This is a genomic window from Promicromonospora thailandica (assembly GCF_024171955.1).
GTDB classification, from domain to species: Bacteria; Actinomycetota; Actinomycetes; order Actinomycetales; family Cellulomonadaceae; genus Promicromonospora; species Promicromonospora thailandica.
The window spans coordinates 111,652-223,965 of sequence record NZ_JAMTCS010000008.1 but is presented as its reverse complement, the minus strand read 5'-3'; the positions used below and the strand labels follow the sequence as shown (position 1 = coordinate 223,965).

The 112,314-nt window shown below is 73.2% G+C and carries 116 protein-coding genes and 1 riboswitch (2 of these 117 cut by a window edge); of the genes, 84 read left to right on the top strand and 32 right to left on the bottom strand.

All coding sequences use genetic code 11. The features are described 5' to 3' along the window. The 3 genes from APR03_RS14495 to APR03_RS14485 all read left to right on the top strand — a co-directional run. Positions 1–304, top strand: the end of a protein-coding gene (locus tag APR03_RS14495) for an MFS transporter (protein WP_253836701.1). It extends 1,151 nt beyond the left edge of the window; the window shows 304 of its 1,455 coding nt (coding positions 1,152–1,455); its start codon lies off the left edge, out of view; it ends in the stop codon at positions 302–304. Continuing rightward, complete coding sequence (locus APR03_RS14490) at positions 301–1,218, top strand: alpha/beta fold hydrolase (protein WP_253836700.1); 918 nt, start codon at positions 301–303, stop codon at positions 1,216–1,218. Before APR03_RS14495 ends, APR03_RS14490 begins: the two co-directional genes overlap by 4 nt. Before the next feature lie 128 nt (positions 1,219–1,346). Beyond that, on the top strand, positions 1,347–2,069 hold the full coding sequence (locus APR03_RS14485; protein WP_253836698.1) for a helix-turn-helix transcriptional regulator: 723 nt from the start codon (positions 1,347–1,349) through the stop codon (positions 2,067–2,069). Between the two features lie 21 nt (positions 2,070–2,090). Here the strand turns inward: APR03_RS14485 and APR03_RS14480 are convergent, their stop codons facing one another. Then, positions 2,091–3,068 carry a saccharopine dehydrogenase family protein gene (locus tag APR03_RS14480; RefSeq protein ID WP_253836696.1) on the bottom strand — a complete coding sequence of 326 codons (978 nt, stop codon included), beginning with the start codon at positions 3,066–3,068 and terminating at the stop codon, positions 2,091–2,093. Between the two features lie 301 nt (positions 3,069–3,369). Between APR03_RS14480 and APR03_RS14475 the strand changes: the two genes are divergently transcribed. Next, positions 3,370–3,843, top strand: a complete 474-nt coding sequence (locus APR03_RS14475) for an acyl-CoA thioesterase (RefSeq protein WP_253836694.1) — start codon at positions 3,370–3,372, stop codon at positions 3,841–3,843. A gap of 701 nt (positions 3,844–4,544) precedes the next feature. Beyond that, positions 4,545–5,273, top strand: coding sequence for a hypothetical protein (locus APR03_RS14470; protein ID WP_253836692.1), 729 nt, complete (start codon positions 4,545–4,547; stop codon positions 5,271–5,273). A 137-nt stretch (positions 5,274–5,410) separates the two neighbouring features. Here APR03_RS14470 and APR03_RS14465 read toward each other — a convergent pair whose 3' ends face one another. After that, a complete protein-coding gene (locus APR03_RS14465) occupies positions 5,411–5,578 on the bottom strand; it encodes a hypothetical protein (protein WP_253836690.1) in 168 nt (55 codons plus the stop codon). Positions 5,579–5,599: 21 nt separating this feature from the next. On the opposite strand from APR03_RS14465, the gene APR03_RS25490 reads away from it, so the two are divergent. From APR03_RS25490 to APR03_RS14445, 4 genes are all read left to right on the top strand, one after another. Beyond that, positions 5,600–6,025 carry an IS5 family transposase gene (locus APR03_RS25490; protein WP_253836688.1) on the top strand — a complete coding sequence of 142 codons (426 nt, stop codon included), beginning with the start codon at positions 5,600–5,602 and terminating at the stop codon, positions 6,023–6,025. Between the two features lie 60 nt (positions 6,026–6,085). Then, on the top strand, positions 6,086–6,301 hold the full coding sequence (locus tag APR03_RS25485; protein WP_308216503.1) for a transposase: 216 nt from the start codon (positions 6,086–6,088) through the stop codon (positions 6,299–6,301). 259 nt (positions 6,302–6,560) lie between these two features. Beyond that, positions 6,561–7,055: a transposase gene (locus APR03_RS25445; RefSeq protein ID WP_372494883.1), complete on the top strand. Its 495-nt coding sequence runs from the start codon at positions 6,561–6,563 to the stop codon at positions 7,053–7,055. After that, positions 7,006–7,302 (top strand): RidA family protein, encoded by a 297-nt coding sequence (locus APR03_RS14445; protein ID WP_253836684.1) that lies wholly within the window; start codon positions 7,006–7,008, stop codon positions 7,300–7,302. The genes APR03_RS25445 and APR03_RS14445 overlap by 50 nt, the downstream gene beginning before the upstream one ends. Before the next feature lie 33 nt (positions 7,303–7,335). Here the strand turns inward: APR03_RS14445 and APR03_RS14440 are convergent, their stop codons facing one another. Then, positions 7,336–8,568, bottom strand: coding sequence for an MFS transporter (locus APR03_RS14440; protein WP_253836682.1), 1,233 nt, complete (start codon positions 8,566–8,568; stop codon positions 7,336–7,338). A 210-nt stretch (positions 8,569–8,778) separates the two neighbouring features. Here APR03_RS14440 and APR03_RS14435 point away from each other — a divergent pair, with 210 nt between their 5' ends. Beyond that, positions 8,779–9,126 (top strand): DUF1330 domain-containing protein, encoded by a 348-nt coding sequence (locus APR03_RS14435; protein ID WP_253836680.1) that lies wholly within the window; start codon positions 8,779–8,781, stop codon positions 9,124–9,126. A 21-nt stretch (positions 9,127–9,147) separates the two neighbouring features. On the opposite strand, the gene APR03_RS14430 is transcribed toward APR03_RS14435, so the two are convergent. Both APR03_RS14430 and APR03_RS14425 read right to left on the bottom strand, forming a co-directional pair. Next, positions 9,148–11,922, bottom strand: coding sequence for a helix-turn-helix transcriptional regulator (locus tag APR03_RS14430; RefSeq protein ID WP_253836678.1), 2,775 nt, complete (start codon positions 11,920–11,922; stop codon positions 9,148–9,150). A gap of 141 nt (positions 11,923–12,063) precedes the next feature. Next, positions 12,064–12,381 (bottom strand): EthD domain-containing protein, encoded by a 318-nt coding sequence (locus APR03_RS14425; RefSeq protein ID WP_253836676.1) that lies wholly within the window; start codon positions 12,379–12,381, stop codon positions 12,064–12,066. A gap of 115 nt (positions 12,382–12,496) precedes the next feature. On the opposite strand from APR03_RS14425, the gene APR03_RS14420 reads away from it, so the two are divergent. Beyond that, positions 12,497–12,634, top strand: coding sequence for a hypothetical protein (locus APR03_RS14420; RefSeq protein WP_253836674.1), 138 nt, complete (start codon positions 12,497–12,499; stop codon positions 12,632–12,634). 97 nt (positions 12,635–12,731) lie between these two features. After that, entirely contained in the window at positions 12,732–14,501 is a 1,770-nt protein-coding gene (locus tag APR03_RS14415) for a galactose-binding domain-containing protein (protein ID WP_253836672.1), read from the top strand. A gap of 354 nt (positions 14,502–14,855) precedes the next feature. Here the strand turns inward: APR03_RS14415 and APR03_RS14410 are convergent, their stop codons facing one another. Beyond that, positions 14,856–15,692 carry a helix-turn-helix transcriptional regulator gene (locus APR03_RS14410; protein ID WP_253836670.1) on the bottom strand — a complete coding sequence of 279 codons (837 nt, stop codon included), beginning with the start codon at positions 15,690–15,692 and terminating at the stop codon, positions 14,856–14,858. Between the two features lie 555 nt (positions 15,693–16,247). Between APR03_RS14410 and APR03_RS14405 the strand changes: the two genes are divergently transcribed. Then, positions 16,248–16,676: a GNAT family N-acetyltransferase gene (locus APR03_RS14405; RefSeq protein WP_253836669.1), complete on the top strand. Its 429-nt coding sequence runs from the start codon at positions 16,248–16,250 to the stop codon at positions 16,674–16,676. Positions 16,677–16,681: 5 nt separating this feature from the next. On the opposite strand, the gene APR03_RS14400 is transcribed toward APR03_RS14405, so the two are convergent. The 3 genes from APR03_RS14400 to APR03_RS14390 form a co-directional block, all read right to left on the bottom strand. Continuing rightward, a complete protein-coding gene (locus APR03_RS14400) occupies positions 16,682–18,406 on the bottom strand; it encodes a SulP family inorganic anion transporter (RefSeq protein ID WP_253836667.1) in 1,725 nt (574 codons plus the stop codon). After that, positions 18,399–18,827, bottom strand: coding sequence for an ArsR/SmtB family transcription factor (locus APR03_RS14395; protein ID WP_253836665.1), 429 nt, complete (start codon positions 18,825–18,827; stop codon positions 18,399–18,401). The genes APR03_RS14400 and APR03_RS14395 overlap by 8 nt, the downstream gene beginning before the upstream one ends. Before the next feature lie 219 nt (positions 18,828–19,046). After that, complete coding sequence (locus APR03_RS14390; protein WP_253836663.1) at positions 19,047–19,967, bottom strand: zinc-binding dehydrogenase; 921 nt, start codon at positions 19,965–19,967, stop codon at positions 19,047–19,049. A 52-nt stretch (positions 19,968–20,019) separates the two neighbouring features. Here APR03_RS14390 and APR03_RS14385 point away from each other — a divergent pair, with 52 nt between their 5' ends. The 17 genes from APR03_RS14385 to APR03_RS14305 all read left to right on the top strand — a co-directional run bounded on the left by APR03_RS14385 (position 20,020) and on the right by APR03_RS14305 (position 38,205). Continuing rightward, positions 20,020–20,658 (top strand): TetR/AcrR family transcriptional regulator, encoded by a 639-nt coding sequence (locus tag APR03_RS14385; protein WP_253836660.1) that lies wholly within the window; start codon positions 20,020–20,022, stop codon positions 20,656–20,658. Between the two features lie 182 nt (positions 20,659–20,840). Beyond that, on the top strand, positions 20,841–21,920 hold the full coding sequence (locus APR03_RS14380; protein ID WP_253836658.1) for an AI-2E family transporter: 1,080 nt from the start codon (positions 20,841–20,843) through the stop codon (positions 21,918–21,920). Between the two features lie 4 nt (positions 21,921–21,924). Further along, positions 21,925–23,169: an AI-2E family transporter gene (locus APR03_RS14375; RefSeq protein WP_253836656.1), complete on the top strand. Its 1,245-nt coding sequence runs from the start codon at positions 21,925–21,927 to the stop codon at positions 23,167–23,169. A gap of 12 nt (positions 23,170–23,181) precedes the next feature. Further along, the gene (locus APR03_RS14370; protein WP_253836868.1) at positions 23,182–24,597 is read left to right on the top strand and encodes a replication-associated recombination protein A; all 1,416 of its coding nucleotides are present in this window, start codon (positions 23,182–23,184) and stop codon (positions 24,595–24,597) included. A 161-nt stretch (positions 24,598–24,758) separates the two neighbouring features. Continuing rightward, positions 24,759–25,385, top strand: a complete 627-nt coding sequence (gene rpsD, locus APR03_RS14365) for a 30S ribosomal protein S4 (protein WP_119145706.1) — start codon at positions 24,759–24,761, stop codon at positions 25,383–25,385. A gap of 270 nt (positions 25,386–25,655) precedes the next feature. Then, on the top strand, positions 25,656–26,060 hold the full coding sequence (locus APR03_RS14360) for a DUF948 domain-containing protein (RefSeq protein ID WP_253836654.1): 405 nt from the start codon (positions 25,656–25,658) through the stop codon (positions 26,058–26,060). Then, positions 26,057–26,311, top strand: coding sequence for a hypothetical protein (locus tag APR03_RS14355; RefSeq protein ID WP_253836651.1), 255 nt, complete (start codon positions 26,057–26,059; stop codon positions 26,309–26,311). Before APR03_RS14360 ends, APR03_RS14355 begins: the two co-directional genes overlap by 4 nt. Positions 26,312–26,514: 203 nt before the next feature. Continuing rightward, positions 26,515–29,208 (top strand): alanine--tRNA ligase, encoded by a 2,694-nt coding sequence (gene alaS / locus APR03_RS14350; protein ID WP_253836649.1) that lies wholly within the window; start codon positions 26,515–26,517, stop codon positions 29,206–29,208. Between the two features lie 68 nt (positions 29,209–29,276). Continuing rightward, entirely contained in the window at positions 29,277–29,780 is a 504-nt protein-coding gene (gene ruvX, locus APR03_RS14345) for a Holliday junction resolvase RuvX (RefSeq protein ID WP_253836867.1), read from the top strand. A 37-nt stretch (positions 29,781–29,817) separates the two neighbouring features. Next, entirely contained in the window at positions 29,818–30,951 is a 1,134-nt protein-coding gene (mltG, locus tag APR03_RS14340; protein ID WP_253836647.1) for an endolytic transglycosylase MltG, read from the top strand. A gap of 211 nt (positions 30,952–31,162) precedes the next feature. Beyond that, positions 31,163–32,332, top strand: a complete 1,170-nt coding sequence (locus APR03_RS14335; protein ID WP_253836644.1) for an endolytic transglycosylase MltG — start codon at positions 31,163–31,165, stop codon at positions 32,330–32,332. Further along, positions 32,332–33,192 carry a shikimate dehydrogenase gene (locus APR03_RS14330; RefSeq protein ID WP_253836866.1) on the top strand — a complete coding sequence of 287 codons (861 nt, stop codon included), beginning with the start codon at positions 32,332–32,334 and terminating at the stop codon, positions 33,190–33,192. The genes APR03_RS14335 and APR03_RS14330 overlap by 1 nt, the downstream gene beginning before the upstream one ends. 83 nt (positions 33,193–33,275) lie before the next feature. Continuing rightward, entirely contained in the window at positions 33,276–34,505 is a 1,230-nt protein-coding gene (gene aroC, locus APR03_RS14325; RefSeq protein ID WP_253836642.1) for a chorismate synthase, read from the top strand. Between the two features lie 32 nt (positions 34,506–34,537). Continuing rightward, on the top strand, positions 34,538–35,080 hold the full coding sequence (locus APR03_RS14320) for a shikimate kinase (RefSeq protein ID WP_253836865.1): 543 nt from the start codon (positions 34,538–34,540) through the stop codon (positions 35,078–35,080). Positions 35,081–35,092: 12 nt separating this feature from the next. Continuing rightward, a complete protein-coding gene (gene aroB / locus APR03_RS14315) occupies positions 35,093–36,250 on the top strand; it encodes a 3-dehydroquinate synthase (RefSeq protein WP_253836640.1) in 1,158 nt (385 codons plus the stop codon). Positions 36,251–36,390: 140 nt separating this feature from the next. Further along, positions 36,391–37,293, top strand: coding sequence for a hypothetical protein (locus APR03_RS14310; RefSeq protein ID WP_253836638.1), 903 nt, complete (start codon positions 36,391–36,393; stop codon positions 37,291–37,293). A gap of 141 nt (positions 37,294–37,434) precedes the next feature. Then, positions 37,435–38,205, top strand: a complete 771-nt coding sequence (locus APR03_RS14305; RefSeq protein ID WP_253836636.1) for an excalibur calcium-binding domain-containing protein — start codon at positions 37,435–37,437, stop codon at positions 38,203–38,205. A gap of 19 nt (positions 38,206–38,224) precedes the next feature. Here APR03_RS14305 and APR03_RS14300 read toward each other — a convergent pair whose 3' ends face one another. Next, positions 38,225–38,998: a glycerophosphodiester phosphodiesterase family protein gene (locus tag APR03_RS14300; protein ID WP_253836634.1), complete on the bottom strand. Its 774-nt coding sequence runs from the start codon at positions 38,996–38,998 to the stop codon at positions 38,225–38,227. 10 nt (positions 38,999–39,008) lie between these two features. After that, complete coding sequence (locus tag APR03_RS14295) at positions 39,009–39,983, bottom strand: alpha/beta hydrolase (RefSeq protein WP_253836632.1); 975 nt, start codon at positions 39,981–39,983, stop codon at positions 39,009–39,011. Between the two features lie 11 nt (positions 39,984–39,994). On the opposite strand from APR03_RS14295, the gene APR03_RS14290 reads away from it, so the two are divergent. After that, positions 39,995–40,417 carry a RidA family protein gene (locus APR03_RS14290; protein ID WP_253836630.1) on the top strand — a complete coding sequence of 141 codons (423 nt, stop codon included), beginning with the start codon at positions 39,995–39,997 and terminating at the stop codon, positions 40,415–40,417. A 43-nt stretch (positions 40,418–40,460) separates the two neighbouring features. Here APR03_RS14290 and APR03_RS14285 read toward each other — a convergent pair whose 3' ends face one another. After that, the gene (locus APR03_RS14285) at positions 40,461–41,498 is read right to left on the bottom strand and encodes a LacI family DNA-binding transcriptional regulator (RefSeq protein WP_253836628.1); all 1,038 of its coding nucleotides are present in this window, start codon (positions 41,496–41,498) and stop codon (positions 40,461–40,463) included. A 189-nt stretch (positions 41,499–41,687) separates the two neighbouring features. Between APR03_RS14285 and APR03_RS14280 the strand changes: the two genes are divergently transcribed. From APR03_RS14280 to APR03_RS14260, 5 genes are all read left to right on the top strand, one after another. Continuing rightward, positions 41,688–43,001, top strand: coding sequence for an extracellular solute-binding protein (locus APR03_RS14280; RefSeq protein ID WP_253836626.1), 1,314 nt, complete (start codon positions 41,688–41,690; stop codon positions 42,999–43,001). Positions 43,002–43,042: 41 nt separating this feature from the next. Next, the gene (locus tag APR03_RS14275) at positions 43,043–43,888 is read left to right on the top strand and encodes a carbohydrate ABC transporter permease (protein ID WP_253836864.1); all 846 of its coding nucleotides are present in this window, start codon (positions 43,043–43,045) and stop codon (positions 43,886–43,888) included. Further along, entirely contained in the window at positions 43,888–44,730 is an 843-nt protein-coding gene (locus tag APR03_RS14270) for a carbohydrate ABC transporter permease (RefSeq protein WP_253836624.1), read from the top strand. The genes APR03_RS14275 and APR03_RS14270 overlap by 1 nt, the downstream gene beginning before the upstream one ends. A gap of 39 nt (positions 44,731–44,769) precedes the next feature. Continuing rightward, positions 44,770–46,107 (top strand): alpha-hydroxy-acid oxidizing protein, encoded by a 1,338-nt coding sequence (locus APR03_RS14265; protein WP_253836622.1) that lies wholly within the window; start codon positions 44,770–44,772, stop codon positions 46,105–46,107. Positions 46,108–46,198: 91 nt separating this feature from the next. Next, complete coding sequence (locus tag APR03_RS14260; RefSeq protein ID WP_253836620.1) at positions 46,199–47,677, top strand: MFS transporter; 1,479 nt, start codon at positions 46,199–46,201, stop codon at positions 47,675–47,677. On the opposite strand, the gene APR03_RS14255 is transcribed toward APR03_RS14260, so the two are convergent. Next, complete coding sequence (locus APR03_RS14255; RefSeq protein ID WP_253836618.1) at positions 47,562–48,599, bottom strand: sigma-70 family RNA polymerase sigma factor; 1,038 nt, start codon at positions 48,597–48,599, stop codon at positions 47,562–47,564. The two genes, APR03_RS14260 and APR03_RS14255, sit on opposite strands and share 116 nt — an antisense overlap. A 79-nt stretch (positions 48,600–48,678) precedes the next feature. Next, on the bottom strand, positions 48,679–48,903 hold the full coding sequence (locus APR03_RS14250; RefSeq protein WP_253836617.1) for a hypothetical protein: 225 nt from the start codon (positions 48,901–48,903) through the stop codon (positions 48,679–48,681). On the opposite strand from APR03_RS14250, the gene APR03_RS14245 reads away from it, so the two are divergent. Continuing rightward, a complete protein-coding gene (locus APR03_RS14245) occupies positions 48,898–49,080 on the top strand; it encodes a hypothetical protein (protein ID WP_253836615.1) in 183 nt (60 codons plus the stop codon). The two genes, APR03_RS14250 and APR03_RS14245, sit on opposite strands and share 6 nt — an antisense overlap. Before the next feature lie 37 nt (positions 49,081–49,117). On the opposite strand, the gene APR03_RS14240 is transcribed toward APR03_RS14245, so the two are convergent. The 3 genes from APR03_RS14240 to APR03_RS14230 are packed head-to-tail and all read right to left on the bottom strand — an operon-like array spanning position 49,118 to position 52,299. Next, positions 49,118–49,738: a hypothetical protein gene (locus APR03_RS14240; RefSeq protein WP_253836614.1), complete on the bottom strand. Its 621-nt coding sequence runs from the start codon at positions 49,736–49,738 to the stop codon at positions 49,118–49,120. A gap of 12 nt (positions 49,739–49,750) precedes the next feature. After that, on the bottom strand, positions 49,751–51,154 hold the full coding sequence (locus tag APR03_RS14235) for an MFS transporter (protein WP_253836613.1): 1,404 nt from the start codon (positions 51,152–51,154) through the stop codon (positions 49,751–49,753). A gap of 8 nt (positions 51,155–51,162) precedes the next feature. Continuing rightward, positions 51,163–52,299 (bottom strand): alcohol dehydrogenase catalytic domain-containing protein, encoded by a 1,137-nt coding sequence (locus tag APR03_RS14230; protein WP_253836612.1) that lies wholly within the window; start codon positions 52,297–52,299, stop codon positions 51,163–51,165. Between the two features lie 88 nt (positions 52,300–52,387). Between APR03_RS14230 and soxR the strand changes: the two genes are divergently transcribed. The 4 genes from soxR to APR03_RS14210 all read left to right on the top strand — a co-directional run bounded on the left by soxR (position 52,388) and on the right by APR03_RS14210 (position 54,761). Next, on the top strand, positions 52,388–52,888 hold the full coding sequence (gene soxR / locus APR03_RS14225) for a redox-sensitive transcriptional activator SoxR (protein ID WP_253836611.1): 501 nt from the start codon (positions 52,388–52,390) through the stop codon (positions 52,886–52,888). A 75-nt stretch (positions 52,889–52,963) separates the two neighbouring features. Further along, positions 52,964–53,563, top strand: coding sequence for a hypothetical protein (locus tag APR03_RS14220; RefSeq protein WP_253836610.1), 600 nt, complete (start codon positions 52,964–52,966; stop codon positions 53,561–53,563). A gap of 60 nt (positions 53,564–53,623) precedes the next feature. Next, positions 53,624–54,082 carry a type II 3-dehydroquinate dehydratase gene (locus APR03_RS14215; protein ID WP_308216502.1) on the top strand — a complete coding sequence of 153 codons (459 nt, stop codon included), beginning with the start codon at positions 53,624–53,626 and terminating at the stop codon, positions 54,080–54,082. A gap of 34 nt (positions 54,083–54,116) precedes the next feature. Then, on the top strand, positions 54,117–54,761 hold the full coding sequence (locus tag APR03_RS14210) for a SatD family protein (protein ID WP_253836609.1): 645 nt from the start codon (positions 54,117–54,119) through the stop codon (positions 54,759–54,761). A gap of 278 nt (positions 54,762–55,039) precedes the next feature. Here the strand turns inward: APR03_RS14210 and APR03_RS14205 are convergent, their stop codons facing one another. Together APR03_RS14205 and APR03_RS14200 are read right to left on the bottom strand one after the other, a co-directional pair. After that, positions 55,040–55,867 (bottom strand): hypothetical protein, encoded by an 828-nt coding sequence (locus APR03_RS14205; RefSeq protein WP_253836608.1) that lies wholly within the window; start codon positions 55,865–55,867, stop codon positions 55,040–55,042. A 7-nt stretch (positions 55,868–55,874) separates the two neighbouring features. Beyond that, entirely contained in the window at positions 55,875–56,528 is a 654-nt protein-coding gene (locus tag APR03_RS14200; RefSeq protein WP_253836606.1) for a SatD family protein, read from the bottom strand. Positions 56,529–56,682: 154 nt separating this feature from the next. Here APR03_RS14200 and APR03_RS14195 point away from each other — a divergent pair, with 154 nt between their 5' ends. The 13 genes from APR03_RS14195 (at position 56,683) to pyrF (ending at position 69,804) form a co-directional block, all read left to right on the top strand. Further along, positions 56,683–57,222 (top strand): Pycsar system effector family protein, encoded by a 540-nt coding sequence (locus APR03_RS14195; protein WP_253836604.1) that lies wholly within the window; start codon positions 56,683–56,685, stop codon positions 57,220–57,222. A gap of 151 nt (positions 57,223–57,373) precedes the next feature. Beyond that, a complete protein-coding gene (efp, locus tag APR03_RS14190; RefSeq protein WP_253836602.1) occupies positions 57,374–57,937 on the top strand; it encodes an elongation factor P in 564 nt (187 codons plus the stop codon). Between the two features lies 1 nt (position 57,938). Next, entirely contained in the window at positions 57,939–58,355 is a 417-nt protein-coding gene (gene nusB / locus APR03_RS14185) for a transcription antitermination factor NusB (RefSeq protein WP_253836600.1), read from the top strand. 87 nt (positions 58,356–58,442) lie between these two features. Beyond that, positions 58,443–59,627, top strand: a complete 1,185-nt coding sequence (locus tag APR03_RS14180) for an MFS transporter (RefSeq protein WP_253836597.1) — start codon at positions 58,443–58,445, stop codon at positions 59,625–59,627. A gap of 104 nt (positions 59,628–59,731) precedes the next feature. Next, entirely contained in the window at positions 59,732–60,205 is a 474-nt protein-coding gene (locus tag APR03_RS14175) for an SRPBCC domain-containing protein (protein WP_253836595.1), read from the top strand. Beyond that, positions 60,199–60,540: an ArsR/SmtB family transcription factor gene (locus APR03_RS14170; protein ID WP_308216501.1), complete on the top strand. Its 342-nt coding sequence runs from the start codon at positions 60,199–60,201 to the stop codon at positions 60,538–60,540. Before APR03_RS14175 ends, APR03_RS14170 begins: the two co-directional genes overlap by 7 nt. A 153-nt stretch (positions 60,541–60,693) precedes the next feature. Next, a complete protein-coding gene (pyrR, locus tag APR03_RS14165) occupies positions 60,694–61,305 on the top strand; it encodes a bifunctional pyr operon transcriptional regulator/uracil phosphoribosyltransferase PyrR (protein ID WP_253836593.1) in 612 nt (203 codons plus the stop codon). Next, on the top strand, positions 61,302–62,312 hold the full coding sequence (locus APR03_RS14160; RefSeq protein ID WP_253836592.1) for an aspartate carbamoyltransferase catalytic subunit: 1,011 nt from the start codon (positions 61,302–61,304) through the stop codon (positions 62,310–62,312). The genes pyrR and APR03_RS14160 overlap by 4 nt, the downstream gene beginning before the upstream one ends. Continuing rightward, positions 62,309–63,646, top strand: a complete 1,338-nt coding sequence (locus tag APR03_RS14155; protein WP_253836590.1) for a dihydroorotase — start codon at positions 62,309–62,311, stop codon at positions 63,644–63,646. The genes APR03_RS14160 and APR03_RS14155 overlap by 4 nt, the downstream gene beginning before the upstream one ends. After that, on the top strand, positions 63,643–64,239 hold the full coding sequence (locus tag APR03_RS14150; protein ID WP_253836589.1) for a PH-like domain-containing protein: 597 nt from the start codon (positions 63,643–63,645) through the stop codon (positions 64,237–64,239). Before APR03_RS14155 ends, APR03_RS14150 begins: the two co-directional genes overlap by 4 nt. Continuing rightward, the gene (carA, locus tag APR03_RS14145; RefSeq protein WP_253836588.1) at positions 64,236–65,525 is read left to right on the top strand and encodes a glutamine-hydrolyzing carbamoyl-phosphate synthase small subunit; all 1,290 of its coding nucleotides are present in this window, start codon (positions 64,236–64,238) and stop codon (positions 65,523–65,525) included. The genes APR03_RS14150 and carA overlap by 4 nt, the downstream gene beginning before the upstream one ends. Then, a complete protein-coding gene (gene carB, locus APR03_RS14140) occupies positions 65,525–68,908 on the top strand; it encodes a carbamoyl-phosphate synthase large subunit (RefSeq protein WP_253836587.1) in 3,384 nt (1,127 codons plus the stop codon). Before carA ends, carB begins: the two co-directional genes overlap by 1 nt. After that, entirely contained in the window at positions 68,905–69,804 is a 900-nt protein-coding gene (gene pyrF, locus APR03_RS14135; protein WP_253836586.1) for an orotidine-5'-phosphate decarboxylase, read from the top strand. Before carB ends, pyrF begins: the two co-directional genes overlap by 4 nt. Positions 69,805–69,880: 76 nt before the next feature. Here the strand turns inward: pyrF and APR03_RS14130 are convergent, their stop codons facing one another. Next, the gene (locus tag APR03_RS14130) at positions 69,881–72,058 is read right to left on the bottom strand and encodes an SGNH/GDSL hydrolase family protein (protein WP_253836585.1); all 2,178 of its coding nucleotides are present in this window, start codon (positions 72,056–72,058) and stop codon (positions 69,881–69,883) included. A 412-nt stretch (positions 72,059–72,470) separates the two neighbouring features. Here APR03_RS14130 and mihF point away from each other — a divergent pair, with 412 nt between their 5' ends. From mihF to APR03_RS14095, 7 genes are all read left to right on the top strand, one after another. Continuing rightward, entirely contained in the window at positions 72,471–72,782 is a 312-nt protein-coding gene (gene mihF, locus APR03_RS14125; RefSeq protein ID WP_119145571.1) for an integration host factor, actinobacterial type, read from the top strand. A gap of 31 nt (positions 72,783–72,813) precedes the next feature. After that, the gene (gene gmk / locus APR03_RS14120) at positions 72,814–73,380 is read left to right on the top strand and encodes a guanylate kinase (protein WP_308216500.1); all 567 of its coding nucleotides are present in this window, start codon (positions 72,814–72,816) and stop codon (positions 73,378–73,380) included. Between the two features lie 113 nt (positions 73,381–73,493). Next, positions 73,494–73,829, top strand: coding sequence for a DNA-directed RNA polymerase subunit omega (gene rpoZ / locus APR03_RS14115; protein ID WP_253836581.1), 336 nt, complete (start codon positions 73,494–73,496; stop codon positions 73,827–73,829). A 10-nt stretch (positions 73,830–73,839) separates the two neighbouring features. Next, positions 73,840–75,081, top strand: coding sequence for a bifunctional phosphopantothenoylcysteine decarboxylase/phosphopantothenate--cysteine ligase CoaBC (gene coaBC, locus APR03_RS14110; RefSeq protein WP_253836580.1), 1,242 nt, complete (start codon positions 73,840–73,842; stop codon positions 75,079–75,081). A gap of 58 nt (positions 75,082–75,139) precedes the next feature. Then, positions 75,140–76,330 carry a methionine adenosyltransferase gene (gene metK, locus APR03_RS14105; protein WP_253836579.1) on the top strand — a complete coding sequence of 397 codons (1,191 nt, stop codon included), beginning with the start codon at positions 75,140–75,142 and terminating at the stop codon, positions 76,328–76,330. 102 nt (positions 76,331–76,432) lie between these two features. After that, a complete protein-coding gene (locus APR03_RS14100; RefSeq protein ID WP_253836578.1) occupies positions 76,433–78,793 on the top strand; it encodes a primosomal protein N' in 2,361 nt (786 codons plus the stop codon). Beyond that, on the top strand, positions 78,790–79,434 hold the full coding sequence (locus APR03_RS14095) for an HAD family hydrolase (protein WP_253836577.1): 645 nt from the start codon (positions 78,790–78,792) through the stop codon (positions 79,432–79,434). The genes APR03_RS14100 and APR03_RS14095 overlap by 4 nt, the downstream gene beginning before the upstream one ends. 6 nt (positions 79,435–79,440) lie before the next feature. Here the strand turns inward: APR03_RS14095 and APR03_RS14090 are convergent, their stop codons facing one another. Next, positions 79,441–80,124: a hypothetical protein gene (locus APR03_RS14090; protein ID WP_253836576.1), complete on the bottom strand. Its 684-nt coding sequence runs from the start codon at positions 80,122–80,124 to the stop codon at positions 79,441–79,443. A 116-nt stretch (positions 80,125–80,240) separates the two neighbouring features. Between APR03_RS14090 and fmt the strand changes: the two genes are divergently transcribed. Beyond that, complete coding sequence (gene fmt, locus APR03_RS14085; RefSeq protein WP_253836575.1) at positions 80,241–81,194, top strand: methionyl-tRNA formyltransferase; 954 nt, start codon at positions 80,241–80,243, stop codon at positions 81,192–81,194. Next, a complete protein-coding gene (locus APR03_RS14080; protein ID WP_253836574.1) occupies positions 81,191–82,708 on the top strand; it encodes an RsmB/NOP family class I SAM-dependent RNA methyltransferase in 1,518 nt (505 codons plus the stop codon). The genes fmt and APR03_RS14080 overlap by 4 nt, the downstream gene beginning before the upstream one ends. A 9-nt stretch (positions 82,709–82,717) precedes the next feature. Here APR03_RS14080 and APR03_RS14075 read toward each other — a convergent pair whose 3' ends face one another. Beyond that, positions 82,718–83,878 (bottom strand): hypothetical protein, encoded by a 1,161-nt coding sequence (locus tag APR03_RS14075; RefSeq protein ID WP_253836573.1) that lies wholly within the window; start codon positions 83,876–83,878, stop codon positions 82,718–82,720. Positions 83,879–84,018: 140 nt separating this feature from the next. Further along, positions 84,019–84,447: a DUF1761 domain-containing protein gene (locus APR03_RS14070; protein ID WP_253836572.1), complete on the bottom strand. Its 429-nt coding sequence runs from the start codon at positions 84,445–84,447 to the stop codon at positions 84,019–84,021. Positions 84,448–84,486: 39 nt separating this feature from the next. Here APR03_RS14070 and rpe point away from each other — a divergent pair, with 39 nt between their 5' ends. From rpe to APR03_RS25270, 9 genes are all read left to right on the top strand, one after another. Continuing rightward, the gene (gene rpe, locus APR03_RS14065) at positions 84,487–85,149 is read left to right on the top strand and encodes a ribulose-phosphate 3-epimerase (protein ID WP_253836571.1); all 663 of its coding nucleotides are present in this window, start codon (positions 84,487–84,489) and stop codon (positions 85,147–85,149) included. Positions 85,150–85,426: 277 nt separating this feature from the next. Continuing rightward, positions 85,427–85,562, top strand: a riboswitch (FMN riboswitch). Positions 85,563–85,684: 122 nt separating this feature from the next. Beyond that, positions 85,685–86,791, top strand: coding sequence for a bifunctional diaminohydroxyphosphoribosylaminopyrimidine deaminase/5-amino-6-(5-phosphoribosylamino)uracil reductase RibD (gene ribD / locus APR03_RS14060; RefSeq protein WP_253836570.1), 1,107 nt, complete (start codon positions 85,685–85,687; stop codon positions 86,789–86,791). Next, a complete protein-coding gene (locus tag APR03_RS14055) occupies positions 86,791–87,435 on the top strand; it encodes a riboflavin synthase (RefSeq protein ID WP_253836569.1) in 645 nt (214 codons plus the stop codon). Before ribD ends, APR03_RS14055 begins: the two co-directional genes overlap by 1 nt. Continuing rightward, positions 87,432–88,829 carry a 3,4-dihydroxy-2-butanone-4-phosphate synthase gene (gene ribB, locus APR03_RS14050; protein WP_253836568.1) on the top strand — a complete coding sequence of 466 codons (1,398 nt, stop codon included), beginning with the start codon at positions 87,432–87,434 and terminating at the stop codon, positions 88,827–88,829. Before APR03_RS14055 ends, ribB begins: the two co-directional genes overlap by 4 nt. After that, positions 88,826–89,305, top strand: a complete 480-nt coding sequence (gene ribH, locus APR03_RS14045; protein ID WP_253836567.1) for a 6,7-dimethyl-8-ribityllumazine synthase — start codon at positions 88,826–88,828, stop codon at positions 89,303–89,305. Before ribB ends, ribH begins: the two co-directional genes overlap by 4 nt. Before the next feature lie 114 nt (positions 89,306–89,419). Further along, on the top strand, positions 89,420–90,112 hold the full coding sequence (locus APR03_RS14040; protein ID WP_253836565.1) for a hypothetical protein: 693 nt from the start codon (positions 89,420–89,422) through the stop codon (positions 90,110–90,112). Between the two features lie 66 nt (positions 90,113–90,178). Further along, positions 90,179–90,442, top strand: a complete 264-nt coding sequence (locus APR03_RS14035) for a phosphoribosyl-ATP diphosphatase (protein ID WP_253836563.1) — start codon at positions 90,179–90,181, stop codon at positions 90,440–90,442. Between the two features lie 95 nt (positions 90,443–90,537). Further along, positions 90,538–91,395: an ATP phosphoribosyltransferase gene (hisG, locus tag APR03_RS14030; protein ID WP_253836561.1), complete on the top strand. Its 858-nt coding sequence runs from the start codon at positions 90,538–90,540 to the stop codon at positions 91,393–91,395. A 2-nt stretch (positions 91,396–91,397) separates the two neighbouring features. Further along, positions 91,398–91,874: a PH domain-containing protein gene (locus tag APR03_RS25270; RefSeq protein WP_253836559.1), complete on the top strand. Its 477-nt coding sequence runs from the start codon at positions 91,398–91,400 to the stop codon at positions 91,872–91,874. Positions 91,875–91,979: 105 nt separating this feature from the next. On the opposite strand, the gene APR03_RS14020 is transcribed toward APR03_RS25270, so the two are convergent. After that, a complete protein-coding gene (locus tag APR03_RS14020) occupies positions 91,980–93,899 on the bottom strand; it encodes a DEAD/DEAH box helicase (RefSeq protein WP_253836557.1) in 1,920 nt (639 codons plus the stop codon). A gap of 301 nt (positions 93,900–94,200) precedes the next feature. Between APR03_RS14020 and clsA the strand changes: the two genes are divergently transcribed. The 10 genes from clsA to APR03_RS13970 all read left to right on the top strand — a co-directional run bounded on the left by clsA (position 94,201) and on the right by APR03_RS13970 (position 101,468). Beyond that, positions 94,201–94,773 carry a cardiolipin synthase ClsA gene (gene clsA / locus APR03_RS14015; protein ID WP_253836555.1) on the top strand — a complete coding sequence of 191 codons (573 nt, stop codon included), beginning with the start codon at positions 94,201–94,203 and terminating at the stop codon, positions 94,771–94,773. Beyond that, positions 94,770–95,684, top strand: coding sequence for a DUF881 domain-containing protein (locus APR03_RS14010; protein ID WP_308216499.1), 915 nt, complete (start codon positions 94,770–94,772; stop codon positions 95,682–95,684). The genes clsA and APR03_RS14010 overlap by 4 nt, the downstream gene beginning before the upstream one ends. Further along, a complete protein-coding gene (locus APR03_RS14005; protein WP_253836553.1) occupies positions 95,681–96,013 on the top strand; it encodes a small basic family protein in 333 nt (110 codons plus the stop codon). Before APR03_RS14010 ends, APR03_RS14005 begins: the two co-directional genes overlap by 4 nt. A 2-nt stretch (positions 96,014–96,015) precedes the next feature. Next, positions 96,016–96,783 carry a DUF881 domain-containing protein gene (locus APR03_RS25265; RefSeq protein WP_253836551.1) on the top strand — a complete coding sequence of 256 codons (768 nt, stop codon included), beginning with the start codon at positions 96,016–96,018 and terminating at the stop codon, positions 96,781–96,783. 173 nt (positions 96,784–96,956) lie between these two features. Further along, on the top strand, positions 96,957–97,430 hold the full coding sequence (locus APR03_RS13995; RefSeq protein WP_253836550.1) for an FHA domain-containing protein: 474 nt from the start codon (positions 96,957–96,959) through the stop codon (positions 97,428–97,430). Further along, complete coding sequence (gene ftsR, locus APR03_RS13990; RefSeq protein ID WP_253836549.1) at positions 97,427–98,179, top strand: transcriptional regulator FtsR; 753 nt, start codon at positions 97,427–97,429, stop codon at positions 98,177–98,179. The genes APR03_RS13995 and ftsR overlap by 4 nt, the downstream gene beginning before the upstream one ends. A 155-nt stretch (positions 98,180–98,334) precedes the next feature. Beyond that, positions 98,335–98,841: a bifunctional nuclease family protein gene (locus APR03_RS13985; protein ID WP_253836855.1), complete on the top strand. Its 507-nt coding sequence runs from the start codon at positions 98,335–98,337 to the stop codon at positions 98,839–98,841. A 114-nt stretch (positions 98,842–98,955) separates the two neighbouring features. Beyond that, positions 98,956–99,561 carry a MerR family transcriptional regulator gene (locus APR03_RS13980; protein ID WP_253836548.1) on the top strand — a complete coding sequence of 202 codons (606 nt, stop codon included), beginning with the start codon at positions 98,956–98,958 and terminating at the stop codon, positions 99,559–99,561. 56 nt (positions 99,562–99,617) lie between these two features. Beyond that, positions 99,618–100,292 (top strand): MBL fold metallo-hydrolase, encoded by a 675-nt coding sequence (locus APR03_RS13975; RefSeq protein ID WP_253836547.1) that lies wholly within the window; start codon positions 99,618–99,620, stop codon positions 100,290–100,292. A gap of 69 nt (positions 100,293–100,361) precedes the next feature. Further along, positions 100,362–101,468 (top strand): mechanosensitive ion channel family protein, encoded by a 1,107-nt coding sequence (locus APR03_RS13970; protein WP_253836546.1) that lies wholly within the window; start codon positions 100,362–100,364, stop codon positions 101,466–101,468. On the opposite strand, the gene APR03_RS13965 is transcribed toward APR03_RS13970, so the two are convergent. From APR03_RS13965 to APR03_RS13945, 5 genes are all read right to left on the bottom strand, one after another. After that, positions 101,443–102,735, bottom strand: a complete 1,293-nt coding sequence (locus APR03_RS13965; protein ID WP_253836545.1) for a phospholipase D-like domain-containing protein — start codon at positions 102,733–102,735, stop codon at positions 101,443–101,445. The genes APR03_RS13970 and APR03_RS13965 overlap by 26 nt on opposite strands. A gap of 88 nt (positions 102,736–102,823) precedes the next feature. Further along, a complete protein-coding gene (locus APR03_RS13960; RefSeq protein ID WP_253836544.1) occupies positions 102,824–103,366 on the bottom strand; it encodes a hypothetical protein in 543 nt (180 codons plus the stop codon). Beyond that, positions 103,356–103,919 carry a pyruvoyl-dependent arginine decarboxylase gene (locus APR03_RS13955; RefSeq protein ID WP_253836542.1) on the bottom strand — a complete coding sequence of 188 codons (564 nt, stop codon included), beginning with the start codon at positions 103,917–103,919 and terminating at the stop codon, positions 103,356–103,358. Before APR03_RS13955 ends, APR03_RS13960 begins: the two co-directional genes overlap by 11 nt. Beyond that, positions 103,916–106,900, bottom strand: coding sequence for a response regulator (locus APR03_RS13950; RefSeq protein WP_253836541.1), 2,985 nt, complete (start codon positions 106,898–106,900; stop codon positions 103,916–103,918). The genes APR03_RS13955 and APR03_RS13950 overlap by 4 nt, the downstream gene beginning before the upstream one ends. 37 nt (positions 106,901–106,937) lie before the next feature. Then, a complete protein-coding gene (locus APR03_RS13945) occupies positions 106,938–107,378 on the bottom strand; it encodes a response regulator (protein ID WP_253836540.1) in 441 nt (146 codons plus the stop codon). Between the two features lie 167 nt (positions 107,379–107,545). On the opposite strand from APR03_RS13945, the gene APR03_RS13940 reads away from it, so the two are divergent. Both APR03_RS13940 and APR03_RS13935 read left to right on the top strand, forming a co-directional pair. Further along, positions 107,546–108,634 carry a PIG-L family deacetylase gene (locus APR03_RS13940; protein ID WP_253836539.1) on the top strand — a complete coding sequence of 363 codons (1,089 nt, stop codon included), beginning with the start codon at positions 107,546–107,548 and terminating at the stop codon, positions 108,632–108,634. Beyond that, positions 108,631–109,317: a sensor histidine kinase gene (locus tag APR03_RS13935; protein ID WP_253836538.1), complete on the top strand. Its 687-nt coding sequence runs from the start codon at positions 108,631–108,633 to the stop codon at positions 109,315–109,317. The genes APR03_RS13940 and APR03_RS13935 overlap by 4 nt, the downstream gene beginning before the upstream one ends. Here APR03_RS13935 and APR03_RS13930 read toward each other — a convergent pair. The 3 genes in view from APR03_RS13930 to APR03_RS13920 are tightly spaced (each overlapping or abutting the next) and all read right to left on the bottom strand, a layout consistent with a single transcriptional unit that may run on beyond the window. Then, complete coding sequence (locus APR03_RS13930; RefSeq protein ID WP_253836537.1) at positions 109,274–110,488, bottom strand: hypothetical protein; 1,215 nt, start codon at positions 110,486–110,488, stop codon at positions 109,274–109,276. The genes APR03_RS13935 and APR03_RS13930 overlap by 44 nt on opposite strands. Further along, positions 110,485–111,777, bottom strand: coding sequence for a glycosyltransferase family 2 protein (locus APR03_RS13925; protein WP_253836536.1), 1,293 nt, complete (start codon positions 111,775–111,777; stop codon positions 110,485–110,487). Before APR03_RS13925 ends, APR03_RS13930 begins: the two co-directional genes overlap by 4 nt. Then, positions 111,774–112,314, bottom strand: the 3' portion of a protein-coding gene (locus tag APR03_RS13920) for an ATP-grasp domain-containing protein (protein WP_253836535.1). 404 nt of this gene lie beyond the right edge of the window; the window shows 541 of its 945 coding nt (coding positions 405–945); its start codon lies beyond the right edge, outside the window; its stop codon occupies positions 111,774–111,776. The genes APR03_RS13925 and APR03_RS13920 overlap by 4 nt, the downstream gene beginning before the upstream one ends.

Sequence of the window (112,314 nt, the reverse complement as noted above, 5' to 3'; positions counted from 1 at the left end):
GGCCGCGATGGCCCTGGTCGGGGCCGCCGTCGGCCTGTCCTGGCCGGCGCTGAGCGCCACCGCCCTGACCGGGGTCCCGGACGAGCACGCCGGGGCGGCAGGCGGGACCGTCAACGCGGCCCAGCAGGTCAGTGGTGCGGTCGTGGTCGCCGTCCTCAACACCGTCGCGGCAGGCGTGACGGCCGGCAGCGGGTCGCTCATGGACGGGCTCTCCGTGGCCCTCCTGGTGTGCGCCGGTCTCATGGTCGCCACCGTGCTCGTCTCCCTCAACATCACCGTCCCCCGTGAAAGGACCCAGTCATGACGTTGTCCGAGCTCACCACCGAGGCGCCGCTGAGCGACGGGTACGACGCCGCTACCCGCGACGACCCGGCCTTCCAGAGTGCCTTCCGGCACGGTTTCACCACCATCGACGACCTCCAGATGCACTACGTCGTCGGGGGCGCGGGGCCTACTGCGATCCTGCTGCTGCACGGCTTTCCCGAGACTTGGTACACCTGGCTGCCGATCATGCCCGACCTCCTGCCCGGCCACACCGTGATCGCCGTCGACCTCCCGGGCCTCGGGGACAGCACCGGAACCCTTCCGTCGTACGACAAGGTCACCCTCGCCGGCTACGTGCACCGGCTGCTGGACCTGCTGGGTTTCGGCAGCGGCGTCCAGGTCGTGTCGCACGACGCCGGCAGCGGCATCGCGTTCGCCCTGGTCACCCAGTGGCGTGACCAGTTCGCGGGCTGGCTGATGATGGACTTCCCGGTCGTCGGCGGATCGCTGCGCTACGACGAGGTGCGCACGCTGTCCTACCACTTCGCCTTCCACGAGCAGGAGCCCCTGTTCGAGCAGCTCGTCGCGGGACGCGAGCGGCTCTACCTCGACTACTTCTACCGGGTCCTGACGCCCGGCGGCAGCCTGCCGATGACGCCGGAGGGCGTCGACGAGTACGTGCGCGCCTACTCCCGGCCCGGCGTCCTGCACAACGGGTCCCGGTACTACCAGGCGTGGCCCCAGGACGAGATCGACAACCGGCTGGCGATGGCACAGCCGCTGACGCTGCCGGTGCACGTCCTCGCCGAGGCGCCGTTGCTCGAGACCTTCCTGCGGGCGGTCCGGGACGCCGCGCCGGAGGCCACGGGTGCGGCCCTGGACACCGGTCACTGGATGGTGCACGAGGCGCCCGACGTGGTCCTGGCCGCGATCAAGGAGCAGTTCGGCTACTGACCGCAGTCGCAGGCGTTGGCGGTCTTCCTAGGAGCCCCGCACCCAGGAAGGTGCACCCTTCCTGGGTGCGGAGCGTCGGGGCAGCATCCGAGGCACCCGCACCGTCGCTCTTCAAGGAGCAACATCCTGTGATCCATACCTCGTCGCGCTTGCTGCGGCTGCTGTCGCTGCTGTGGTCCCGACCGAGCTGGAGCGCGGAGGACCTGGCGCGGCGCACGGACGTCACGCAGCGTACGGTCCGACGCGACATCGCCCGGCTGCGTGAGCTCGGCTACGACGTCGTGTCAGAACCCGGACGCGGTGGTGGCTATCGGCTGAGCGAGAGTCGTGGCGGGCCGCCGCTGGTGCTCGACGACGAGGAGGTGCTCGCCGTCAGCGTGGCACTTCGAGAGGCGGCGCAGACCAGGCTGCTCGGTGACGACCAGGCCGTGCTGTCAGCGCTCCTGAAGCTGCGCGAGCTCCTGCCCGCGAGGGTGGCGTCGCGCCTCGGCGCGATGGACGACGTCGTCGAGCACGTTCCACGGGTCTGCGAGGAGACGGTCCCGGCCGATGTGCTCGCCGTGCTCGCCCAGGTCTGCCGGCACAGCGAGCGCATCGTCGTGACCGAGGGGCGGGGGAGTGGCACGGTTCATGAGATCGATCCCTTTCGGCTCGTCTTCACCGGGAGCCGCTGGTATCTCGTGGCCCGAGAGGTCACGACGGGCTCGTGGGGAGCCTTCCGCGCCGACCTGTTGACCGATGTCCGGTCCACCGGCCGTGTGGTGCGCCTGCAGGACCCGCCCGACGCTGCACGTCTCGTCGCCGAGACGATCGAGAACGGAGCCGCCGCCGAGGCGGCGCCCCGGCGGTAGCCGGAGCGCCGCGGGTACCGGTCAGAGATCGATGATGGTCGTGTCGGCGATGGCGGTGGCGAGCTCCGGGCCGTAGGCGGAGCCAGGGCTCTGGAAACCGATGGAGAACTGTCCAGCAAGCACGCGGCGTGCGATCTCGACCGAGCTCAGCTGGGTGTAGGTGTACCCAGTCGGCGTGTCGATCAGCGACCGGGCGACCTGACCGTCGCGGCCGGTCACCTCCGCCATGGCCAGATAGCGACCGTGGGCGCGCTCCTGCTCGCTCGGACCCTGCGCCATGTCGTCGCCATCGGGGAAACCCTGGTCCGTGCCGAGGAAGACCTCGATGTCCGCGATCCCCGTCGACCGCCGGCCGGTGATCAGGTCACCCATCGGCGCCAGAACGCACTCCTCCGGGCCGTTGCCGAAGTCGAACGTCCGGCTCGGCGCCGATGCGAGCCGGGTGAGCTCGCCGCCTCGGCGCACCAATGCTCCCAGATCCTCGATGCCGGCCGAGCTAGCCAGCGAGCCACGGGAGAAGCCGCCCGTCACCCGCAGGGCGATGGTGAGCCTGACGGGATCGGAAACCCGGCGAGCCGTGTGCACGGCGAGGCAGTCGCTCGGCACGACGTCCCACCCGGTACCGGACATGATCATGATTCCGGCGCTCGCAGCCTCGTCGTCCCTGGACTCCGCCAGCGCGAAGGTGTCGAACTCGGCGGTGGTGTCGAGGTAGTGCACGCCGGCCTCGATGCACGCGTCCATGAGCTGGCGTGCGGTGTGCCGGAACGGGCCTGCGACGTTGAGCAGGCAGTCGACGTCCTTCAGCGCCTCCCGCACCGCTGCGGTGTCGTCGACGTCGAAGGCACGGCCCTCGACCCCCAGCGCGTCCGCTAGCTCGCCGACGCGGTCGAGGTTGCGTCCGGCGACCGTCAGGTCGAAGCCGATATCTGTGGCCCGTGCTGCGACGAGCCGGCCGGTATAGCCGGTCGCGCCATAGATCAGAAGTCGTCCGCTCATGACGATGGTCCCCTCGTGTCCGCCGGGTCTTTCCCGGGCTGTCAGCACGCTATGAACAGACCCGGACATCTGCGGTCCGGATATCTCGGCCCAACGTGTGACCTCGGTGACACGCAGCACTCCTGCGTCTCATCGGTGGCTGCCGCCGCCACCCCTTGGCTCGGTGAAAGGTCTGCGCACGCCCGAAGGAAGTACGTAGATTTCACCGACGCAATCTGAGCTTCGATCGCGAGATGTTTCGAGTGGCCGGTTCCACCTGCCCATCAGGTCTGGCCCGAACGTCACTACGGTGGTGACCCGGATGCGGGTACTGCCCCAGGACCTCGACTTCATGAGAGTGGTCAACAGCGGCGCGTACCTGCAGATCATGAACGTCGCGGGATACCGGCACATGGGCCGGGTGGGCGGTCTGCGTCTGGCGGCGCGCCAGTCGTGGCTCGGTCTGGTAGCGGCTTCGACGCTGCGGTACCGCCGGTCCCTGCGGCTGTGGGACCGGTTCGAGGACACCTCGCGCGTACTCGGCTGGGACGACCGGGTGTTCTACATCGAGCACCTGATCACTCGGGGAGGCGACCTTTACACACGCGGTGTGGTGGCGATGCGGTTCATGCACCTGCGGACCAAGGACCGGGTCAGCCCGCGGGACATCGTGGGGCTGCTGGCACGGGAGCAGGGCCACGCCGTCCCGGAGAGCCCCGAGCTGCCGGAAGACGTAGCGCACTGGGCGCGCTCCTGGGCGGCTGCCGAGACACCCGGTGCCCCACCGACCGCCTAGCACGTAGGGCCCCATGACTCCCGATGCTCATCCGAACAAGCAGATCGCTCGCCGGGGTGCCACACGACGGGCACAACTGCGTAGTTCTTGCCGACGCGACGAGGACCCGGCTCACGGGAGCTTTGTCCCATGAAGCGCCGTAGAGCTCAGCGGCGCCGTCGGGTCCGGGCAGTCCCTATCCTCTAGACCCGGTCAACAACCATGATGCATGTGGCGAAGTGGGACAGGTAATCGTGGGGGCCGGTGGGGTCGCTGCGTTTCTACTGCTCTTGTTTTCAATATGCCATTATTGTCGCGATTCTGCAATGCATATCCCGAGGATGTTCCTATAGGCTTACTAGCGGGCAGAAGGCCCCTTTCCCCAGGTGGAACCCAAAGCAGCGTTGGAAGTTCGCGGTGTACAGAATTTACAAGAAGGACGGAAACGTTACCTGGAAATACGGGATCACCGGAGCGCGCCCGTGCGCTAAGCGACCCAGTACGGGGATTAGGATTTGCGAGAGGAAGACCAAGAAAGATTGCAGCTATCACTGGATGGCCTTCGCTAAGGGCTGGTGGGAGGCGCGATGGGTTGAAGCATCACTCATATACGCATACGGGCTCAAGTATGGAAAGTGCCCGCCCGGGCACAACGGCACTAGGTGCACGTAAGTTACGGGCTTGAGCAATGGACGTGTCGTGGTTCAGAAGGGTGAGAAGGCGTGCCGCTTGACAGCGAGGCCCCGATCGGGTTCTGGGATCTTATTGATGAGCTCGAAGGCGAGGTCACGCGGGCAGGGGTGGAGTCCCTGTCGGTGCACCTCGATGCAGTGCCGCAAGAAGTCCAGGCGAACTACGCGGACTACCTGGAGGAGATCCTTGGCGAGCTGTACGAGTTGAGGGTCACTGGATTCTTCGGCGTGCCCTATGTCGGAGACTCTCTCAACGCCGCATTGATGACAATCATCGTCCGGGGTGAGGAGCATGTCCAACAGACGCTGAACTCTGACCGTCGCGTCCGGGCCAAGGGCGACATGGGCGCGGCTCTGGATCTGTACGAGCGCTTGGCTGCGGCCGCGACGCAACCGTCTTCGCCGGCTGGACCTCTACGGGCACGCTTTATCGACCCGTATTTGTTCCCCCCGGTCAAGTCTGATTACGTCAAAGGTCTTGAAAGCGGCGTTGCGGAGGTGGATCAATCATTGCCACTGCGCGCTGCTGTTGCCGATCATCGTAAGATCGAAACTCTTTCCATCATGGTGATCGTCGAGCGCGGTGCGCAAAGCGTGGAGATCACCAAAAGGCAGAATGCTCAGATTGTCATCATCGTCGACACTGAAACGCAGGGCGGCGGTTACTCGCAGGGGAGATCCGACGCATTCACGAAGATCGGAGATGCTCTGCGTAAGTTGGGAATCGTCGTCGACCTGAGCGAGGTAGCCGGTCAGTGACTTGTGCGCGCGGTATGCGGCCCACGCATTGCCAACCTGTTGGTCTGGCGCGTCTGACACGCGCCAGTAACCTCCTCGGGGCTGGAGGGGAGCCGCCGTGCAGCCGCGCGAATATGCACGGCGTCAACTCCGGGTGGTCACTCGGAGTCGTGCAGGCTGATGCGGGTGGTGGGGTCGCTCCAGCTGTTGGCGAGGCGGGTGGCTAATTCGTCGGGGTCCGGGTCCGTGTCCGTCCAGGTGAGCAGGAGCGGTTCTGGTCCTTCGAGCGCGGCGACTAGGGCCTGTCCTGTGAATGGCCTGGTCACAGGGTTGGTAATGTCCGGTTCGTGGGGATCGGGCGTGGTGAGCTGACGGATGCGGCGTGGGCGCGGATCGAGCCGCTGCTGCCTTCAGCGGATGGTCGTCGGGGTGGCAGGTGGCGGGATCACCGGCAGGTGATCAACGGGATCTTGTGGCGGCTGCGGACCGGGGCGCCGTGGCGGGACGTGCCGGAGAAGTACGGGCCGTGGAAGACGCTGCACGAACGACTGCGGATCTGGACCAAGGACGGCACCTGGGAGCAGATCCTTGAGCACGTGATCGTCAAGGATGACTCGATCGGCACCTTGGAATGGACGTTCTCGGTCGACTCCACGAACGTCTGGGCTCACCAGCATGCTGCTGGTGCCCGAAAAAGGGGGGCTGCACGACCGGGTGGGTCAACGAGCTCGCGGTCGTTGATGAGGCGCTCGGCAGGTCGCGGGGAGGCCTGACGTCCAAGATCGACCTTGCGACCGACGGCCGCGGGTTGCCGATGAGCGTGATCCTCACGCGTGGGCGGGGCCGGGGACAACCCGCAGTTGCTGCCGTTGCTGGACCAGGTCAACGTGAAACGTGATGGGGTCGGCCGGCCCAGGAAGCGTCCGGACCGGGTCCTGGCGGACAAGGCCTACTCCAGCCCCGCCACCCGCCGGGCTCTACGGGCCCGCGGGATCGCGTTCACCAGCCCGGAGAAGAAGGACCACGCCCGCCGCCCACCGGCTCCGTGAGGGCCATCGCGGCGGGCGCCCACCGGTGTTCGACGCGGAGGTCTACAAGGGTCGTAACGTCGTGGAGCGGTGCTTCAACCGGCTCAAGCAGTTCCGTGCCCTGGCCACCCGCTACACCAAAACGAGCCGCCTACTACCGCACCGAACTCACCCTCGCCGCGATCGTCCTCTGGCTCCGCGAATCACCGGACACGGCCTAGTTGGATGAACCGGCCCGGGTTTGATGCCGCTGCTGTTTGAGTCCGGAAGGATGAACAGGATGCCGAGGAAGATCGATCCCCAGCTGCGTGCGAGGTGCGTGCGGCTGGTGCGTGAGCATCAGCAGGAGTACCCAACTTTGACCGCGGCGGTGGCAGCGGTGGCCCGTCAGGAAGGTGTCTCGAAGGAGCCGGTGCGGCGCTGGCTGGCTCAGGCTGATGTCGACGACGGTACCCGGCCCGGCGTCACGAGCGAGGAGTCCGCCGAGGTCAGGCGGTTGAAGGCCGAGGTCAAGCGGTTGCGGGAGGACAACGGGATCCTGCGGAAGGCCTCGATCTTCGTCGCGTCGGTGCGGACTCTCGGCGGCGGGGCGCCCTTCCCCGGCCCCCGGATCGGTGCGACGATCACCCCGGAGGTGCATCATGCCGCGACAGATCATCACCACACCGAACGCGCCGAGCTCCGCGCTGTTCAGCCAGGGGGTCAGGGCCGGCTCGCAGATCTTCGTGTCCGGAACCACCGGGGTCGACCCGGGCACCGGCCGGCCGGCGGGTGACACCATCCAGGCCCAGACCCGGCAGGCGCTGGCGAACTGCGAAGCAATCCTTGGTGCCGGGGGCGCGAGCCTCGACGACGTCGTCGAGGTGGGCGTGCTGCTCACCGACCCGCAGGACTTCGCCGGGATGAACGAGGAGTACGCGCGGTGGTTCCCCGCCGACCCGCCCACGCGCTACGCCGCCAGGCTCGGGGCCGAGATACCGGGCCTGCTGGTCTCGATCCGCATGACAGCCTGCCTCGACTGACCTGACCTGGACTGACCTGACCAGGACGGGGTGTCAGGCCGTGTGCTCAGGAGCGCGGCGGTGCTGCCACGCCCGCAGCCTCCGGTACCGCGTGCGGCGCAGGTCGACGACGGCGGCGGCGAGCAGCCCGACGCCCAGCGCTCCGACGCCGGCCGCTCCGACGTCGATGGCCGCCGGCAGCCCGTGCGCCGTCGCCAGGGCGCCGAGGCCGACCGACACGACGGTCTGGAAGAAGTAGCCGGCCAGGTACACCAGGGAGAAGGTGCCCGCGCGATGCGTCGCGGGTGCCTCCCGTCCGACGATGCCCACGCCACCGGCGAAGGTCAGCGAGTAGCCGATGCCGGACACGACGCACCACGCCACGAAGACCCCGAGCGACCCGGCGCGTCCCGTGACGACCATCAGGGCCAGGCCGGCCAGCGAGACGGCCGCGCCGACGGCGACGGAGACCGACGGGTCGACCCGGGCGAGCACGAGCGCGGTGACACCGATGACGGCACTGGACAGCCCGAGCAGCAGACCGATGACCAGCAGGCTCGTCGTGCCGGTCAGCTGTCGTGCCATCTGGGCGCCGAGCGCCATGAACACCGCGCCGACCGAGTACGCGACGACGACGGCCAGCGCCGCGATCACGACGTGCCTGCCCGTCCCGCGGGCGAACCGGGGCAGCCGGGGGCGCAGGTCGCGGGTCGTGCCCCGGCTGTGCGGCGTGAGGAGGACGAGGGCCAGCGTCACGACGGTCGCCACGGCGAGGACCACGTAGGTCAGCACCAGGGGTAGTGGTGCGAGCTGGGCCAGGGTCCCGCCCACCACCATCGCGAGCACGAGACCGCCGGAGGTCGAGGCGGTCGTCACGGTGCCCGCGGAGCGTCGCGCACCGTCCGGGAAGGACTCGACGACGGCCGCGCTCGCGGCGCTCATCGCCAGCCCGACGCCGACACCCTGCAGGGCGCGACCCACGAACAGCAGCCCCACTCCCTGGGCGACGGCGAACGACACGGCGCCGAGCCCGATGAGGGTGAGGCCGGCGAGCATCGCGCGGCGCCGCCCCACGACGTCCGCCAGCCCGCCCGCGAGCACGAGCATCACCAGGAGCGCCAGCGGGTAGGTGGCGAACACGGACGTGACCGTGAGCGGCGTGAGGTCCCACCGCGCGGCATAGGCCGGGTACAGGACGCTCGGTGCCCCGCTGGCCCAGAGGCACACGGCGAGCACCAGGGCAGCGGCGACGAGCGTGCGCCGGGCGGAGCGGCGGGTGGGGTGCATGACATGTCCTTCGAGGTGCGTCGGGGGTGGCTGACGCGTCGAACGTAGGTGCGGCCGGCGCCGTCGGGCATCGGTCAGATGACGTCATCGACGACGGTGGCGTCGCACCGTCGTACCGCACGTCGTTTGACGCATGGCAGGCGGGGCGGGGCCGGGCAGGGTCGAAGACGTCCGATCCAGGACAGAAGATCCACGGCAGAAGGAGAGATCATGTCGACCTACCTCGTGAACCACCTGCGCATCCCCGGTGACGTTCCCGGCGAGCCCGGTCTGCGCTACCTCGAGCAGGTACAGGCCACCGTCGAGGCGTTCGGCGGGACGTGGCTGGCGATGGGAGCGCCCGACCAGGTGGTGGAGGGGGCATGGCCCGGGTCCGTGGTGCTCATCGAGTTCCCCGACCGGGACGCCGCGGTGACCTGGTACGAGTCCCCGGAGTACCAGGCGATCCTGCCGCTGCGCACCGGGCACTCGATCTCGGACCTGGTGCTGATCGACGCCGTCCCTGACGGGTTCACCACCCGAGCGATCGCCGACCAGGTGCGCGGTCTGCAGCAGTAGCACCCGCGGGCGCGGCGGCGATCAGTCGGACGACCGGTCCGGCGGCGTCGCCGGGGCCGCGGCCGGCCCCGCAGCGGCGAGCGCGTCACGCAGGGCGGCACGCGACGTCACGCCGAGCTTGGGGAAGATCCGGTACAGGTGGGTGCCGATGGTCCGCGGGGACAGGTACAGGCGCGCACCGATCTGCTTGTTGGTCAGCCCCGTCGCGGCCAGCTCGGCGATCGTGCGCTCCTGTGCGGTCAGGTGCGCGAGGCCCATGGGCTCGCCCCGCTCGTGCAGGCCGGTGAGCCCGAGCTCGTGGGCGGCGCGGTCCACCCATGTGCGGGTGCCGAGCGTCCGGAACAGGTCCACGGCCTGCGTCAGCAGCGCCCGGGCCTGGCTGTTGGCCCGCTGCCTGCGTGCCCACATGCCGTACGCGAGCAGGACCCGCGCGGTGTCGAACGGGTAGGTGGCCGACGCCGGGGACGCCACGGCGGCGGCGAACAGCTCGCCGGCCGCGTCGGTGGTGTCGGTGACGGCGAGCGCCGCCGTCGAGAGCATCGCCATGCGTGGTGACACCGCGTCGACGGCGTGGGCGCGTGCGGCCAGGGCGTGCCGGCGCGCCTCGGTGTGGTGCCCGGTGGACTCCGCCGCCAGCACATGGTCGAGGAGCGTGCGGTGCGACTCGTGCACGTAGGGGCGGAACGAGCCGGGCTCGGCGAGCGCGACGGCGTCGGTCCACGCCGTGTCGTGGTCGCCCGTGGTCAGGGCGGCCGCGAGTCGCGCCGCCGTGACGTGCTGCGTGAGCAGGCCGACGCCGCGTGGCCGTGCCCAGGCCTCCACGACGGCCCCGAGCTCGTGTGCCTGCTCGGTCAGGCCCCGCTGGGCGAGGGCCCGCGCCAGGAACGCCTTGTAGTGGTAGGTGAAGAGCCGGTAGCCGTGCCGCTCGCTCAGCACGATGCCCCGTTCGGCGGTGGCCGTTGCCTCGGCCCACTGCCCGGTGGCCACCTGGTCGAGCACGGTGAGGTGCAGCACCGTCATGACGTTGGCGACGGCCCCGCCGTCCGCCTCGCGCTCGACGAGCCGGCGCAGGACGGGGCGGTGCTCGACGAGGGCGTCGACGAAGTACGCGGAGACGGCCAGCCGCATGACGTCCCACGGTTCGCCCCCGGTGGTCGCGAACGCGTCCGCGAGGCGGGTGCGTGCGCCGTCCGCATGGCGGAGCACGTCGCCCCATGTGTCGCGGTACAGGAGGATCTCGGGCGGCAGGACGGCGGAGTGGTCGTCGACGATCTGCTCCGTCTCGTGCCACAGGTCGGCGTCGGCCGCGTACATGCCGATCGTCAGCAGAAGGGTGACCGCCCGGTGGAGGGTGGTCGGGTCGACGTCGTCCGGGCGGCGACGGAGCACGTCGGCGAGCATCCGGTGGGCGGACTGCACGGCGCCGTCGCGGTACAGGACCACGTAGGCAGCGGTCAGGACCGAGCGCGGGGCGGAGAGGTCGCCGGCCAGCCGGTCGGCGCGGTTGAGGAGCTCCTCGGCTGCGTCGAGCAGGCCGGCCTGCCCGGCGACGAAGGCCGCGTCGGCCAGGAGCCGGTCGCGGTCGCCGGGCCGCAGGGTGAGGTCGGCGGCACGGGTCAGCAGGTGCACCGCGACCGAGGCACCTCCGCGGCGGGTGGCGTCGGCGGCGGCGGACTCGAGCCGCCCGGCGACGTCGTCGTCGGGGTCGGTCGTCGCCGCGGCCAGGTGGAAGGCGTGCCGGAGCGGGTCGGTGGCGTGCCGTGCGGCGAGGCGGGCGTGCGCCGAGCGCACCTGGTCAGGGGTTGCCGTCTGGATCACGGCGGAGCGCACCAGCGGGTGGCGGAACCGGGCCCGACCGGTGGCCGGCCGGACGTCGACGAGGCCGCTGCTCCGCGCCGCCTCGACCGCCGCGGGCCGGTAGCCGGCGTCCCCGTCGGGTCCCGCCGCGCCGTCGAGCGCAAGGAGCAGGAGCTCCGCCTGCTCGTCGGCGGGCAGTCTCGCGAGCTTGCGCGCGTACACCTGCTCGATGCGGCGGGGCAGGGGGAGGGCGGGGTCGGCGGCCGGATGGAGGGTGGTGCCGACGGTGGTGCCGACGGTGCTGGGCCACGCGGGCAGCTCGGTGATCGCCAGGGGGTTGCCCGCGGCCCGGTCGAGCACGTCGGACTTCTGGTCGGGGGAGAGGTCGGGGTGCAGCGCGCTCAGGAGCTGTTCCGCGCTCGGCGGGTCGAGCGGCGTCAGGTCGAGATGGTCGATGCCGCCGGTGTCGATGCGGGTGGGCTCCCCGGTCCGCGCCCCCAACACCATGGCCACACGTGAGCCGGGGCCCAGCCGCCGCGCGACGAAGACGAGCACCGCGGCGCCGGCGTCGTCCGCCCAGTGCACGTCGTCGACGACGACGAGGCAGTGCGACCGGACGGCCGCGGCGTTCAGCAGGTCGAGCACGGCCGCGCCGAGGGTGGGCACGGCGGCCGGGCCGTCGGCCGCCTCGCGGCCGAGCGCCACGTCGATCGCGTGCCGCTGATGGTCGCTCAACGACCCCACGTGGCCCTCCAGGTGCCGGAGGACCTGGTCGAGGCTGCTGTACGGGTACTGCTGCTCCGCCTCGGCGCACGTGGAGCGCAGCACCTGCCAGCCGCGGCCTGCCGCGTCCGTGGCGAGGTGGGTCAGGAGCTCGGTCTTGCCGACACCCGCCTCCCCGGTGACGACCAGGGAGCGGGTCGTGGCCTGCTCGGCGAGGACGGCCGCGAGCCGCGCGCTCTCCTGCGACCGGCCGATCAGCCCGATGGTGCCTCTCACGACGCGAGTCTAGGACGGCGCCGTACCGGCGCTCGCGGTGGACGGCCCGGCGCACACCCGGGGCGGCCGGAGGTACTCCGGCCGCCCATCGCAGACGTGGTGCTGCGGACCTGGCGCTGCGGATTCGGCGCTGTGCCGACGTCAGCGTTCCGTCGTCGTCTCCACGTCGAGGAACAGGCCGGTGATCTTTCCGCCGGTCGCCTCGATGACGGCGCCGAAGAACGCGCCACCCTCGGGTGCTGCCGTGGCGGCGGACGCCTCCTCGTAGCCGTCGAAGAGCAGGGCGAGCGTGCGGAACGCGGGGGTGGGCGTGCCGTCGTCCTTCGGCCAGACGCGGCTCGACTCCAGGCCGCGCAGCCCGGGGAGGGCACGGGCCTTGTCGAGGATGTCCGGGAGGGCGGTGTCGAACGCCTCGGGGGCGTCGAGGTTGTCGATGATGATCTCGACCTTGGTAGCCATGGTGTGCTTCCTTCTGTGTGACGTCAGGCGGTTCGTCCGATGATGTAGACGTACTAGTAACTCTACATACGCGCGAGGGGTGGGTCAACGGCGGGGCCGTGAGAGTGCGCGGCCCTTGACCGGCCGGCACGCCGTCATCGGGCTGCTGCGCGCCGACCGGCGCCAGGCGGCCGGTGCCTTCGTCGCCTGCGTGGTCCATGCCGTCGCGGCGGTCACGCTCGGGTGGCGGCGGGCGGTCTGCCCGCGCCCTTGACACCGCCTCGGGCGGCCACCAGACTACTTTTGCACGCGTGGCGACAAAAGATGCATGGTCGTCGCCATAAATGACAGAGTCGTCAATCGGAGCCCCCATGCAGATCTCTCACACGCCCCGCGCGCGGCGTCTCGGCGCCGCCCTGACGGGCGGACTGCTCCTCGCGAGCGCGCTCGTCGCCGCACCGGCTGTCGCCGCCCCTTCCACCACCACCGCGGAGTGCGGAGCGGACGACGGGCTGCCGGACTCCAAGATCTCCATCCAGCTCTTCACGCACGTGGGTGAGCTCGGGTGGGGCACGCCGGCCCCCGAGACGATCGACCGCGTGCTCGGCGAGGTGGCCGGTGCGGGCTTCACCACCGTGGAGCCCTTCAGCCAGCCGTACGAGATGCCGGTCGGCGAGTACCAGGAGATCCTCGACCGGCACGGCCTCGAGGTGTCCTCCAGTCACGGGGCGACGGACTGGGACACGTGGCCCGACACCGTTGCCTACGCCGTGGCGCTGGGCCAGGACTACATCGGCACCGGCGGGATGGCGGGCGGCTACGGCACGTACGAGGAGGCCGTGGCGACGGCGGAGCACGTCAACCGGCTCGGGCAGTACGCGCACGAGCGCGGCATCGACAAGATCGCGCTCCACAACCACCAGGACGAGTTCCTCACGCGCTACCCCCACCCGGAGACGGGGGAGATGGTCAGCGCGTGGCAGGTCATCGAGGAGCACACCGACCCGCGCTACGTCACCTTCCAGCTCGACGTCGGCTGGGCCGCCGACGCCGGCATCGACGTCCCGGCGTGGATCGCGGAGTACGGCGACCGCATCGAGCTGCTGCACGTCAAGGACGCCGTGAACGTGAACGCCGACGGCGACATGCGGCAGGTCGCCCTCGGCAGCGGGGAGATGGACCTCCCGGCGATCCTCGCCGCGTCCGAGCCGTACGTGGAGTACTACACGTACGAGTGGGACTACGCGCCGTCGTTCGAGACGTCCGCGGAGTCCTACCGGTACCTGCGGTGCTACCTGGCCGACGGCGGGGGCGCCGACCAGTGCGAGCCCGACGACGGCGAGTCGCTGGCCCTGGGCCGCCCGGTGACCACCTCCAGCATCGACGACCCGGCCCGCACCGGCGAGATGGCGGTGGACGGCAACGCCGGCACCCGGTGGGGCAGCCAGTGGAGCGAGCCGGAGTGGATCGCGGTGGACCTCGGGGCCGAGTACGACCTGAGCCGCGTGGTGATCGACTGGGAGACCGCCTACGCGTCGGGCTACGAGATCCAGACCTCGCCCGACGGCGACACGTGGACCACGGTGCACACCGTCACCGACGGCGACGGGTTCTTCGACGACCTGGAGCTCTCGGGCACCGGTCAGCACGTGCGGCTGTACGCCACCGAGCGCGCGACCCAGTGGGGCTTCTCGGTCTACGAGCTCGAGGTCTACGGCACGCCGGCCGGCACCGCGCCGGCGCCGGGGCCCGAGGCGCGCGGCGCCGGGTACTGGACGTCCGAGTACCGGCAGGTCAGGCACCCGGACCACACGACGGAGGAGCTCGAGTGCTTCCTGTCGGCCACGCGCGCCCAGAGCGACGTCTTCGACGAGACCGTCGGCCTGGCCACGCCGGACGACGCCGTGCAGGTACTGTGGCCGCGCCACCACCACGACCGGCTCGACGCGTTCGACCGCCAGCTGCTCACGCTGTGGCTCAACGTCGCGGCGGGCGCCGTCGACCCGGAGGACCCGTTCCGGCACGGCACCGTCGGCGACCTGCTCGACGCCGCCGAGACCGTCCGCCTCGACGAGGACGCCACTCGGCACGAGCTCACGCGGTACCGGCACGCGCTGGAGGCGGTGAACGCGGGGCACTGACGGGAGGGCCGGGGTCGGCGCACTCTCGTCGGAGCGCACCTGGCACCGGTGCAGAGTGCGAGAGGATGCCTCGTGAGCACCTCATCGGTCCCGGGCTTCGACAGCTTCGCCGCGCAGAGGCTCGAGCCGCAGTACGTTGACGTGGTCTGCCGGGTCCGTCCCGGACGACGAGGTGTGGTCGCAGTTCCTGTGGCTGGACGCGCGGCTGGCGGGACGGTCCGCTGACTCCTCGCGACGGTCACGCGTGTCACGGCTGCCGCCCGCCGCCGAGCAGGTAGGCCGCGAGCACGTCGCCGGGCGCGGTGGTGAGCGCGGCGCGGACGGCGCTGCCGGGCGCGTGCCTGGCGGCGTTCGTCAGCGCTTCGAGTACACCGCCGGGACGCCGAGGCGCTCGCGGAGGCGCAGCCCGGCGACGAACCGGGTGGGGGCGTCCAGCAGGTCGAGGACGGCGGCGATGTCCGCGCGCACGGTCCGGACGCTCACGCCGAGCCGTGCGGCGATCTGCTCGTCCGAGGAGCTGGTGAGCATGAGGGTCACGATGCGGCGCTGCCGCGGGGACAGCTCGACCAGGGCCGCCGTCTCCGCGTCGCACGGGTACCTGGTGGCCGCCACCGCGTCCCAGTAGGCGCGGGCGGCCGCCAGGCACGCGGGGTCGCGGACGTCCATCACGGAGGCCTCGCCCCGCAGACAGGGCCCGTCGAGCAGCACGCTGGTGCCGTCGACGATCTTCATCTGCATGGGCGCGAAGGCAAAGAAGTACACCGAGGGGTCCTCGCCGGACAGCAGGAGGCGGGCCTCCGGGTCGAGGCCCGAGTGGCTCCACAGGCTGACCATCCGCAGGCCGCGCTCCATGAAGTAGTCGTTGTTGGGCAGGCTGGTCATCAGCTGGTCCACGGTGCCCACGTGCCGCACCGACTCGAGGGTCCGCCAGGACCTGGCGGCCTCGGCCATGGTGCGGTTGATGTCGAGCGACCCGCGGCCGAGGATGCGCGCGGGCACCCGCCGGTGCTGCTGGAGCGCGGTCGCGACGCGGCTGCGCTCGATCTGCAGACGGGCCATGGCCTCGAACACCCGCTGGCGGCTCTGCCAGGTGAGCCCGCCGCCGTCGGCGTACGCGGAGAAGTCGGCGTTCGGCAGGGCGCTCCCGCTCGCGCCCGCCCCGGACCCGCTCGCTACAGTCCTGACCTTCATGCGATCACCCCGAAAAGACCCACCAGCACACAGACGCAGACACAAGCACGGACACGGACACCGGCCGGCACCCCCTCGTCGGACCGACGTGGTCCACGGACGCCAGGGCACACCGACCTTAGGCAGACGTCGCGCCCGTGCGCCTCGAAAGTGCGTCCGGAGACAGCAAGACGCCCCCGTCGTGTGGAGCGACGAGGGCGTCTCGATCCGCTGTCTCATTCGGATCCCGCCGCGCTCTCGCGCCGGAAGTCTGGGCACCACGCTACCTGGGAAAGCTACAGCCGTCGTGTTGCTGCTCGTGCCCGAGCTCCTGCGGATGCTGTCGCGGCGCGCCGGGGCGGCCTGGATCCTGCGCAGACGCGACGCCTGACGCCTGGCTGCACGTGCCTGGAGCGCTGCTCGTGGTCGCTATCGTCGTCACATGTTCGCGCAGCTCAGCTCGGCGGTTGCGGCCGGCGCCGCTTTCGGGAACGTCTTGTGACCGGCGTCGCGCCGCGACTCGCCGGCGGAGAACCACGTGACAGCGATGCCTGCCTTGACCTGTGGACCGCCGCCGTGGCCGAGCGTGACGGCCTGGCGCTCGCTGAGCTTCCAGCGGCGGTCCGTGCGCGGGCCGCCCGCAAGCTCACCGTGCCACCGCTGGCGTGGATCGTCGCGCGGGACGCCGTCGACGGCCTGGCCGGCTTCGGCGTCGTGCTTCCACCGGGAACGAGCGGCGACGCCACCGACCCGGCCGACGGCGCCTACCTCGCTCTCCTCGCCGTGGCCCCGTCGGCGCGCGGTAGCGGCCTGGGCGGCCGGCTGCTCGACGCCGTGACGCACGCGGTACGGGCCGCGGGCGTGACATCCGTCTTCCTCAACGTCCTCGGCTCCAACACCCCGGCCCGCCGCCTCTACGAGAGCAGAGGTTGGACCTCGTCGGGACGACCCACGCGCCGCACGGACACGGGACAGCCGGTGCTCCGGTACACGATGACCTTCTGAGGCGCTCACAGGCAGAACTGGCCGGTAGGGCACGGGCCGTCGGGACGTCGAGGCGCTCGGCGGCGTCCGTCGATCTGGGGCACGTCGGTGCCCGCCGCCGCCCGGGACACGTGCGACCGCGCATGGTCGACGGCGCTCTCCAGGGTGTCGAACAGGTGCCGTTCGTCGCGCAGCCGGTCAAGCGCGCCGACCGTCGCCATGAGTCTGTGGTGCTGCGGCTGCACGCCCTTGACCAGCACCGTGATCCCGCGCTGCTCGAGCGTGGTGACGAGCTCGGCGAGGGTACGCGCACCGGTGGCGTCGACCATGCCGAGCTGGGACAGCCGCAGCACGACGACCACGACGTCGTCGCGCACGGAGGCCTCGGTGACCTCGGTGAGGATCCGGTCGGCCGCACCGAAGAACATCGCGCCGTCGAGCCGGAACAGTGCGACGTGCTCGTCGCCCTCGTGCGCGACGCCGGGCAACGGCTCGCGGCGCACGGTGGACGCGCGGGCCACCCGCCGCAGCGCGAAGAACGCCGCGACGACCAGCCCGATCCGGACCGCCTCGACGAGGTCGAGCGCGACGGTGACCACGGCTGTGACGGCGAACGTGACGGCGTCCGACCGGGTGGACAGGAGCACGGCACGGACGGTCCCCGCGCCGATCATGCGGAACGCCGTCACCATGAGCACACCGGCCAGCGCGGCGAGGGGAATGCGTCCCACCGGGCCGGTGGCCAGGTAGATCACGGCGAGGATCACCAGGGCGTGCACCACGGCGGCCATGCGCGTCCGGGCGCCCGAGCGCACGTTCACCGCGGTGCGTGCGATCGCGCCGGTGGCGGGCATCCCACCGAACAGACCCGAGGCGACCGAGGCGAGTCCCTGGCCCACTAGCTCACGGTCCGGGTCGTAGACCGATCCGCCGGGTGCCATGGAGGCCGCGACCCGGGCCGACAGCAGGGACTCGATGGCGGCGAGCGCCGCGATCGCCGCCGCCGCGCCGAGCAGGTCGGTGAGCGCCGCCGTGCCGACGTCGGGCAGGGTCGGCGCGGGCAGGTGGTCCGGCAGGGCGCCGATGCGCGCGACGGGAGCCGCGGTGGCCTCGGCAAGCATGGTGGCGAGCACGACGGCGACGAGCGAGGCGGGGATCGCGGCGTGCAGGCGTGGCAGCACGAGCATGAGGACGACGACCACGCCGGCGACGGCGACCGACCAGGCCATGGCGCCGTCGACGGGTGAGCCGGCTGCGTCCGCCATCGCGCGCGCAGCCGTGACCAGGGTGTTCTCGCCGAAGGACGCCTCCTGGCCGAGAGCTGCGGGCACCTGCTGCAGGAAGATGATCGCGGCGATGCCCAGCGTGAAGCCCTCGACCACGGGCCACGGGATGTAGGTGACCACGCGTCCGAGCCGGAGCAGGCCGGCCGCGAGGACGATCACCCCGGCCATCAGGGTCACCAGGGCGACCGACGTCAGCCCGTGGGCGGCGACGACGGGCGCGAGGACGACGGCCATGGCTCCGGTGGGCCCGGAGACCTGGAACTGGGAACCGCCGGCCACCGCCGCGATCACGCCGGCGACGACGGCGGTCACCAGGCCCGCGGCCGGACCGACGCCCGAGCTGACGCCGAACGCGAGCGCCAGGGGGAGGGCGACGACGCCGACGGTCAGCCCTGCGACCAGGTCGGCGCCGAGGGTCCGCGGGCGCAGGTCGTAGTCGCCGCGGTGGGGGAGCAGGTCACGCACGGCCGTCCTCCTGGGCCACAGGAGCGGTCTCCGCGAGGGCTGCCTCGAGCACGGCCCGGGCGCTGGCACCGGGGAGCGTGGGCAGCCGGCGAGCGGCCGCGAGGCGGTCGTCGTCGCTGCCGGCCAGGCGGCTCAGCAGGAAGGCGCGGGCGACGACGAGGAGGTCGGCCACGAGGGGTTCGGTGAGGCGGTAGAGCACGGCGTTGCCGGAGCGGGTCGAGTCGACGACGCCCGCCCGCTTGAGCACCGCCAGGTGCTGGGACAGGGCGGAGGGTTCGGCTCCGGTCACATCGAGCAGACGGGAGACCGGTGCGGACAGGTCGAGGCCGGCGGCGATCTCCTCCAGCACCCGGATGCGGACAGGATGGGCCAGGGCCTTGAACAGCTCGGCCTTGATCGCGTAGAGGGGCTGTGTGTCCACGGGGCGACTTTAGCGCTTGCTGAATCCGCGGCCGACTCTCTGCCGGGTGAACCCGAGACGACAAGACGCCCCCGTCGTGTGGAGCGACGAGGGCGTCTCGATCCGCTGTCTCATTCGGATCCCGCCGGCGCTCTCGCGCCGGAAGTCTGGGCACCATGCTACCGGGGAAAGCCACCTGGAAAAGCTGCCTGGGAACGCTACCTGGGAACCACGCCGGCCTCAGCCCACGGTCAGCACGACCTTTCCGGGTGCCCGGCGGGACCCGGGGGCGAACGCGTCGGGCAGCTCCTCCCACGGGCGGACGGCGGCGGTCACCGGGTCGAGGCGCCCCTCGTGGATCTCGGTCGCGAGCCACGTCATGTCGGGGCCGAGGCCGGTCTCGGCGCCGAGGAAGAACGTGGTCAGGGTCCGGTCGTGCCGGCCGTCGTCGCCGAACAGGTCCCCGTACCCGAAGTGCTCCTCCTGCCCGGCCGCGTGGCCGAGGGCGACGAGCGTCCCGCCCGGCGCGAGGCGGGCGAAGGCCTGGACCAGGTGGGGCCCGCCGAGCAGGTCGAGCGCCCCGGACACGTCGTGCGTCAGGTCGGCGGGCGAGGCGATCACCTCGTGCGCGCCGAGACGTGCCAGGCGCTCCCGGCTGGTGGCGTCCCGGGTGGTGGCGACGACCTCGGCGCCGGCGCGCGCGGCGAGCTGCACGGCGAAGAGCCCGACCGTGCTTGTGCCCCCCACCACCAGCACGCGGCGGCCGAGGACGGGGCCGAGGCGGCGCAGCCCGCGCAGAGCGCTCGTGGCGGCGACGGGCACGACGCTCAGGGCGGCCGGGTCGGCGTCCGCGGGGCCGGTGCCCACGGACTCGGCGGTGACGAGCCGGCGCTGCGCCCACGCGCCGTGGGTGCCGAGCGACGTCACCACCTGGCCGCAGCGCGGACCGGTCCCGTCGGCGGCCTCGGCCACCACGACGCCCGCGGCGTCCCAGCCGGGCACCGTCCCGTCCGGCAGGGCCGGCAGCATCTCGAGGTCGCCGTGGTTCGGGGCGAAGGCCCGCACCTCGACGACGGCGTCGTGCGGGCCGGGCTCCGGGTCGGGCACCTCCCGCAGGGCGAGGTGGGCGGGTGACGAGTGGTCGACTGTCCAGGCGAGCATGGCGCTACTGTATGCCAAGTGCCAGTGAGTGCCAGTTCGGTAGGATGGTCGCATGACGACCCAGGCCGTGCCCGGCACGCTCCGCAGCCGGCGCATCGCCCGCAGCAGGCAGCGGCTCGTGGAGATCGCGCTACCTGCCTTCGCCGAGCGCGGCTACGACGCGGTGACCGTCGACTGGCTCTGCGAGCAGGCGGAGGTGTCCAGGCGGAGCTTCTTCCGGTACTTCGACGGCAAGGAGGACCTGGCACTGACCCCGCTGAACGACGTCTGGCGCACGCTCATCGGGGAGCTCGACGACGTGCTCGCCGGCAGCGGGCCGCTCCTGACCGTCCTCGGCGAGGCGCTGATCGACGTCGTCGAGCACATGCCGCCCGGCTGGGAGCACCTCGCGGTGCTCAGCGCGCGCCTGAGCGGCCGGTACCCGGGCGTCGACGCCGCGGGCATGCTGACCTGCGAACGCTTCACCGAGCACGTCGTCGGCGCGATCGTGGCCCGGCTGGACGGGGCGCCGGGGGCCGACCTCTCGGCCCGCGTCGTCTGCGCGGTCGCGGTGGCGGGCCACCGGGCCGCCGTCGACACCTGGTGCTCGGCCCCCGACGCCGGGACGACGGCGACCCGGGAGGATCTCGCCGCCCTGCTGCGCGCCACGCTGGCCGCGGTCCCGGGCGCCCTGGAGATCCGGCTCCCGTGACGGAGTTGTCGCGCGAACCGCAGCGCCGCTAACGTCCGCCTGGACAATCCGCCCAAAACAAAATCGGGAGCATGGCGATGACGGCAGACGCGCCGACGGTAGCGCCGACGACTGCGGCCCAGCCGCCCACCCAATCGGCCACGACCCCGCCAGAACCGGCCGAGACAGCCGTCCTCGCCAGCGTGCCCGTCACGTTCGGCACCCCGTGGCTGCGGTCCACGGGGGAGCTGGCCTGGCGGCTCGTCGGCATCCTCGTCGCCGTCGGGGCCGTGTTCTACGTGGTCGGCCTCGTGCAGGTCGTGTTCGTCGCCCTGTTCCTCGCCCTGGTGTTCACCACCGTGCTGCTCCCGCTGGGCGACTTCTACGACCGCGTCATGCCCCGCGGCCTCGCCATGGCGGCCTCGCTGCTCACCGCCGTCCTCGCCGTGGGCGCCCTCGTCACCTACGTCGTCACCTCCGTGACCAACCGGTGGGAGGACCTCGCCACCGAGTTCGGCTCCGGCCTCGCCGACCTCGCCGGCCTGCTCGCCGACGTCCCGGTCCTGGCGGGCCTCGGCAGCCCCGAGCGGTGGCTGGCCGACGGCGGCGCCTGGCTCCAGGCCAACGCCGGCGACTACGCGGGCACCGCCGCCCAGAGCGCCGGCGCCGTCGGCGAGGGCGCCACCGCCGTCGTCCTCGCGATCTTCTGCACCGTGTTCTTCCTGACCCAGGGCCACGCGATGTGGCGCTGGGCGCTGAACTTCGTGCCCGCCGACCGGCACGACCGCTGGGAGGCCGCGGCGCTCGCGGGCTGGAACGCCTTCTCCGGCTTCACACGCGGCATGTTCTTCGTGGCGCTGGCCGACGGCGTCATCGCGGGCGTCTTCCTGTCCGTCGTCGGCGTGCCGCTCGCGCTGCCCCTGTCCGTGGTCGTCTTCCTCGGGGCGTTCGTGCCGATGATCGGCCCGGTCGCCGCCATCGTCGTCAGCGTGCTCGTCGCCCTCGCCGCCAAGGGGCCCGTGCTCGCCCTCGTGGTGCTCATCGGCATGGTCGTCGTGGCGCAGATCGACGCCAACGTGCTGCAGCCGCTCATCACGGGCAAGCAGGTCTCCCTGCACCCCGTCGTGATGGCGCTCGTGGTCGCCGCCGGATCGGTGCTGGGCGGGCTGCTCGGCGCGGTGGTCGCGGTCCCGCTCACCGGGGTGGCGTGGGCGGTGTACAGCACGCTGCGTCAGACGCCGGGCCGGACACAGGGCGGGTCACCCGTGGATGAGGCAGACTGACTCGGTGCCAGACCTCGCGTCACCCGCCGGCGTCGCGCACGGCGCGCCGGCGCAGGACCCCGCCCCACCGCCCTGGCTGCGGACCGCCGCCGGGTGGTCGTGGCGCCTGATCCTCGTCGTCGCCGGGATCGCCCTGGTGTTCTGGGCGGTCACGCAGGTGCTGATCGTCTTCGTCGCGGTGTTCCTGGCGCTCGTGTTCACCGCGGTGCTCAACCCGGTCACCGACTTCTACGCCCGGGTGCTGCCGCGTCCGCTGGCCACCGCGGGCGCCATCCTGTCGGGCATCCTGGTGATCGGCGGGCTGCTGGCCTACGTGGTGGTGTCCGTCGCGGGCCAGTGGGAACGGCTCGCGGGGGAGTTCAACACCGGCATCGACCAGATCGTCGACCTCATCGAGAACAACCCGCTGCCGGTCAACGTCGAGGTCGACACCCGTGACCAGTGGATCGACGACGCCGCGAGCTGGATCCAGGAGAACTCCCAGACCCTCGTGAGCCGGGCCGCCGAGAGCGCCGGCTCGATCGTCGAGGGCGCCGCCGTGCTCGTCCTGGCGATCTTCTGCACCGTCTTCTTCCTCGCCTCGGGCTCGGCGATGTGGCGCTGGTTCGTCGCCCAGGTGCCCGCCCGCACCCGGCAGCGCTGGAACGACGCCGCGGGCGCCGGCTGGTACACGTTCTCCGGCTACACCCGCGGCACCGTGCTGGTGGCGATCAGCAACGGCATCCTGGCCGGAGTCTTCCTGACGATCCTCGGCGTGCCGCTGTCGGCGCCCCTGGCCGTGCTCGTGTTCATCGGCACGTTCATTCCGCTGGTCGGCGCGCCGCTGGCCATGATCATCGCGGCGGTCGTGGCCCTCGCCGCGGACGGCCTGCTCACCGCCCTGATCGTCACGGTCGGCATCGCCGGCATCGGGCAGCTCGAGGGGCACGTGCTGCAGCCGCTCATCATGGGCAAGCAGGTCTCCCTGCACCCCGTGGTCGTCGCCCTCGGGGTCACCTGCGGCACGGTGGTGGGCGGCATCCTCGGCGCCATCGTCGCCGTACCGCTCATCGCGGTGGCGTGGGCCGTGTTCGGCACGCTGCGCACACCGCCGGAGCCCGTGCGGCCCACACCGACGGACCCGCTGCGGGAGGTCTCGGACGGGGGCCCCGAACCCGGCGCCGAGCCCGCCGCGGAGCCGGCCCCGGAGGCCGCCGCGGACCCGGCCCCGGAAGTCGCCCCGGACCGGGGTGTCGGTGGTCGTCCGTAGGCTGAGGGCATGGTGGATCTGTTCGACGCTGCGACGACCGACACGGCGGGTACCCCCGCCGCCCGCGCGTCGTCCCCTCTGGCCGTGCGCATGCGCCCGGCCTCGATCGACGAGATAGCCGGGCAGGAGCACCTCCTGGAGCCCGGATCGCCCCTGCGGCGGCTCATCGAGCCGGGCGGGAGCGGGCGCACCGCGCCGTCGTCCGTGATCCTGTGGGGTCCGCCCGGGACGGGCAAGACCACGCTCGCCTACCTCGTGGCCACCGTCTCCGGGCGCCGCTTCGTGGAGCTCAGCGCCGTGACCGCCGGCGTCAAGGACGTGCGCCAGGTGGTCGAGGACGCCCGTCGCCGCCTGGCCACCGGCGGCGACGAGACCGTGCTGTTCGTCGACGAGGTGCACCGCTTCTCCAAGTCCCAGCAGGACGCGCTGCTGCCCAGCGTCGAGAACCGGTGGGTCACGCTCGTCGCCGCCACCACCGAGAACCCCAGCTTCTCCGTGAACTCGCCGCTGCTGTCACGCTCCCTGCTGCTCACGCTCCGACCGCTGGAGACGGAGCACGTCCGCGAGCTCGTGCGCCGCGCCGTGACCGACGAGCGCGGCCTGGGCGGGTCCGTCGAGCTCGACGACGAGGCCGCCGAGCACCTGCTGCGCCTCGCCGGCGGAGACGCCCGCAAGGCCCTGACCATCCTCGAGGCGGCGGCAGGCGCCGTCCTGTCCGACGACGACCCGCCCACCGGGCAGGACGGCACCACGCCGCTCATCGCCCTGCCCGACGTCGAGCGCGCCGTCGACGTCGCCGCCGTCCGCTACGACCGTGACGGCGACCAGCACTACGACGTGATCTCCGCGTTCATCAAGTCCATCCGCGGGTCCGACGTCGACGCGGCGCTGCACTACCTGGCCCGCATGGTCGCCGCAGGGGAGGACCCGCGGTTCATCGCCCGGCGCCTGGTCATCTCCGCGGCCGAGGACGTCGGCATGGCCGACCCCTCCGCGCTCCAGACCGCCGTCGCCGCCGCCCAGGCCGTCCAGCTCATCGGCATGCCCGAGGGGCGCATCGTGCTCGCCGAGGCCGTGGTGCACCTGGCCACCGCACCCAAGTCGAACGCCGCCTACCTCGGCGTGGACGCGGCGCTCGCGGACGTGCGGGCGGGCAAGGTGGGCTCGGTGCCGCAGCACCTGCGCGACGCGCACTACGCCGGTGCCAAGAAGATGGGTCACGGCGAGGGGTACCGGTACGCGCACGACTGGCCGCACGGCGTCGCCCCCCAGCAGTACCTGCCGGACGTGCTGGCGGGCTCGCGCTACTACGACCCGAGCGACCGCGGGTACGAGCGGCAGGTCTCGGAACGGCTGGAACGCATCCGGGGGATCCTGGGCAGCGAGGACGCGCGCGGCAAGGACGTGGGTGGCAAGGACGTGCGGTAAGATGCTCAGGTTGCCCATGGCAGCCCCTGGGACCTCGGCCCCGTGAACGTGGTGCTCCGCACCCCGGTCCAACGGCTGGTCCCGCACCCGGTGCCGTTCCCCTCGGGGGACACGCGTGCCCGGGTGTGACCTCTTTTCGCACGACAGGACAGGAAGACACAGTGACCTCTGTGACCCGTTCGCGCCGCCAGGTGCGACTGAGCCGCAAGCTGGGCCTCGCGCTCACGCCCAAGGCTGTCAAGCACTTCGAGAAGCGCCCGTACCCGCCCGGTGAGCACGGCCGCGCCCGTCGCCGCACCGAGTCGGACTACGCGGTGCGTCTGCGGGAGAAGCAGCGTCTGCGCGCGCAGTACATGCTCCGCGAGAAGCAGCTCCTCAAGGTGTACGAGAACGCCCGCAAGCAGGCCGGCCTGACCGGTGAGGTCATGGTCGAGGACCTGGAGACGCGTCTCGACTCGCTGGTGCTGCGCGCCGGCTTCGGCCGCACCATCCTCCAGGCCCGCCAGCACGTGACCCACCGTCACATCCTGGTGGACGGCAAGATCGTGGACCGCCCGTCGTTCCGCGTGAAGCCCGGCCAGACCATCCAGGTCAAGCCGAAGAGCCAGACCACGGTGCCGTTCCAGGTCGCCGCCGCGGGCGCGCACCGCGACGTGCTGCCGGCCCTCCCGGGCTACCTGGACGTGCAGCTGGAGAAGCTGTCGGCCACGCTGACCCGCCAGCCGAAGCGCGCCGAGGTCCCCGTGACCTGCGACGTGCAGATGGTCGTCGAGTACTACGCTCGCTGATCTGACGGCTGTCCAGACGGCCCCCTCCGCGCCCGGCGCGGACGGGGCCGTCTGCTGTCCCTGTGCCGGTGGCGCTCGAACGTAGGAATGATCGCCGCACGGCGGGGGTGTGCGCCGACGATCCCTACGTTCGCCGGGCGGCGGACGTAGGCTGCGGGCGGCGCGCCGGGCGTGGTGGGCGCGGGCGGCGGTCACCGGGATAGGGTGACGAACGACCCGCACGGCGGCCGGACGGCGCCGGTGACGAACCTTCCAGGCAGGAGCTTGCGCATGACCCTCGGCGACCTCGGAGACGTGGCGGGACTGATCGCGGCGATCGCGTTCGTGCTCCTCGTGGGCTTCCTCGCCGTCCCGCTGTGGAAGCTGGGCAGGCTGCTGGACGAGGCGCGGCTGAGCGTCCGCGACGTCACGGAGCACTCGGTGCCGATCCTCGACGAGGCCGCGAGCACCGTGGCGTCGGCGAACACCCAGCTCGTCAAGGTCGACACCATCACCACCTCCGCGGCGAACGTGAGCGAGAACGTGTCGGCGCTGACCGGCCTGTACGCGGCCACGCTGGGCAAGCCGCTGGTCAAGGTCGCCGCGTTCTCCTACGGCGTGCGGCAGGCGTTCGGCACCGCGCGGGGCCGCGCGGGCCGGCACACCGACCCGAGCACGACGGAGGCGGGGGCGTGATCCGGCGGCTGTTCTGGGTGGGTGTCGGCGTCGCCGTCACGGTGGTCGTCGTCCGCAAGGGGCGCCAGGTGATCGAGCGCTACACGCCCGCGGCCGTCAGCGAGCGCGCCGCGGCCGCGGTCGACGACGCCGGGGCCCGCCTGAACACCGCGGCCCGCACCTTCCGGGCGGAGTTCGCCGAGGCGCGGGCCGAGCGCGAGGCCGAGCTGATGGCGTCGCTGCGCGGCGAGCTGCCGGGCCAGGGCCGGTAGCGGCCGGTAGCCACGCCGGTAGCAGAGCGCCGTCGTCCACAGGCTCCCGTTTCAGTTTCCGTCCACGGCCCTCGCGGCGGCAGAATGGGCACGCACGCGGGCACAACGGGTGGCCCTCGCGTGTTGTGCTCTGTGCACCCTGTGGGGTGCGCCCCTTGCGCCACCCATCTTTCGCACGACCGAGAAGAAGGATCACTGACCTCATGCGCACCGCCGAGATCCGCAAGCGTTGGCTCGACTACTTCGAAGCTCAGGGTCACGCGGTGGTGCCGTCGGCGTCGTTGATCTCCCCGGACCCGTCGACGCTGTTCACCATCGCGGGCATGGTGCCGTTCATCCCCTACATGACGGCCCAGCAGACCCCGCCGTGGTCGCGTGCCACGAGCGTGCAGAAGTGTGTGCGCACGCTCGACATCGACGACGTCGGCAAGACGACGCGGCACGGCACGTTCTTCCAGATGAACGGCAACTTCTCGTTCGGCGACTACTTCAAGGCCGACGCGATCCGCATGGCCTGGGACTTCCTCACGGGCTCGCTGGAGGACGGCAAGCTGGGCATCGACCCGGACAAGCTGTGGGTCACCGTCTACCACGAGGACGACGAGGCCCGGCAGCTCTGGAAGGACATCGTCGGCCTGCCCGACGAGCGCATCCAGGGCCTCGGCAAGAAGGACAACTACTGGTCGACGGGCCAGCCCGGACCGGCCGGCCCGTGCTCGGAGATCTTCTACGACCGCGGGGCCGCCTACGGTCCCGACGGCGGCCCGCTGGTCGACGAGGGCGGCGACCGGTTCGTCGAGATCTGGAACCTCGTGTTCATGCAGTACGCCATCGACGACGTGAAGTCCAAGGAGGACTTCCGGATCGTCGGCGAGCTCGCCAAGAAGAACATCGACACGGGCATGGGCCTGGAGCGTGTTGCCTTCCTGCTGCAGGGCAAGGACAACATGTACGAGATCGACGAGGTCTTCCCCGTCATCGAGGCCGCCGAGCGCCTGTCCGGCAAGAAGTACGGCGAGAACCACGACGACGACGTGCGCATGCGCGTCGTGGCCGACCACGTCCGGTCCGCCCTGATGATCATCGGTGACGGCGTGCGTCCCTCCAACGAGGGCCGCGGCTACGTGCTGCGCCGCCTGCTGCGCCGGTCCGTCCGCGCCATGCGCCTGCTCGGCGTGGACGGCGTCGCCCTGCCGTCGCTCCTGCCGGTGTCGAAGGACGCCATGGCCCCGTCCTACCCCGAGCTCGACCAGAACTTCGAGCAGATCTCCGCCGTCGCCTACGCCGAGGAGGAGGCCTTCCGGCGCACGCTCGCCTCGGGCACGACGATCCTCGACAGCGCCGTGGCCGGCCTGAAGAAGCAGGGCGGCGACAACCTGGTGCTGCCCGGCGAGGCCGCCTTCCAACTGCACGACACCTACGGGTTCCCGATCGACCTGACGCTCGAGATGGCCGCCGAGCAGGGTGTGCGGGTGGACGAGCAGGCCTTCCGCTCCCTCATGCAGGAGCAGCGCACGCGCGCCCGGGCCGACGCCCTCGCCAAGCGCACCGGCGGCGCCGACGTCGCCGCGTACGAGGCTCTGGAGAAGGAGCTCACCGCTCCCGTGGAGTTCCTCGGCTACACCCAGACCGACGCCACCGTGCGGGTGGTGGGTCTGCTCAGCGGCGGCGTGCCGGCCCCGGCCGTCACCGCCCCGGCCGAGATCGAGGTGGTCCTGGACCGCACGCCGTTCTACGCCGAGGCCGGCGGCCAGCTCGCCGACCACGGCACGATCGTGCTCGACGGCGGCGCCACCATCGAGGTCGACGACGTGCAGCGACCCATCAAGGGCCTGAACGTGCACCGCGGCCGCCTGGTCGAGGGCACCGCCGCGCTGGGCGACCCCGGCACGGCCCAGATCGACACGGCCCGCCGCAAGGCCATCAGCCGTGCCCACTCGGCCACGCACATGATCCACAAGGCCCTGCACGAGCTGGTGGGCCCGGACCGTACGCAGGCCGGCTCGGAGAACGCCCCGAGCCGCATCCGGTTCGACTTCCGTTCGCCGTCGGCCGTGTCGACGTCCGCGCTGTCGGAGATCGAGGAGCGCGTCAACGAGCGCCTCGCCGACAACCTGGAGGTCACCGACCAGCTGATGCCGATCGGTGAGGCCCGTGCCGCGGGCGCCATGGCGCTGTTCGGCGAGAAGTACGGCGACGTCGTGCGCGTGGTCTCGATCGGCGGCGACTGGTCGCGCGAGCTGTGCGCCGGCACGCACGTCAAGCAGACCGGTCAGCTCGGCCGGGTCACGCTGCTCGGCGAGTCGTCCATCGGTTCCGGCGTGCGCCGCGTCGACGCCCTGGTGGGCGACGGCGCGTACGGGTTCCAGGCCAAGGAGCACGCCCTGGTGGGCCAGCTCACCGGCCTGCTCAACACGCGCCCCGAGGACCTGCACGAGCGGGTCGGCTCGCTCGTGACGCGCCTCAAGGAGGCCGAGAAGGAGCTCGCCGCGCTGCGCCAGGGCCAGCTCCTGGCCGCCGCGGGCAAGCTCGCCGCCGAGGCCCCGCGCGTCGGCGACGTCCGGGTCGTCACCTACGACGCCGGTGAGGCGCAGGCCGACGACCTGCGCGCCCTCGTGCTGGACGTGCGCGGCCGGCTCGGCGAGGCCGAGCCCGTCGTCGCCGCCGCGGGCGGTGTCTCCGGCGGTCGTCCCGTCGTGGTGGTCGTGACCAACGCGGCCGCCCGCACGGCCGGCTACAAGGCCGGGGACCTGGTGCGCACGGCCGCCCAGACGCTCGGTGGCGGTGGCGGCGGCAAGCCCGACATGGCCCAGGGCGGCGGCACCGACCCGGCGAAGCTCGGCGAGGCCCTGGCCGGCATCGCCGAGAACGTGCGCCTGGCCGCCGTCGGCGCCTGAGCGTGAACGAGCAGGAAGGCACCGAGCCCGGGCTCCCGCGGGGAGCCCGGCTCGGGGTCGACGTCGGCATGGCCCGCATCGGGCTGGCCGCCAGCGACCCCGACGGTCTGGTCGCCACCCCGGTGGAGACCGTGCCGCGGGTTCTCGCGGGTGGTGGCGGGCGGGGCCAGGCGCCCCGCAGCGCCGAGGGCACCACCGCCGACGTCGCGCGGATCGTGGCGGAGGCGGCCGACCGGTTCGCCGTCGTCGTCTACGTGGGGCTGCCGCGGCACCTGTCCGGCAAGGAGGGTGCCGCGACGGCCGACGCGCGGGCGTTCGCGGGACGCCTGGTCGCAGCACTGGAGGCGGCCGGGGAAGGGGCCCAGGTGCGCCTCGTGGACGAGCGCATGACCACGGTCTCGGCCCACCAGGCGCTCCGCACGGCGGGCCGGAAAACAAAGCAGCACAGGTCCGTGATCGATCAGGCCGCAGCCGTTATCATTCTGCAATCTGCACTCGACGCGGAGCGGGCGAAGGGGGAGCGCGCCGGCGAGGTCGTCGAGGCGCGGACCGTGCACGACACGCACGAGTGACCCCAGCAGCCCCCCGACGAAGGACAGTGAGCCCGAGGTGACGGACCTCTTCACGGCGCCCCCGCCGAGCCAGGCAGACCCCGCGTTCCCTGAACCGCGATCCGCCCGCAGGGCGCAGCGGCGCCGCAAGAAGCGGCGTGGCCGCTCCCTCGCGGTGCTCTTCGTGGCCCTCGTGCTCGTGGGCGGGGCCGGCTACGCGGTGTGGACCAACCTCGACTCCCTCATGGGCCTGACCAGCCCGCTGGAGTCCAAGGACTTCCCCGGACCGGGTGGTGACCAGGTCGAGGTCGAGATCCCGCAGGGCGCCACGGGCCGCGTCATGGGCCAGGAGCTCTACGAGGCCGGTGTGGTCGCGAGCGTGTCGGCCTTCTCGGACGCGTTCGAGGCCAACCCGGACTCGGTGCTGATCCGGCCCGGCACCCGCACCATGCTCGAGGAGATGTCGGCGAAGGACGCCGTGGCCCTGCTGGTCAAGAACCAGCTCGTCGACCTGCAGGTGACCATCCCCGAGGGCTACACCGTGCAGCAGGTCGTGGACCGCGCCGTGCAGGTCACCGGTCTGCCCGCGGAGGACTTCGAGGCGGCGCTGGACGACCCGGCGGCGATCGGCCTGCCGAAGCAGGCCAAGGGCAACGCCGAGGGCTGGCTGTACCCCGACACGTACATGGCCAAGCCGGACGCGACGGCCGAGGGCCTGCTGACCCAGATGATCGACCGCACCGAACGCATGCTGCGCGAGAAGAGCGTGCCGCCGCGCGACTGGCAGAAGGTGCTGACCAAGGCCTCGCTCGTGGAGCGGGAGGGTCTGCACCCCGAGGACAAGCCGAAGATCGCCCGGGCCATCGAGAACCGCCTCCAGGACGACATGGCGCTGCAGATCGACGCCTCCGTGGCCTACGGCGCCGGCAAGCCCGGTACGGAGCTCACCACGGCGGACCTGGCGAACGGCAAGAACCGGTACAACACCTACGAGCACACCGGCCTGCCGCCGGGGCCGATCGCGAGCCCGGGCGTGGTGGCCGTCGACGCCGTGCTGAACCCGGCGACGGGCAGCTGGAAGTTCTGGGTGACGGTCAACCTGAAGACGGGTGAGACCAAGTTCGCCGAGAGCTACGACGAGCACCAGCAGTACGTGGCCGAGCTCCGGGAGTGGGAGAAGGCCAACCAGTGACGTCGCAGGTCCGCCGGGCTGCCGGCGGACCTGCGCCGACCCCGGAGTTGGCCGGGACCGCGTCGCACGGGGTAGCGTTCGCGGCACCCGGGCTGTGATGCGATCGTGACATGCGGCGGCCGTGCGCGCCGTGCGCGTCGCGCGGCGGACCGGGTGGGTGACCAGACCCGGGTCGACGAGTGATCCGGGCACCGCAGAGGACGGAGCGAGCGTGACCGAGGCCCTTCCCGGAGTGAGCTATGAGGGGCCTCCGCGGCACGCCAGCGGCCAGCGCGGGCGGCGCGGTGACCGCGACGTCCGGCCCGGCGGACGGGCCAGCCGGCGCGACCGCCGCTCCAGGCGCTCCCGCCGTCCCCTGGTCATCGCCGTCGTGGCGGTGGTCGTGGTGATCGGCGCCCTGGCGGCCTGGACGGTGAAGGAGGACGGGTACCTCTTCGGCATCCGCACGCCGCTGGCCGCCGCCGACTACGAGGGCACGGGCGGCGAGCCGGTGCAGGTCGACGTGCCCGAGGGCGCCAACGGCTACTCGATCGCGCGGGAGCTCGTCGAGAAGGAGGTCGTGGCCAGCGCCGAGGCGTTCGTCCGGGCGTTCAACGCGAACCCCGACGCCGCGGCGATCCAGCCCGGCACCCACGTGCTGAAGCTGCACATGAGCGCGGAGTCCGCCGTCGCGGCCCTCGCCCAGAACGACGTGAACCGCGGGGGCCTGACCGTCGTCGAGGGGTACACCGTCGACCAGATCCGGCAGACGATGATCGAGGTCGGCTGGCCCGAGCAGGACGTCGCCGCGGCCCTGGGGAACCCCCAGGCGCTCGGGCTGCCCGCCGAGGCCGGCGGGCACCTGGAAGGCTGGCTCGCGGCCAGCACCTACGACGCCAAGCCCGAGACCGTCCCCGCCGCCGACGTGCTCAAGCAGATGGTCGCGCTGACCGTCGAGGAGCTCGAGGAGCTGGACGTGCCGCCCGCGCAGCAGAACGACGTCATCATCAAGGCGTCCCTCGTGGAGCGCGAGGCGCCCGACAAGTACCGCGGCGAGGTCGCCCGGGTGATCGAGAACCGGCTCGAGGCGGGCGAGCCGCTCGGCCTGGACGCCATCGACTCCTACGGCCGCAAGAAGCCGTCGCACCTCATCACCACCGAGGAGTTCCAGGACAGGTCGTTCCCCTACGCGTCGCGCGTCGTCGCCGGCCTGCCGCCCACCGCGATCGGCGCGCCCAGCCGGGCGTCCGTGGAGGCCGTCCTCAACCCGCCCGCCGGGGACTGGCACTGGTACGTGACCGTCAACCTGGACACCCAGGAGACCAAGTTCACGAACAACTACGACGAGTTCCTCGTCTACCGCGAGGAGTACCAGGCGTGGGCCGCGGAGAACGGGTACTGATGCGCGCCGCCGTGCTCGGCCACCCCGTGGCCCACTCGCTCTCCCCGGTGCTGCACACCGCCGCCTACCAGGCCCTCGGCCTCGACGACTGGCGGTACGGGCTGCACGACGTCACCGAGGACACCCTGCCCGGCTTCCTCGCCGGCATCGGCCGCGACTGGGCCGGGCTGAGCCTGACCATGCCGCTGAAGCAGGCCGTCATCCCGCTCGTGGACCACGTGGAGCCGCTGGCCGCCGCCGTCGGCGCCGTGAACACCGTGCTGTTCACGCCCGTGGGCGGCCCGGCAGGCACGATCACGACCACCGGCACGAACACCGACGTGCACGGCATCGTCGCGGCCCTGCGCGAACGGCTCGGCACCCGCCGGGTGGCCGACGCCGTCGTCCTGGGCGGCGGAGCAACGGCGGCGTCAGCCCTCGCCGCGCTGGCCGAGCTCGGCTGCCCCTCCGCGCGCGTCTTCGTGCGCTCCCTGGACCGCATCGGACCGCTGCGCGAGGCCGTGGCCCGCACGGGCGTGAGCCCGTCGTTCGAGGTGTTCGACGACACGGCGACGGCGTCGGCCCTGGCCGGGGCGGACGCCGTCGTCTCCACCACGCCGAAGCACGCGGCCGACGTCTGGGCCGGTCTCGTCGCCGCCCGGGCGGCGACCCCTCGCGGGGTGCTGCTCGACGTCGTCTACGACCCCCGGCCCACCGCCCTCCAGTCGGCCTGGACCGCCCTGGGCGCGGACACCGTCGGGGGCGAGCGCATGCTGCTGCACCAGGCCGCCGAACAGGTGCGCCTCATGACGGGCCGCCCGGCACCGCTGGAGGCCATGGACGAGGCCCTGCGGGCGGCGCTCGCGGTCCCGGCGGCCTGACGACACGCCGGGCCGCCGGACCACGGCGTGTCGCCCCTCGGACCGGGGCGCCGGGTGCGCCGCGCGCGTGAAAGAATCCGGTCATGCTGCGTTGGTTGACATCGGGTGAGTCGCACGGTCCGGCCCTGGTCGGGGTGATGGAGGGGCTGCCCGCGGGCGTCGAGCTGACCACGGCGGACATCCAGGGTGCCCTCGCGCGGCGCCGGCTGGGCTACGGCCGCGGCGCCCGCATGAAGTTCGAGCAGGACCAGGTGCGTGTGCTCGGTGGCCTGCGCCACGGTCTCACGCAGGGCGGACCGCTGACCATCGAGATCGCCAACACCGAGTGGCCGAAGTGGACCGACGTGATGTCGGCCGACCCGGTGCCCGCCGAGGCGCTCCTGGTCGACGCGGGCACGGGCGACGAGCGCGAGGTGGCCCGCAACCGCCCGCTGACCCGGCCCCGTCCCGGGCACGCCGACCTGGTCGGCATGCGCAAGTACGGCTTCGAGGACGCGCGTCCGGTGCTGGAGCGCGCGTCCGCCCGCGAGACCGCGGCGCGCGTCGCGCTCGGCGTCGCCGCCGCGAAGTTCCTCGAGCAGGCCCTCGGGGTCCGCCTGGTCGCGCACGTCGTCGCCATCGGCGAGGTCGAGGTGCCCGACGACGCGGCCCTGCCCACCCCGGACGACGTGGCCGCGCTCGACGCCGACCCGGTGCGCTGCCTCGACGCCGCGTCCTCGAAGCTCATGGTCGAGGAGATCGACCTGGCCAAGAAGGACGGCGACACCCTCGGCGGCGTGGTCGAGGTGCTCGCCTATGGCGTGCCCTCGGGCCTCGGCAGCTACGTGCAGGGCGACCGTCGTCTCGACGCGAGGCTGGCCGCCGCCCTCATGGGCATCCAGGCGATCAAGGGCGTCGAGGTCGGCGACGGCTTCCGCACCGCCCGACGCCGCGGCAGCGCCGCCCACGACGAGATCGTGCGCGGGACCGCGCCCGACGGGTCGCCGGGCATCCAGCGCACCACCAACCGCGCCGGCGGCATCGAGGGCGGCATGTCGAACGGGGAGATCGTGCGCGTCCGCGCCGCGATGAAGCCCATCTCGACCGTGCCGCGCGCGCTGCCGACCGTCGACACCGCCACGGGCGAGCCCGTCACGGCCCACCACCAGCGCTCGGACGTGTGCGCGGTGCCGCCGGCCGCCGTCGTCGCCGAGGCGATGGTCGCGCTCACCCTGGCCGAGGCCGCCGTCGAGAAGTTCGGCGGCGACTCGGTGGCCGAGGTGCGGCGCAACCTCGACTCCTACGTCGCGGCGATCCCGGAGCTGCTGCGGTGACGGCGTCGTCCGGCACCCGGCCCGTCGTCGTCATGATCGGCCCCCCGGGGTCGGGCAAGTCCAAGGTCGGCCGCATCCTGGCCGCCGGGCTCGGCCTGACCGTCCGGGACACCGACGCGGACGTCGAGGCGGGCGCGGGCAAGCCCGTCAGCGAGATCTTCGTGGACGACGGCGAGCCCCGCTTCCGCGAGCTGGAGCGCGAGGCGGTGCTCACCGCGCTCGCGGAGCACGACGGCGTCCTCTCGCTCGGTGGCGGCGCCGTGATGAACCCGGCCACGCAGGCGGCGCTCGAGGCGTACGCGGCGGACGGCGGGCACGTCGTCTTCCTGGACGTGCCCCTCGCCATCGCCGCCCAGCGCGTCGGCATGAACCAGGCCCGGCCCCTGCTGCTGGGCAACCCGCGGGCGCAGTGGCAGAAGCTGATGACCGAGCGACGGCCCACCTACGAGCGGCTCGCGACCCTGACCGTCGTGTCGAGCGAGCGCCCCGGCGAGCACGTGGCACGCGAGATCGTCGAGGCCCTCGGCCTCGAGCTGGTCGCCGCGGAGCTGGCCGACCCGAAGCACGAGAACTGAGGAGAGCACCCAGTGAGCACCGACAGCGCCCCCGTACGGGTCACCGTGCAGGGGGACGCGCCCTACGACGTCGTCATCGGACACCACCTGCTGGGCGAGCTGCCCGGCCTGGTCGGCAAGGCCGCCAAGGTGATGGTGATCCACCCGGCCGCGCTGTCCGCGACGGCCGACGCGATCTCGGAGGACCTGAAGGCGTCCGGCTACGAGGCGTTCGTCGCCGAGGTCCCGGACGCGGAGTCGGCCAAGACGCCGCAGGTGGCGGCGTTCCTGTGGGGTCTGCTGGGGCAGCTCGACTTCACGCGGTCGGACGCGATCGTCGGCGTCGGCGGCGGCGCCACGACCGACCTGGCGGGCTTCGTCGCCGCGACGTGGCTGCGGGGCATCCGCGTGGTGCAGGTGCCGACCACGCTGCTCGCGATGGTCGACGCCGCGGTGGGCGGCAAGACCGGCATCAACACCTCCGAGGGCAAGAACCTGGTGGGCGCCTTCCACCCGCCGGCGGGCGTGCTGTGCGACCTGGCCGCCCTCGGTTCGCTCGACAAGTGGGACCTCGTGGCGGGTCTGGCCGAGGTGGTCAAGACCGGTTTCATCGCCGACCCCGCGATCCTCGACCTCGTCGAGGCGCACGTGGACGAGCTGCGGAGCTGGGCCGGCGCGGACGCCGCCGACGAGACCTGGGCCGTGCTGGCCGAGCTCGTGGAGCGCTCGGTCCGCGTCAAGGCGCGGGTCGTGGGGGAGGACCTCAAGGAGTCCGGCCTGCGCGAGATCCTCAACTACGGCCACACGCTGGGGCATGCCATCGAGCTCGCCGAGCGGTACCAGTGGCGGCACGGCGCGGCCGTCAGCGTGGGCATGGTGTTCGCCGCGGAGCTGGCCCGGATGGCAGGGAAGCTGCCCGACGACGTCGCCGACCGGCACCGCACCCTGCTGTCCTCGCTCGGTCTGCCGGTGCACTACCGGGGCGACCGCTGGGACCAGCTCCTGTCGGCCATGCGCCGCGACAAGAAGGCCCGGGGCGACCTGCTGCGGTTCGTGGTGCTCGACGACGTCGCCAAGCCGGTGCGCCTGGAGGGCCCCGACCCGACGCTGCTGGCCGCCGCGTACGCGGAGGTGGCCAAGGAGCCGCCGACCAAGGGCCCGGGCACCCCGGTCACACTGACCCTGGGCTGACCCGCCCGCCCGGCCCCGCCGTCCTCCCCTTCGAGACCGAGGTTGCTTCGCTGTGAGCCGCCTCAAAGCGAAGCAACCTCGGTCTCGAAGGGGAGTGGCGTGACACCGTTCCGGGCGAACCGGACATTATCCTCGGAGTCGTGAATCTCGACCCCGCCTTCCGAGCCGCGCGCCAGGCCGGCCGGCGCGGCTTCTTCACCCTGGTGTTCCGGCTGGTCGTCATCGGCGTCATGAGCTGGAGCGTGTGGCCCCTCCTGCCCGACGACGCGTCGCCGGTGCGGGTCTTCGTCCTCCTGGTGGTCCTGGGCGGCCTCGTCCTGGTGGGCGTGCAGCTGCGGCGCGTCGTCCGCAACCGCGCCGCCTGGAGCCGTGCGGCGCGCGGCGCCGTCTCCCTCACGCTGCCCGGCGTGGCGGTCGCACAGGAGCGCACGGTCGCGGGCCGGCCGATGCGCACCGTCGTGGTGCGCCACCGCGGCGAGGAGCGCTACCTCCACCTGCTGTTCGCCACGGGCACGTCCACCGACGCCCTGGGGCAGGGATCGGCGTCCGTCGAGCTGTTCGACGGCGAACGGGTCGAAGGACCCGCCCGGATCCTCACCGCGGGCGGGCAGACACTGTGGGCGGTCAGCACCCGCCTGGGCAACCGGGCGGCGCCCGGCGCCGGGGGAAGCACCGGAGGCAGGGCCGGTACGGAGCGCGGCGGGCGTGCGGACGCGCGGCGTCCGGTCCCCGCGACCGACGACGGCGGCGCGCAGGCCGGTGTCGTGGGCGCCGGCCCGGGCAGACCGTACGGCGACACCGGTGTCGTGCCCGACAGCGGCTGGTCCGGCGGCCGGAGCCGGGACGCCTGGTCGGGCGACGACGGGTGGACCGGCGGCGACACCTGGGGCAGCGACCCCACGTGGTCGAGCACGCCAGGCACGGGATCAGGCACGGGGTCAGGCTCGGGGGACGGCGGCGGGCCCAGCGGCTGGGGCGGCGACTCGGGCGGCTGGGGCGGCGGCGACTCCGGTGGCGGCGGTGACTCGGGCGGCGGATCCTGACCGGCGGTACCCGCCCGGTGACGGGGAGTCCGGGTGATCTTGGCCGACTTACCGGGCGTCCGCGCCGGTCACAGGTCTAGCGTTCCCGGGGCAGGGGAGCACACGTCGCGTCCGCACGGGCGCCGACCGAGAGGAGCCCCCATGCGCAAGGTCTACAACCTCCCACCCACCTGGCCCGCTCCGCCGGCGGGATGGACGCCGGACGCGGACTGGCAGCCCAACCCCGAGTGGACCGTGCCCGCCGGCTGGCAGCTCTGGGTCGAGGTGCCCGACACGGCGCTGATCGGCAGCGACGCCGTGGCCGTCGACGTCCCAGGAGAGCCGAGCGCGCGCTCGCGGCGGCGTCCCCTCGTCGTCGCCGCGAGCGCTGTCGGTGCCGTCGTGGTCTTCTGCCTCGGCATCGCGGCGGGCAGCGCCGGACAGACCGGGGACGCGGTGGCCCGCGCGGAGGCGTCGGCGTCCGCGGCCGTGGAGGACGCGGAGGCCGAGGCGGCCGATGCCCGCACCCGGGCCGAGGCGCAGGTCGCCGCGCTCGCCGAGGAGCGGGAGGCCCTGGAGGCGGACCAGGCGGCACTGGCCACCGGGAAGAAGGACCTGGCGGCGCGCGTCTCGGGCGTGAAGGAGAAGGAGACGGTGCTGAAGGAGCGCGAGGCCGCGGTCGAGACCGCTGAGACGCAGGTCGAGACACGGGAGTCCGAGGTCGCGGAACGCGAGGACGCGGTGGAGTCGGCCGAGGCGGCCGCATTCGCGTCGGGCGGCGGCACCGGGACGACGGAGGAGGACTCCGGCGGGTCGGTGTACTACGAGAACTGCGACGCGGCGCGCGCCGCCGGTGCGGCCCCTGTCTACGCGGGCGATCCCGGCTACGCCTCCCACCTGGACCGTGACGGGGACGGCGTCGGCTGCGAGTGAGGTGCGCCCCGGCCTCGCCTCACTCCCACAGCCCGCGCCGGACCAGCACCTCCTTGAGCAGGTCCGCGCGGTCGGTGACCAGCCCGTCCACGCCCTCGTCGATCAGGCGCTCCATCTCGGCGGTGTCGTTGACCGTCCAGACGTGCACCCGCTTGCCGAGCGCGTGGGCCGCGGCGATCGAGGCAGGGTCCACGACCCGCACCCGGTCCTCGCGCACGGGCACCTGGAGCGCGTCCACGTGCTCGAGGGCGATGCGGGACAGGGGGCGCACGCGCAGGCGCACCCCGGCGAGGAAGCGCGCGATCTCCTTGCGGCCCGCCGACGTCGCCACGGGCCGGGAGAGCCGGGCCAGCGTGGCGCGCCGTCGGGCCGGGTCGAAGGAGGTGACGCACACGCGGTCCCAGGACGCCGTCCGCTCGACGGCCCGGGCGACCGGGCCGACGCCGGAGGTGTGCTTGACGTCGATGTTGACCCGCAGGTCGGGCCAGCCGGCCAGCACGTCCTCCAGCAGGGGCACGGGTTCGACGCCGCCGATCCGCGCCTCGGACACCTCGGACCACGGCAGCTCGGCCACCAGGCCGGTGCCGTCGGTGGTGCGGTCCAGGGACTCGTCGTGCAGGGCCACCGCGACGCCGTCGACCGTGCCGTGCGCGTCGGTCTCCACGTACCGGTAGCCCAGGTCGACGGCGGCGCCGAAGGCCGCGAGCGAGTTCTCCAGGCCCTCGGTGCCCGCCGAGGCGTGCGCGAAGCCGCGGTGGGCGAGGGCCTGGAACGGCCCCTCGAAATAGGTCACTTGCTGCACCTCACGTGTCGGTCAGTCGGCTGTCCGCCCATTGGAGCATGCCGTGCAGGTAGGCTTCGCGCGGACCGCGTGCCGAGAGCGTGAGGTCGTGCACGCCGCCGGGCACGACCAGCTCGGTGACGTCAGCGCCGAGGCAGGGGACGAGGGCGGCCATCTGCTCGACGTCGAGCACCGTGTCCTGCGCGTCGAGCAGCGGGTTGTCGAGCGTGTCGGGCCCCGACGTGTCGGACCGGGCCAGCAGCACCGGGCACGCGATCTCCAGGCCCGCGGCGACGCGCGCCTGCCCGCGGCGCACGGCGACGAACCAGCCGACCCGGCTGGGCACTCCCTCGGGGCGCTTGAGGGTCGTGTCGAACTGCCAGCGTCCGCCGTTCGCGGCCAGCAGGTGCTCGGCGTACCGGGACGGGCCGTCGTTGACGATCGCGGTCGCCGCGAGGTGTCCCACCGTGTCCAGGAACCGGGTGCCGACGGTGCGCTTCCACTGCGGGGCGCGCAGGTCCAGGAACGGGGAGTCGAGCACCAGCAGGTCGGGCCCGGCGTCGGCTCCCGCGGCGTTGCGGTGCGCGTGCGCCCACAGCGCGGCGGTCAGCCCGCCCGTGGAGTGCGCGTGCACGACGAGCGGCAGCCCCGGCTCCAGGCCCCGCACGGTGCGCGACGCCGCGGCGATGTCGGTGGCCTGCTCGCGCAGGTCCATCACGAAGTGCGGCAGCTGGCCGGGCCGCAGCGACCGCCCCGCGGCGCGCAGGTCGACGGCGTAGAACGCGTACCCGGCGGCGGCGAACGCGCGGGCCAGGTGCTCCTGGAAGAAGTAGTCGTTGTAGCCGTGCACGTGGACGACGGCGACGCGCGGGGCGGGCGCGTCGGGCGGGTGCGGGTAGCGGACCAGCGTGGCCGGCCCGAGCGGGGCCTCCTGGAACGGTGCGCCGAGCAGATGGTCGGTACGCCAGTCGAGCGCGACGTCGGGGGAACCAGGCACCTGCGGATCGTATGCCGACCTGCGGCGCAGCCGCTCCCACGGCCGACGTGCGCGTGTCGCGGTCCCGGCCGTACGCGTACGCGGCGACGGTGCCTGCCGGCTCCCGCCCGGTGTTCCTCGCCGGGGCGTGCCCGATCGACCAGGACGGGGACGTCAGCCTGCCGGGCGACGTCCCCGGCCAGGCCGCGCACGCCATGTCGAACCTGACGGTCGCGCTCGACGCGGCCGGCGCCCGGCTCGTGGACGTGCTCAACATCCGGGTCCTGGTCGCCACGACCGACCGCGAGGAGCTGGTCGCCGCCTGGGACGTGGTGCACGAGGCGTTCTCCGGCCACGAGCCGCCCGGCACGCTGCTGGGCGTCACGGTGCTCGGGTACCCCGGCCAGCTCGTGGAGGTGGAGGCGGTCGCCGCGGTCCGCGACGAGCTGCACTGATCCGGACCGCCCCGGACCGTCCCGGACCGGCACAGCCGGCCGGCTACGGACGGGCCGGCGCGGCCGTGGAGCCGCGGACCACGAGCTGGGTCGACAGCTGCACGTGGTGGGAGTCAGCCCGTTCGCCGCGCGCCTGCTGCAGCAGGGTGCGCAGCGCGACCCGGCCCATGTCGCTGATGGGCTGGCGCACGGTGGTCAGCGGGGGAGCGCTGGACACCGCCATGGCGGTGTCGTCGAATCCGACGACGGACAGGTCCTGCGGCACGCGCAGGCCGCGCTGGCGGGCCGCCTCGATCACACCGAGCGCCGAGGCGTCGCACCCGGCGAAGATCGCGGTGGGCGGGTGGGGCCCGTCGAGGAGCACGCCCGCCATCTCGAGGCCCGCGGGGACGGTGAACTCGCCGGCGAGCACGAGCGCCGGGTCGACCGGCGCCGAGGCCGACGACATCGCGCTGAGGTAGCCCTGCAGGCGCTCGTGCGAGGCGACGGAGCCGGGCGGGCCGCCCGCGTACGCGATGCGGCGATGACCCAGGTCCAGGAGGTGCCGGGTGGCCTGCAGGCCCCCGGTGAAGTTCGTCGCCCCCACCGAGACCACCTCGTCGTCGAGCGGGTTGAGAGGGTCGATCAGGACGACGCTGAGCCCGAGCGCGCTGATCTGGTCCCGCTGCTCGGCGGTGAGCTCCGCCGTCACGGCGATGACGCCCACGTGCTCCTGCGCTGCCATGCGGCGGCTCCAGGCCGGCGAGAGCGGCCCGTCCTCCTGGGCCGGGTCGGTCCGGTCGACGAGCACCTCGACGTGCTGCGCGTGCGCCGCCGCGACGATCCCCTCCAGCACGTGCATCGAGTAGAGGTTGGCGAGCGTGCTGAAGACGACGTTGACCTTGCGCAGCCGGTCGCGCTCGCGCGGTCCGGTGGTCGGGACGTAGCCGAGCTCGTCGATCGCCTGCTCCACCCGTCGGCGGGTCTGCTCCGAGATGTGCGGGCGGTGGTTGAGCACCTTGGACGCCGTGGCCTTCGAGACGCCGGCGGCCCGGGCCACCTGTTCGAGCGTGGGTCGCGCTGCCGTCCCGCTGCGGTCCATGGCACCTCCTCGTGGTGGACGTCCCCACTCTATGGTCCGGAAAAAGTTTCGTCGACTTGTCGCGTGTGTAGGCCCCTGAGTCATTGACAGGGTGAAAGGCCTCTCCCTACGGTCGAAGGCGCTCCAGGAAACTCGTTGAAACTATTTCAGAGCGGTCGACGACGACGTCGGCCGGAGAGGACTCGGACGATGAGGCTCGGGAACACGCTGGGAAACGGACGACGGGCGGCCGCCGTGGTCGCCGCGGTGACGGTGGCGACGGCGCTGGCCGCGTGCGGCGGCGGCAGGCAGCCCGGACAGGCCCCCGAGGGGCAGGCGAGCGCGTGGGCGCTGACCGGGGAGAGCGGTGACGTGCTCGGTGCGCAGTTCGACGCGTGGAACGAGGCCCACCCGGACGAGCAGTTCGCCGTCGAGTACTTCGCGAACGACGCGTACAAGGAGAAGATCCGCACCGCGGTCGGTGCGGGCAACGCGCCGACCCTCATCTACTCGTGGGCGGGCGGCACGCTCGAGGACTACGTGGCGAACGGGCGGGTCGTGGACCTCGGCGACAGTGCGGCCGCCCTTCAGGAGCGGCTGATCCCCTCGGTCGCCGACAACGGCACGGTCGACGGGACGACGTACGCCGTGCCGACCACGCACAGCCAGCCGGTGGTCCTGTACTACAACCAGGAGGTCCTGGACGCCGCGGGCGTCGAGGTCCCCACCACGTACGACGAGCTGCTCGACGCCGTGGGCGCCCTCGGCGACGAGGGTGTCATCCCGATCGCGCTGGCCGGACAGAGCGTCTGGCCGGAGCTGATGTGGATCCAGTACCTGACCGACCGGATCGGCGGCCCGGAGGTCTTCCAGGCCGTGCTCGACGGCAAGGAGGGTGCCTGGTCCGACCCGGCGATCATCGAGGCCACGACGAAGATCACGGAGCTGGTCGACGCGGGAGCGTTCGGAGACACCTTCGGGTCGGTCAACGCCGACCAGAACGGCGACACCGCCCTGGTGCAGACGGGCAAGGCGGGCTTCCTGCTGCAGGGCAGCTGGGTGTACCCGGACCTGGTGGCGGGTGCGCCCGAGCTCGTGGAGTCCGGCGGGCTGGGCTACACCTCGTTCCCGGAGGTCGACGGCGGGGCCGGCGACCCGGCCAACATCGTCGGCAACCCGTCCAACTTCTGGTCGGTCTCCGCGGACGCCTCACCCGAGGCCCAGGCCACGGCCCAGGAGTTCATCGGGACCGAGGTGCTCGACGACGACGCCGTCGACGACCTGCTCGCCATCGGCACGGTGCCGCCGGTCGTCGGCCTCGAGGACAAGATCGCCGAGCAGGACGACGCCGACTACCTGTCGTTCGTCTACGGGCTCGTCAGCGACGCCCCGCACTTCCAGCTCTCCTGGGACCAGGCCCTGCCGCCCGCCCAGGCGCAGGAGCTGCTGGACAACCTGAGCGGGCTGTTCCTCGGGCAGCTCGACCCGCAGCAGTTCTCCGACGCGATGGACGCGACGCTGTGACGGTGGCGCCCCCTGCGCCGGCGCAGGGGCCGTCGCTGTGGATGGCCGCGCCGGCGCTCGCGCTGTTCGGGCTGTTCGCCGTCGTGCCGCTCGGCGGCGTGCTCGTGCTGTCGTTCATGAGCTGGGACGGGCTGGGCGACCCGGTGTGGGCGGGCGCGGACAACTGGGGGCGCACCCTCACCGATCCGGTGACGCTGAACGCGATGCGGCTGACGGTGATCGTCACCGTCGTCTCCTGGCTGTTCCAGGCGCCGGTGTCCCTGCTCCTGGGTGTCTTCATGGCCGGCCGGCAGCGCTACCGGGCCGTGCTGTCCGTGCTGTACTTCCTGCCGCTGCTGTTCTCCGCGGCGGCCGTGGCGATCGCCTTCCGCGCCCTGCTCGACCCGAACTTCGGCCTGGGCCCCGCGCTCGGCGTGCCGCTGCTCGCCCAGGACTGGATCGGCAACCCCGACCTCGCGCTGTGGGTGGTGCTGTTCGTCATCGGCTGGTGCTTCGTCCCGTTCCACTCGCTGCTCTACCAGGGCGGGGTGCGCCAGATCCCGGCGTCCCTGTACGAGGCGGCGCTGCTCGACGGCGCCGGCCGGGTGCAGCAGTTCTTCCACATCACCCTGCCGCAGCTGAAGTACACGATCATCACGTCCTCGACCCTGATGATCGTCGGCTCGCTGACCTACTTCGACCTCATCTTCGTCCTGACCGGCGGCGGCCCGGGCAACGCGACCCGCATCCTGCCCCTGGACATGTACCTGACCGGCTTCCGCAGCTACGACATGGGCCGGGCGAGCGTCATCGCGGTGATCCTCGTCGTCGTCGGCCTCGGGGTCTCGCTGGCGCTGAACCGGCTCTCGGGAGCCAACCGCATGGAGTCCCAGATGGAGGGCGTCTGATGCCCGCACGCGCCGCACGAGCGGCCCGCACCGCACCCAACGTCGTCGGCGGCCTGGCCGGCTGGGTCTGGCTGGCCGTCATCATCCTGCCGATCTACTACATCGTCGTCACGAGCCTGCGCCCCACCGACGACTACTACGCCGAGAACACGCTGTCGTGGCCCTCGCGCCCCACGCTCGACGCCTACGGGGCGGTGCTGGCCAACGACTTCCCGCGCTACTTCGGCAACTCGGTGGTCGTCACCGCCGTCTCCGTCGTCGCGATCCTGGCCGTCTCGCTCATGGCGGCCTACGTGGTGGTGCGCTCCCGGCGCCGCAGCGCCTCGCGCCTGTTCCAGGTCTTCCTGCTGGGCATCGCGATCCCGATCCAGGCCACGATCGTGCCCGTCTACTACCTGATCATCCAGCTCGGCCTCTACGACACCCTCTGGGCGCTGATCCTGCCCTCCATCGCGTTCGCGATCCCGCTGTCCGTGCTCATCCTGACCAACTTCCTGCGGGACGTGCCCGGCGAGCTCTTCGAGTCGATGAAGGTGGACGGGGCGGGGGAGTGGCGCACCCTGTGGAGCCTCGCGCTGCCGCTCACCCGCCCGGCCGTGGTCACCGTCGGGGTCTACAACGCGCTGCAGGTCTGGAACGGGTTCCTGTTCCCCCTGGTGCTCACGCAGAGCGCCGAGACCCGGGTGCTGCCGCTGTCCCTGTGGGCGTTCCAGGGCGAGTTCTCGCTCGACGTGCCGGCCGTGCTCGCCGCTGTCGTGCTGTCCGTGCTGCCCATCCTGGCCGCGTACGTCATCGGCCGGCGGCAGCTCGTGTCCGGCCTGACCGCGGGGTTCGGCAGGTAGCGCCGGTGAGCACGCCGGGCGCGTGGCAGGATGTCCGGCATGCGCAATATCGGCCGGGCAGTGCAGTCCGCGATCTACCGCGACGGCGTCTACGGGCGCCGCCCCCTGGTCCCCACCCGGCCCGACGCGCTCGCCGCCGCCGCCCGCCGCCGCATGACCCGCACCGGCTGGGCCTACGTGTCCGGCGGCGCCGGCGCGCAGCGCACCCTCGCGGTCAACCGCGAGGCGTTCGGCCGGTACCGCATCGTCCCGCGCCAGATGGTCGACGTCGGCGAACGCTCCCTGACCACCACCCTGCTCGGCCGCGAGCTGCCCGCGCCCGTGCTCTACGGCCCGGTCGGCGCCCTGGAGCTCGCCGTCCAGCACCGGCGCGGCCGCGCCGCCGCACCCCGCGCCGCCGAACCCGAGCTCGCCGCCGCGGCCCGCGGCCTCGGGCTGCCCGTCGTCATCTCCTCCCAGGCCTCCACCCCCATGGAGGACACCGCCGCCGCCCTCGGCGACAGCCCCCGCTGGTTCCAGCTCTACTGGTCCTCCGACGACACCGTCGCCGAGTCCTTCGTCGCCCGCGCCGAGGCCAGCGGCTGCGAGGCCATCGTCGTCACCCTCGACACCCACGTGCTCGGCTGGCGCACCCTCGACCTCGACCTCGGCTACCTGCCCTTCGCCCGCGCCGAGGGCATCGCCCAGTACCTCAGCGACCCCGCCTTCCAGGCCCTCGTCGAGGCCCGCGTCCGCGGCACGGCCGCGCCCGCACCTTCGCCGGACGACGACGGCGCGGCGCCCGGCCGGCCCACGCCCGCCGCCGTCCGCTCCCTGCTGTCCATGGCCCGCCACCACCCCGGCCCCACCTGGCGCAACCTCACCCAGCCCTCCGCGCGGGCCGCCGTCGAGACCTTCCTCGACGTCTTCTCCCGCTCCACCCTCACCTGGAAAGACCTCGCCTGGCTGCGCGAGCGCACCACCCTGCCCCTCCTCGTCAAGGGCATCCAGCACCCCGACGACGCCCGCACCGCCCTCGACCACGGCGCCGACGGCATCATCGTGTCCAACCACGGCGGACGACAGGTCGACAACGCCGTCGCCTCCCTCGACACCCTCGCCCCCGTCGTCGACGCCGTCCGCGCCCGCCCCGACGGAGCAGACGTCCCCGTCCTGTTCGACTCCGGCATCCGCACCGGCGCCGACGTCTTCACCGCCCTCGCCCTCGGCGCCGACGCCGTCCTGCTCGGCCGCCCCTGGGTCTACGGCCTGGCGCTCGCGGGATCCCACGGCGTCCGCGCCGTCACCGAGCACGTCCTCGCCGAGCTCGACCTCACCATGGCGCTCGCGGGCGTGTCCCGCACCGACCAGATCGGGCGCCACAACCTGGCGCAGTGACCGTCTCGCGGACGACGCCCGGCGCGCCGTCGGTATGAGATCGTGACCGGCACGGCCCCCGCCGTCCGCCCGATCCGGGCAGACTGCCGCCATGACCGACGCCCGCCAGCGACCTGACGACCCGGCCTCCGGCCCGACCGCACCGACCCCGACGACGGGGCTGGAGCTGCGGGAGGACGCACGGATCCCGCGACGCCAGGTCATCTCCTGGGCGCTGTGGGACTGGGGGACCCAGCCGTTCAACACGGTGATCCTCACGTTCGTCTTCACGGCGCTGTACCTGACCACCGAGGCGTTCCTGGAACCCGGAGTCGCGGCCCTGGGCAAGGCCGACCCCGCCTACCAGCGCGGGCTCGCCGACCTGTCCAGCGGTGTAGGCCTGTGGAACACCCTCGCGGGCCTGCTCATCCTGGTGCTCGCGCCCGTGCTCGGGCAGCGCGCCGACGCCAGCGGCCGGCGCAAGGCGTGGCTCGCCGGCGGTACGGGCGGCATGGTCCTGTGCATGCTCGCGCTCTGGTTCGTCGAGGCCGACCCCGCCTACTTCGTGCTCGGCGCCGCCCTGATCGGCCTGGGCAGTGTGCTCAACGAGATCGCGGGCGTGAACTACAACGCCATGATGGTGTCCGTCGCCACGCCCAGGACCGTCGGCAGGGTGTCCGGCCTCGGCTGGGGCCTCGGCTACGTCGGCGGCATCCTCGCGCTGGTGTTCGTCGTCGTCGCCAACGCGTCGGACTGGTGGGGGATGCCCACGGACAACGGCCTCGCGTTCCGCGTGATCGCCGTGGGCTGCGCCCTGTGGGCGCTCGCGTTCGCCTGGCCTGTCCTGGCGTTCGTGCCGGAGCTGCCGGCCACCAAGGGCCGCACGCCGGTCGGGTTCTTCACCAGCTATGTGGTCCTGTTCCACGACATCAAGGCCCTGTGGCACACCTCGCGCCGCACGTTCTGGTTCCTCCTGGCCAGCGCCGTGTTCCGGGACGGGCTGAGCGGCGTCTTCGCGTTCGGCGCGATCATCGGCGGCGTCAGCTTCGGTTTCTCCTCCGACCAGGTGATCGTCTTCGGGATCGCCGCCAACCTGGTCGCCGGGGTCAGCACCGTCCTGGTCGGTCGCGCCGACGACCGCTTCGGCCCTCGTTCCGTCATCCTGACCACGCTCGCCGTCATCGTCGTGGCCGGGCTCGGCGTCGTGTTCCTGCGTGACCTCGGGCCCGTCGTCTACTGGGTGGGCGGGCTCATCCTGTCCGCCTGCGTCGGCCCGGCGCAGGCGGCGTCGCGGTCCTACCTCGCGCGGGTGACCCCGGCGGGCAAGGAGTCGGAGATCTTCGGCCTCTACGCCACGACCGGCCGCGCCTCGTCCTGGATGTCGAGCGCGCTGTGGACCATCATCATCGCCGCCACGGGCGCGACGATCTGGGGCACCCTGGGCATCATCGCCGTCGTGCTCGTGGGTCTCGTGCTCATGTGGTTCGTGCGCGAGGCGCCGGTCGGGTCCGGCTCCGGGAGCTCGTCAGCCACTCCCGCATCCGGGACAGGTCGGCCAGCGGACCCAGGTGCCGCAGCTTCTCGGGGTTGAGCACACCGCGGATCGCGACGAGCCGGACGTCGGAGCCGGGCTCGGCCGCCTCGGTGACCTCGAACGACCAGGTGCCGATCAGGCCGCCGCCCACGGCGTCGTCCGCCATGATGAGCAGGCCCGGCGCGCCGCCCACGAGCGCGCGCTCGAAGTGCAGCGGCGCGCCGCGCTTCATGAAGCCGGCCAGCAGGCGGGCGACGGCGACGCGGCCCGCGACCGGCTTCGTGACGGACATGCCTGGTGGCACGTTGCCGCCGCTGTCGCCCGTGAGCACCACGTCCTGCGCGAGCAGCTCCAGGAACGCCTCCACGGCGCCGTCCTCGCAGGCCGCGAGGAACCGGGTGACGAGCTCCTCGGCGCGGGGGGTCGTGGTGCCCGCGGGCCGGGCCGGTCCCGCGGGCGCGGTGCGCCGTTCGGCGATCCTGCGGCGGGCACGTGAGGCGAGCTGCCGTGCGGCGACCTCGGTCGTGCCGATGACGTCGGCGGCCTCGCGGTGCGGGAAGCCGAGCACGTCGTGCAGGAGGAATGCCGCCCGCTCGGTGGGCGTCAGCGTCTCCAGCAGCACGAGGAACGCCGTCGAGAGGTCGTCGGCGAGCTCGGCGTGGCCGGCGGCGTCGGGCGGCGGTGCGGCCATCGCGACGGGCAGGTGGACGGGGCCGACGAGCGGCTCCGGCAGCCACTCGCCCACGTACGACTCGCGCCGCACCCGGGCCGAGCGCAGCACGTCGATGGCGAGGCGGGTGGTCACGGTGGTCACGAACGCGTCCGGGTTGCGCACGTCCTCGGCCTGCGCGACGCGCGTCAGCGCCTCCTGCACCACGTCCTCCGCCTCGGCGACGCTGCCGAGCATGCGGTAGGCCACCGAGAACGCCAGGGGGCGGAGGCGGTCGAGTGCCGCGTCGTCGAGGGCGGGGCTGGTCATGCGGACATGCTCTCGCGTCATACCTCTATGACGGGACAGGGCGGCCGGATGTGACAGCGCGTGCGTGCCGTGACCACGTTCACCGGGTGCGCATCGCGTCGATCTCGTCCCGGCGGAACAGGACGAGGCGGTCGAGGACGTCGTCCGGCAGCGGGTGCTCGGGCGAGAACCGGACCGTGCCCTTCGACGTCGAGAAGCCGACCAGGTCCGCGGCGAGCGCATCGATCGCGGGCGGGCTGAACGGGTAGACGCCGACATGGGTCCGGGTGGCGCGGGCCGAGATCCGAGCCGGTGCGAGGTGCATCACGCGGTCACGTACTGGGCCGGTAAGAACACCACCACGACCGGGGTCGAGGCCCTGGTGGAGACCGGGTGGGCCTTCACCGACGCCCACGGGCAACGCATCCGCCTGCCCCACACCATCGACGCCCGCACCGATGACCCCCACGTCGCCGACCGGCCACTACCCGACGCCGCATGAGGAGCTCGGCGCCGGCCGGAATGTGGCTCGGCCGAACTCAGGCCTCGTCGGGCGGGAGCTGCCGGTCGCGGAGCTCCTGCCAGATCTGGATCCGCGCCCGCGCGGTGGGCTCGGGCGCGGGGACCGCCGTCGGCGGCGTGTGAACCTGAAAGGCTTCCAGCCCTGGAGGCGGCGCGGTGGCGGAGGAGGAGCGCGTCGGCGCGCGCTCGAGCGCGACGGGCGTCGGCTCGGTGTGCTCCTCGGGCCAGGCCTGGACGAGGTACCGCTCAACTGGTTCGGTCACCACGGCGTCGTAGGCGATCCGGCGACCGGCGGCGTGCACCCGGAGGCGGTACGTGCCCGGTCCGGTGGTGTCGAGGCGCGCCCCAGGACCGAGGCTGTCCTCGCCGCCGACCACGAGCAGAGGGACCTCGGTGGCCTCGACGCTGATCTCGGCGATCTCCTCCCACGTCCCCGGGTCGGTGGTCGGTTCGGGCCGCTGGTCGAGAACGCGGACCTCGACGTCGACCGGACCCATGTTGATGCCGGTCCTGATGTACGGGTGCCCGAGGTGGTCGTCGCTGACCAGCCTGGCGACGGCATCCGGATCCAGCGGTGGCCGCCAGGTGGCGCCGCGCAGCTCTAGGTAGCCCTCGACGACGCGTGTCGTGTATCGCATGGCGGCACCCTCTCACCGGGGCGCGCCGTCGGGCACGACCTCGGCCACGGTCCGTCGCGCCAGGACGACGACAATCGCTGGGAGCGCACCCGTCGCCCCGAGCACCACGGCGTAGGCGGGCAGACCCGCGAGGTCGTACAGCGCCCACAGGAGCGTGCCCGTGACGGATGACGCGATCGCCGCCGCGACGGCGTCCGCCACCTGCAGGGCGGACGAGGCGGAGCCCTGCTCACCCGGCTCGGCGAGCTCGAGCGTCAGGACCGACAGCGTGGGGTAGACCAGACCCATGCCGCTGCCGGACAGCACCCAGAACGCCATCCCGACCCCGGCCGGGACGCCCGGCAGCACGAGGAGGGCGACGCCCACCGTCCCCAGCGCGAGCAGTCCGCCGCCGAGGCGTACGTAACCGGCATGGCTCAGGTGCAACAGGTCGCGCCCGCGCACCCACGACGCGGTGGACCAGCCCAGGGCACCCACGGTCAGCACGAGGCCCGCCGCGGCCGGGCTCAGGTGCCGTTCGTGCACGAGGAGCAGCGGGAGCAGCACCTCAGCGCCCGTGAACGCGGCCGAGACGAGCGCGCGCACCGATACGACGGCGGGCAGACCGCGTCGGACACGCAGCACGGACCAGGCCAGGCGCAGTGCCGCCGCCACGGGGCGGTCGACGTCGGGCGCGCGCAGCGGAGCGGCGTCGGCGGCGGTGCGCGCGTCAGCGGCGGCCGCAGAGTGGGCCACAGAGTCGGTCCTGGAGTCGGCTCCGGAGTCCGCCCCAGGGTCAGCTCCTGTGTCGGCAGCCTCCGAACCCGTCTCCGCACCGCCGCCCTGGGCCGCCGTCAGGCCGGGCCGCATCAGGACGGCCGCCGGAACCGTGAGCACCGCGGCGCCGAGGAAGACCCAGCGCCAGCCGAGGTGGTCCACGACGAGCCCCGCCAGGCCCGGTCCGACGATCGCGGGGACCACCCAGGCCGCCGCGAACGCGGAGAAGACGGCGGGACGTCGCTCGGCTGCGAACACGCGCGCCACCAGCACGTACAGCGCGACGCCGAAGAGTCCGCTGCCGACGCCCTGGACCGCGCGGCCGGCGACGAGGACGCCCATCCCGGTCGCGGTGCCGGCCACGCCGAGGCCGACCACGAACAGGCCCACGCCGGTCCACATCGCGGGGGCGGGGCCGGAACGGTCGCACCAGCGCCCCGCCACGAGCATCCCGACCACGCTGGTCGCGAAGACCACCGCGAAAGCGAGCGTGTAGTGCCGCAGGCCGTCGAGGTCCACGGCGATGGCCGGCATCGCCGTGGCCACGGCGAGCGCCTCGAAGGCGCCGAGGGAGCACAGTGCGACCATCCCGACCAGGACGAGGCGCTGTGCCCCGGGGCTCAGCGTGCCGGGCCGCGGGACGGCGCGTGCCGATGTCACGGGGGCGCTCACACCAGCACCACCTTGCCGGTCGTGCGGCGCTCCTCGAGCTCACGGTGCGCCCGCGCGGCCTCGGCCAGCGGCACGCGGTGCGTGACCACACGCCAGCGGCCCGACGCCGCGTGTGCGAGCGCCCGCTCCTGGTACGGGCGCTGGTCGCCCATCGCGGGGGCGTCCGGTCCGACGGCGTAGCGGACCTCGACCGGCGACGGGATCCGGTCGTCCCCGGCCCAGGCGGTGTATTGGTTGGCCGTTCCGGACGCCCACCCGTACGCGACCAGCCGCCCCGCCCCGACGGCGGCCGATGCTTCGGCGGCCCGTCCCTCCGCGCGGCGGTCCGCACGATCTTGCGCGCCGCTGTCCCCGGGGCCGACCGTGCCCCTCGCAGCGCCGTCGACAGCGTGGTCCGCACCGGCCAGGAGCGCCGTCGCCCCCGTGCCGGGCTCACCGCCCACGCCGTCGAGCACGAGCGTCGCGGGGGAGCCGCCCAGCGCGGCGCGCGCGGCGTCCGCCCACCCCGGGGTGGAGTAGTCGACGAGCGCGAGGCGCCCGGGGTCCGCGGCCAGGCGGGCCAGGACCGCGAGCTTGGCCGGACCGCCCGCGAGCGCTACCACGGACGCCCCGAGGTAGAGCGCCTCCTGGACGAGCAGCGTGCCGAGCCCGCCGGCCGCACCGGTGACCACGACGACGTCGTCCGGGGTGATCGCCGCCAGGTCGAGGGTGTAGACGGCCATGCGGCCCGTGCCGATCATGGCGATGGCGTCGGCGGGGTCGAGCGGCGCGCCGTCCGGCCCGTCGGGGAGGGCGTGGAGCCGGTTCGCGCCGACGACCACGCGGCGGGCGTACCCGCCGCCGTCGGGCACCGGGCCCAGGTGGGCGGCCACGGGCCGCCCCCGCCAGGAGGGGTCGACACCAGGGCCGACGGCGGACACCGTGCCGGCCACCTCCCGGCCGGGGATCGACGGGAGCCCGGGCAGGGGCAGCGGCGCCCCGGCCTCTCCGCGGCGGAGGCTGGTGTCGAGCAGGTGCACGCCGTGGGCCACGGCGTCGACGAGCACCTCGCCCGGGCCGGGCGCAGGGTCGGGTACCTGCTCGAGAACGAGCACCTCGGGCGGACCGAACGAGTGATGTCTGATGGCGTCCATGCCGCGATCCTCTAACCTGAACCTTTGTTGAGGTCAACCGCGCGCTGTGCCGACCTCACCGACCCCGCTGACGACCAGGAGGCCACCGATGGAAGCATCCCACCCCGCCGTACCGTGGGACCGCGACGAGCTCACCGTGGGCGACCTCGCGGCGCGCAGCGGCGTCGCCGTCTCCGCCCTGCACTTCTACGAGCGCAAGGGGCTGATCTCGAGCCGCCGCACGTCGGGCAACCAGCGGCGCTACCGGCGCGAGACGCTGCGGCGCGTCGCGTTCATCCGGGTGTCGCAGCGCGTCGGGATACCGCTCGCGGACATCGGGGCGGCGCTCGCGACCCTGCCCGGCGACCGCACGCCGACGGCGAAGGACTGGCGGCGCATCTCCCAGGCCTGGCACGACGACCTCGACGCGAGGATCGAGCAGCTGTCCCGCCTGCGCGACCACCTCACCGACTGCATCGGGTGCGGGTGCCTCTCGCTGCGCCGGTGCGCGCTCACCAACCCGCACGACGAGCTCGCCGAGGCCGGACCCGGACCCCGCACGCTCCTCGTCGAGGGACTGGAGCCGGACGGGTCCGACCGTCCGGCGTGAGTGTCGGTGGTCGCCGCTAGCGTGGGCGGACGACGGCAGGAGCCGGCGTGGTGTGAGGCGAGGGTGAGGAGAACCGTGGGCACGTACTACCAGTGGGTCGCCGACCTGGACGCGACCGACGAGGAGGCCGGCGCCCTGGGGCAGCGCGTCGTCGACGATCTGGTCCGCCGGGGAGTGGTGCTGCCGGGACTGTCGTCCGAGGCGGCCCTGGGCGGCCAGGGGCACCCGGTCGGGCCGGCGTGGCCCGAGACCGTCGAGCACCCGGTGCCGGGCGGCGTGTCGGGTGAACCGCCGTGGGGCCTCGAGGTCCGGTTGGGGCGGGAGGTGCACGACGGCGCGCAGTACTCGGTCGAGGCGGTGACCTGCCCGCGGTGCTCGGTCCGGAGACCCTTCTACGGGCCGCCGGACGAGCTCGGGCCCACGGGCACGGACGAGGCCGGCCTGCGCGCGTTCTACGAGGCGGCCGCGACCTGGCGGGACGGCGGTGAGGCCGACCTCGCGTGCGCGGCGTGCGGAACCACCGCCCCGGTCACGCGATGGCAGGCCGAGGGTGCGGCGCTCGCGAGCCTGGTGTTCGTCTTCTGGGAGTGGGACGAGCTCCGGCCCGAGGTGCTGCGCTGGATCGCGGACGCGACGGGCGGGCACCGGATCGTGGACGGCCCCGGGAAGGTGTGACCGACACTCGTCCCGCGGACCCGACGGCGGTGCGCGGCGGCGGCCGTTAGGCTCGCGGCCATGGTCTCCGCACTGCCCCGTGTCCTGGTGCTCAACGGTCCGAATCTCGGCCGGCTCGGTGTTCGCGAGCCCGAGATCTACGGTCACCTGTCGATGTCCGACCTGAAGGTCTCGGCCGCGACGTGGGGCGCGGAGCTCGGCCTCGACGTGGAGGTGCGGCAGACGGACGGCGAGTCGGAGATCGTGGGCTGGCTCCACGAGGCGGTCGACGCCGAGGCGCACGTGGTGCTGAACCCCGCCGCGTTCACGCACTACTCCTACGCGCTGCGTGACGCCGCTGCCCAGGTGACGACGGCGGGTCTGCTCCTGGTCGAGGTGCATCTGTCCAACCCGGCCGCGCGGGAGTCGTTCCGGCACTACTCGGTGGTGGCCGGCATCGCGACGGGCACCGTCGCGGGCTTCGGGTTCGACTCCTACCGACTGGCGCTCTCGGCGATCGCGGCGAGATTGGCGGCGTAGCGTTTCTGATACTCAGGATCGATACCCTGGCACCGTGATTGTATTGACGGTCGATCAGCGTGGCTCGACTTATGCAGAGGACCGTGTACCCGTGGTGCTCGAGCAACTGGCCAAGTGGACCTCCGGCCGGGCCGGAATCGTGCTGCCGTTTGAGCGGACGATCGGTGACGAGGTTCAGGGGGTGCTCAGTGGACACAGTCCAGGGGCCCAACTCGCAGTCGATCTTACGCTGGACCTACTTCGCGATCGAGGGTGGAGCGTCGGAATTGGCGTGGGGCCGGTCGAAACACCACTGCCAGCCGTGTCCCGAGACGCACGCGGACCGGCGTTCTACCGCGCCCGAGATGCCGTGAACCGGGCTAAGACGCGGGTGTCTGGCAAATCCGTAGCGGTGGAGGGCCCCACGGCCGCGAGCGGGGAGAGGCGAGCGCACGAGGTTGAATCGCTCTTGCAGCTTCTTGGTGCGGTCCGCGCTCGCCGCACGCCTCATGGTTGGGAAGCGGTGGACGTGCTCTCCGGGCTGGCCGACAAGCCGGGGAGACAGAAGGCTGCGGCTCAATTGTTAGGGGTCAGCGAACAAGCGGTCAGCCAGCGTGTCCGGGCAGCAATGTGGTCGGAGGAGTGCGCCGTGCTGCCGGTGATTGTGCGTCGCCTCGAAGAACTGAGCGGCCCGACGTAGTCGGGGGGCAAATCGGTACTTGGTAAAGCACACCGTTGCAAACTCACGGTGTGCGCATCGCCTGGCACCGCGGGACGCGAAATTCGCTCGAGCGAAAGTGGTGTGGCTCGAAGCTCGAGGTGAACCGCTGAAACGGTGTCCGCCCGTAAGTCGAGCGGTGCGTGGCGCCAGCCCCGTGGCGGCTTCGCGTTCGACTCCTACCAGCTGGCGCTGGCGAAATCGTAGGGTAGTCACCGGTTAAGTCTTGAGCTTAATGCTTAGTAAGTTAAGTTCCTGCCTTACGAAGACACCAACATCGCGAGGCCGAGGCCTGCAAGGGCGATGAGCCAACTAGCGAAGCTGCCGATGAGGAAGTATTCCGTCACAGGGTTGGGGCCCTGGTGAAGAGGAGGGGTAGGAGGTGGGTCCACCTCCACCTCCGTGCCGGAGGCGTTCTTCGCGGAGGTCTGGATGATGATTGGCGAAGCGGCGGCGCGCACGTTCGACTCACTCGCGGCGAGTTCGGGGAATCGAAGCAGGCCCTTGGCTCCCACGACAACTGCGGCGGCGGTGAGGTTTCCTGCGAGGCCGAGCCCCAGGATGAAAAGACGTTCCATCGGGCCGAGAACGCGTCCGCTGCGAAGGCGGTCCGAGCCTTCCTTGGTGGGGACGTTGACGGCTTCGAGGATGAGTCGGACCAGGACGTTAGCGGTCGTGACCTGGGCGATGGCGATCCCACCGACAAGGATCAGCTGTGATGGCGCGAACGTAGACAAGGGTCCGGGTATCCACCCTGGCCAGGTGCTGGGGCCGTCGTCCGCGAAGAGCAAGGCGACAACGGTTCCGGTGGCTATCGCGAGGAACGCTGCACTGCGAGCCGTCGTCTTGCTGGTGACTGATGCGATGATGTCGATGAGGGTCCATACGGCGAGCAGTAGAGCCAGTGCCGTCCCGAGGCCGATCATCGTGAGCGGAGGCGTCCCGCTTGCTGCGAGGAGCGCCGCAAGCGTCAGGAGGCCTGCGGCGAGCGCAGCAGAGCGGCGCGCGCTCGAGATGCCCGCGGTGTTCGTGTCCCGGAAGGCGTCAGCCACCCCCAGCGCTGCGAGGAACGCTCCAAGAGCTGCCATCCGTGCATCACACCTTTCCGAAGAGGAACTGTGCGTCCCGAACGGCGCTCACGCCCCTCGCGAACGCCTGGCTCACGGCCGACTCCGAGATGGTTTCCAGCTCTGCGATGGCCTTCTGGGAATGACCGTGCAGCGCCCGGAGCAGCATCCGCCGTTGGCGGTGGTTGAGTGTATCGACGAGGCCGTCGCGCGCAACGAGGAAGGCGTTGACTGCTGCGGGTGTCGGCCAGCTGGTGTCCTCAGGCCCGACATATCGTGCACCGGCTTTCTTCCCGAGGGAGTCGATGGCGTCACGAGCGGTGTGCCAACCTGGTCCGTCCTGCCGTATCGGCTGAGAGTCGATCTCGAACACACGCACCTCGCCCTGGCCGATCCCGAACCGCATGACGACAAGGTCGGGGGTTCGGCCTTCCTCCGGGTCGGCGGTCGGCGGCGGGTGAGCGAGCCAGTTCAGCTCCAGCCGGATCAACAGGGTTGCGAGGGTCGCATCCGCGATGGTCGGGAACCCGCCTTGCACCTCGTCGCCGAACGTCGGTTCGAGGCGTTGCGCGAGGGTGAGCGACTCGCTGACTCTCCCGAGCGTGGCGACGATCGCTCGCTGAGCCCGTGCGCGGTCCTTGAGCGCTCGGGAGCCGACGATGTCGCCGATCATTGTGAACATGCATTCAGCATATGACTTAATTGCTGAGAACATAAGTGTTGAGCTTCATCTGCTGTGCTGTCGGAGCTGTTGGTCCTCGGGTGTGGCTGAGTAGGCTCACCTGGCGACGTCGGTCGGGCCGGAGGGGCGAATGAGCTGGTGGGGAACGGGGCGCGTGCAGCGCGACGCGCGGCGCCTGGACGGGATGCCCGATCGCGAGGGGAGTGCTGCGGACGCCCAGTTCGTCCAGTCGATGCTTCAGCTCACGATCACCAATGCCGATGTGAAAACGAGCGTCCTCGTGGCAGCGATCGCGCTCACCTTCGGTGTCGGGACCCCCGCCATCCCTCTGTACCAGGCCCTCGAGCCCGGAGCGTGGTTGGCTCAGGCCGGGGCGCTGCTCGGTGCGATCGCTGTCATCTACTGCGGTATCGCCGGAATGCATTTGGTGCTGTCGCTGCGGCCGAGGATGAAGCAGCGAGGCTTCTCGAGATACTCGTTGCCGGACATCGTCGACGCGTCGGTCGACGAGCTCGTCGCGACCACGAAGCAGGACGACAGGCGCGAGGCCTGGATCCAGGTCAAGAACCTTGCCGAGATCTCTGCTCAGAAGCACGACCATATCCGGCGGGCGCTCACCTACTACCCCATATCGGTGGCCCTGATGATCGTCGCGGGGGCGATCGGCATCGTCGTGCGCAGCGGACCGGTGTAGGCGGAGTCGATCGACGCTGTCCGGTAGACTTGACCGCTGCTGCTTGACACCCTTGATCGCACGGCCGGGGCACCCCGGCCCGATCACCCCCAGCCGCCGGCCCCCGTCGGCATGCCCTGGGTAAACCTTCACCCGACACAGGAAGACGAACGTGGCTACCTCCAACGACATCAAGAACGGCACCGTGCTCCGCATCGACGGCAACCTGTGGTCGGTCATCGAGTTCCAGCATGTCAAGCCGGGCAAGGGTGGCGCGTTCGTCCGCACCAAGATGAAGAACGTGCTCTCCGGCAAGGTCGTCGACAAGACGTTCAACGCGGGCATCAAGGTCGAGACGGCCAACGTGGACCGCCGCGACTTCCAGTACCTGTACATGGACGGCGAGGACTTCGTGTTCATGGACAACGACACCTACGACCAGATCACGGTGCCCGCCGCGACGGTCGGCGACGCCAAGGACTACATGCTCGAGGGCATGAGCGTCATGCTCGCCTCGAACGACGGCACGCCGCTCTACATCGAGCTGCCGGCGTCCGTGGTCCTGGAGATCACCTACACCGAGCCGGGCCTGCAGGGCGACCGGTCGACCGGTGGCACCAAGCCCGCCACCCTCGAGACCGGCGCGGAGATCCAGGTGCCGCTGTTCCTCGAGCAGGGCGTCAAGGTCAAGGTCGACACCCGCACGGGTGACTACCTCGGCCGCGTCACCGACTGACGTGGGCGCACGTACCAAGGCGCGCAAGCGCGCCGCCGACATCCTCTTCGAGGCGGAGCAGCGGGGCATCGACCCGCTCAAGCTCCTCGCCGACCGCGTGGCCGTGCCGCACACCGAGGCGTCCGTGCCGCAGTACACGGTCGAGATCGTCGAGGGCGTCGTGGCGCACCGCGACCGCATCGACGAGGTGCTGGAGACCTACTCGCAGGGCTGGACGCTGGCACGCATGCCCGCCGTCGACCGCGCGCTCCTGCGGATCGGCACGTGGGAGGTCCTCTTCAACGACGACGTGCCCGACGCCGTCGCCCTCGACGAGGCGGTCGACCTCGCGGGCGACCTGTCCACGGACGACTCGCCGGCCTTCGTGAACGGCCTGCTGGGCCGCGTCAAGGACCTGAAGCCGACCCTGCTGGCATGACTGACCCTGCTGGCACGACCGGCCGGCACGCATGACCGGTCCGCACGACGGCGGTCGCGCGACCGCCGTCAGGACCCCGCACCGCGCATGAGCACCGGTCCCGGCGCCGCACGGTTCGACGAGCGACGACTGCTCGTCGCGCTGTTCGGCGCCGGGACCGCTGCGTTCGCGCAGCTCTACGCCCCGCAGTCCGTGCTGCCGGACGCCGCGCGCGAGCTCGCGACGTCGGCGTCGGCGACCGCGCTGCTCGTGTCTGCCGCGACGCTCGGGCTGGCCGTGGGGGTGCTGCCCTGGGCGTGGGTCGCGGACCGCGTCGGGCGGGTGCGCGCCATGACCGTCGCGATGCTCGGCGCGACGACGGTCGGGCTCGCCGTGCCCTTCGCGCCGTCGTTCGGCCTGATCGTCGCGGGGCGGGCCGTCGAGGGGCTGCTGGTCGCGGGCGTCCCGGCGGTGGCCATGGCCTACCTGACCGAGATGCTTCCCGCGGCGGTGGTGCCCCGGGCCGCCGGTACGTACGTCGCGGGCACGTCGATGGGCGGGCTGCTGGGGCGGCTGGTCTCGGGCGGCGTCGCCGAGCTGCTCGACTGGCGTGCCGGGGTCGCCGCCGTCGCGCTGGCCTGCCTGGTCGCGACGGGCCTCTTCGTCTGGCTCGCGCCCCGCGACCGCGGCCCGCGGGCTCGCACCGCCACCCCCGACCCGGCCGCGCACCGGGCCGGCCGGTTCCGTGCCCTGCTCAGCCCGCGGCTGCTCGTCCTGGACGCGCAGGGGCTGCTGCTCATGGGTGGGTTCGTCGCCGTCTACAACTACCTCGGCTTCCGGCTGGCCGCCGAGCCGTTCGGCCTGTCGCCCGGCGTGGTCAGCCTCGTGTTCCTCGCCTACCTGGCGGGGACGTGGTCCTCGGCGCGGACCGGGCGGCTCGTGGTCCGGTACGGGCGCCGGCGGGTGCTGGTGGCGGCGACCGGCGTGATGGCGCTCGGCGTGGTGGCCACGCTGTCGGGGCGGCTGCCCGTGGTGCTGGCGGGCCTGGTCGTGCTCACCGCCGGGTTCTTCGGCGCGCACGCGGTGGCCAGCGGGTGGACCCCGGTCGCCGCACCGCGGGCGCGGACCCAGGCGGCGGCCGTCTACAACCTCGCGTACTACGCGGGGTCGAGCCTGTTCGGCTGGCTCGGCGGCGTCGGCTTCGCGCTGGCGGGCTGGCCCGGGACCGTGGGCATGGTGCTCGCGCTGGTGGCCCTGGCGGCGAGCCTGGCGGTTGCGGTGCTGCACGACTGACCTGCGGATCCCACGATGGGCAACCTGCAGGTTGCGCATTGTGGCGATCTGCGCCATGGTTGATGTGCAACCAATTCATTGCACGTCCGGCTACGGAGGACCTCATGACCACCACTCAGCCCCGCGCGACCATCGACCTCGACGCACGCTCCGTGACCCGGGCCGTCCGGATCGCGGCCGGTCCCGACGCCGTCTGGCGTGCCGTCTCGGAGCCCCAGCACGTCGCCGGCTGGTTCGGGGACGGCTGCGAGACCGAGGACGGCGGACCCCTCGCCGCCGGGACCCGCGGCAGGCTGCACTTCGAGGGGTACGGCTGGTTCGCGTTCGAGGTCACGCGCTGCGAGCCCGCCCGCGTCCTGGCGTTCCGCTGGGGGCAGTCGGCCGAGGAGCCCGAGCGCATGACCGAGGCCACCTTCACCCTGGAGGCCGACGGCGACGGCACCCGCCTCACCGTGCACGAGACCGGCTTCAGCGGCGACACCGACGACGCCGTCCGCGCGGCCCTCGACGGCAACCGCGAGGGCTGGGACGGCGAGCTGGACGAGCTCGTCGAGTACGTCGAGTCGCGCACGTGGTGACCGGTTCGCCGTCGCCGGTCGCGATGTTCGCCGCCCTCGCCGACGACACCCGCTGGGCCGTCCTCGAGACGCTCGCGCAGGGTGACGGCGCGGCCGGGCGGACGGCGTCGTCCCTTGCCGAGGCGCTGCCCGTCACGCGGCAGGCCGTCGCCAAGCACCTGGCCGTGCTGGAGGCCGCCGGGCTCGTCGAGTCGTGGACGGCGGGCCGCGAGCGCCGGTACCGCGCGCTCGGCGCCGAGCTGACGGCGCTGGGACGCCGGCTGGAGCGCATCGGGGACGCGTGGGAGGCGCGGCTGGGTCGCCTCGCGGACATCGCGGAGCGTCTGGAGGGCTGAGCCGCCGGCGCCGGGTGCCGTCCGCCCGGGGTGTGAGCAACGCCCCTCCCGGCGGGCGGCGCCCCGGCGTCCGGCGCCTGCCCGGCGGGTTAGGGTGGTGGCTGTCAGACTCCCTTTAAACCCGTCCCGTGAGGCGGAGAAGGAGGTCGCCAGATGAGTCCTGGCAGCCGCATGCCCGCATCCAGCGCCGCCGACGCGCGCACCGTCCTCGGCGAGGACGACATCGCCCGCGCGCTGACCCGCATCGCCCACGAGATCGTCGAGCGGAACAAGGGCGCCGTCGACGTGGTGCTCCTCGGCATCCCGACGCGCGGCGTGCAGCTCGCGCGCCGGCTGGCCGAGCGCCTGGCGCAGATCGAGCCGTCGTTCGACGGCGAGTTCGGCACCCTGGACGTCACCATGTACCGCGACGACCTGCGCCGACAGCCCACGCGCGCCGTCGGGCAGACGGTGCTGCCGGGCAGCCTCGACGGCACGATCGACGACAAGGTCGTGGTGCTGGTGGACGACGTCCTCTTCTCCGGGCGCACCATCCGCGCCGCGCTGGACGCCCTGAACGACCTGGGCCGGCCGCGCGTCGTCCAGCTCGCCGCCCTCGTGGACCGCGGGCACCGCGAGCTCCCGATCCGCGCCGACTACGTGGGCAAGAACCTGCCCACCTCGCGCAGCGAGCGGGTGCGGGTGCGCCTGTCCGACGTCGACGGCGTGCCGGACTCGGTGGTCATCAGCGATGCCGCCCCGGCGCAGGACGGAGGCGCCCGGTGAAGCACCTGCTGACCACCCAGGGTCTGGCCAAGGACGACGCGATCCTGCTGCTGGACACCGCCGCGCAGATGGCGGCGACCCAGTCCCGCGAGAACAAGAAGCTGCCGACGCTGCGCGGCCGCACCGTGGTGAACCTGTTCTACGAGGACTCCACGCGCACCCGGATCTCGTTCGAGACGGCGGCCAAGCGACTGTCGGCCGACGTCATCAACTTCTCGGCCAAGGGGTCGAGCGTGTCCAAGGGCGAGTCGCTCAAGGACACCGCCCTGACGCTGCACGCCATGGGCGCCGACGCCGTCGTGGTGCGGCACTCGGCGTCGGGCGCCGCGCACCAGCTCGCGCACGGGGGCTGGCTCGACGCGGGCGTGCTCAACGCGGGCGACGGCATGCACCAGCACCCCACGCAGGCGCTGCTGGACGCGTTCACGATCCGCCGCCACCTGGTGGGCGGCGTGGGCCACGACGGCCGGGGCACCGACACCTCGGCGGGGGCGGACCTGGCCGGGCTGCGTGTCGCCGTCGTGGGCGACGTGCTGCACTCCCGGGTCGCGCGCTCGAACGTGTACCTGCTGCACACCCTGGGCGCCGAGGTGACGCTGGTCGCCCCGCCGACGCTCGTGCCGGTGGGCGTGGAGACCTGGCCGTGCCGGGTGTCCTACCACCTGGACGAGACGCTCGAGCAGTGGCAGCCGGATGCCGTCATGATGCTGCGGGTGCAGCGCGAGCGGATGTCCGGCGGGTCGGGGGCGTTCTTCCCGAGCCCGATGGAGTACAGCCGCAAGTTCGGGTTCGACGCCCGCCGCCTGGCCGTGCTGCCGGACCACGCGATCGTGCTGCACCCCGGGCCGATGAACCGCGGCCTGGAGATCTCGGCGGCGGCCGCCGACCACGAACGCTCCGTGATCGTGGAGCAGGTGGCCAACGGCGTCGCCGTCCGGATGGCGGCGCTGTACCTGCTGCTGTCGGGTGAGACAGGTCAGACCACCGACGAGAGGAACGCCCAGTGAGCACCGCGAGTCCGCAGGCCTACGTCCTGCGAGGGGCCCGCCCCTACGGCACGGACCCGGTCGACGTCGTGCTGGCGGACGGCGTGATCGCCGCCCTGGGCGCGCCCGGGACGGTCGCCGTGCCCGACGGCGCGCACGAGGTGGACGCCACCGGCCACGTGCTGCTGCCCGGCCTGGTCGACCTGCACACCCACCTGCGCGAGCCCGGCCGCGAGGACGCGGAGACGGTGTTCTCCGGCACCCGCGCCGCGGCGGCGGGCGGCTTCACCGCGGTGCACGCCATGGCCAACACGACGCCCACGCAGGACACGGCGGGCGTCGTCGAGCAGGTGTACCGCCTGGGCCAGGAGGCCGGCTGGGTCGACGTGCACCCCGTGGGCGCCGTCACGGTGGGCCTGGGCGGCGAGAAGCTCGCCGAGCTGGGCGCCATGGCCGACTCCGCGGCCCGCGTGCGCGTGTTCTCCGACGACGGCAAGTGCGTGCACGACCCGGTGCTCATGCGGCGCGCGCTGGAGTACGTCAAGGCGTTCGACGGCGTCGTGGCCCAGCACGCGCAGGAGCCGCGCCTCACGGAGGGCGCACAGATGAACGAGGGCGTCGTCTCCGCGCAGATCGGCCTGACGGGCTGGCCCGCCGTGGCCGAGGAGTCGATCATCGCCCGCGACGTGCTGCTGGCCGAGCACGTCGGCTCGCGCCTGCACGTGTGCCACCTGTCCACGGCCGGCTCGGTGGAGATCGTCCGCTGGGCCAAGGGCCGCGGCATCGACGTCACCGCCGAGGTGACGCCGCACCACCTGGTCCTCACCGACGAGCTGGCCCGCGACTACGACCCGGTGTTCAAGGTGAACCCGCCGCTGCGCACCGCCGCCGACGTCGAGGCCGTGCGCGAGGGCCTGGCCGACGGCACCATCGACATCGTCGCCACCGACCACGCGCCGCACCCGGTCGAGGACAAGGACTGCGAGTGGTCGGCCGCCGCGTTCGGCATGACCGGCCTGGAGACGGCGCTGTCGGTGGTGCAGCAGACCATGGTCGACACCGGCCGCATGACGTGGGCCGACGTGGCCCGCGTGCTGTCGGAGAGCCCCGCCCGCATCGGGCGGATCGACACCGCGCAGGGCCGGCCGATCGCCCTCGGCGAGCCCGCGAACCTCACCCTCGTCGACCCGGGCGCCACGCGCGCGATCGACGGCCGCACCCAGGTCACGGCGAGCGCCAACACCCCGTTCGGGGGTATGGAGCTGCCGGGCCGCGTGGTCGCGACGTTCCTGCGGGGCCGCGCGACGGTCCTCGACGGCGCGGTCGCCGACCAGATGGAAGGAGCCACCCGATGAGAGTCCTGGCCGTAGCCCTGCTGGTCGCGCTGGCGATCTTCCTCGTGCTGTACGTGACGCTGATCGGCCGGCGCCGGCTCGCGCAGCGCACCACCGCCGTCGTCCCCGTGCCGCCCGTCGTGCCCGAGGGGGCGCTCGGCGCACTCCGGTTCGGCCCCCTGGACGCCGTGTACGTGTCGACGACGCTGCACGGCGACTGGCTGGCGCGCGTGGGCGCGCACGGCCTGGGGGACCGGTCGAACGCCCAGGTCTCCGTGCACGACGGCGGCCTCGTGATCGAGCGTGAGGGCGCCCAGGACCTGTGGCTGCCCGTGGGCACGATCCGCAACGCGAGCCTGGCGCCCGGCATGGCCGGCAAGTACGTCGGTACGGACGGCCTCGTCGTGGTGACGTGGGCCGTCCCGGAGGCGGACGGCGTCGCACCGGCGCTGGTCGACACCGGCCTGCGCCCGCGCCGCGCCACCGACCGCGGCGGCCTCGTGGACGCCGTGCGCCACCTGCTCGCCGAGCAGCCGCACGGCCAGCAGGCACAGCAGCAGGCACAGCAGCACCAGACACAGCAGCACCACCCGTACGAGCAGGAGGCCCGGTGACCACCCCGACGACACCCGCAGCACAGCCCGCAGCCGCACCGGCAGCGCTGGTCCTCGAGGACGGCACGACCTACCGCGGCCGCGCCTACGGCGCCACGGGCACCACGTTCGGCGAGATCGTGTTCTCCACCGGCATGACCGGGTACCAGGAGACGCTGACCGACCCGTCCTACCACCGGCAGATCGTCGTCATGACGGCCCCCCACGTCGGGAACACGGGCGTCAACGACGAGGACCCCGAGTCGGGCAGGATCTGGGTCTCCGGCTACGTGGTCCGCGACCCCGCGCGCCGCGTGTCGAGCTGGCGCGCGCGGAGCTCGCTGGGCGAGGAGCTCGCGGCGCAGGACGTCGTCGGCATCTCCGACGTCGACACGCGTGCCCTGACCCGCCGCCTGCGCGAGGAGGGCGTCATGCGCGCCGGGATCTTCTCGGGCGACGACCTCGTCCGCGACGGCTACCCGCGCCCCGTCGAGGATCTCGTGGCGCAGGTGCAGGCCGCCCCGCAGATGGCGGGCGCCGACCTGGCCCGCGAGGTCTCCACCACGCAGGCGTACACCGTGGAGCCGCGCGGCGAGCACGCGGGGCGCACCCCCGTGGCCACCGTGGTGGCCGTGGACCTCGGCATCAAGTCCATGACGCCGGTGCGCCTGGCCGAGCGCGGCGTGCGCGTCGTCGTCGTGCCGCAGGCCTCCACGATCGCCGACGTCGAGGCCGCCCTGCCGCAGGACGGCTCGCCCTGCGGCGTGTTCTTCTCCAACGGCCCGGGCGACCCCGGCGCCGCGAGCCACGAGGTCGAGCTGCTGCGCGCCGTCCTGGACCGCCGCATCCCGTTCTTCGGCATCTGCTTCGGCAACCAGATCCTCGGGCGCGCCCTGGGCTACGGCACCTACAAGCTCGGGTACGGGCACCGCGGCATCAACCAGCCGGTCCTGGACCGCACCACCGGCAAGGTCGAGGTCACGGCGCACAACCACGGCTTCGCCGTCGACGCCCCGGTGTTCGCCGACGGCGGCTCGCCGGCCGTCTCCGACGCGCCCCACGACGGCGGCCGCTACGGCCGCGTCGTCGTCTCCCACGTCGGCCTCAACGACCAGGTGGTCGAGGGGCTGACCTGCCTCGACCTGCCCGCCTTCTCCGTGCAGTACCACCCCGAGGCCGCGGCCGGCCCGCACGACGCCGCCTACCTGTTCGACCGGTTCCTCGGCCTCATGACCGACACCGCGTCGTGGCCGCCCGCCCTCAGGACCGCACCCGCCACCCCGCACGACACCGAGGAGAACCACTGATGCCTCGCCGTACCGACATCTCCTCGGTCCTGGTGATCGGCTCCGGCCCGATCGTCATCGGCCAGGCCTGCGAGTTCGACTACTCCGGCACCCAGGCGTGCCGCGTCCTGAAGGAGGAGGGCCTGCGGGTCATCCTCGTCAACTCCAACCCGGCCACGATCATGACCGACCCGGAGTTCGCCGACGCGACCTACGTGGAGCCCATCACCACCGAGGTGCTCACCACGATCATCGCCAAGGAGCGCCCCGACGCGCTCCTGCCCACCCTCGGCGGGCAGACGGCGCTCAACGCCGCCATCGCCCTGGACGAGGCCGGCGTGCTGGCCAAGTACGACGTCGAGCTCATCGGCGCGAACATCCCCGCCATCCAGAAGGGCGAGGACCGCCAGCAGTTCAAGGACGTCGTCGAGAAGTGCGGCGGTGAGTCCGCCCGCTCGGAGATCGTGCACACCGTCGACGAGGCCCTGCGGGCCGCCGACGTGCTCGGCTACCCCATGGTCGTGCGCCCGTCCTTCACCATGGGCGGCCTCGGCTCCGGCCTCGCCTACGACGAGGACGACCTGCGCCGGATCGTCGGCCAGGGCCTGCACTACTCGCCGACCACCGAGGTGCTCCTGGAGGAGTCCATCCTCGGCTGGAAGGAGTACGAGCTCGAGCTCATGCGCGACAAGGACGACAACGTCGTGGTCGTGTGCTCCATCGAGAACGTCGACCCCGTCGGCGTGCACACCGGCGACTCCGTCACCGTGGCCCCCGCCATGACGCTCACCGACCGCGAGTACCAGAAGCTGCGCGACATCGGCATCGCCGTCATCCGCGAGGTCGGCGTCGACACGGGCGGCTGCAACATCCAGTTCGCCGTCGACCCCACCAACGGGCGCGTCATCGTCATCGAGATGAACCCGCGCGTCTCCCGCTCCTCGGCGCTGGCCTCCAAGGCCACCGGCTTCCCGATCGCGAAGATCGCCGCCAAGCTCGCCGTCGGCTACACCCTCGACGAGATCCCGAACGACATCACCAAGGTGACCCCGGCCAGCTTCGAGCCCACGCTCGACTACGTCGTGGTCAAGGTGCCCCGGTTCGCGTTCGAGAAGTTCCCCGCCGCCGACGACACCCTGACCACCACCATGAAGTCGGTGGGCGAGGCCATGGCGCTGGGCCGCAACTTCACCGAGGCGCTGGGCAAGGCGCTGCGCTCCATCGACAAGGGCGGCGTGCAGTTCCACTGGGACGGCGACGCACCCTCCGGCGACGAGCTCGCCCGCCTCCTGCAGGAGATCCAGCGGCCCACCGAGCAGCGCCTCGTCCAGGTCCAGCAGGTGCTGCGCTCCGTCGGGCAGCCCGGCGGAGCCACCCTCGAGCAGGTCTTCGACGCCACCAAGATCGACCCGTGGTTCCTGGACCAGATCCAGCTCGCCAACGAGGTCGCCGCCGACGTCGCCGCCTCCCCGACGCTCACCGAGGACGTGCTGCGCCACGCCAAGCGCCACGGCCTGTCCGACGCCCAGGTCGCCCGCCTGCGCGGCATGGGCCCGACCGGCGAGGTCACCGTCCGCGAGATCCGCCACGCCCTCGGCGTCCGGCCCGTCTACAAGACGGTCGACACCTGCGCCGCCGAGTTCGCGGCCAAGACCCCCTACCACTACTCGAGCTACGACGACGAGACCGAGGTCGCCCCCCGCGAGCGCGAGGCCGTCATCATCCTCGGCTCCGGCCCCAACCGCATCGGCCAGGGCATCGAGTTCGACTACTCCTGCGTGCACGCCACCCTGGCTCTCGCGGAGCGGTACGAGACCGTCATGGTCAACTGCAACCCGGAGACGGTCTCCACGGACTACGACACGTCCGACCGGCTGTACTTCGAGCCGCTGACCTTCGAGGACGTGCTGGAGGTCTACCAGGCCGAGCTCGCCGCAGGCCCCGTCAAGGGGATCGTCGTGCAGCTCGGCGGGCAGACGCCGCTGGGCCTGGCCCGGCGGCTGGCCGAGGCCGGCCTGCCCGTGCTGGGCACGAGCCCGGAGGCCATCGACGCCGCCGAGGACCGGGGGCTGTTCGGCCAGGTCCTGGTCGACGCGGGCCTGCCCGCCCCGGCGTTCGGCACCGCCCGCTCGCTCGGGCAGGCGCGCGACGTCGCCGAGCGCATCGGCTACCCCGTGCTCGTGCGCCCGTCCTACGTGCTGGGTGGCCGCGGCATGGAGATCGTGTACAGCGAGGAGCAGCTCACCGGGTACGTGGAGCGGGCCCTGGAGGCCGCGGCCGCGTCGCACGCCGACTCCGGCGCGCAGGGCACCCTCGCGGCGCCCCTGCTGATCGACCGGTTCCTGGACGACGCCATGGAGATCGACGTCGACGCCCTGTTCGACGGCGAGGAGCTGTTCCTCGGCGGCGTCATGGAGCACATCGAGGAGGCCGGCATCCACTCGGGCGACTCGGCCTGCGTGCTGCCGCCCGTGTCGCTGAGCGAGACCGAGATCGCGCGCATCCGCCGCTCGACCGAGGCCATCGCGCGCGGCGTCGGGGTGCGGGGCCTGCTCAACGTCCAGTACGCGCTGGTCAGCGACGTGCTGTACGTGCTGGAGGCCAACCCCCGCGCGTCGCGCACCGTGCCGTTCGTCTCCAAGGCGACGGGCACGCCGCTGGCGAAGGCCGCCGCGCGCGTCATGGTCGGCGACTCGATCGCGGACCTGCGCGCCGAGGGCCTGCTCCCCGAGCGCGACGGCGCCACGCTCGACCTGGGTGCGCCGCTCGCGGTCAAGGAGGCCGTGCTGCCGTTCAAGCGGTTCCGCACGCGCGAGGGCCTGGTGGTGGACTCGGTGCTCGGCCCGGAGATGCGGTCCACGGGCGAGGTCATGGGCTTCGACAAGGACTTCCCGCACGCGTTCGCCAAGTCGCAGGCCGCGGCGTTCGGCGGGCTGCCGACGTCGGGCACCGTGTTCGTGTCGGTGGCCGACAGCGACAAGCGGCACGTCGTCTTCCCGGTCAAGCGCCTGGTCGAGCTCGGCTTCACGGTCCTGGCGACCGAGGGCACGGCCACGGTGCTGCGCCGCAACGGCATCGAGGCCACGGTGGTGCGCAAGCACACCGAGGGCCGCGGTCCGGACGGCGAGCTCACCGTGGTGGGTCTCATCACCGAGGGGCAGATCGACCTCGTGGTGAACTCGCCCTCGGGTCAGGGCGCCCGCGCGGACGGCTACGAGATCCGCGCCGCGACGACCGCGGCCGACAAGCCCATCGCGACCACGGTGGACCAGCTCGCCGCGGCGGTCCAGGGCATCGAGGCGGTGCTCGCGGGCCCGTTCGAGGTCGCGAGCCTGCAGGAGCACACCGCGTCGACGGCGGCGCGGCTCGCGGCCGGGCCCGAGCCCGTGGCGGTGGGCGCATGACGGCGCCCGGCGTGACCGGCGCGCCCGTGCCGTTCGGCGCGCGCCTCGCAGCCGCGATGGACGAGCACGGCCCGCTGTGCGTCGGCATCGACCCGCACGCGTCGCTGCTGCGCGCCTGGGACCTGACGGACGACGCCGACGGCCTGCGCGAGTTCTCCCTGCGAGTCATGGACGCCCTGGGCGGGCAGGTCGCGGCGTTCAAGCCGCAGGCCGCGTTCTTCGAGCGACACGGTTCCCGGGGGCTGGCGGTGCTCGAGGAGGTGATCGCCGCCGCGCGGGCGGCGGGCACGCTGACGATCGTCGACGCCAAGCGCGGTGACATCGGCTCGACCATGGGCGCCTACGCCGACGCGTTCCTCGCGGACGGCTCGCCCCTGGCGGGCGACGCCCTGACGGTGTCGCCCTACCTGGGGTTCGGCTCGCTCGACCCGGCGGTCGAGCTGGCCGCCGCGACCGGGCGCGGCCTGTTCGTGCTGTGCCTGACCTCCAACAAGGAGGGTTTCGAGGTGCAGCACGCGCGCACCACGGCGGGCCCGGCGGACGCCGGGGACGCCGCGGGCGCCACGGTCGCGGCCCTGATGGCGGCGCGGGCGGCCGTGCTCAACGCGGGCGCCGAGCCGCTCGGCTCGGTGGGCCTCGTGGTGGGCGCCACGATCGGCGACGCCGTCGCGGCCACGGGCACCGACCTCGTGGCCGTCAACGGCCCGCTGCTGGCGCCCGGCGTCGGCGCGCAGGGCGCGGGGGAGCGGGAGCTCGCCACGACGTTCGGTTCCGCGCGCCGGAACGTGCTCGCGTCGTCGTCGCGCGCGGTGCTGGCCGCGGGGCCCGCGCCGGACGCGCTCCTGACCGCCGCCGCGGCGGCGGCACGCGAGGCGCGGGGCGCGCTGCGGGGCTGACCCGAGCCCGCCGGGCCGGCGAGCGTGACCGACGCCGGCCGGGACACACCGTCCCGGCCGGCGTCGTCGTGTCAGGTCACGGCGCCGCCTGCTCCAGGGTGACGGCGAAGACCTTGAGCCGGGGCTCGTCCGGCAGGGTCAGCGTCGCTGTCGTCCGGGCCGGGTCCAGGTCGTGCTCGCGCGCGAACACGTTCACGGGCGGGGTGTCCCGGCCCGCGCCCGCGCGCAGCCGGTACGGCGCCGCGACGGCCACCCGCTCCCCGGCCTGGGGCGACTGGGCCCAGTCGCTGACCGTGAGCGGCACGGTCTGCGTGCTGCCGTCGGCATAGGTGACGGTGGCCGTCCGGTCCACGGAGCCGTTGGCCGCCGCGGCGAGCACGTGCAGCGTGCCGGACCGGAGCGCGGGCAGCTCGACGGTCTGGCCGCGCGCCTCGACGGTGTTGTCCACGCCGTCCGCGCCGCTGCCGAACGCGTACACCGTCCCCGCGAGCGCGACCGGACCGGCCGGGGGCAGCGTCTCGGCCGCGTAGCTCCAGCCCTGCCCGTCGAAGTCGCCGTCGGCGTCGTGCGCGTCGCTCGCGATCGAGTCGTGGTCGTAGGGCAGGTCCACGGGGCAGGCGTCGTCGTCCTGCGCGCACCCGACCGCGACCACGTCGAGGCGGGCCTGCGCGACGGCGCGGCCCGCGCCGGGCACGGCCACCTCGAACCGGACCGTGCGGGGCCCTGGGGCGGCGTCCGCGGGGACTCGGACCGTCGGGCTGAGGTCCACCTGGGTCTTCCGGCCCGCGCTGGTCACCTCGAACGGCGTGACCGTGCGCACCCCGTCCAGGACCGTGGTCAGGGTGCCCACCGCCCCGCCCGGCTTCTGGACGACCGTGCGGACGCGGAAGCCGATCTCGCTCGCGCGGCCCGCCACGGCGACGGCCGACTCCGGAGCGGCGGCCACGACCACCGAGCGCTCGACGGGCGAGGGCCGGCCGGGCCGTACCGTGCCGGGCCGGCCGAGCATCGACAGGTCGACGGCCCCGGCCATCGCGGCCAGGCCCGCCTCACCCGGGTGCAGGTGGTCGCCGCTGTCGTAGACGGGCAGCATCCGCCGGGGGTCCTCGGGGTCGCGGATCGCGGCGTCGAGGTCGGCCACGGCGTCGAGCTCGCCCGTGGTGCGGATCCAGTCGTTCACGGCCTGGCGGGTCGCCTCCTGCTCGGGGCTGTAGCTGCGCCAGCCCTTGAACGGCGTGATGGTGCCACCGATCACGGTGAGGCCCGCGGCCCGCGAGTCGCGCGCGATCCGGGTCAGGCCCTCGACGATCTTCGTGGGGTCGAGCTGGTGCGGGTCCTGCTGGATGTCGTTGATGCCGAGCAGCACGATGACGGTGCTCGCGCCGGCCCGCCGCAGCACGTCGCGCTCGACGCGCTCGGTGGCGCGCACGCCCGCGCCGTCGAGCAGCACCCGGTTGCCGCTGATGCCCGCGTTGAGGACGCCGATCCGGGCGCGGCTGCCGCCCGCGTCGCGCAGGCGCTGCGCGAGCACGTCGGGGTAGCGACGGTTCAGGTCGCGTCCCGAGCCGACGCCGTCCGTGATCGAGTCGCCGAGGGTGACCACGGCGCCCGGGCTCGCGCCGGGCTCGACGTCGACCTCGGTGACGTAGTGCCACGACGTGGTGGTGCGGGTCAGCGCGCCGCCGTCGGTGCTCGCGGCGTGGTCGGTGCCGTCCGTGGCGTAGTACGACGTGCTCAGACCCTCGGCGTGGTAGGTGGCCGGGCCGGACGGCTCGGGCGTGAACGTGGTGACGAAGAGGTCGGTGGCCGCGCCGAGGCGCAGCTCGACCGGGTCGCTCCACACCTCCGCGCCGGCCGGGATCGTGACGGCCGCGGCGCCGTCGAAGGTCACGTCGCGCAGGGTGCCGTCGGCGATCGCCGCCGACCCCGGCAGCCGCTGGACGCCCACGGTCGTGTGCGCCATGCGGACCGGCTCGGTGCCGAACGCGTTGGACAGCTTCACGCGGACCCGGTCGCCACCGACGGAGGTGTGCACGAGGTTGCGGATGGTGTACCCCGGGAACCCGTCCGTGGTGGTGCCGCCGTTGGCCGCGGCGGACCACGTGCCCACCCAGGTCGACCGCGCTGCGGCCGGCGGCGGCTGCGGCTGGGCGTGTGCCGCGGGCGGCCCGACGGGACCCGCCGCGAGGGCGGCCACGGTGAGGACGGCTGTGGCGGCTGCTGTGACGGCTGGTGCGAGAGGGCTTCGGGGCACTGTGCACTCCTGGGGCCGGGACATCGATGACATCGTTGTCAGTGTCGAGGGACGGTACGGCCGCGCGGGTCCCGCCGTCAACGGATGCCCTGGTGGCGGGCGCGTGTGGCGGTCCTTTCCGGGCTCTGGGCCGGGCGCTGGGCGCCGAACCTGCTGTGGGACAAAACGACCTCACACCCTGTCAACGGAGGGCGCTTTAGTGTGGAATGTACTAATTGCCTTAAAGACAGGGTGCATGAGTTTTCACGAAGTGGCGTTCTGCGATTGCCGACCGTTGAGGCGGTGGCTACTTTCGATGCAGCAGTTCACACCAGACCGGTTGCGGACCAGGTCACGGACTTGGGCCTCCGGCCCGAGCGAGGACCGGCCGTCCGAGCCAGGAGACCGGTCGAGACACGAGTAGGTGACTTGCGTGGCACTACCTCCCCTCACACCCGAGCAGCGTGCGGCAGCACTCGAGAAGGCCGCCGAGGCGCGACGCGCCCGGGCCGAGATCAAGAACAAGCTCAAGTACTCGCAGGGCTCCCTCAAGGAGGTCATCGAGCAGGGCCGGCAGGACGACGTCGTGGGCAAGCTCAAGGTCGTCTCGCTGCTCGAGTCGCTCCCCGGGGTCGGTAAGGTTAAGGCCAGGGCGATCATGGAAGAGATCGGGATCGCCGAGACCCGCCGCGTCCGAGGCCTCGGACCCCACCAGACGGCGGCGCTCATCGAGAGGTTTGGCTGAGATCAGTACGACACAACCCGCACGGCTGACCGTGCTCGCAGGCCCCACCGCCGTGGGCAAGGGCACGGTCTCCGCCGACGTGCGGGACCGTTATCCGCAGGTCTGGCTCTCCGTGTCGGCGACCACCCGGTCGCCGCGCCCGGGCGAGGTGGACGGAGTGCACTACCTGTTCGTGTCGCCGGAGGAGTTCGACCGCATGGTCGAGGCCGGCGAGATGCTCGAGTGGGCCGTGGTGCACGGCCGTAACCGGTACGGGACGCCACGCAGGCCCGTCGAGCAGAAGCTCGCGGCCGGTGTCCCCGTGCTCCTGGAGATCGACCTCCAGGGTGCGCGCCAGGTGCGCGACGCGGTGACGGCCTCGGGCCTGGAGGCCCGGTTCGTCTTCCTCGCCCCGCCGAGCTTCGACGAGCTCGTGCGCCGCCTGGTGGGCCGCGGCACCGAGGACTCGGAGGAGCGCGAGCGCAGGCTGGCCACCGCCCGGGTCGAGCTCGCCGCCGAGAAGGAGTTCGACGTCACGATCGTCAACGACGACGTGCACCGCGCCACGGACGCGCTCGTGTCCGTCATGGGCGTGGGCTCCACCACACCGGTCGGCTGACGCGGCCCCTGAGCGGCGCCTTCGTCCGACGGAGCGGGTAGACTCATTCCTCGGACTTTCTGTCACCGCTCTGCTGACCGCAGAGCCCCACCTCAGACTTCTGGAGCTTCATCATGGCCGGAACCGTCGCCGCCCCCGAGGGCATCACCGACCCGCCGATCGACGAGCTGCTCGAGCGCATCGACTCGAAGTACGGCCTCGTGCTGTACGCGTCCATGCGCGCCCGCCAGATCAACGCGTACTACTCGCAGCTCAACGAGGGCCTGCTGGAGAACGTGGGTCCGCTCGTCGAGACCCGCAACCAGGAGAAGCCGCTCTCCATCGCGATGCGCGAGATCAACCAGGGCCTTCTCACGATCGAGGAGGTCGACCCGGCCGAGGTCCAGGCACAGGCCGACGCGGCCGCGGCCGCCCAGGCCGAGCAGTCCCTGCCCGAGTTCCCGGCCTGACCGGCCGCTCATGAGGATCCTGCTCGGCGTCAGTGGCGGGATCGCCGCGTACAAGGCGGTGCTCCTGCTGCGTCTGCTGCGTGAGCAGGGGCACGCCGTGCGCGTGATCCCCACGCGTGCGGCCCTGGAGTTCGTGGGTGCGCCCACCTTCGAGGCGCTGTCGGGCGAGCCCGTCAGCACCGAGGTGTTCGACGACGTGCCGGGCGTGCAGCACGTGGCGCTGGGCAAGGGCGCCGACCTGGTGATCGTGGCGCCGGCGACCGCCGACTTCCTGGCGCGCGCCGCCACGGGCCGGGCCGACGACCTGCTGACCACGACGCTGCTCGCCGCGAGCTGCCCTGTGGTGCTCGCCCCCGCGATGCACACCGAGATGTGGGAGCACCCCGCCACGCGCGCGAACGTCGCCACGCTCCGCGAGCGCGGTGTGCACGTCATCGAGCCCGCGTCGGGCCGCCTGACCGGTGTGGACACCGGACCCGGCCGGCTGCCCGAGCCCGAGGACATCGCGCGCGAGGCCCTGTCGGTCGCGGGCGCGGGCGGTGCGCAGGGCTCGGTGCAGGATCTCGCCGGGCGCACCGTCGTCGTCTCCGCGGGCGGTACCCGGGAACCCATCGACCCCGTGCGCTTCATCGGCAACCGGTCCAGCGGCCGGCAGGGGGTCGCACTCGCGCAGGCCGCCCTGGCACGCGGTGCGACCGTGACGCTGGTGGCCGCGAACCTGGCGCAGGACGTGACCGACCAGGTGGAGGCCGGCCCCGGCCGGGCGGCGTGCACCGTGGTGCGGGTGGAGTCGACCGCGGAGCTGCGCGAGGCCGTGCGGACCGCGGGAGCGGACGCCGACGTCGTCGTGATGGCCGCGGCGGTGGCCGACTTCCGGCCGGCCGCGACGCCCGACGCGAAGATCAAGAAGGTGCCGGGCCAGGGCCCCGCGCCGATCGAGCTCGTGGAGAACCCCGACATCCTGGCGGAGATCGCCCACGAGCGGCTCCGTCCCGGGCAGGTGGTCGTCGGGTTCGCGGCCGAGACCGGAGACGCCTCGGGCAGCGTGCTGGACCACGGTCGCACCAAGGCGCGGCGCAAGGGCGCGGACCTGATCGCGGTGAACGCGGTGGGTTCGGGGCGGGGTTTCGGCACCGACGCGAACGACGTGACGGTGCTGGACGGCGCGGGCGACGTCGTCGGCCAGGCCGCCGGCTCGAAGCGCGAGGTGGCGGACGCCCTGTGGGACGCGGTCGTCAAGCGTCTTCCGTGAGCGCCGTCTCACCCCTCAGAATCGACTGTTCGCTGTGCGAGACCGTAGGCTGATACCCATGAGCGAGCTGCGTCTTTTCACGTCCGAGTCCGTGACCGAGGGGCACCCGGACAAGGTCTGTGATCAGATCAGCGACGCGATCCTCGACGCCCTGCTGGAGCAGGACCCGACGTCGCGCGTCGCCGTGGAGACCATGGTCACCACGGGGCTGGTGCACGTCGCGGGCGAGGTCACCACCGAGGCGTACGTCGAGATCCCGCAGATCGTGCGGGACGTGGTGCGGGGGATCGGCTACACGTCGTCCGCCATCGGCTTCGACGGCGACTCGTGCGGCGTGTCCGTCTCGATCGGCCAGCAGTCGCCCGACATCGCCCAGGGCGTCGACAAGGCGCTCGAGATGCGCGACGACACGAGCGACCTCGACCCCCTGGACGCGCAGGGCGCGGGCGACCAGGGCCTCATGTTCGGGTACGCGTCGGACGAGACGCCGTCGCTCATGCCCGTGGCCGGCTGGCTGGCGCACCGGCTGTCCGAGCGGCTGGCCGCCGTCCGCAAGTCGGGCGAGCTGCTCGGCCTGCGCCCGGACGGCAAGACGCAGGTCACGGTCGGGTACGACGGCGACCGGCCGGTGGCCGTCGACACCGTGGTGCTCTCGACGCAGCACGAGCCCGACGTCGAGCAGCAGAAGCTGCACGTCGCGGTGTCGGAGGTCGTGATCGCGCCGGTGCTGGAGGCGGCGGGGCTGGAGTGGTCGGGCGCGAAGCAGTTCGTGAACCCGACCGGCAAGTTCGTGATCGGCGGCCCGCAGGGCGACGCCGGCCTGACGGGCCGCAAGATCATCGTCGACACCTACGGCGGCATGGCGCGGCACGGCGGCGGCGCGTTCTCCGGCAAGGACCCCTCGAAGGTGGACCGCTCGGCCGCGTACGCGATGCGCTGGGTGGCCAAGAACGTGGTGGCCGCCGGTCTCGCGCGACGGTGCGAGGCGCAGGTGGCGTACGCGATCGGCAAGGCGCACCCCGTGGGCCTGTACGTCGAGACGTTCGGCACCGAGACGGTACCCGTCGAGCGGATCACGGCGGCCATCCGCGAGGTGTTCGACCTGCGCCCGGCGGCCATCGTGCGCGACCTGGACCTGCTGCGCCCCATCTACCGGGCGACGTCGACGTACGGGCACTTCGGCCGGGACCTGCCGGACTTCACCTGGGAGCGCACCGACCGCGTGGACGACCTGCTGAGCCTGTTCTGACGCTCCCTGCCACGCCCCGCTGACGTCGTGCTGGGCATACCTGTGCCCACCTGTGCCCGCACCTGGGGGCGGAGTGTCGGTGGCGCGTGGTGGGATAGGGGCGTGAACGGGGGAGCGAGCCGGGCCGGGGAGGCGGGAGCGGTGCAGGACGAGGAGGCGCTGCTCGGGCTGGACGAGGTCGGCGGCACGACCTCGCGTGCCGCCCGGGACCCCCTGGGCAACGCGGAGACCAACGGCATCCCCATCGCCGAGTCGCTGCCGGTGGCGCGCGTGGTGCTCGACCTGCAGCCCACGCACCTGGACCAGCCCTACGACTACCTGGTGCCCGCGACGATGGACCAGGACGCGCAGCCCGGGGTCCGGATCAAGGCCCGGTTCGGCCGGCAGGAGGTCTCGGGGTACGTCGTGGCGCGCCTGGCGACGTCCGACCACGACGGGCGGCTGGTGCCGCTGCGCAAGGTCGTCTCCGGCGAGCAGGTGCTGACGCCGCAGGTGCTCGCGCTGTGCCGGGCCGTCGCCGACCGGTACGCGGGCACGCTCGCCGACGTGCTGCGCCTGGCGGTGCCGCCGCGGCACGCCCGGGTCGAGAAGGAGTCGGGCAACGAGTCGGGCAAGGAGTCGGGCAGGCCGGCCGGTGAACCGGCGGAAGAGTTGGCGCAGGTGCCGGCGCAGGTGCCGGAGCAGCGACCGGCCGCGGGCTCGGCGCAGCGGTCCGGGGCGGCCGCCCAGCACGCCGCCCAGCACGCCGCCCGGCCGGGCACGGCCTCGGAGCCCGGCGGGCCGGGCGACCCCGCCGGTGGCCGGCCGTCGGCGTGGGCCGCGTACCGCGGGGGTGAGGCGTACCTGCGGCGGATCCTGGCGGGGGAGGCGCCTCGCGCGGTGTGGTCGGCCCTGCCGGGTGTGGGTACCGACACCACGGACGACGGCACGCCGCACTGGGCCACGGCCGTCGCCCAGGCGGTGCGCGCGTGCACGGCCGGGGGGCGCGGGGCGCTGGTGGTGGTCCCGGACGCGCGCGACGCCGCCCGCGTCACCACAGCCCTGGAGGGGGCGGGCCTGGCCGCGGACGAGGTGGTGCGGCTCCTGGCGGACGACGGTCCCGCACCCCGGTACCGCGCGTTCCTGCGGGCGTTGCGCGGCGCCGCCCGGGTCGTGGTGGGTACGCGGGCCACGATGTTCGCGCCGGTGGCGGACCTGGGCCTCGTGGTGCTGTGGGGGGACGGCGAGGAGACCCTCGCGGAACCGCATGCCCCCTACCCGCACGCGCGCGACGTGCTGGCGCTGCGGGCCGAGCAGGAGGGCGCGGCGTTCCTGCTGGGCTCGCCCGGCCGTACCGTGCAGGCGCAGGCGCTGCTGGCGTCCGGCTGGGCGCGGGAGCTGGCCGCCACCCGGGACGTGGTGCGGGCGCGTGCCCCCCGGGTCCGGGCACTGACGTCGGTCGAGCTGGCCCGCGACGGGGCGGCCGCCGCCGCCCGGCTGCCGTCGGTCGCGTGGCGGGCCGCCCGCGACGCGCTGGAGCACGGCCCCGTGCTGGTCCAGGTGCCGCGGGCGGGCTACCTGCCGGTCGTGGCGTGCTCCCGGTGCCGGGTGGCGGCGCGCTGCGCGCACTGCCACGGGCCGCTGGGCCTGCCGCACGCCGACGGCGCCCCCCAGTGCACGTGGTGCGGTCGCCTGGCGGGCGGCTGGCGGTGCGAGGAGTGCGGGTGGACGGGGCTGCGGTCGGTGCGGGTCGGCTCGGCCCGCACCGCGGAGGAGCTCGGCCGCGCGTTCACGGGTGTGCCGGTGCGCCTGTCGTCGGCGTCGGCGCCCGCCGGCGTGCTGGACTCCGTCCCGGCGACGCCGGCCCTCGTGGTCGCCACGCCGGGCGCCGAACCGGTCGCCGCGCGCGGGTACGCCGCCGCGCTGCTGCTCGACGCCGCGGTGATGACCGGGGGCACCGGCCTGGCCGCGGGCACCGAGGCACTGCACCGCTGGTTGGCCGCCGCCTCGCTGGTACGGCCGGGCCCGCACGGGCAGGTGCTCCTCGTCGGCGACGGCGCCCCTGGCCCCACCCAGGCCCTGGTGCGGTGGGACCCCGCGGGGTTCGCCGCCCGGGAGCTCGACGAACGGGCCGAGCTGCACCTGCCGCCGGCGGTGCGGGTCGCCGCGGTGACGGGTGACCGGGCGGCCGTGGACGCCGTCGTCGGGCGGGTGGGGCTGCGGGAGGACACCGGCTCCGGGTCCGGGGTGCTCGGCCCGGTGGAGGTCGACCCGGACGGCGGCCGTCCCGGGGTCGGCCGGACCGGCGGGGGTCGCGAGGGCGCAGTCCAGGCCCTCGACCTGCCGGTACGTGCCGTGCTGCGGGTGCCGCTCGCCCAGGGCGACGAGCTGGCCCGTAGGCTCAGGACCAGCCTCGCCGTGCGCTCGGCACGCCGCGAGGGCGGCACCGCCCGCGTCCAGCTCGACCCGAAGGAGATGCTTTGAGCACCACCCCCGCGCCCGACGCCCGGATCGACACCCGGATAGACACAGTCGTCTACGACTTCGGCAACGTGCTGATCGGCTGGGACCCCTTCGGACCGTACGCGGGCCGCCCCCGGGCGGAGGTCGAGGCGTTCTTCGACGCGGTGGACTTCGGGTCGATCAACCACGCGGCGGACGCCGGCACGTCGTACGCGGTGCTGCTGGAGCGGGTGGGGCGCACGCACCCCGACCTGGTCGACGACCTGCGCCACTACGTGGACCACTACGAGCAGTCCCTGACGGGTCCCGTGGCGGGCTCCGCGGAGCTGGTCGCGGAGCTCAAGGGTCTCGGCCTGCGGCTCTACGGGCTGACCAACTGGCAGGCCGAGACGTTCCACAGCGCCGAGCCCGCCGCGCCGGCGATCGGTCTGATGGACGACGTCATCGTGTCCGGCCGGGAGGGCATGGCCAAGCCCGACCGGCGCATGTTCGAGCTCGTGGCCGAACGGTTCGGTGTGGACCCGGCGCGCGCCGTGTTCGTCGACGACAAGCCCGTCAACGTGGACGCGGCGCGCGGCGTCGGCTTCCACGGCATCGTGTTCACGCACACCGCCGCGCTGCGCCAGGAGCTGCGCGCCCTGGGAGTGCCCGTCGCGGCGTGACGACGGTCAGCCCGACACGTCCACGACCAGGCTCGAGGGCGCCGCCGCGCGCAGCTCGTCCAGCGTCGACACGTCCAGCCGGGGCCGGGCGTCCCCCGGGCCGGCCGCCGCGACGGCGTCCACGACGGGCCAGGTCACCGAGCCGTCGTCGTGCACGTCCCCGAGGAACATGTCGTCGAACACGACGACCCACTCCGGCGGAGGCCACGGCTCGGGCCCCACGTGGGTGAGGAACAGCACGACGTCGCCCAGCGCGACGAGCTCGTCGGCGACCCGCTCCACGTCGGCCGCGCCGTCCACGCCCACGTGCACCGTGACGGACCGGCCCTCCAGCGGCGGGTCGCCCAGCGCGTCGACCACCTCGTCGACCGCGAACGTCAGGTCGATCATCGCCTGACCGACCTCGTCCGGCTCACTCGCGACCCAGTCCGTGAACCGCCCGACGGCGGTCAGCTCGCAGGCGTGCGCCTCGCCCGCCTCCACGTACCGCACCGACGGCAGCGCCGCGGTGACCGACTCCGGGTACCAGGCGTGGTCGGCGGTCGCGGCCGGCAGCGCCAGCACCTCGGCGAACCCGGCGTCACGGAGTCGCGCACCGTCAGATCCCGCACCGTCAGATCCCGCACAGCCGGCCAGTGCCACCGAGCACAGCGCGGCCACCACCCGCAGACCGTTCCTCGTCCCGCGCATCCTCGTCCTCCGACAGTCGGCGTCCGGCACACCCGCGCCGGTACACCCACCCTGTGTGCCCAGCGGCACCGTCCTTGCGTGCGGCCCCGCACGACCCGCCCACCTAGACTGACCAGGTGCGTCTTCTCTTCGCCGGAACCCCCGAACCCGCAGTCGCCTCGCTCGACGCCCTGATCGGCTCACGCCACGAGGTCGCCGCCGTGCTGACCCGCGCCGACGCGCCGTCCGGCCGCGGCCGCAAGCTCACCCCGAGCCCCGTCCGCACCCGGGCCGAGGAAGCCGGCATCCCCGTCCTGACCGACACCCCCCGCGGCGACGAGTTCGTCACCCGCCTGCGCGACCTGGAGATCGACGCCGCCCCCGTGGTCGCCTACGGCCACATCCTGCGTCCCGCCGTCCTCGCCGTACCCCGGCTCGGCTGGATCAACCTCCACTTCTCCGTGCTGCCCGCCTGGCGCGGCGCCGCGCCCGTGCAGCGCGCCGTGATCGCCGGCGACGAGGTCACCGGAGCCACCACCTTCCTCCTCGACGAGGGCATGGACACCGGCCCCGTGCTCGGCACCACCACCGAGACCATCCGGCCCACCGACACCTCCGGCGACCTCCTGCGCCGGCTCGCCACCTCCGGCGCCCAGCTCTTGGTCGCCACCCTCGACGCCCTCGAGGACGGCACCCTCCAGCCCCTGCCGCAGCCCGCCGACGGCGTCAGTGTCGCCCCCAAGCTCACCACCGACGACGCCCGCGTCACCTGGACCGACCCGGCGCTCGCGGTCGACCGGCTGGTGCGGGGCTGCACGCCCGCGCCGGGTGCGTGGACCGTGCTGCCGGACGGTTCCCGTCTCGGGATCGGCCCGGTCGCGCCGCGCCCCGACGTCGTCGACCTGCGCCCCGGCGAGGTGCGCGCGCTCAAGCGCGAGGTGCTCGTGGGCACCTCGACGCACGCCGTCGCGCTCGGAGAGGTGCGGCCCGTGGGGAAGAAGGCGATGCCGGCGCCCGACTGGGCGCGCGGCGGCGGGCGGGCGCTCGTGGAGGCCGGCCTGGTGCTCGGCGCGGCGGAGGTGTCGGCATGAGCGGGTACGACGGCGGCCGCGGGCGGGACGACGACCGCCGGAGCTCGTCCGGGCGGCAGCGCTCCGCCGCGCGGTTCCGCGGCGACCGGTCGCGCACGTCGCAGGCCCCCGCCCAGCGGCGCAAGCGCACCGACCCGGCCCGGACGGCCGCCTTCGACGTGCTGCGCGAGGTCGACGAGTCCGACGCGTACGCCAACCTCGTGCTGCCGCCGCTGCTGCGCGAGCGGCGTATCCGCGGCCGCGACGCGGGCTTCGCCACGGAGCTGACCTACGGGACCCTGCGGCTGCGCGGACGGTACGACGCGATCCTGGCGACCTGCGTGGACCGGCCCCTGTCCGGCCTGGACCCGGCCCTGCTGGACGCGCTGCGGCTCGGCACGCACCAGCTGCTCGGCATGCGGGTGCCGGTGCACGCGGCGGTGTCCGAGACGGTCGGGCTCGCCCGCGACCGCGTGGGCGCCGGTCCCGCGCAGATGGTCAACGCGGTGCTGCGGCGGGTCTCGGAGCGGTCGCTGGAGGAATGGCTGGACGTCCTGGAGAAGGAGGCGCCGGACCCCCTCACGGGGCTCGCCGTCGCCGAGTCGCACCCGCTGTGGATCGCGCGCGCCCTGCGCGAGGCCCTGGCCGGCAACGAGCGACCGGTCGACGAGATCGGCGCCCTGCTCGCCGCGGACAACGCCGCCCCGCGCGTCACCCTCGTGGCGCGCCCCGGCCTGGTGGACGTGTCCGACGACGACGCGTGGGGCGACGCGGACCTCGTCGCCGGTCCCTGGGCGCCTACCGCGCTGCGGCTGGAAGGCTCGGACCCGTCGGGCATCCCGGCGGTCCGCGAGGGGCTGGCGGGCGTGCAGGACGAGGGCTCGCAGCTCGTCGCCCTGGCGCTGGCCGGGGCGCCCCTGGACGGCCCCGACGAACGCTGGCTCGACCTGTGCGCCGGACCTGGCGGCAAGGCGGCGCTGCTCGCCGCGCTCGCCGCCCAGCGTGGCGCCCGGCTGGTGGCCAACGAGGTGGCCCCACACCGCGCCCGGCTGGTCGCGGGGGCCCTGGCGGCGCTGCCCGACGGCGCGGTCGAGGAGGTGCGCACGGGCGACGGCCGCGAGGTCGGCGCCGACGAACCGGGCGCCTACGACCGCGTCCTGGTGGATGCGCCGTGCACCGGCCTGGGCGCGCTCCGGCGTCGGCCCGAGAGCCGGTGGCGGCGGACGCCGTCCGACCTCGCCGCGCTGACCGGCCTGCAGCGGGAGCTGCTGACGAGTGCGCTGGACGCCGTCCGGCCCGGGGGAGTGGTGGCGTACGTGACGTGCTCGCCGCACCTGGCCGAGACGCAGCTCGTCGTCTCGGACGTGCTCAGGAAGCGCACGGACGTCGAGCGGCTGGACGCGCCCGCCGCCGTCCGCTCCGTGGTGCGCGACGGCGCGGACATCCCGCTGGCCGACCGCGACGACGTGCAGCTCTGGCCGCACGTGCACGGCACGGACGCGATGCACCTGACGCTGCTGCGCCGGACGGCGTAGCGGACGCCGTCACGCGTCCGCGTCCGTGGGGCCGGGACGGTGCGGCCCCCGGCGCACCCGCGTGACGGCGGCAGGGATGCCTGCGGTGGCGAACGCGCCGGAGGCGACCAGCACAGCCGTGGCCGCCCACTCGTCCCAGCCCCACGGGAGCGCGCCCGCCTCGATCAGGTTGTCCGGGTCCGCCGGGTCGTAGACGATCTCGACCCGGTCGAGCTCGAAGTGCGGCGCCACGAGGTGCCGGATCGTCGTCTGGGTCAGGCTCGCCCGGGTCGCTCCTGTCCCGGAACGTGCCTGGAAGGTGACGTCCACGTACCCCGCCCAGTCGGAACGAAGGTTGGTGTCGACCACGAGGGCGGTGGTCGCGGCACCCCGGTCGTACAGCGCGGCGGCCTGCGCCGCCGAGACCGCCACGAACGTGCCGGAGGCCGCGACGGCAAGGACGGGCAGCAGCACGAACACGGTGACGGCCAGAGGGGCGGGCTGGGTCGCGGCCGTCTCCCGCAGGTGGCGTGCGGCGGCGGCGTGCCCCCGCGGCAGGGCGTGGCGCAGCGCCCACCACGTGCCGCGCCACAGGGCGACCGACGGCCTGCGGGGCGATCCGTCCGCGCGCCGCAGCAGCCGCCCGGCGGCGACGAAGGCCCGTGCCCGCCCGGTGAGCTCGGCGCCGACCGGGACGAGCACGACGCTGATCGGCAGCAGCACCGCGGCGAAGACGCCGAACGCGAGCGAGCCGGCGTCGATCCAGGGCGTGCCCTCGGCCAGCATGCGGGAAGGGCGCTGCGGGTCGTAGGTGAGGTCGAACCGCTCGCCGGGCTGGAGGTCGCGGGGCCAGTGGTGCAGCGTCGCCGAGAAGTACGGGGGTTCGATCGTGCGCACGTCCAGCGTGTCGGACCCTCTGCCGTAGCGGCGGTGCTCGGCCTCGGCGAGCACCGTGACCCCGCGTGCGTCGAGGACCAGGGGCCGCGCGATGTACCCGGCGCTCACCCACACGAGCGGTGTGCACACCAGGAGCACGACCGCGACGCCCAGGAACAGCTGTCTGGTCGTGCGGGTGCGCTGGTGCTCCCGCAGCCGGCGCCACCACGACGGCTGGGCAACCGGGCGGGGTCGGAGGCTCGCCGCGATCGCGTGCTCCCTGGCGCGGCGCGCTTCCTTCTGCCGGCGGGTCATCGGCGCACCGGGCGCAGGTCCGGACGCTCCGGGTCGCGGCGGATCGGGGTGTCTGGCCGGGTACGCCGCTGGGTCACGCCCCGGAGACTAGCGGCGCGAGGGTCGTCGTCGGCGGGTGAACTTGCTGGGCGGCGGCTCGGTCAGACGCCCGCGGGCGGCCAGACCCCGATGATCACGGCCATCACCAGCACCGTGACGAGCTCGTGCGCCAGGTTGAGCGTGGTGAGCCCGGAGGGGCGGCCCTCGAAGGCGTCGTGCGTGATCATGCGGGCCGCCGTGAAGCCGATCCAGAGGAGCACGCCCGTGACGACGGCCGCCGTGAAGAAGCTGCCCGCGTAGAACTGCCACGCGATGTAGACGGCGCCGGCCAGCACCCACGCGGTCAGGAAGCTGACGAGCACCGTCGTGACGATGGGCCAGATGCCCCGCGCCTCCGCGGCCTCGCGGTCCACCTTGGCCAGGCGCATCCAGCGGTCGCCGAACGTCTTCGGCGTGTACCAGAGGGAGCCCACCACCAGGGTGGACAGCGTGGCCACGAGCACGGCCCAGTAGTTCACGTCGGGGATCATCGTCTCTCCCGGTCGGTCGAGTCGCTCTACGCTGGCATCATGGCAGCACTCATCGCCCCCAGCATCCTGTCCGCCGACTTCGCGAACCTGGAGCGCGACCTCGGCCGGATCGCCGACGCCGACTACGCGCACGTCGACGTCATGGACAACCACTTCGTGCCCAACCTGACGCTGGGGCTGCCGGTGTTCGAGCGACTCGCCAAGGTGTCGCCGGTACCGCTCGACGCGCACCTCATGATCGAGAACCCGGACCGGTGGGCGCCGGCGTTCGCGGAGGCGGGCGCGGCGTCGGTCACCTTCCACGCGGAGGCGGCGCAGGCACCCGTCCGGCTGGCGCGGGAGCTGCGGCGCCTGGGGTCGCGCGCGGGCGTGGCACTGCGTCCGGCGACCCCGGTGGAGCCGTTCCTCGACCTGCTGGCCGAGATCGACATGATCCTGGTGATGACCGTGGAGCCCGGCTTCGGCGGGCAGTCGTTCATCGAGGGCACGCTGCCCAAGATCCGCCGGGCGCGCGAGGCCGTGAGCGAGTCGGGCCTCGACGTCTGGATCCAGGTGGACGGGGGAGTGTCCCGCGACACGATCGAGCGGGCGGCCGAGGCCGGCGCCAACGTGTTCGTGGCGGGATCTGCGGTCTACGGGGCCGAGGACATCCCGGCGGAGATCGCCGCCCTGCGCGACCTGGCGAGCGCACACCTCCACTGACGGCTGCCCGGGCCCGCTCCGCGGGCGCCCGAAGGCCCGCCTCCAGCAGGCGATCCGGCATGCGTCCGCGCCGAGAACCATGCCCGATCGCCTGCTCACGGCGGACATCTGGGGTGCCGTACCGTGTGCGGAAATAGTGTGCCAAGCGGCAGTGTGTCGCCGGCGGCAACACGGCGCGGACGGCGCGGCCCTGGCCGGGGAGGCGGGTGGGGCGTGTGACGTAGACCATGGCCGGGTGGGGGGTCGGGTGTGGCATGCTGACAGCAGCAGTACGCACACACGTGCTCCGGGGTCGGTGTAATTCCGAGCCGGCGGTGACAGTCCGCGACCCGCGTCCCTCCGCGAGGAGGGCCGGTTGACCTGGTGGAACTCCAGGACCGACGGTGAAAGTCCGGATGGGAGGAAGCACGTGCGGCGTTGCCCGTCCTGGGGACGGGTGGCGCCGTGACGTCGTACGCGCGGGCAGGACGCCGTGTCGTCCTGGTCCGTGCGCCCGTCGTCCGACCCCGGAGCGCCGACGCCCGGGGAGGACGGCATGGACCACACGGAGACCGGCCGGCGCAGCGACGCGCGCACGGTCGGCGTGCAGGCGGTCGAGGACGCCATGCGTCGCGCGCTCGAGCTGGCCGCCGAAGGTCCCGCGCACGGCCCGAACCCCCGGGTGGGGTGCGTGCTCCTCGATCCCGCCGGCCGCACCGTGGCCGAGGGCTTCCACCGCGGCGCCGGCACCCCGCACGCCGAGGCGGCCGCCCTGGCCGCCGCCCGCGCGGCCGGTGCGGACCCCCGCGGCACGACGGCGGTGGTCACGCTCGAACCCTGCGCCCACCACGGCCGCACCGGCCCGTGCGCGGACGCGCTGATCGAGGCCGGCGTCGCCGCCGTGCACGTCGCGGTCGCGGACCCCAACCCGGTCGCGACGGGCGGCGCCGACCGCCTGCGCGCGGCCGGGATCGAGGTCACCACGGGCACGCTCGCCGAGGAGGGCGAGGAACTGCTGCGGCCCTGGCTGCACGCGGTCCGCACCGGCCGTCCCTGGGTCACCCTCAAGCTCGCCACGAGCCTCGACGGCCGCGTGGCCGCACCCGACGGCACGAGCCGGTGGATCACCGGCTCCGCGGCCCGGGCCCACGCCCACCGGGTACGCGCGCAGGTCGACGCGATCGCAGTCGGCTCGGGGACCGTCCTGACCGACGACCCGTCCCTGACCGCCCGCACCCTCGACGGCGGGCTGTTCGAGCACCAGCCGCTCCGTGTCGTGGTCGGCACACGTGCCGTGCCGGACGGCGCCCGCCTGCGCGGCCCCGGCGGCCCGCTCCTGCACCTGCCCACCCACGACCTCGACGAGGTGCTGCGGACCCTCGGCGAGCGCGAGGTGCGCCACCTGCTCGTGGAGGGCGGTCCCACGCTCGCGACCGCTCTGCTGGCCGCGTACGCCGTCGACGAGCTGCACGCCTACGTGGCACCCGTGCTGCTGGGTGCGGGGGCGTCCGCCGTGGCGCCGTTCGGCGTGACCACGATCGGTGAGGCCGCACGCCTCGCGACACGGAGCGTGACCCGGCTGGGCGACGACGTGCTGCTGGTCGCCCGGCGCGCACCCACACAGAACGGCCGGCCCGCCCGGCCCACCAAGGAGGAGATCTGATGTTCACCGGAATCGTCGAGGAGCTCGGTTCGGTCGTCTCGCTGGAGCGTCCCGGCGGCGACGTGGGCACGGCGCCGGACGCCGTGCTCACCGTGCGCGGCCCGCTCGCGACGTCGGACGCCCGGCCGGGCGACTCGATCGCCGTCGACGGCGTGTGCCTCACGGTGACGTCCGTGGCGGACGGCGCGTTCGTCGCCGAGGTCATGCCGGAGACGCTGCGCCGCACCTCGCTCGGTGGTCTGGTCGCCGGTGACGCCGTGAACCTGGAGCGCGCGCTCCCGGCGGGTGGACGGCTCGGCGGGCACGTGGTCCAGGGGCACGTCGACGGCGTGGCCACGCTCGTGCGGCGCACGCCCGGCCCGCGCTGGGACGACCTCGCGTTCGAGGCCCCCGCGACCCTGACCCGGTACGTGGCGGAGAAGGGGTCGGTCGCGCTGTCGGGCGTCTCGCTCACCGTGACGTGGGTGGCGGACGACGGGTTCGGCGTGTCGCTCATCCCGACCACGCTCGCGGCGACGACGCTCGGCCGGCTGGTGCCGGGCGACGTCGTGAACGTCGAGGTGGACGTGCTGGCCAAGTACGTGGAACGTCTGCTGTCGACGGGCGCGGTGGCCCCCGGCGACCCCGTCGAGGTGGCGCGATGAGCGCGGGTACCGAGCTGGGCACCGCAGCGGCCACCGTCGAGCGTGCGCTCGCCGAGCTCGCCGCCGGGCGGCCCGTGCTGGTGGCGGACGACGCCGGCCGGGAGAACGAGGTCGACGTGGTGCTGGCGGCCCGGACGGCCACCGCCGAGTGGGTGGCGTGGGCGGTGCGGCACTCGTCGGGCTACCTGTGCGCGCCGATGCCCGCGCACCGCGCGGACGCGCTGGAGCTGCCGCCGATGGTGGAGTTCGGCGAGGACCCGCGCGGGACGGCGTACACCGTGGCGGTGGACGCGGCCGCCGGTGTGACGACGGGCATCTCCGCGACGGACCGGGCGCGGACGCTGCGGGTGCTGGGCGACCCGACGTCGGGCCCGCGCGACCTGATCCGCCCCGGGCACGTGCTGCCGCTGCGCGCCCGGCCGGGCGGTGTGCTGGAGCGTGCGGGGCACACGGAGGCCGCCGTGGACCTGGTGCGCCTCGCGGGGAGGCTGAGCACGGGTCACGGCACAGGGCAGGGTGCGGACCTGGGCGACGTCGGCGCCATCGCCGAGCTGGTCCGGGACGACGGCGAGGTCATGCGTCTGCCCGAGGCGGAGGAGCTGGCGGCCCGGACGGGGCTCGTGGTGCTGACCGTCGCCGAGCTCGTCGCGTGGCGCCGCGCGCACGACCCCGCACCGCTGTACGCCGTGCCGGGCGACCGGGTGCGCCGCGTCGCCGAGGCGTCCCTGCCGATCCGGCACGGAGAGTTCCGTGTGGTGGCGTACCGGGACCTGCGCACGGGGGCCGAGCACCTGGCGCTGACCCCGGCCGGTGGTCCGCGCGCCGGTGACGGGCGCCTCGTCCGCGTGCACTCCGAGTGCCTCACGGGCGACGCCCTGGGGTCGCTGCGGTGCGACTGCGGCCCCCAGCTGGACGCCTCGCTGGCGGCGGTGGCCGCCGAGGGCGGTGCCGTCGTGTACCTGCGGGGGCACGAGGGCCGGGGGATCGGCCTGGCTGCGAAGATCGCGGCCTACGCGCTGCAGGACGGCGGGCGCGACACGGTCGAGGCGAACGTGGACCTCGGGCTGCCGGTCGACGCCCGGGAGTACGGGGCCGCGTCCGCGATCCTCGCGGACCTGGGGCTCGACGGCGTGACCCTGCTGACGAACAACCCCGCGAAGGTGACCGGTCTGCGGGAGTCGGGTACGGACGTCGTCGGACGCCGTGGGCTGGTGGTGGGGCGTGGGGTGCACAATCACCGCTACCTGGAGACCAAGCGGGTGGTGCTGGGGCACCGCATCGACCTGGTGGAACCGGTGGTCCAGGACGGCACGGACAACGGCACCACGGACAACGACACAGAGAACAGCACAGAGCACGAGACACAGCACGAGACAGAGGGAGTGTGCGCATGAGCGGCGCTGGAGCACCGGCACTGACCGTGGACGGGACGGGCCTGCGGGTCGTCGTCGTGGCGGCGAGCTGGCACGAGCAGGTGATGGACGGGCTCCTGGAGGGTGCCCGCAGGGCGCTGCGGGAGTCCGGGGCGGACTGGACCGAGGTGCGGGTGCCGGGCTCGTTCGAGCTGCCGGTCGCGGCGGCGCGGGCGGCGGCCGGGGGAGCGGACGCCGTCGTCGCGCTCGGCGTGGTGATCCGCGGCGGCACGCCGCACTTCGAGTACGTGTGCTCGGCGGCGACGACCGGCCTGACGGACGTGAGCGTACGCACCGGGGTGCCGGTCGGGTTCGGCGTGCTGACGTGCGACGACGAGGCGCAGGCGCTGGACCGCGCGGGCCTGGAGGGGTCGAGCGAGGACAAGGGCGCGGAGGCGGCGCAGGCGGCGGTCGGCACGGCGGTGACGCTGCGGGGGCTGGCGCAGGTGGCTCTCTGAGCTCCCGTGTCCGCCCTGGCAAAATAGTGTGCCAAGCGTAGAACATGCCCCACACGGCCGAGCGGACACCGCACCACATGGCAAGAACCGCCGGGGCCGGGACATGAGCGGGGTATGACACGTACTCCGGCCCGGCGGGCCGCCCGGATGGTCCTGTTGCTGCTCGTGGGGGTGCTGCCCGCCGGCGTGACCGGCTGCGCCGCCCTGGGCCCGGCGGGGGAGGCGTGCGTCGACTGGGTCACCTTCGAGACGCCGGCCGACGCCGCGGCGGACGCGAGCGCGGTGCTGCTCGGCACGGTCGTGGAGCGGGACGGTACCGAGCGCCTGTACGGCGTCGACGCGCACCGCTGGCTCGTCGACGTCGAGCGAGTCCTTGAGCCCCGGGACGGCACTGGCGGCACTGGCGGCTCCGGCGAGATCTGGTCCTCGCGCCGAGATCTGGACGTGCACCACCAGATCTCGGCGCAGACACCAGATCTCGCCGGGGCAGTGGGAGCAGTCGGGGCAGCGGCGGCGAAGGCGGCCGTCGCGCCCGGGCCCCTGATCACTGCGGGCGAGCGGGTCGCGGTCCTGTCCACGCCGGAGACCTGTACGGGCGGCGGGGCCTACCCGTCCGGGGACCCGCTGGACCCTGCCTCGGGTCTGGCGGGGCCGGACGGCACGGTGGTCCTGCTCGTGACCACGGCGACGGACGTGACGGACGGCGGTGGCTCGCTCTCCCTCCTGACCCCGTACCAGGGCGTGCTCACCCCCGCCGCGGACGGCTCGCTGCCCGCCGAGTGGCCCGCGACGTGGCCCTCGCCATAGTGCCGACATGGCCAGAACGTGGGACGACGGCCGGTGGCGCACCCGTGCCGCGACTAGGCTGAGCCTGTGAAGACCTTCGAGACCCTGTTCGCCGAGCTGACCGAGAAGGCCCTGACCCGCCCCGCGGGTTCCGGGACCGTGGCCCAGCTGGACGCGGGCGTCCATGCGATCGGCAAGAAGGTCGTGGAGGAGGCCGCCGAGGTCTGGATGGCCGCGGAGTACCAGTCGGACACCGAGACCGCGGAGGAGATCTCGCAGCTCCTGTACCACCTGCAGGTCCTGATGGTCGCCAAGGGACTGACCCTCGAGGACGTGTACACGCATCTGTGACCCGGCCCTGGCGCCGTTCGACCCCCATCGGTCGGACCGGCGCCGGGAGAGCCGGGTCGTCAGGTCCGACGTACACCCAGAGAGGAACCAACCAGATGCTGCGCATCGCCGTACCCAACAAGGGCTCCCTGTCGGGGCCCGCCTCCGAGATGCTGCGCGAGGCGGGCTACCGCCAGCGCCGCGACACGCGCGAGCTCGTGCTCGCGGACCCCGAGAACGACGTCGAGTTCTTCTTCCTGCGCCCGCGCGACGTCGCGGTCTACGTGGGCACGGGCACGGTCGACGTCGGCATCACGGGACGTGACCTGATGCTCGACTCGGGCGCCGACGCCGTGGAGCACCTCGGGCTCGGCTTCGCCCGCTCGACGTTCCGCTACGCGGCTCCGGTCGGCACGGACGAGCCGGTGACCGAGATCGCCGACATCGCCGGGCGGCGCGTGGCGTCGTCGTACACGACGCTCGTGGCCCAGCACCTGGCCAAGCAGGGGGTCGAGCCGGCCGCGATCGTGCACCTGGACGGCGCCGTGGAGTCGAGCGTGCGCCTCGGCGTCGCGGACGTCATCGCGGACGTCGTCGAGACCGGCACCACCCTGCGGGCGGCGGGCCTGGAGGTGTTCGGGGAGCCGATCCTGCGGTCGGAGGCCGTGCTGATCCGGCGGTCCGACGCCGAGGCCCCCGCCGGGCTCGAGGTGCTGACCCGCCGCCTGGAGGGCGTGATCACGGCACGCGAGTACGTGCTGATGGACTACGTGGTGCCGGCGGCCCGGCTCGAGGACGCCGTGGCGATCACGCCGGGCAAGGAGTCGCCGACCGTCTCGGCCCAGCACCACAGCGACGCGTACGCCGTCCGCGTGATGGTGCCGCGCCGCGAGACGAACCGGATCATGGACGCGCTGTACGACGTCGGTGCGCGCGCCATCATCGTGACCTCGATCCACGCCTCCCGGTTGTAGCAGTGGCCGCGGGATCCAGCGCCGCCGGCCCTGACCGGGCCGCGCACCGGTTCCGGACCTTCCGGGGCCGGTTCGGCACGCCGGTGGCGTACGGTCTCGCACTGCTCTCGGCCGGCGGCTGCACGTTCGTGGCCCTGGCGGCGACCGGGCAGGGCGCGGACACCGCGAACCGGGTGGCGATCATCGTGTTCGGGCTGCTGGGCGCCGTGATCGCGTGGCGGTTCGGGGCGGTGCGCGCCATACCGGACCCCGAGGGGCTCACGGTCGTGAACTACGCGTCCAGCCGCCGGCTGGCGTGGCCGGAGATCGTGACGGTCCGGTTCGGTCCCAACGACCCGTGGGTGCACCTCGACCTGGCCGACGGCGATGTGCTCGCCGTCATGGGCATCCAGCGGGCCGACGGCGAGCACGGCATGGCGGAGGCGCGCCGGCTGGTGGCGCTCGTCGCGGAGCTGGGCGAGGCCCCGGACCGGACCTAGACACGCCGGCCGGGGCAGCGGAGCCGATGCGGGTGGAGATGTCGCGGGCAGACATGACAGCGGCCCCGTCCCTCACCGAGGGTCGGGGCCGCTGTCATACGCGGGTCAGCGGGAGCTGCGTGCCTCCCACTGCGGGGTGCGGCCGCGGGGGCCGCGGTCGCCGTCGGGACGACGGTGGTCGCCGCCGCCGCGCGGGCCGCGCTCTCCGCCGCGCGGGGCGCCACGGTCGAGCGTGATGCGCAGCGGCTTGCCGGCCACGCGGGCCCGGGCCAGGCGGTCCAGGGCCTCGTTGTCGAGCGGGGCGGTGATGTCCACCAGCGAGAAGCTGCCGAAGATGTCGATCTTGCCGACGTCGGCGCCGGTGATGCCGCCCTCGCCCGTCAGCGCGCCGACGATCCCGCCCGGCTGCACGCCGTGCGTGTGCCCGACGGCGATGCGGTACCGGGTGCCGCGGGCCGGACGGCGGATGCCGCGCTCACCCTCGGACCGGCCGCGCGAGAACCCCGAGGACCGGTCGTGGCGGTCGCCGTCCCGGCTCGTGCGCCGGGCCGCCGCGGCCTTGGCCTCGGCCCGCTCGCGCTCGTACTCCTCCTGCTCCGCCCGGGCCCGCGGACCGTCGTCACCGACCGCGAGCGCCGCGATGGCTGCGGCGACGTCGAGGGGGTCGATGTCGTTGTCCTGGGTGTAGGTGCGGATGAGGTCGGTGTACATCTCGAGGCGTCCGGCTTCGCGGCGTGCGGCGACCTTGTCGAGGGTGCGCTTGACGCGGTGGGCGGAGACGTCCTTGGGGGAGGGGATGTCGACTTCTTCGAGCTGTGCGCGGATGGTGCGCTCGATGGAGCGGAGCTTGCCGCGTTCGTGGGGGGTGACGAAGGTGAGGGCTTCGCCGGTGCGTCCGGCGCGGCCGGTGCGGCCGATGCGGTGGACGTAGGCCTCGGGTTCGCCGGGGACGTCGAAGTTGACGACGAGTCCGATGCGGTCGACGTCGAGGCCGCGGGCGGCGACGTCGGTGGCGACGAGGACGTCGAGGGCTCCGGTGCGGAGGCGTTCGACGATCTTCTCGCGTTCCTTCTGGGCGACGTCGCCGGAGATGGTGGCGGCGGAGATGCCCTTCTCGACGAGGGCGGAGCCGACGTCTTCTGCTGCGCCGCGGGTGCGGGTGAAGACGATGGCGGCGTCGGCGTCGGAGGTGGCGAGGACGCGGGCGAGGGAGCCGACCTTGTGGCGGAAGGGGACGACGGCGTAGGTCTGGCGGACGGCGGTGACGGTGGAGGACTGCCGGGCGACGGCGATCTGGACCGGGTCGGTGAGGTGCTGGTCGGCGACCTTGCGGATGGCGGGGGGCATGGTCGCGGAGAAGAGGGCGACCTGGCGCTTGGCGGGGGCCTGGCCGAAGATCTCCTCGACGTCTTCGGCGAAGCCCATGCGGAGCATCTCGTCTGCTTCGTCGAGGACGAGGAAGCGGATGTCGTCGAGGTTGAGGGCGCCGCGTTCGAGGTGGTCCTTGATGCGGCCGGGGGTGCCGACGACGACGTGGACGCCGTCGCGGAGGGCGCGCTGCTGGGGGACGTAGGGTGCGCCGCCGTAGACGGGCAGGACGCGGACGTCGTCCATCTTGCTGGCGAAGGACTCGATGGCGTCGGCGACCTGCATGGCGAGCTCGCGGGTGGGGGTCAGGACGAGGGCCTGGACCTTGCGCAGGGCGGGGTCGACGGCGGCGAGGAGGGGGAGGCCGAAGGCGGCGGTCTTGCCGGTTCCGGTCTGGGCGACGCCGGTGATGTCGCGGCCTGCGAGGAGCTCGGGGATGGCGCGCGCCTGGATGGCGGAGGGGGTGACGAAGCCGAGCTGGTCGACGGCTGCCATGAGGGGTGCGGGCAGGTCGAGGCTGGCGAAGGTGGGGCCGGTGGGCTGGGGGGCCTGGTCGGTCGTGGCTTCGGGGGCTTCGGTGGTGGTGTGCCCGGTGGGGGCGGTGGCCTGGTCGGTGTCCGGGGTAGGCGTGATCAGGTCAGGGGTGTCGAGAGACATGCAGTGGTGCACCGTTCGTCGTCGGGTGGGGGAGTCGGGGCCGAGGTGAGGGCCCTCGCGTCGCTCGCTCCCGAAACACCTTCCCCGCAGCGGGCTGCGGGCCTTGTCTCGCACGGTGTGTGCGCACATGGGAAGACGACGAACTCCAAGGGGATGTGTCCCTACCCTATCGGGTGCGGGGTGCTCAGGCACAGGGGTGGTGGGCGTGACGTGCGGCACGACGGCGTGCCAGTGCGTATACGCAAGGGCTGCACCGTAGGATGGCGGCCGAGACGAACCGGCGTGAGCAAGGGCGGTGTGCGTGTCCACTGGGGCGGAGATGAGCTCCCGGGTGCTGACCGTGCCCAACGTGATCAGCCTGGTGCGGCTGGCGCTCGTGCCGGTCTTCGCTTGGCTGATCGTGGTGGGCGCGGACGGCTGGGCGTTGCTGGTGCTCGCGGTGTCGGGGGTGTCGGACTGGCTCGACGGTGTGCTGGCCCGACGGCTGAACCAGGTGACGCGGCTGGGGCAGATGCTGGACCCGCTGGCGGACCGGTTGTTCATCTTCGTGACGTTGATCGGCCTGGCGTGGCGCGAGGTGGTGCCGCTGTGGCTGGTGGTGGCGATCGTGGCGCGGGACGTGCTGCTGGCGCTGACGGTGCCGGTGCTGGCCCGGCTGGGGTACGGGACGCTGAACGTGAGCATGGTGGGCAAGGTGGCGACGTTCGCCCTGCTGTACGCGTTCCCGTTGCTGCTGCTGGCGGAGGTGCCGGGCTGGCTGGGGGCCGTGGCGCACGTGGTGGGCTGGGCGTTCACCTGGTGGGGTGTGGGCCTGTACTGGCTGGCGGGTCTGCAGTACGTGGCGCAGGTGCGCCGGCTGGTGGCGGGGTCGTGACGGCTCCCGGTGGGCCGGTGCGGTCCGTGGGACGGCGTCCGGACGAGTCGATGACGCTCCTGCGGGAGGTCACCGAGGCCCCCTTGGACCCGGGGTACGCGCTCATGGCGGAGCGTCGCGCGCGGGCGGCCGCGGCGGCCGACGGCACGACGGGCGTGGCCCCGGCACGACGGCGTCTGCCGGGGGTGCTGACGATGCTGCTGGTCGCGGCGGTCCTCGGGGCGGCGACGACGGTGGCGGTCCTGGACCTGCGAGCGCCGCAGCCGGAGGTGTCGCGGGGTCGTGCGCTGCTGATCGAGCAGATCAGGGAGCGTGGCGGGCAGGTGGAGGCGTTGTCGGGTCGTGCGGCGGCCCTGAGCGCGGAGGTGGACGGGTTGCAGGGCGCGGGGGTGCTGCCGTCGGCGCTGCTGGAGATCAGTGCGCTGGACCGGTGGGTGAACGGTGCGGTCGCGGTGCGGGGTCCGGGTCTGGTGGTGCGGCTGACGGACGGGTCGGGTGGTGGGCTGGTGGAGCCGGGGGACGCGCCGGCGGAGTCGCGGGTGCGGGACGCGGACGTGCAGTTCGTGGTGAACGAGCTGTGGGCGGCGGGCGCGGAGGCCGTGGCGGTGAACGACCAGCGGCTGACGTCGCTGTCGGCGATCCGGAACGCGGGGGACGCGATCCTGGTGGACCTGCAGCCGTTGAACGGTCCGACGTACACGATCGAGGCGGTCGGTGACCCGGAGGACATGCAGGTGGAGTTCGCGCGGTCGGCGGGGCTGGGTTTCCTGCAGCTGTTGAGCGCGGAGTACGACATCAAGAACGAGGTGACCACGAGCGAGGAGATGTTCCTGCCGGGTGCGGGCTCTCCGACGCTGCGGTACGCGCACGTGCCCCGGCCGGGTGCGGGACCCGAGGAGGAGGACGGATGATCGCGATCGTCGGGCTGGTGATCGGGGTGGTCGCGGGGCTGGTGCTGCAGCCGACGGTGCCGCTGGTGCTGCAGCCGTACCTGCCCATCGCGGTGGTGGCGGCGCTGGACGCGTTGTTCGGCGGGTTCCGGGCGATGCTGGACGGCCTGTTCGACGACAAGGTGTTCCTGGTGTCGTTCCTGTCGAACGTGGTGGTGGCGGCGTTCATCGTGTTCCTGGGGGACCAGCTCGGTGTGGGCGGGCAGCTGTCGACGGCGGTCGTGGTGGTGCTGGGTATCCGCATCTTCTCGAACGCGGCCTCGATCCGCCGGCACATCTTCAAGGCGTGAGCGTGGACGACGAGACACCCGAGACACCCGAGACGCCCGAGGCGCCGGAGCGGCAGGTGTCGGGGTGGCGGCGCCTGGCGCGGCTGCTGCGCCCCCGGGGCACGCGCTCGGAGCTGCTGACGGGGCTGCTGTGCCTGCTGCTGGGGTTCGCGCTGGCGGTGCAGGTGGGGCAGTCGACCGGTGACCAGCTCAGCGGGCTGCGGCAGGACGAGCTGGTGCGGCTCCTGGACGAGGTGACGCAGCGGGCCGACCAGCTCGACGCGGAGGTCTCGGACCTGGAGGAGATCCGGGACGACCTGCGCTCGGCCGACGGCCGGGACCAGGCGGCGCGGGACCTGGCGCGGCAGCGCGCCGAGCAGGAGGGGATCCTGTCGGGCCGCCTGCCCGCGCAGGGTCCGGGCGTGCAGATCCATGTGGCCGACGGCGCCAGGCCGCTGGAGGCGCAGGTGCTGTTCAACCTGCTGGAGGAGCTGCGCAACGCGGGTGCGGAGGCGATCGAGATGAACGGGGTGCGGCTGGTGACCACGAGCTACTTCGTGGACTCGGGCGGCGGTGTCGTGCTCGACGGCGCCGCGGTCGCCTCCCCGTACGAGTGGACGGTGATCGGCGACCCGCAGACCATCGACCGCGCCCTGGAGATCCCCGGCGGTGCGCTGCCCCGCGTCCGGGACGAGGGCGGGGAGGCCGTCACCACGGTGTCCGACCAGGTCACGGTGGATGCGGTCCGGATTCCGGGCGAGCCGGAGCACGCCGAGCCCGAGGACGGGTGAGCCGGCATGCGCAACCGCTCTGACGTGGGTAGTTTTATCCGGGTTGGTTCCCCGGCCCCGGTTCCCGCTCCGAACCTGATCAAGGTAGGTTGAGTGGAACCCGGCAGGCGCCCCAGGCGTTGACCGGACAGCAGTACCCGCAAGCATCCCACCCCCGCACCCGAGGAGACCTGATGACGGACCCCAGCGCCCATCCGGTCGGGCCCGATACTACGGCCAACCTGGGTCGCATCGCGTTCCCGACCTCCGACGAGCAGGCGCCCCGCACGGCGCTCAGCCCGGAAGAAGCCGCAGCCGTCGCCGCCCTGCCGCGGCACTCCGCCCTGCTGATCGTGCAGCGCGGCCCGGGGTTCGGCGCCCGCTTCCTCCTGGACACCGGCCGTGCGGTCGCGGGGCGCAGCGAGCAGGCCGACATCTTCCTGGACGATGTCACCGTGTCCCGCAAGCACGCCGAGTTCGTGCGTGAGGGCGACTCGTTCGTCGTACGCGACATCGGCTCCCTGAACGGCACCTACGTCAACCGCGGGCGCATCGACGCCGCGACGCTCGTCACGGGCGACGAGGTGCAGATCGGCAAGTTCCGGCTCACGTTCCACGCCAGCCCCCAGGCACCGGCGCAGTGGGCCGCGGGGACGCCCGCCCCGTGACCGCGGGCGCCGCACGCGCCGGCCGCGACCCCGAGCGGGGTCGCGGCGCCGACGACGCCGCCACGCCCTGGCCCCGGGGCATCTCCCGGCAGGCCACGATGCGCATCAGCGACGTCCTGCGCGCCCTGGGCCAGGAGTTCGCGAACGTGTCGCACTCCAAGCTCCGCTTCCTGGAGGAGCAGGGCCTGATCGAACCCGTGCGCACCCCCTCGGGCTACCGGCAGTACAGCCAGGCCGACGTCGAGCGGCTGCGCTTCGTGCTGACCGAGCAGCGCGACAGCTACATGCCGCTGAAGGCCATCAAGGAACGCCTGGCCGCGATGGACGCCGACCCCGACTCGGCGGAGCACCCCGCACCACGCCTGGCCACCACCGGCGCCCCCGCACGCCGCCGGTGGACCGCGCGGTCGGTCGCCGAGGCCGCGGGCGTCACCGAGGAGTTCGTCGACGACCTCGCCCGCGCCGGGCTCCTGCCCGCCACGGGCGGCACCTTCGGGTCCGCGGCCGTCGACGTCGCCCGCATCGCCGGCGCCCTGTCCCAGTACGGCATCGAACCACGGCACCTGCGCTCCTTCCGCACCGCCGCCGACCGGCAGGTCACCCTCGTCGACCAGGTCGTCGCCCCCCTGCGCAGCCAGCAGGCCTCCGCCGCCCGCGGCCGCGCCGCCAGCATGGCCGGCGAGATGGGCGAGCTGTTCACCCGCCTGCACGCCGCGTGGATCCGGCAGGGCATCGACGACCTCGCCTGAGCGCCCCACCCGACCCCTGGCCGCCGGGATTCACCCGCGCCCGCCCAGGATCTCGCCGCGCGCGGACCACGACGTGACCAAAAACTTGTCCCGAGCGCGCGACGAGCGACCGCCCGACGCCGTACGGTGAAAGAGTGAGGCCGGACGACGTACCGATGGTCCCCGTCGAGATCCTCGGAGTCAGACAGCAGCAGCGCGATCAGGAGATCGTGGTGCTGCTGCTGGACAGCGCCGCCGACCTGGCCGTCCCCATCGTCATCGGCGCCCGCGAGGCCAGCGCCATCGCCATGGCCCAGGCCGGCCTGGCCACCCCCCGCCCCATGACGCACGACCTGCTGCGGGACGTCCTCGGCGCCGTCGGCGTCACCCTCGAACGTGTCGAGATCGTCGCCCTGGAGGGCGGCATCTACTTCGCCGAGCTCGTGCTGAGCAACGGCGTGCACCTCGACTCGCGCGCCTCGGACGCCATCGCGCTGGCCGTCCGCACCGGCAGCCCCGTCCTGTGCTCCGCCGAGATCGTCGCCCTGGCCGGCGTCGAGATCGTCGACGTCGACCAGCAGGCCGAGGTCGAACGCTTCCGCGACTTCCTCGACCACGTCACCCCCGAGGACTTCCTCGGACCCCCGGGCGGAGGGAGCCCCGGCGGCGGACGCAACGGCTGACGCCAGACCCGCCTCAGCCGGGCATCTCGCGACACGCCGGGACGTTTCACGGCGCGCATCTTTGAAATCACCTTCGACGCGCCATAGCGTGGCCACGACACCCCAGGAGGCACAGTGAACACCAGCGGTGAGAGAGCCACACGCGCTACGGTCCCGCACGGCGCGCAGGGTCTCCTCTTCGGTGAGGACCTGACGGAGCAGGACGCCACGACCGGCTACCGAGGCACCACGGCATGCCACATCGCCGGGATCACCTACCGTCAGCTCGACTACTGGGCCCGCACCGGCCTGGTGGAGCCCAGCATCAAGCCCGCCACCGGTTCCGGCACGCACCGGCTCTACAGCTTCCGCGACATCCTCGTGCTCAAGGTCGTCAAGCGGCTCCTGGACACCGGCGTGTCCCTGCAGCAGATCCGCACCGCCGTCACCGCCCTGCGCGAACGCGGCGTGGAGGACCTCGCCCAGATCACCCTCATGTCCGACGGCGCCAGCGTCTACGAGTGCACCTCGCCCGACGAGGTCGTCGACCTCGTCGCCGGCGGACAGGGCGTGTTCGGCATCGCCGTCGGCAGGGTCTGGCGCGAGATCGAGGGCACCCTGTCCCAGATGCCCACCGAGACCATCGACCAGGGCGACCAGGACCCGCAGGACGGCGAGCACGTCCCCGCCGTCGCGGGCGACGAGCTCGCCCGACGCCGCGCCGCCCGCTCCGCCGTCTGACCCGCCACCCACCCACCCAGGCCGGCACGCGCGGCTCGCAGGCGTAGCCTGCGAGCATGCAGCTCACCTTCCACGGTCACGCCTGCGTCGGCATCACCCTGCCCGACGGCGCACGCCTGACCCTCGACCCCGGATCCCTCAGCGACGACACCGCCCTCACCGACGCGACCGCCGTGCTCGTCACGCACGACCACATCGACCACCTGGACCCCGCCCCCGTCGTCGAGCACCTGCGCACCCGCACCGACGCGCGCCTGTGGGCGCCGCCGAGCGCCGTCGAGGCGCTGGTCGCCGCCGGTGCGCCCGCCGAACGGGTGCAGGCGGTGTCCCCGGGGGACGTGCTGGAGATCGGCGAGGCGCGGGTCCGGGTCGGCGGGGGCGTGCACGCGCAGATCCACCCCGACACGCCGCCGCTGCCCGTGAACGTGACCTACCTGACAGAGGTGGGCGGGCAGAGCCTGTACCACCCGGGCGACTCGTTCGAGGAGCCGGGACAGGTGTCGGGCGGGCGGCTGGACGTGCTGCTGCTGCCCGTGTCGGGCCCGTGGATGAAGCTGCGCGAGGCGATCGACATGGCGCGGGCGGTGCCCGCGGGCACCGTGGTGCCGATCCACGACGGTCTGCTGTCCCCGACGGGCCTCGGGCTGGTGGGCCGGTGGCTGGACACCGCCCGCCTGGGCGGGGACTACACGTACGCACGGCTGGCGCCCGGGCAGTCGCTGACGGTGTGACACCACCCCACCACCCTGCCCGGTTCGGGGTTTTTGCACGGACCGGGCAGGGTGGGCGAGGGTGGTCACGTGGCTGACGAGGAGATCGAGCAGGCGACCAACCTCGCCGTGACGCTGGGCTGGGCGGTCCTGGCCGGCAGCGTCGCGTTCGTGGCGGTCGTGGTGCTGTCCAGGGTGGTGCGGGCGGTAGGCCGCCGGCACGCGACGTTGCGGGTGGCGGCCCTACGGTTGCGCAGGCCCGCCCACGCCACGTTCGTGGTGCTGGCGATGTGGATCGCGGTGTGGTCGACCGCCAACCGGCGCGACCCGTGGTTCCCCGTGCTGGAGCACGTCGTGGTCGTGTCGCTGATCCTGAGCTCGGCGTGGATGGTCGGCACGGTCGCCGTCGTGGCCGAGGACCGGGCGCTGCGGCGGGTGACCGACCGGCTGAACGGGCTGAACGCGCGGCGGCTGCGGACGCAGATCGTGGTGGTGCGGCGGCTCACCGTCGGCCTGGTCTCGGTGCTCGCGGGCGCCGCGGTGCTGTTCACGTTCCCGGAGGCGCGGGCCGCGAGCGCCAGCCTGCTGGCGTCGGCGGGTGTGCTGTCGGTGGTGGCGGCGCTGGCGGCGCAGTCGTCGCTGGGGAACGTGTTCGCGGGGTTGCAGATCGCGTTCGGTGACGCGTTGCGGGTGGGTGACGTGGTGGTCGTCGAGGGGGAGTGGGGGCGGGTCGAGGACATCACGTTGGCGTACGTGGTGGTGGGGATCTGGGACGAGCGCAAGCTGATCCTGCCGTGCACGTACTTCACGACGACGCCGTACGAGAACTGGACGCGGCGGTCGTCGGACGTGCTGGGCACGGTGGAGGTCGACGTGGACTTCCGGGTGCCGGTGGGGGCGATGCGGGCGGAGCTGGAGCGTCTGGTGCGGGCGTCGCGGTTGTGGGACGGGCGGACGGTGGGTCTGCAGGTGACGGCGGCGGTGTCGGGGGTGGTGCGGGCGCGGGCGCTGGTCAGTGCGGCGGACAGCTCGGCGTTGTGGGACCTGCGGTGCCTGGTGCGCGAGGGTCTGGTGACGTGGTTGCAGCGGGAGGCGCCGGACGCGTTGCCGCGGACCCGGTGGGAGGGGGCGCCCGCTCCGGTGACGGCAGCTCAGGTCGCGGCAGATCAGGTCACAGCAGGGGGCGCAGCGGGATGAGCAGGTACTCGCCGATCTTGGCGAGCGCCCCGCGGGCCTCCCACTGGGCCAGGGTGAGCTCGGTGGCGTTGGACAGGTCCATCGCGAACACGTCCTCCATGCGGCCTGCCAGGCCCGGGTCGACGATCTCGAGGTTGACCTCGTAGTTGCCGGTCAGGCTCAGCCGGTCGATGTTCGCGGTGCCGATGGTGGTCCAGCGGCGGTCGATCGTGGCGGTCTTGGCGTGCACCATCGCGCCCTGGTACAGGAAGATGCGCACCCCGCCGCGCAGCAGCGACGCGTAGTGGCCGCGGGCCAGCCAGTCCGCCACGACGTGGTTGGAGCGGTGCGGTACCAGCACGCGGACGTCGACGCCGCGCGCGGCGGCGGCCAGCAGCGCGGCGTGGATGTCGTGGTCCGGGATGAAGTAGGCCTGCGTGATGTAGACGTGGCTGGTGGCCCGGTCGATCGCGTCCAGGTAGATGCCGCGGATGGGGAAGACCAGCTCGGAGGGTGCGTTGCGGGCTGCCTTCAGGTGCGGCATCCACGTGTTGGAGCCGATGTCGGTCAGCACGGGGTGGCGGGGCTTGCGGTGCCGGTTCCAGAAGTCGACGAACGCGTTGCGCAGCTCCCACACCGAGGGGCCCTCCAGGCGCACGTGCGTGTCGCGCCACCGCGTCGCGTACAGGGAGCCGATGTTGTAGCCGCCGACGAAGCCGATCTCGTCGTCGACCACGAGGATCTTGCGGTGGTCGCGCCCCGAGGTGCGGACGTTGAGGTAGGCCATACCGCGGCGCAGCACGGGGAAGCGCAGCACGTGCACGCTCGGCGGGAAGCGGAAGAACGAGTACGGCACCACGAGGTTGGCGAACCCGTCCACGATCACGTACACGTCGACGCCGCGGGCCGCCGCGTCGATCACCGCCTGCTTGAACTCGCGGCCGGTCTCGTCGTCCTTCCAGATGTACGACTCGAGCATGACCGACCGGCGGGCGCCGCGGATGGCCTCCAGCATGGCGTCGTACAGGTCGGCGCCGTAGGTGTAGACGGTCGTGGTGGTCTCGTCGATGTGCTCGGTGAGCGGCTTCTCCGTGGGGAACTTCGTCGTGAGCGGGTGCACGCGCCGGCGCACCAGGTCGGTCACGGTCAGCGCGACGGCCGCCGTGACCGGCACGGCGGCGGCGACCACGGCGGCGCGGGTCGCGAAGGTGCGCACCTGGCGGACGAATCCCGGGGGCAGGTCGAGCGTGAGCCGGGGAAGGTTACGAGGGATGTTGCGGGAGGCCACGCCCTCACGGTACCTGCTCCCACCTCGGCGGACCCGGAAATACGGGCCACCACGGCGCTCGGTGGCGCCCGGTGGCGCCCGGTGGCGCTCAGTGGAACGTGGTGGCGTAGTACGACTGCCGGTCCACCGTCTCCACCGTGACGTCGCGGGTGCGCTCGAGGTGGCGGCGCAGGTTGTCGGCGAACCGCAGGGAGTCGTCGTTGAACCGGGACACGTCGTAGGCGCACACCACCCGGTGGCGGGCCAGGTGCTCCACGAGGGCGTCGATCATGTCCATGAAGGTGCGCGTGGAGCGCCGCCCGGGGTGCGCCAGCGTGAAGCCGATGTACCACACGGCACCGCGCGCGGCGTGCTCCGGGTAGCGGGCGGCGAAGAACTCCGGGCTCACCCACGGCACCGCGGCCAGGTCGGTGGCGAGGGTCGTCAGCCCGACGGGCGTGCCCTGCTCGTCGCGTGCCAGCAGCTTGGTCACGCGCGGGTCGGCCAGCTCGTCGTCGAACTCCTCGCGGTGCAGCACGTGCCGGGCCGCCGCGCGCGTGCGCAACGGTTCGAACGCCTCCCGGTACAGGTCCCAGAACAGCTCGGCGACCGCACCGGTCACCACGGTCTCGAACGCGACGTCAGCGGCCACGAGACGCCCCGCCCTGCTCCCCGGCTGCTCGGTCCCGGCTCTGTTCCCAGCCCTGTTCCCAGCCGCGTTCCCAGCCCATCCGGCGGAACGTCGCCACGACCACGGCGCAGACCGGCAGGGTGACGCACGTGATGCCGGTGACCTGGCGGCCCTCCGGGCGGTACCGGTCGCCGCGCGTGGCCGACAGGTCCTGCAGGCTGTGGGTCAGGTCGGCGTTGACCTGCTCGTGCGAGGGGCCCTCGTGCTCCACGAACAGGCCCGCGCCGCTGCCGTCCTCGTGCCGCGACCACGCCACCCCGGCCCAGGCCTCGTGCCCGGGCAGGGAGGTGTGGGCCCGCGCGTACACGCAGAGCAGCACGTCCCCGTGGCCGCCGCGCAGCTGGTCGGTCCCCTCGACGGTCAGCACCTGGCTGCCGGGCGGGACGATGGAGCTCAGCCGCACCAGGTTGAAGTCGCTGACGCCGGCGGAGGCCAGCGCGGCGTCGAACGCGGCCAGGGGTGTGCGTCCGGTGCCGGTGCCGGTGCTCACACGGATGGTCAGGGGCTGCGTCATCGGTTCCTCGTCCTCGGTCGGGGGTCGGGTGGGTGCCGGTCCGGCTCCGGCGGGTCGGCGGGCCCGTGCGGCGCGGCCCGGTCCTCGGTGTCCCCGATGTCTTCGGAGTCCTCGGTGCCGCGCCCGGTCGCGGCGTCCAGCAGGTCGAGCACGCTGCGCAGCACGGCGTCGGGTGCCGCGCGGCCCTTGGTCAGGAACACGGTGCTGCCCAGGCGCAGGTCGTCCCGTTCCCCGGTGCTGACCTCGGTGCCCGTGTAGACGACCAGCGGCACCCGGCGCAGGCGGCCGTCGCGCCGCAGGTCGGCCACCAGGTCGCGGCCGTCGCCGTCGGGCAGCGTCAGGTCGAGCACCACGACGTCCGGGTCGGCGCCGTGCGCCAGGGCGGCCCGCGCGTCGCGCACGGTGCTCACGGTCGTGACGACCAGACCCGCGTTGCGCAGCACCGTGGCCACGACCGTGCGCAGGTCCTGGTGGTCCTCCACGACCAGGACGCGGCCGTGGTGCGGCTGGCGGCGGATGACGTCCCGCACCGTCTCGGCGATGCGGTCCGGGTCCACGGGCTTGACCAGCCAGTCGTCCGCGAGCGCCGCGGTCTCGAGGGCGTCGTGGGGGCGGGTGGCGGACAGGATGACGACGGGGACGTCGGCGGTGGCGGCGGACTGGCGCAGGTCGCTGAGGACCTCGGTGCCGGTGGTGCCGGGCATGGCGAGGTCGAGGACGACGGCGGCGGGCGGGTGGTGCCGGACGGTGGTGAGGGCGGCCTGGCCGTCGGTGTGGCCGACGACGTCGTAGCCGCGTTGCTCGAGGACGCTGCGCAGCACGTCGACGACGTAGGGGTCGTCGTCGACGACGATGACCTGGTCGGCCCGGCCGGGGCGGCCGGCGGTGTCGTGGGGTGGGGTCGTGGGTTCGGGGTGGGTCGCGGCGCGGTGGAGGGTGAAGCGGAAGCTGGAGCCGGTGCCCTCGCCGTCGCTGACAGCCCAGAGGCGGCCGCCGTGGCCCTCGACGATGCTGCGGGCGATGGTGAGGCCGAGTCCGGAGCCGCCGCGTTCGCGGGTGTCGGAGGCGTCGACCTGTTCGAAGCGGCGGAAGATGGTCTCGAGCTTGTCGGGCGGGATGCCGCGGCCCTGGTCGTCGACGCGGATCTCGACGAGGTCGCCGACGGGGGTGGCGGTGACGTGGACGGTGCTGCCGGCGGGGGAGAAGCGGACGGCGTTGCCCAGGAGGTTGGTCAGGGTCTGGACGATGCGTTCGGCGTCGGCGCGGACGGTCTCGGGGCAACGGGCGGCGTGGAGGGTGATGCCGGCGTCGTCGGCGAGCACGGAGACCTGGTCGACGGCGGCGGTGACGAGGGTGTCCAGGGGGTGGTCGGTGAGGTGGAGCTGGGTGGTGCCGGCTTCGAGGCGTTCGGTGTCGAGGATGTCGTCGACGAGGCGGCTGAGGCGTTCGCTGCTGGTCAGGGCGATGTGGATCATGCGGGTGCTCTGCTCGGGGGAGTCGGCGAGGGCGTCGCTGTCCAGGAGGGTGAGGGCGCCGCGGATGGCGGTCAGCGGGGTGCGCAGCTCGTGGCTGACGACGGAGACGAACTCGTCCTTGATGCGTTCGACCTCGCGGCGTTCGGTGACGTCGCGGAAGACGACGACGGCGCCGCGGATGGTGTCGTCGTCGCGCAGGGGGCTGGCGGTGACCTCGACGGGGACCTCTTTGCCGTCGGGGCGCACGTAGAGGTCCTGCTCGGCGGTGACGGTGATGCCGTCGCGGAGGGCTTCGGTGATGTAGCAGCCTTCGGGGGGCAGGGGGGTGCCGTCGGGTCCGGGGGCGTGGAAGGTGGCGTGGGCGTCGTGCCCGACGAGGTCGGTGGCGGTGACGCCGAGGGTGTAGGCGGCCGCGGCGTTGACGAAGGTGACGCGGCCGGTGGTGTCGACGCCGTAGATGCCGTCGGCGACGGACTCGAGGGTGCGTTCGCGTTCGCTGGCCAGGGAGCGCAGCTGGGCGGTGCGGTCCTGGACGCGGCGTTCGAGGCCGTGGCGGAGGGACTCGTTGTCGACGACGACGAGGATCTGCCGGGTGACGACGGCGACCAGGACGGCGACCCAGAGGGTGTTGGCGATCCAGGGCAGGGTCTGGTCGCTGGCCTGGACGACACGGACCAGGGCGGCGGCGAAGAACAGCAGGAAGGTGACGACGGTGCCGAGCACGGGGGTGCCGGGGCCGGGGCGGTCGACGACGGGGCTGCCGGAGGCGGCGGGGTGGCGTGCGGCGACGGCGATGGCGACGTAGCCGCCGGCCCAGCCGGCGTCGACGGGGCTGCCGAAGGTGAAGTCGCCCTGGGCGGACAGCAGGGCGAACGCGACGTCGGCGACGGCGTAGAGCACGAACCCGCTGCCGGCCAGCACGAGGGGGACGCGTTCGGCGGTGCCGGAGCGCGTCATGAGCTGGACGGCGAGGGTGGCCAGGAGGGCGTCGACGACGGGCAGCGTGTAGGCGGTGAGGGTGGGTTGTCCCTGGGGGGTGCCGGCCTGCTGCGCGAGGGCGAACAGCGCGATGTACAGCACGGAGCCGCCGACGACGGTGCTGTCGAGCAGCATGCGGACCAGCTCGCGGCCGCGGGGGCGCACGGCGGGGAACAGGGACAGTCCGACGACGCCGAGCAGGAGGGCGGCGATGTAGGCGACGTCGCCGGTCTCGGGGTTGCCGGCCAGGGTGGCCCAGACGTTGCCGGCCAGGCCGACGAGCCCGCCGAGGGCGAGGGCTCCCCAGGCGCGGCGGCGCCGGCCGGTGGACCGGGCGGCGCGGTGCCAGCAGCTGAAGGCGGCGACGATGCCCGCCGCGGCGATGGCCGTGGTGGCGACCTGTTCGCGCACGGCCTGGGTCAGGGGGCTGGACAGGACGACGACGAGCAGGAGCAGCGCGGTGCCGGAGATCCAGCACCACAGTGTGAAACTGCTGCGTGACTGCGCAGCGTCGCGCCGCGGCCCCATGAGGCCGAGCGTAGGTCACAGGTGCGGGACCCGCAGGTCAGCCGTCCTGGGGCGGGCTCGACGGCGGGTCCGGCGGCCAGCCGAGCAGGGTCGCGATCTGGGCGGGCAGGGTGAGCGGGTCGAACGGCTTGGCGAGCACGCCGGCGGCGCCGAGGTCCTCGTACTGGCGTCGTTCGGCGGGTTGCACCTTCGCGGTCAGGAAGATGACGGGCACGTCGCGGGTGCGGGCGTCGTCCTGCAGGCGGGCGTAGGTGGTGGGGCCGTCCATGGTGGGCATCATCACGTCCAGCAGGACGGCGTCGGGCGGGTCGGCGGCGCACAGCCGCAGGGCCTCGGCGCCGTGGGTGGCGAGCTGGACCCGCCACCCGGCGATGACCTCCAGGCCGGTGCGCACGACGTCGCGGATCGCGTCGTCGTCGTCGACCACCAGGATCCGCCGGGTCATGGGCGTGCCGGTCCGGTCGCTGTCCGGTCGCATGTCGTGCGCACGTGTCGTTCGCCTCCTCGGGGTCTTCCATCGTCCACCTCCCGGCCGGTGCGCGCCCGCCGTGTGCGCACCGGCGGTTTCCTGCTTACCGTCGGAGGTGCAGGCCGGGTAGGGCACGACCAAGGGGGGCGGGTTGCTCCCTGCGTGGAGGAGGACGCATGACCGACGACGGGGCCGGCGGGTCGTCCCACTCCTGGTCCGCGCTGGTGGTGGAGGACGACCCGGACGCGGGCGAGTTCACGCGCACGGTCCTGGCCCAGCACGCGGGGGTCGACGTCGTCCTGGCCACGGACGCGGACAGCGCCCTGGCGGCCCTGCAGAACGCGAAGTTCGACCTCGTGGTCATCGACGTGGAGCTGCCCGGCCGGTCGGGCCTGCAGATCCTGCCCGAGGTGCACCGCCTGGCCGTGGGCGTGCCCGTCATCATCCTGACCGCGCACAACCGGGTGGACTACGCCGTGGGCGCCCTGCGCGGCGACGTCGACGACTTCCTGGTCAAGCCCGTCGACGTCGACCTGCTGGTCGAGCGGGCCACCACGCTCCTGCGCCGCGGCCGCGACCGCCGGGCCGCGGCGCGCAGCCGGACGGTGCTGGCGGTCGGTGCCCACCCGGACGACGTCGAGATCGGCGTGGGCGGGACGCTTGCGGCGCACGCCGCCAGCGGGGACCGGCTGGTGATCCTGACGATGTCGGGCGGCGCGGTGGGTGGTGACGCGGTGGCGCGGCAGCGGGAGTCGCAGGAGGCGGCGCAGATCGTGGGGGCGCAGCTGATCCACCTGGGGTTCCAGGACACGCACCTGGACCCGGCGTCGGGGCCGATCACCGCGGTGGAGGAGGTGATCCGGGAGTACCGGCCGGACCAGGTGTACACGCACAGCAACAACGACCGGCACCAGGACCACCGGGCGGTGCACCAGGCGGTGCAGGTCGCGTCGCGGGCGGTCGCGGACCTGGCGTGCTTCCAGAGCCCGTCGGCGACGATCGCCTACCAGCCGAACCGGTTCGTGGACATCGACGAGCACCTGGAGACGAAGCTGCGGATGCTGCGCGCTTTCGTGTCGCAGGCGCACCGGGACTACATGGACGAGGACATCGTGCGGGCCACGGCACGGTACTGGTCGCGGTTCACGCAGGGGCGGTACGCGGAGCCGCTGGAGACGGTGCGGTCCACGATGCGGCTGACGCCTGTCCCCCCGGCGGTGGCCCGCGGGCACGCGGGCCACGCCGTCGAGGAGAGGCACGCGTGAGCGGCGGCGACGATCTCGGTGTGGTCGGTCACGAGCTGCGCTCGCCGCTGAGCGCCGTCATCGGGTACGCGCAGCTGCTGCGGGTAAGCGACCTGAGCGAGGAGCAGCGGCGGCACGTGGAGGTGATCGAGCGCAACGGGCGGCGGATGCTGCGCCTGGTGGAGGAGCTGCTGGTCAGTGCGCGGCTGGCCGCCGGCACGTTCGAGCCGGACCGTGCCGACACCGACCTGGCGGCGCTGGCGAGCGGCTGCGTGACCGACCTGACCCCGGCGGCCCGCACCGCCGGGGTGGCGCTGGTGCCCCTGATACCCGACCAGGTGCGGCTGTCCGGGGACCCGGAGGTGCTGGCGCTCGCGATCGACAGCCTCCTGGGTGCCGCGGTGCGCCGCACACCGCGCGGGGGCACCGTGACGTTGCGGGTCGAGCCGCCGGCGGACGGTGTGCGCGACGGCTCCGACCACCGGTGGGTCGTGGTCGAGGTGACCGACACAGGCCCGCCCGTGCCGGCCGGCCAGCTCGGCGGTACGGGACCGGTCCGCGGGGTGGCGCTCGGCCTGCCGGTCGTGGCGGCCACCGTGGCCGCGCACGGCGGCAGCGTGGCCGTGGACCACCCGCCCGGTGCGGGCACCCGGGTCACGATCACCCTGCCGGTCCAGAGCCCGACGGAGAGCCCGACGGAGTGACCGAGGACGGGCTCGTCGGCGGCAGCCGCGTCCACACCCGCTCCAGGGCGGCCCAGTGCTCCGGGCTCATGAGCGTGAACGGCGTGACGTTGACCGCCGTGATCCCGTGGGTGCTCGCGGCGCGCACGCCGTCGGCCATCAGCTCGGGCGAGATCGCTCCGGACGGCGCCCCGTGGTCCCACACCCCCACCGACACCATGAACCGGTCCATCGGCACGTCGGTGGCCGCCCGGGCCAGCGCCGCGGTCACCTGCTCGAGCTCCTGCGGGGAGTGGTCCCCGATGCCGAGATACCCCCACAGCACCACACGGTCCGCCGACCGGGCCAGCAGCGGGTAGCTCAGGCCCGCGGCCGGCACCCCCGCCGCCGGGTCCGCCCAGTTGATCAGCGCGTCCATCCCCAGCGCGGTGCGCTTGCCGGTCTCCTCGGCCACGTCGTCCAGCACCGCGGACGTCCGGTCCAGGAAGTCGGCCAGCACCTGCGAGCGCCACTGCCCGATCTCGGGGGCGTCGTGGTCGATGCTGCCGTCGGCCTCCCGCGGCCAGTCCGTGGCACCGGTCATCCGCCGGTACAGGGCCGCGTCGTCGTCGCCGAAGGTCTCGTCGTCGAACTTGAGCTCGGTGAACGTGATCTGGTCGGGCTCGTACCGGCGGGCGAGCTCCTCGACGAGCTCCACGTACCGGTCGCCCACGGGCCCGTCGTGGATCGCGGTGGCCGACGGCGCGTACCTCGACCGGGAACCGTCCTCCCCGACACCACCGACCGACGGGTCCTCCTCGATCCACCGGGGCACGAGCGCGTCGATCAGCAGGTCCACCCGCCGCAGCTCACCGTCCGGGCCCTGGGCGAGCTGGTCGATCGCGTCGGCCAGGTGGTCGCCGCCGGACTCGGCCACCGCGTCCGGGTGCGCCTGCCAGTCGAACGCGACGAACTCGACCCGCCCGGCCGCGAGGCTGACCATGTTGACGTGCGCGGCGTCGAGGCGCTCGCGGACCGCGTCCCAGTCCTGCTCGGTGTCGATCACGTCCTCGATGCCGAGACTCACCGACTGCACGTGGTCGGCGCGCACCACGGGGCGGTCCACGGTGGGTGGTACGGGGTCGCCGGTGCAGCCGGACAGGGCTGCCAGCACGGACAGGGTGGCTGCCGTGCGGCGCGTGGGGCGGCTCACGGTCGCCGCCGGGTGGGCGGTGCGGCGGTGGTATCCACGGAGATGGTGCCGGTGCGGTCGAGCTTGTTCCAGCGGTTGTCGGCGCGGCGCAGCTCGAGCCAGATCGCGCGGAGCATGACCAGGCTCATCATCGCGGAGTAGAACGGCCACAGCGGCAGGGTCCACACGTGCCGCAGGTCGCCCGGTGACCGGTCCAGCAGCACGGCGACCAGCAGCAGCACCACCGACAGGGCCAGGCCGGTGAACAGGACCACCTCCCAGAGGGTGCCGGGCAGGGTGGCGGTGTCGCCGAGGGCCGCCAGGACGGCCAGCACCACGAACGCGGCGACCTGGACCACGGGCAGGAGCACCTGGGTGGCCACGGTCAGGGCCAGGTAGGGGCCGAAGATGCCGTAGCGAGGGTTGCCCACCATGTCCCGGTGGTGGCCCACGGTCTGCAGCAGTCCGCGCGCCCACCGCACCCGCTGCTTCCACAGGCCGCGCAGGGTGGAGGGCGACTCGGCGTGCACCAGGGCGCGGGGCGCGAACGCGACCCGGTACCCGGCGCGGTAGACCCGCCACGTGAGCTCCAGGTCCTCACCCACGGTGTCCTCACGCAGGGGACCGGTGCGCTCCAGCACGTCACGCCGGAACGCGCCCGTGTTCCCCGAGACGATGGGCAGGCAGCGCAGCACGTCCAGGGCGCGACGCACCAGCCCCGTACCGACGTGGCTGACCAGCGCCAGGTAACGCGTCTGGACCCGGTCGAGGTTCACGGTCCGGTCGTCGCCGCACACCGCGCCCACGCGGGGGTCGCCGAAGGCCCGCACCATCTCGCGCAGCGTGTCCGGGCGGAACACGCCGTCGGCGTCGACCAGCACGAGGAGCTCGCCGCGCGCGTGCCGCACGCCCCGGTTCAGGGCGGCCCCCTTGCCCGCGTTGGGCTGTGTCAGGGCTCGTACCCGGGGCAGCTCGTCCGCGAGCGCCCGCAGCTGGGCGTAGGTGTCGTCGGTGGAGCCGTCGTCGACGCAGACGATCTCGAAGTCGGGGTAGTCGCTGCGGGCGATGGACCGCACGCACGCGTCGAGCACGACGCCCTCGTTGTAGGCGGGCACGATCACGGAGATCGACGGCGGCGCGGCCGGCGGCGGGTCGAAGATCGTGCCGGCGTGCGGCGGGGTCCCGGCCGGGAGGCGCCGGTGGCGGGCCTCGAACCACAGGGCGCACGGCACGATCAGCAACCGTCCGACGCCGACCAGCAGGATGGTCACGCCGAACACGACCGTCACCGCGGTCAGGACGTCGTTCATGTGCGGTCCAGCACCGCGGCGAGCAGCTCGGGCGCGCGGGCGCTGTTCGCACCGAACCGCCCGTTGACCTCGAGCACCACGGGCGCGCCGGTGGCGTCGCGGCGCACGTCCAGGTCGGTGGGCCCCGTCAGCCCGAGCGCGGCGACAGCGGCCCGTGCCACCTCCTCGACGTCGGGCAGCGTGCCCTCCCGCGGGCGGACGACGGCCGCCGCGTTGCCGACCCGCCCCTGCTTCAGCACCGTCTTCTCCAGCACCACGGCGAGGGCCCCGCCCGAGCGCCTGCGGTACACCTGCGGGCAGTACTCCGTACCCGGAGCGAACGTCTGTACGATCCACGACGCGTCCAGGTCCGTCCACGCGTCCGGCCCGGGCAGGTCGTCCGCCGACTCCACCAGCCGCACCCCGCGACCGCCACGCGACACCCGCGGCTTGACCACCACAGGCCCCCGCGCCCACGCCAGCGCCTCGGCGACACCGGCGAAGTCCGTCGGCAGCGCGAACCGGGGGACCGGGACCCCCGCCCCCTCCAGCGCCAGC

Coding starts and splice junctions, on each gene's coding strand:
- APR03_RS14490 (WP_253836700.1), top strand. CDS start 301: ATGACGTTGTCCGAGCTCACCACCGAGGCGCCGCTGAGCGACGGGTAC.
- APR03_RS14480 (WP_253836696.1), bottom strand. CDS start 3,068: ATGAGCGGACGACTTCTGATCTATGGCGCGACCGGCTATACCGGCCGG.
- APR03_RS14475 (WP_253836694.1), top strand. CDS start 3,370: ATGCGGGTACTGCCCCAGGACCTCGACTTCATGAGAGTGGTCAACAGC.
- APR03_RS25445 (WP_372494883.1), top strand. CDS start 6,561: ATGCCGAGGAAGATCGATCCCCAGCTGCGTGCGAGGTGCGTGCGGCTG.
- APR03_RS14440 (WP_253836682.1), bottom strand. CDS start 8,568: ATGCACCCCACCCGCCGCTCCGCCCGGCGCACGCTCGTCGCCGCTGCC.
- APR03_RS14435 (WP_253836680.1), top strand. CDS start 8,779: ATGTCGACCTACCTCGTGAACCACCTGCGCATCCCCGGTGACGTTCCC.
- APR03_RS14425 (WP_253836676.1), bottom strand. CDS start 12,381: ATGGCTACCAAGGTCGAGATCATCATCGACAACCTCGACGCCCCCGAG.
- APR03_RS14415 (WP_253836672.1), top strand. CDS start 12,732: ATGCAGATCTCTCACACGCCCCGCGCGCGGCGTCTCGGCGCCGCCCTG.
- APR03_RS14410 (WP_253836670.1), bottom strand. CDS start 15,692: ATGAAGGTCAGGACTGTAGCGAGCGGGTCCGGGGCGGGCGCGAGCGGG.
- APR03_RS14390 (WP_253836663.1), bottom strand. CDS start 19,967: ATGCTCGCCTGGACAGTCGACCACTCGTCACCCGCCCACCTCGCCCTG.
- APR03_RS14385 (WP_253836660.1), top strand. CDS start 20,020: ATGACGACCCAGGCCGTGCCCGGCACGCTCCGCAGCCGGCGCATCGCC.
- APR03_RS14360 (WP_253836654.1), top strand. CDS start 25,656: ATGACCCTCGGCGACCTCGGAGACGTGGCGGGACTGATCGCGGCGATC.
- alaS (WP_253836649.1), top strand. CDS start 26,515: ATGCGCACCGCCGAGATCCGCAAGCGTTGGCTCGACTACTTCGAAGCT.
- ruvX (WP_253836867.1), top strand. CDS start 29,277: ATGGCCCGCATCGGGCTGGCCGCCAGCGACCCCGACGGTCTGGTCGCC.
- APR03_RS14330 (WP_253836866.1), top strand. CDS start 32,332: ATGCGCGCCGCCGTGCTCGGCCACCCCGTGGCCCACTCGCTCTCCCCG.
- aroC (WP_253836642.1), top strand. CDS start 33,276: ATGCTGCGTTGGTTGACATCGGGTGAGTCGCACGGTCCGGCCCTGGTC.
- APR03_RS14320 (WP_253836865.1), top strand. CDS start 34,538: ATGATCGGCCCCCCGGGGTCGGGCAAGTCCAAGGTCGGCCGCATCCTG.
- APR03_RS14305 (WP_253836636.1), top strand. CDS start 37,435: ATGCGCAAGGTCTACAACCTCCCACCCACCTGGCCCGCTCCGCCGGCG.
- APR03_RS14290 (WP_253836630.1), top strand. CDS start 39,995: ATGCCGACCTGCGGCGCAGCCGCTCCCACGGCCGACGTGCGCGTGTCG.
- APR03_RS14285 (WP_253836628.1), bottom strand. CDS start 41,498: ATGGACCGCAGCGGGACGGCAGCGCGACCCACGCTCGAACAGGTGGCC.
- APR03_RS14280 (WP_253836626.1), top strand. CDS start 41,688: ATGAGGCTCGGGAACACGCTGGGAAACGGACGACGGGCGGCCGCCGTG.
- APR03_RS14275 (WP_253836864.1), top strand. CDS start 43,043: ATGGCCGCGCCGGCGCTCGCGCTGTTCGGGCTGTTCGCCGTCGTGCCG.
- APR03_RS14270 (WP_253836624.1), top strand. CDS start 43,888: ATGCCCGCACGCGCCGCACGAGCGGCCCGCACCGCACCCAACGTCGTC.
- APR03_RS14265 (WP_253836622.1), top strand. CDS start 44,770: ATGCGCAATATCGGCCGGGCAGTGCAGTCCGCGATCTACCGCGACGGC.
- APR03_RS14260 (WP_253836620.1), top strand. CDS start 46,199: ATGACCGACGCCCGCCAGCGACCTGACGACCCGGCCTCCGGCCCGACC.
- APR03_RS14255 (WP_253836618.1), bottom strand. CDS start 48,599: ATGACCAGCCCCGCCCTCGACGACGCGGCACTCGACCGCCTCCGCCCC.
- APR03_RS14250 (WP_253836617.1), bottom strand. CDS start 48,903: ATGCACCTCGCACCGGCTCGGATCTCGGCCCGCGCCACCCGGACCCAT.
- APR03_RS14240 (WP_253836614.1), bottom strand. CDS start 49,738: ATGCGATACACGACACGCGTCGTCGAGGGCTACCTAGAGCTGCGCGGC.
- APR03_RS14230 (WP_253836612.1), bottom strand. CDS start 52,299: ATGGACGCCATCAGACATCACTCGTTCGGTCCGCCCGAGGTGCTCGTT.
- soxR (WP_253836611.1), top strand. CDS start 52,388: ATGGAAGCATCCCACCCCGCCGTACCGTGGGACCGCGACGAGCTCACC.
- APR03_RS14215 (WP_308216502.1), top strand. CDS start 53,624: ATGGTCTCCGCACTGCCCCGTGTCCTGGTGCTCAACGGTCCGAATCTC.
- APR03_RS14205 (WP_253836608.1), bottom strand. CDS start 55,867: ATGGCAGCTCTTGGAGCGTTCCTCGCAGCGCTGGGGGTGGCTGACGCC.
- APR03_RS14200 (WP_253836606.1), bottom strand. CDS start 56,528: ATGTTCACAATGATCGGCGACATCGTCGGCTCCCGAGCGCTCAAGGAC.
- APR03_RS14180 (WP_253836597.1), top strand. CDS start 58,443: ATGAGCACCGGTCCCGGCGCCGCACGGTTCGACGAGCGACGACTGCTC.
- APR03_RS14175 (WP_253836595.1), top strand. CDS start 59,732: ATGACCACCACTCAGCCCCGCGCGACCATCGACCTCGACGCACGCTCC.
- pyrR (WP_253836593.1), top strand. CDS start 60,694: ATGAGTCCTGGCAGCCGCATGCCCGCATCCAGCGCCGCCGACGCGCGC.
- APR03_RS14150 (WP_253836589.1), top strand. CDS start 63,643: ATGAGAGTCCTGGCCGTAGCCCTGCTGGTCGCGCTGGCGATCTTCCTC.
- carB (WP_253836587.1), top strand. CDS start 65,525: ATGCCTCGCCGTACCGACATCTCCTCGGTCCTGGTGATCGGCTCCGGC.
- pyrF (WP_253836586.1), top strand. CDS start 68,905: ATGACGGCGCCCGGCGTGACCGGCGCGCCCGTGCCGTTCGGCGCGCGC.
- rpoZ (WP_253836581.1), top strand. CDS start 73,494: ATGGCCGGAACCGTCGCCGCCCCCGAGGGCATCACCGACCCGCCGATC.
- coaBC (WP_253836580.1), top strand. CDS start 73,840: ATGAGGATCCTGCTCGGCGTCAGTGGCGGGATCGCCGCGTACAAGGCG.
- metK (WP_253836579.1), top strand. CDS start 75,140: ATGAGCGAGCTGCGTCTTTTCACGTCCGAGTCCGTGACCGAGGGGCAC.
- APR03_RS14090 (WP_253836576.1), bottom strand. CDS start 80,124: ATGCGCGGGACGAGGAACGGTCTGCGGGTGGTGGCCGCGCTGTGCTCG.
- APR03_RS14080 (WP_253836574.1), top strand. CDS start 81,191: ATGAGCGGGTACGACGGCGGCCGCGGGCGGGACGACGACCGCCGGAGC.
- APR03_RS14075 (WP_253836573.1), bottom strand. CDS start 83,878: ATGACCCGCCGGCAGAAGGAAGCGCGCCGCGCCAGGGAGCACGCGATC.
- APR03_RS14070 (WP_253836572.1), bottom strand. CDS start 84,447: ATGATCCCCGACGTGAACTACTGGGCCGTGCTCGTGGCCACGCTGTCC.
- rpe (WP_253836571.1), top strand. CDS start 84,487: ATGGCAGCACTCATCGCCCCCAGCATCCTGTCCGCCGACTTCGCGAAC.
- ribD (WP_253836570.1), top strand. CDS start 85,685: ATGGACCACACGGAGACCGGCCGGCGCAGCGACGCGCGCACGGTCGGC.
- APR03_RS14055 (WP_253836569.1), top strand. CDS start 86,791: ATGTTCACCGGAATCGTCGAGGAGCTCGGTTCGGTCGTCTCGCTGGAG.
- ribB (WP_253836568.1), top strand. CDS start 87,432: ATGAGCGCGGGTACCGAGCTGGGCACCGCAGCGGCCACCGTCGAGCGT.
- ribH (WP_253836567.1), top strand. CDS start 88,826: ATGAGCGGCGCTGGAGCACCGGCACTGACCGTGGACGGGACGGGCCTG.
- APR03_RS14040 (WP_253836565.1), top strand. CDS start 89,420: ATGACACGTACTCCGGCCCGGCGGGCCGCCCGGATGGTCCTGTTGCTG.
- hisG (WP_253836561.1), top strand. CDS start 90,538: ATGCTGCGCATCGCCGTACCCAACAAGGGCTCCCTGTCGGGGCCCGCC.
- APR03_RS14020 (WP_253836557.1), bottom strand. CDS start 93,899: ATGTCTCTCGACACCCCTGACCTGATCACGCCTACCCCGGACACCGAC.
- APR03_RS14005 (WP_253836553.1), top strand. CDS start 95,681: ATGATCGCGATCGTCGGGCTGGTGATCGGGGTGGTCGCGGGGCTGGTG.
- APR03_RS13995 (WP_253836550.1), top strand. CDS start 96,957: ATGACGGACCCCAGCGCCCATCCGGTCGGGCCCGATACTACGGCCAAC.
- APR03_RS13985 (WP_253836855.1), top strand. CDS start 98,335: ATGGTCCCCGTCGAGATCCTCGGAGTCAGACAGCAGCAGCGCGATCAG.
- APR03_RS13975 (WP_253836547.1), top strand. CDS start 99,618: ATGCAGCTCACCTTCCACGGTCACGCCTGCGTCGGCATCACCCTGCCC.
- APR03_RS13955 (WP_253836542.1), bottom strand. CDS start 103,919: ATGACGCAGCCCCTGACCATCCGTGTGAGCACCGGCACCGGCACCGGA.
- APR03_RS13950 (WP_253836541.1), bottom strand. CDS start 106,900: ATGGGGCCGCGGCGCGACGCTGCGCAGTCACGCAGCAGTTTCACACTG.
- APR03_RS13945 (WP_253836540.1), bottom strand. CDS start 107,378: ATGCGACCGGACAGCGACCGGACCGGCACGCCCATGACCCGGCGGATC.
- APR03_RS13940 (WP_253836539.1), top strand. CDS start 107,546: ATGACCGACGACGGGGCCGGCGGGTCGTCCCACTCCTGGTCCGCGCTG.
- APR03_RS13925 (WP_253836536.1), bottom strand. CDS start 111,777: ATGAACGACGTCCTGACCGCGGTGACGGTCGTGTTCGGCGTGACCATC.